Genomic DNA, 113,654 nt, shown 5'->3' with positions numbered 1-113,654 from the left:
CGACGAGTGGTACGCGCGGCACGGCGACGACGGCCCGACGCTCGTGAACATGTACGGCATCACCGAGACCACCGTGCACGTCTCCTACTTCGCGCTCGACCGCGCGACCGCCGCCGCCTCCACGTCGAGCACCATCGGCGTGAACATTCCCGACCTGCGCGTCTACGTCCTCGACGACCGGCTCCAGCCCGTGCCGCCCGGCGTCACCGGCGAGATGTACGTCGCGGGCGAGGGTCTCGCCGACGGCTACCTGGGCCGTCCCGACCTGACCGCCACGCGCTTCGTCGCCGACCCGTACGCCGCGCTGTTCGGGCAGAGCGGCAGCCGCATGTACCGTTCGGGCGACCTCGCGCGGCGCCGCGCCGACGGCGCCCTCGAGTACTTCGGGCGGGCCGACCACCAGGTGAAGATCCGCGGCTTCCGCATCGAACTCGGCGAGGTCGAGGCCGCGTTGGCGAGCCACCCGGCCGTCGCGGACGCCGCCGTCGTCGTGCGCGAGGACGTCCCCGGCGACAAGCGGCTCGTCGGCTACGCGGTGGCCGACGGCGCCGGCCCCGCCGCCCTGCGCGAGCACACCGCGGCCGGACTCCCCGTCCACATGGTCCCCTCGGCCGTCGTCCTGCTCGACCGGCTGCCCCTGACCAGCAACGGCAAGCTGGACCGCAAGGCGCTGCCCGCCCCCGAGCGCCCCGCGTCGGCCGCCGCGGGCCGCGCCCCGCGCACCCCCCGCGAGGAACAGCTCTGCGCGATCTTCGCCGAGGTGCTGGGCGCGGACCGGATCGGCGTCGAGGACAACTTCTTCGACCTGGGCGGCCATTCGCTGCTCGCCGTGCGCCTCGCGGGCCGCGTCAAGGCGGCCTTCGGCGCCGAGGTCTCCATCGGCACGGTATTCCAGTCGCCGACACCCGCCGCGCTCGACGCGGCGCTGGATGCCGGATCCGGCCACCGCGACGACCCGCTGGACGTCCTCCTCCCGCTGCGCCCCGCCGGCCCCGGCGACCGCGCCCCCGTCCACTGCGTCCACCCGGCGGGCGGCCTGAGCTGGTGCTACGCGGGCCTGATCCGCCACCTCCCGGCCGACGTACCGATCTACGGCCTCCAGGCGCAGGGCGTGGGTGCGGCCACCGCTACCTCCGAACTCCCTCACACTCTCGAAGAGTTGGCGGCCCACTACGTCACCCGCCTCCGCGAGGTCCAGCCGACCGGCCCGTACCGCCTGCTCGGCTGGTCGACCGGCGGCATCATCGCCCACGCGATGGCCGCGCACCTCCAGGAGACGGGCCACGAGGTGGAGCTGCTCGCGATCCTCGACGCCTACCCGGCCGAGGGCTTCCGCGAGCTGCCCGTCCCCGACGAGGCCGAGGCGCTCGAATCGCTGCTCACCATGGGCGGTTACGGCCCCGACAGCCTCGCGGGCAAGGAGCTGACCACCGGGAACGTCATCGAGGTGCTGCGCCGCGAGGGCAGCCCGCTCGCCGCGCTGCCGCCCGCCACGTTCGAGGCGCTGCGCGACATCTACCTCAACACCAACCATCTCGTACGGGCCTACGACCACCGGCGCTTCGACGGCGACGTGCTGTTCTTCCGCGCCACGGTCGACACCATCGACGACACCCTGACGCCCGAGACCTGGACGCCGTACGTGAACGGGGGCATCGCCAACACGAACGTGGCCTGCTCCCACAAGGACATGACCCTGCCCGAACCGATCGCGCACATCGCGCGCGTGGTCGCCGACCGACTGACCGAGCTGGAGAAGCAGCAGTGACGACGAGCGAAGCCCCCGCCAACCCCTTCGACGCGGACGGCGAGTTCCTGGTCCTCGCCAACGACCGGGGCGAGCTCTCCCTGTGGCCGCTCTTCGCCGCGGTGCCCGAAGGCTGGGCCGCCCAGCACGGCCCGTGCCCGCGCCAGGACGCCCTCGACTGGGTCAAGAGCCGGTGAACGGGGACCTCATGGTCAAGCCGCGGATCCGGCCGAAGGTCGCCGTCGTCCTCGTCTACACGGCCGCGATGTGCATGAACGGCCTGGACTCGACGATCGTCAACCCGGCCCTGTTCACCATCGCGGAGGACTTCGGCCGCCCGGTGGCGGCGGCGAACACGGTCGAGACGGCGTTCCTCGTCGCGCTCGCCCTCGCGCTGCCGGTCGCGGGCTGGCTCGGCGACCGGTTCGGCACGAAGCGGGTGTTCCTGCTCGCGCTCGCCGCGTTCACCGCCGCGTCGGCGGTCTGCGGCCTCGCCCCCGACCTCACCACCCTCGTGGTGGCGCGGGCCGCCCAGGGCCTGGCGGGCGGGCTGCTCACGCCGGTCGGCATGACGCTGCTGTTCCGGGCGTTCCCGCCCGAGGAGCGGGTGAAGCTCTCCAAGGTCCTCATCGTGCCGACCGCGCTGATGCCCGCGCTGGGCCCCCCGCTCGGCGGGTTCCTCACCGAACACCTCTCCTGGCACTGGCTGTTCTTCGTCAACGTGCCGGTGGGCGCGGCGGCCGTACTGATCGGCGCGCTCGCGCTGCGCGAGCACGTGGAGGGTACGGAGGGGCGCTTCGACCGCACCGGCTTCTGGCTGGCGACGCCCGCGCTCGGACTCCTCACGTACGCGCTGGGCTTCGGGCCCTCGCACGGCTGGAGCCGCCCTTCGGTCGCGATCAGCGCGATCGCCGGAGCGGTGCTGCTCGTCGCCGCCGTCGTGCACCAACTCCGCTCCCCCGAACCCCTCCTGAAGCTGCGGCTGCTCGGTGACCGGGTCTACGGTGCCGCGTCCGCGCTCGCGCTGTTCAGCGCGGCGGGCCTGATGGGCGTCCTGTTCGTCTTCCCCCTGCTCTACCAGGCCGCGCTCGGCGCGTCCGCGCTCGACGCGGGCCTGTCCGTCTTCCCCGAGGCGCTCGGCCTGATGCTGGCGTCACAGGTCGTGGACCGGCTCCTGCCGCGACTCGGTCCGCGCCGGCTCGCCGTACCCACGCTCCTCCTCGCGGCGGGCGTCTTCGCGGCGCTCGCCGCGCCCGGTGTCGCGTCGCACGCCTGGGCCGTGCGGGGGCTGATGTTCGCGGTGGGCCTGGTCCTCGGCACGGCGGTCCTGACCATCCAGATCGCCGGCTTCGAGGACGTGTCCCCCGGGGACATGGGCCAGGCGATGGGGCTCTTCCAGATCGTCCGTACGCTGGGCGGGGCGCTCGGGATCGCCGCGTGTGCGGCGGTGATCGGGGGGCATGGGGCGGGGGTCTCCGACCCCGGGCCGTATCGGGTGGCGGTGCTGGTCACTGCGGGGCTTGTGGCGGCCGGATCGGCGCTGGCCACACGGCTCCCTCGGTCGGTCGCCGGTCCCCCCGGCCCGGCCTAGTCGACTCCACGCGCTCGGCACCACGCCGACGTTCCTCACCGGGTCCCCATCCCGCGGGCCCGCGCGGGCTGGCCGCGCAGTTCCCCGCGCCCCTTAAGAACCGTCCCCGACCTCCGCACCACGACGATGCGGAAGGCCCCGCCCGGTTCGCAACCCGCGGGCCCGCCGTGGCTGGCCGCGCAGTTCCCCGCGCCCCTTAAGAACCGTCCCCGACCTCCGCACCACGACGATGCGGAAGGCCCCGCCCGGATCACATCCCGCGGGTCCGCCGTGGCTGGCCGCGCAGTTCCCCGCGCCCCTTAAGAACCGTTCCCGACCTCCGCACCACGACGATGCGGAAGGCCCCGCCCGGTTCGCAACCCGCGGGCCCGCCGTGGCTGAGCGCGCAGTTCCCCGCGCCCCTAAAAGGCCGCCCCTGACGGGGCCCGGCGCCGCTTGGGGGCGCGGGCAAGCGCAGTCGTTCTTCAGGGGCGCGGGGAACTGCGCAATCTTTTGGGCGCGCCACCACGTACCCGCACCCCACAAACCCGGCGGAGCCCCGTCACGGGGCCAGGAGACGGGCGAGGCCCGTCGACAGGCCGCCACGCCAACACGCGTAGTCATGGCCCCCGTTGAACTCCTCGTACGTCACCTCATAGCCCCGCGCCCGCAAGACATTCCGCAGCCGGCGATTCTCCGCGAGCAGCATCCACTCCTGCGTACCCACCTCCAGGTGGATCCGGACAGGACGGCGCGGAGCCTGGGCGTACTGGCGGGTGAGCCATTCCGGGCCCGCGCCGTCGGGGGCGTTCTCGTCGGGCCACCAGAACGAGCCCGACTGGGAGAGCGCACGGCCGAAGCGGTCGGGACGGCGATGGACCGCGTACGCCGCCGTGAGGCCACCCGCACTCTGCCCCGCCACCACCGTCCGCCCCACCGGCACCACGACCCCGTGCGCCGAACCCACCCACGGCACCAGCACATCGGCGAGCCAGTCCACGAACTCCCCGCTGCAGCTGAGGTCTTCCCTCCGCCGCCCCATCGTGTCCACGAGGAGCAGCGCGGTCGGCGGCAGCTCCCCCGCCGCGTGCAGCCGGTCGATCATGCGGGGCGCGTCCAGCACGGGCTGCCCCCACATCTCCCCGTCGAGCAGCACCGCGAGGGCGAGCGCGGGTGCGGCCGGCAGGTGGAGCGTGACGCGTCTGCCGTCCACCTCGGCCTCCAGGGTGCGCCCGCCCCGCACCTCGTCCCCCGCGACGTACGGCTGCGCGGGCGCGTCCGGGAGTTCCATCACGGAGGCGGGGTTGCGGCCGTCGCGGGACGCAAGACCGGGGGCCGCCGCGTACGGGTCGGGCAGGGCCTCGTCGAGGACCTTCAGCCAGGCGGCGCGGTCGGTGCGCAGCGTCTCCTCGCGGGGGCCGCGGGCGACGTGGAACTGGTAGGAGGCCCGGTGGTCGGCGCGCAGGCGGTGGCTGATCGCCCAGACCCCGGTGCCGGGCACCCGCTCGGTCAGATGCGGCGCGAGGTCGCCCGCGTGCCGGTCCTTGTCGGTGACGGTGTGCAGCAGCGCGAGGACGTCGGTGGCGGGGTCCTCAGGATCGTCCCGCCACAGGAACGTGACGAGCCGGTACGCGGGATCCCCTTCCGGGTCGGCCTCGACCAGCGGGGTGCCCCTGGCCTCCATCCGGTCCCAGAAGTCCCGCTCGGCGGCGGGGACTTCGGCACGTACGGCCTGACGGAGCGTACGGAGCAGCGGACTGCGCACGACGAAACCTTTCTGAACTCAGACTCAGACGCGAGTGGCCGCGGACCTGCCGAGCAGCACCCACAGCAGGAACGGCCCGCCGAGGACCGTCGTGACGATGCCCACCGGCAGTTCCGAACCGTCGAAGGCGATGCGGCCGAGCGTGTCGGCGACGACCACGAGGACCGCGCCGGTCAGCATCGAGCCGACCAGCGGCACCCGCAGCGGCCCGGCGAGGCGGGACGCGATGGCGGGCGAGGCGAGGGCGACGAAGCCGACCGGCCCGGCGATCCCGACGGCGAGACCGGCGAGGGCGACCGCGAGGAGCAGGCAGATGAGGCGGGTGCGCCCGGCGTTGGAGCCGAGCGAGGCGGCGGTGGCGTCGTCGAAGCGGAGCACGCCGAGGTGGCGGGCGACGGCGAGGGCGAGCGGTACGAGGACGGCGAGGCCGATGAGGACGGGTACGGCCACGGAGTAGCCGCGCCCGTTGAGGCTGCCGGACGTCCACACGTACAGCGAGCTCGCCGAGTTGAGGGAGCGCCGGGAGAGCACGACCTGGGTGGCGGCGGAGGCGAGCGCGGACATCGCGAGGCCGACGACGAGGACGCGGTAGCCGCGCTGCCCGAGCCCGCCGGAGACGACGGTCACCACGATCACCGCGACCAGCGCGCCGATCGGGCCCGCCCACCAGGCGCCGAAGGACCCGGAGGCGCTGAAGGTGACGGAGACGAGGACGGCGGCGGTGGCGCCGTCGTTCACGCCGAGCAGCTCCGGGGTGGCGAGGCGGTTGCGGGCGAGGGTCTGGGTGAGGCAGCCGGCGAGGCCGAGCGCCGCGCCCGCGGTGAGCCCGGCGACGATGCGCCCGAGCCGGAACTTCTGCACGAGCAGGACGTCGAAGTGGTCGCCGTACCCGAAGACGGCTCGGAAGGTGCGGCTGACGCTCATGTCGCTCTGGCCCGCGTACGCGGACAGCACGACGGCGACCACGAGGAACGCGGCGAGCAGCAGCGCGGCGAAGGTGGCGCGCCGCGCGACGAGGAAGGAGAGGGGCCCGCGGCGCAGCACGAACGTGTCGGCGGGCCGCACCCGGGGGACCTTGCGCGGGCTCCGGCGCGGCACCGGCCACCGCCGCTTCCTCGCGGCCGTCCGCTCCTCCGTCGCGGGTTCCGTCATCCCCATCGTGGCCAGTTGCTTGGACCGGACGATGAGGATCAGGACCGGGGCGCCGATCAGCGCGACGATGACGGAGACGGGCGCCTCGTACGGCCGGGAGACGACCCGGGCCGCCACGTCCGAGACGGTGAGTACGCACGCCCCGATGAGTCCGGCGAGCAACAGCCGCGCGGGCAGCCGGGTTCCGGCGATGGCGCGGGCGAGGAATCCGGCGAGCAGGCCGAGGAAGGAGATGGGTCCGGCGAGCGCGACGGCGGCGGCGGTGAGCAGGGTCACGCCGACGGCGACGACGGTGCGGATCACGGGCGGCCGGTGCCCGAGGCTGCGGGCGAGGTCGTCGCCGAGCGCGAGGGCCGAGAGCGGCCGCGCGACGAGCAGCGCGACCAGGAAGCCCGCCACCAGGACCGGGGCGAGCCGCCCCAGCTCCCCGTATCCCTCGACCCCGGCGAGCGAGCCGAGCACCCAGAAGCGGAACTTGTCGTAGGTCTCGGCGGAGTTGACGACGATGACGCTGGTGAGCCCGCCGAAGGTGGCGCCGAGCGCGGACCCGGCGAGCACGAGCCGCATGGGGGAGCCGCCGCCCTTGCGCCCGGCGATCAGCAGGACGAGGCCGCTCGCCACCACCGCGCCCGCGAACGCGCACACCAGATAGGCGTATCCGGAATCGAGCCCGAGCAGCGCGATGCCCGCGACGACGCCCAGCGACGCACCGGCGTTGACGCCGAGCAGCCCGGTCTCGGCGAGCGGGTTGCGGGTGACGGCCTGGAGCAGACAGCCGGCCACGCCGAGCGCGGCGCCGACGAGTACGGCGGTGAGCGTACGGGGAACGCGCAGATCGCCCACGACGAGGTCGAGCCGCGAGTCGCCGCGCGCGCCACCGCGGTTGAGCAGGTAGTCGAGGACGCCTCCGGCCCCGACCTCGCCCGCGCCGACGCAGAGCGAGAGGCCCACGAGCAGCACCAGGGCGACCACGAACCCGGCCACGGCGAGCGCGACGGACCGCCCGGCGGGACGCCCGGGGACCGGCTCAGGGGGGCCGTCCGGCTCCAACTCGTCCCGAACGGCGTCGGGTTGGGCAACGGAGGCTGTGGTGCCCGCACTCGGCATGCGCATAAGGTGAGGCTAGCCTAACTATTTGAACGGGACAGCGACCTCTGGGCAGAAGTTATACGTTAGGTTAGGCTTACCTAAAAAGTTGGGGGAGGTCGCTCACACCATGCCAGAGCACATACCGCAGGAGCCGGGCGAGTTCGCCGGGCGCACCGCGCTGGTGACCGGCGCGGGCCAGGGCATCGGCGCCGCGGTCGCCACCGCGCTCGCCGCGCGCGGCGCCCACGTCGTCGCCACCGACCGCGACGCGCACGGCATCGACGAACTGGCCGCCGCCTCCCGGGGCACGGCCGGGCAGGTCACGCCCCGCGTCATGGACGTCACGGACCCGACCGCCGTGGCCACCGTCATCGGCGACGTCGTCCGCGACCACGACTCCCTCGACCTCCTGGTGAACGTCGCGGGAATCCTCCGCACCGCCCCCGTCGCCGAACTGACCGACGCCGACTGGGCCGACACCTTCGCCGTGAACACCACCGGCGTCTTCCACACCTCCCGCGCCGCCGCCGCGCACATGACCGCGCGCGGCTCCGGCTGCATCGTCACCGTGGCCTCCAACGCCGCGGGCATCCCCCGCACCGGCATGGCCGCGTACGCCGCGTCCAAGGCGGCGGCCACGATGTTCACCAAGTGCCTCGGCCTGGAGATCGCCCGCAGCGGCGTGCGCTGCAACGTGGTGGCCCCCGGCTCCACGGACACGGCGATGCAACGGTCCCTGTGGACGGACGACGAGGCCCCGCAACGCGTCATCGCGGGCGACCCGGAGACGTACCGCACCGGAATCCCCCTGGGCCGCATCGCCGCCCCCGAGGACATCGCGGAGGCGGTCGTGTTCCTGGCCTCCGACAGAGCCCGCCACATCACGCTCCAGGAGCTGTACGTGGACGGCGGCGCGACACTCCGCTGAGAGCCGCACCGGCCCGCGGCCGCGAGTCGGCCCGAGGGGCCGTGGCGGCAGGTACGCCCGGAACACATCGGGCCACCGTGGCGGGCGATCCCGCCTCGGGCACCAGCCCCGCGACGGCGTGCACGGACCCACCGCCACGGCCCCGGCCCCGGTCCCCGCACGCGCACCACCCACAAGCGAACGCGCATCCGCACCCCGCGCAACCACCCAGAATTGGAGCCCCCGTGTCGACGGCACCCGAGGTCGCCACGCACGTCACCGCGACGACGACGGCCGAACAGGCCCATCCCGCCGTAGGAGCGGCCACCGCCCTCCTCGACGCCTACACCCCAGGCGAACGGTTCCTCGCGACGCCGACCCGCACCCTGCTCGCCGAGGGCGTCCACGCCCAAGTCCCGCACGACGAGAGACCCGTGGCGCACCGCGTGGCGGAAACCCTCGCCGAAGCCCGCCGCTCCGGCCAGGCCAAGCCGTACGTCGTGGGCGCGATCCCCTTCGACCACACGGCCCCTGCCGCCCTCGCCGTGCCCCGGGCGCTGCGCACCGCGCCCCCGCTGACCGCCGACCCCCTGATCGCGCTCCCCGCCGACCCGCCGGACGCCACCGAGTGGCGGATCCGTCCGGTCCCGACGCCCGAGGCGTACGGCGCGGGCGTGGCCTCGGCCGTGGAGCGCATGTGGCGCGGCGACTTCAGCAAGGTCGTCCTGGCCCGCACCCTCGAACTCACCGCGCAGGCCCCCCTGGACCTGCCCGTGATGCTCCAGCGCCTGGCCCGCCGCGACCCCTCCGGGTACACCTTCGCGCTGCCGACGGCCCCCGGCCGCACCCTGATCGGCGCCAGCCCCGAACTCCTGGTCTCGCGCCGGGGCCAGCAGGTCGTGGCGAACCCCCTCGCGGGCTCCACGCCCCGCAGCGACGACCTCGCCGAGGACGTGCGCCGCGCCGCCGCGCTCCTGGAGTCCGCCAAGGACCTGCACGAGCACGCGGTCGTGGTGGACGCCGTGCACCAGGCACTCGCCTCGTTCTGCACGGACCTGACGGTCCCGGCCCGCCCGACCCTCATCCGCACGGCGACCATGTGGCATCTGTCCACGACGGTCACCGGCACGGTCGCCTCCCCCGACACCTCCGCCCTCGAACTGGCCTGCGCGCTGCACCCGACCCCCGCGGTCTGCGGCACCCCGACGGCCACGGCACGCGAGGTGATCCGCGAGACCGAGCCGTTCGACCGCGGCTTCTTCACCGGCATGATCGGCTGGGGCGACGCCAACGGCGACGGCGAGTGGGTCGTGACGATCCGCTGCGCCGAGGCCGAGGAGCGCAGCCTGCGCCTGTACGCGGGCGCGGGCGTCGTCGCCGCTTCGGAACCCGAGGCGGAGACGGCGGAGACCGGCGCGAAGTTCCGTACGTTCCTGAACGCGGTGGGAGCCGAGCTGTGAGCACCTCCGAAACCCCCACGTGGCCAGAGGAGTTCGCCGACCGCTACCGTGCGGCGGGCTGGTGGCGCGGCGAGACGTTCGGGCAGATGCTGCGCGACCGGACGGCCGAGCACCCCGACCGGATCGCGATCGTCGACCCGGCGTCGGACCGCCGCTGGACGTACGCGGAGCTGGATCTCCGCGCCGACCGCCTCGCCGCGGGCCTGCTCGCCCGGGGCATCGCCAAGGGCGACAAGGTCGTCGTCCAGCTCCCCAACATCGCCGAGTTCTTCGAGACGGTCTTCGCCCTGTTCCGGATCGGCGCGCTGCCCGTCTTCGCGCTGCCCGCGCACCGCGAGACGGAGATCAGCTACTTCTGCGCGTTCACGGGCGCGGCCGCGTACGTCATCCCCGCCGAGCACGGCGGCTTCGACTACCGCGGCCTGGCGACGAAGGTCCTGGCCGAAGTCCCTTCCCTGCGGCACGTGTTCGTGGCCGACGGCGACCCGGGGGCGTTCGAGGCGCTGTCCGCCCTGCCCACGGAACCCACCGGGATCCCGGACCCGCCCGCCCCCTCCGACCTGGCGTTCCTCCAGCTGTCCGGCGGTTCCACGGGCGTACCGAAGCTGATCCCGCGCACCCACGACGACTACATCTACTCGCTGTGGGGCTCCAACGAACTCTGCGCGGTGGACGAGTCGTCCGTCTACCTGGTCGCCCTCCCCGCGGCCCACAACTTCCCGCTCTCCTCGCCCGGTTCGCTCGGCGCGCTGTACGCGGGCGCCCGCGTGGTGCTCTGCCCGCAGCCCAGCCCCGACGTCGCCTTCCCGCTCATCGAGTCCGAGGGCGTCACCATCACCGGCCTGGTGCCCCCGCTGGCCCTGGTCTGGACGGAGGCGGCGCCCGCCACGGCGTACGACCTGAGCACCCTGGACGTACTCCTGGTGGGCGGCGCCAAGTTCAGCGAGGAGGCGGCCCGCCGGGTCAAGCCCGCGCTCGACTGCACGCTGCAACAGGTGTTCGGCATGGCCGAGGGCCTGGTCAACTACACGCGCCTGGACGACGACACGGAGACGATCGTCACCACGCAGGGCCGGCCGATCTCGCCGGACGACGAGATCCGCGTCGTCGACGACGAGGACAACGACCTGCCCGTCGGCGAGACCGGCCACCTCCTGACCCGCGGCCCCTACACGATCCGCGGCTACTGGAACGCGCCGGAGCACAACGCCCGTTCGTTCACGGCCGACGGCTTCTACCGCACCGGCGACATCGTGCGCCTCACCCCGAGCGGCCATCTGGTCGTCGAGGGCCGCGCCAAGGACCAGATCAACCGCGGCGGCGAGAAGATCGCCGCGGAGGAGGTCGAGAACCACATCCTCGCCCACCCCGCCGTGCACGACGCCAACGTGGTCGCCGAGCCCGACCCGTATCTGGGCGAGCGGACCTGCGCGTACGTGATCCTGCGCGCGGGCGCCGAGCCGTTGAAGCCGATCGCCGTCAAGAAATTCGTACGGGAACGGGGCCTCGCGTCGTACAAGGTGCCGGACCGCGTCGAGTTCGTGACGGCGTTCCCGCAGACGGGGGTGGGCAAGATCTCCAAGAAGGACCTCAGAGCCGCCTCCGCCGCCCCCTCCTCCTCCCCGCAAGCCTGAACGGAACGCCCCTCACCATGGCCCTCCCCGCCATCACGCCCTATCCGATGCCGTCCGCCGACGCGCTGCCCGCCAACCGGGTCGACTGGACCGTCGACCCGTCCCGCGCGGTGCTCCTCGTCCACGACCTCCAGAACTACTTCCTGACGGCGTACGACCGCGAGAAGTCCCCGATCCCCGAACTGCTCTCCGCCGTACGGGAGTTGAAGGAGCAGGCGGCGCGCCTCGGCATCCCGGTCGTGCACACCGCGCAGCCCGGCGGCCAGACCCCCGCCGAGCGCGGCCTCCAGCAGGACTTCTGGGGTCCAGGCCTGCCCGACGACGCCGAGGCCGCGGCGATCGCGCCCGAGATCGGCCCGTCGCCCGCCGAGACGGTGCTCACCAAGTGGAAGTACAGCGGCTTCGTCCGCACCGACCTCCTGGAGCGGCTGCGCGAACAGGGCCGCGACCAGCTGGTCATCACCGGCGTCTACGCCCACATCGGCGTCCTGATGACGGCGTGCGACGCGTGGATGCAGGACATCCAGGCGTTCGTGGTCGCCGACGCGGTGGCCGACTTCTCCGCCGACGACCACGCGATGGCGCTGCGCTGGGCGGCGGGCAAGTGCGCGGTGGTCACCACGGCCGACGCCGTCTTCGCCGCCAAGGGAGACTGACCGGCATGACTCTGACCCTCGATCAGCTCCGTGCCGACGTCGCCGACGTGCTCGGCGAGGACCCGGCCGACATACCCGCCGACGAGAACCTCGTCGACTACGGCCTCGACTCCGTACGCCTGATGACCCTCCTGGGCCGCTGGCGCCGCGACCACGGGGTCACGGCGTCCTTCGCGGACCTGGCGGAGCAGCCGGCCCTGGAGAAGTGGGTGCCGCTGCTGGCGCCGGAGGCGTAAGCCGCACATACGCGAGAGCCGTCACCCGACGGCCTTTACTTGATGGTCGTGTCGCCGAGGGCCTCCAGCACCTGCCGGAGGCCCTCCGCCGCGTTTCCGACCAGTGCGGGGTCCACGTCGGCGAGGATCCGCCGGTGGCTCGCCAGGTGGTCGGCGAAGAGCGCCCGGGTCACCTCGTGCCCCCGCTCGGTGAGGCGGATCTTGACGGTGCGCCGGTCCTCCCCGTCGCGCACCCGCTCCACCAGCCCCTTGGCCTCCATCTTGTCGACGCGGTTGGTGATCGTGCCGGAGGACACCATGGACGCCTTCAGGAAGGTCCCCGCGGTCAGCGCGTAGGGCGGCCCGGAGCGCTGGAGCGTCGTGAGGACGTCGAACTCGCCGACGTCCAGGCCGTGTTTGGCGGCGGTCGCCTTGACGGACTTGTCGACCACCAGGCCGAGCCGCTGGACGCGCCCGAAGAGCTCCACGGTCCAGAGCTCGTCGGCCACGTCGGGGCGCTCCTTGGCCCACTGCCCGATGACCGCGTCCACGGCGTCGCTCATGGCCGTCACTCCTCTTCTCGTCTGCCGGGTCCGACCGCGCTTCACCGCGATCCCTCGAAGAGGAGTTTACCAGGACTAGTTCTCTTAGTTTCGAGATACTTGACTCTGGGAGAGTCGGATGTTTGTATCTCGCTATCGAGATTGCCGGATCCGAACAACAGGAGCTTCCGATGTCCGCACTGACCCTGCACACCACCGCCCAGGACCTCCTCTTCCGCGAGGCCCGCACCGCCAACAAGTTCACGTCGGAGCCGGTGACCGACGAGCAGCTCCAGGCGGTCTACGACCTGGTCAAGTACGCCCCCACCGCGTACAACCAGTCCCCGCTGAGGGTCGTCCTCGTCCGCTCCGACGAGGCCCGCGAGCGGCTCGTCGGCCTCATGGACGAGGGCAACAGGCCCAAGACGGCCTCCGCCCCGCTGGTCGCGATCCTCGCCGCCGACAACGAGTTCCACGAGGAACTCCCCGCGCTGCTCCCGCACTTCCCCCAGGCCAAGGACGTCCTCTTCGCCGACCGCACGGTCCGCGAGGAGTCGGCCCACCTCAACGCCACGCTCCAGTCGGCCTACTTCATCCTCGGCATACGCGCGGCGGGCCTGGCCGCGGGCCCGATGACCGGCTTCGACTTCCCGGGCGTCCAGAAGGAGTTCCTCGACGACGACCACACCCCGCTGATGGTCGTGAACATCGGCCGCCCCGGCCCGGACGCGTGGTTCCCGCGCTCGCCGCGACTGGCTTACGAAGAGGTAGTGACGGTGGCCTGACCCGCGGCCCACCCGCCTCCTCCCCTCTCCTCCCTTCCCTGCCTACGGAGCCCGCCATGTCGCTGTCCGTCTCACCGCGCCCGCGCACCACCGCCCCGACCACCCTTGCCGGGCCCGTCTCCCGCCAAGTCCCCGCCGCCTGGCTGGCGTTGCTGGCCACGCCGGTCGCGGCGAGCGCGAACAGCCCCGTCCTGATCCTCCCCGACATGGCAGGCGCGCTCGGCGTACGCACGGCGACCGCGACGTGGCTCGTCACGGCCTTCGCCTGGGCGATGGCCGTCGGCACCCCGCTGATGGCGGCCCTGCTGCGCCGCCGCGGCCTCGGCACCACGCTCAAGCTGAGCGCCGCGCTGATCGTCACCGGCACCGCGGTCGTGGCCGCGGCACCCTGGCTGCCCCTGGTCATGGCGGGCCGGGTGGCCCAGGCGGCGGGCGGCGCGGGCCTGATCACCGCGGCGATGAGCCTGGCGGGCTCGGTCCGCAGGATGGGCGTGATCACGGCGGGCTTCGGCACGCTGGGCGCGGTCGGCCCGCTGCTCGGCTCGACGATCGCGGACGCGGCGTCCTGGCGGGTGTCGCTGGCGGTCGGCGCGCTCGCACTCATCGCCGTACCGGCGGTGCTGCGCCGTGCGGACCTTTCCGTGCCGGCTCCCAGCACCACGCCCTTCGACGGCAGGGGCGCGGCGCTCCTGGTCCTCACGGCGACGGCGCTGGTGCTCATCCCGCGCTACCCGCTGCCCGCGGTGGCGGCGTCCCTGGCCGTGGCGGCCCTGCTCGCCCTGCACATCCGCTCGAACCCCACGGGCTTCGTACCGGCGTCGCTCCTGCGCACCCGCACGTTCATCGTCTCCTCGGCGCTGGCCTGCACCCTGGCGACCTCGTACTTCACGCTCCTGTTCACCATCCCGCAGCTGCTCACGGACCGTACGAACTGGTCGTCCGCCACGATCGGCACGGGCCAGCTGATCGCCCTGCTGGCCGGCTCGGCGCTCTCCATGACGCTGGCGGCCGCGGCGGCCCGCATGAGCCGCCGCCGGGTCCTGACGATCCTGCTCACGGCGGGCGCCCTGGCCCCGCTGACCGCGCTCCTGACCCCCTGGGCGCCGCTGCTCCTCCTGGTCGCCACGGTCGCGGTCTTCGCCACGAGCGCGGGCCAGGCGACGCTCGCGGTCCACGCCACCACGTCCGCGCCGGCCGCCCAGCGCCCCACCGCGATCGGCCTGTTCAGCCTCTGCTACCAGCTGGGCGGCGCGTTCGGCCCGGCGATAGCGGCCCTCCTCACCCTCGGCGCCTGAGCCCCGCTTTAGGAGAGCGGTGCTCTCATCCCCACTCCAGGCCAGCCCCCCCTTCCGACGCACCACCACGACCCGATCCGCTACCCTGTCCTGGGCTGCACCAGCGGCAGCCCCGACCCAGCCTTCGTAGCTCAGGGGATAGAGCACCGCTCTCCTAAAGCGGGTGTCGCAGGTTCGAATCCTGCCGGGGGCACAACGCATTACAGCTCTGACACGGGATTCATCCCCCGGGAGAGCTTCAATTCGGCCTCGGACGCGTCCGGGGCCGTTTGCGTGGGCGGATGAAGGAGCTGGTCTCCGCCGAGAAGGGCGGGCGGCGGCGCAGCACGGTAGCGCGTCTTCGTGTTCGACTCGCGAGACGTCGAGGCAGGCACTGTGGAGCTGGGCTCTGTCCCGGATCCGCCTCGTGCACACCGACGACCAGGTGATCGCCATGGCGCGCGACATGCTGAAGGCGGCCGGTCCGCACGGGCACAAGTACGCCATCGACGCCGTCCTGGCAGCCGTGGCCGTGCGGGAAGCCGCGCAGGGAGCTCAGACGACCGTCTTCACCTCGGACACCGACGACATGAACCAACTCCTCGCGGGACACCCGGTGAGAGTCGAGAAGGTCTGACGGAGAGGCTTCCCACGCCGCACCCCGGCAGCTGCCGGTACGGCAAAGGCCCAGGCCACGGACGCTAGATCCGTGGCCTGGGCCTTCGTCGTGCGCCCTGCGGCGGATGACGGCGCCGCAGGGCCGGACGGACGCCGCCCAGGTGGGGAGGCGCTGGGTGGGCGGCGTCCTCGGCGCGGGAGGCAGCGCGCCGAGGTGGGGCTGTCTTCATCTCACAGCGGAACCCCCGGTACCGGCAGTGTGTGCAGACGGCACGTGACTGCACTCCGGTCACACGGGGTGCGAACCGTGCCGGTGCAGGGGGGGAAGGTGGGTAGGCGGGTGGGCCGGGGCGGCGAGGTCTGTTCGTCGCGGTGGTCAGGGGCCTTCGAGATGTGCTCGGGCGTGAGTCAGTACCCGGCGGGCGTGCGCGCCGTAGACGGCCGAGTCCGACAGGGCGTTCCACACGCGGCGGTAGAGCGCCGTGCTCTCGGCGTCGTCGAGCCAGAGTTCGGCGTGCCAGTTCTCGACGATGGCGAGCCGGTCGTCGTAGAGCCAGAAGCCGTTGGCCGGCGGGACCGCGACCTCCGCTCCCAGGGGGACGATGCCGAGCCGCACGGTGTCCAGGCCGGCCGCGCCCACCAGGCGGTCGAGTTGAGCGGCGCGGACGTGGCGGGGTGCGATGCCCGCGTGCAGGGCCGCCTCCCACATGACGATGTGGAACGTGCGGCCGGGACGGTGGAGGAGTTCCTGGCGCTTCACCCGGGCCCGTACGGCTTCGTCGAGGTCGCGTGGGGAACGGTGGAGCTCGGCGTAGCGGGCGAAGACATGGCGGGCGTAGTCGGGCGTCTGGAGCATGCCCACGACCTTGGCGCCCTCCCAGGCGCGCAGCACCGTGGAACGTTCGTACTCGACGGTGAGCGCGTCCTGCACGGGCCCGTGCCCGGACCGCAGTTGGCGCCGCCACGAGCGGGAGTGCGACTCGATGCCCTGGAGGCGCGCCGCGAGCTCGTCGGCCAGCGCGGGCTGACCCACCGCGTGCGCCCAGGCGGAGAGGTCCACCAGGGTCGGCGTCTGGCGGCCCGCCTCCACCTTGCTGACCTTCGACTGCTGCCAGCCGAGCCGCTCGGCGAGCACCCGCTGGGAGGTGCCGGCGCGCAGCTCACGCAGCCGCGCGCCGAGGGCCGTCCGCCCTTGCTGGAAGTCGGTGCTCACACGGCGAACGTACCCAGTACGGGCCGAAGTGCCTCCACCACTTCGGGCCGTAGAGTTCCCGCATGGTGACCGCGACCGTTCGAGAGTGGCGAGAAGAAGAGGGATGGGGAGTTCTCGACTCCCCCGAGACCCCCGGGGGCTGCTTCGGGCACTTCTCCGACATCCAGACGTCCGGCTTCCGCACCCTGTCCCCCGGGCAGCGCGTGGATCTCACCTGGGAGGCGCCCGGGTTCAAGCAGGACGGGTACGACTATCGCGCGGTGAGCATCGTGCCCCGGTCTGACTGAGAGGTACGCGGGGCCCGAGAGCCCGCCGGAATCCACCGGCAGGCCGCCCCTCCACGCCTGATCCCACCGCCCCGGCCCACCTGACTTGGGGTGTGGGGGCGCCCGTTCCGATGCTGGTGCGGTCCTCCTCCCGCTCCTCGGAAGCGAGCCCCTCATGGCGTCCTCCGCCCGCATTCCCGTGATCGACCTCAGTCCCTGGTACGCGGATCCGCACGGCGGTACGGAAACCGCCGCTGCCCGGCGGCAGCTCGCGGACCGCGTCGATCGCGCCCTCCGAGCGACCGGCTTCCTGCTCGTCACCGGGCCCGGGACCGACCCCGCGCTGGCCGGTCAAGTCCGTTCCGCCGCAAGCGAGTTCTTCCACCTGCCCCCGGCCGTCAAGGAGCGGTACGCCCAGCACGCGGGGCGGCGCGGATGGGTCGGCAGGGAGCGGGTGACCGTCGGGCGGTCCGAAGGGACCGAGACGCCGCCGGACCTGTTGGAGGTCTGGTCCTGCGCCGCGGACTCCGGTGGCGGGCCCGGTCGTACGCGGCGGCTGCCCCTCCGGTGGCCCGGCACGGAGGTCCCCGCCCTGCGGCCCCTCGTCGCCGAGTACACCGCCCGCATGCGCGCCCTCGCCGACACCGCACTGGAGGTCATGGCGACGGCCCTGGACCGGCCCGTCGACTTCTTCACCCGGCACACCGGCCGCCCGAACTGGGACTTCACCGTCAACTGGTACCCGGCGGCGGACGAGACGGGCCCCGCGGCCCCCGGCCAGTTCCGCATCGGGCCGCACACCGACTTCGGGCTCCTCACCCTCCTGGACCGGCAGACCGGCAAGGGCGGCCTCCAGGTGCACGACGAGCGGAGCGGGTGGCGGGACGCACCGTACGAGCCGGGTGCGGTCACCCTCAACATCGGTGATCTGATGGCCCGTTGGAGCGGCGACCGCTGGCGCTCGGGCCGCCACCGCGTCCTGCCCCCACCGGCCGACGCGCCGCAGGAGGAACTCACCTCCCTGGTGTACTTCCACGCCTGCGCCCCCGACACCAGCATCGCCTCGCTGCCCGCCCCCGTGGGACGTACGGCCTATCCGGCCGTACGCGCGGGGGACTATCTCCACGCCAAGATGCGGTCGATCTACGGCACGTCGCCGACCCATTCCGGGAGTTCGGATGCTTCCGGGAGTTGCGGGATTTCCGGGATTCCCGCGGATTCCGACCCCCGCACCTCATGAGCCCTCCTGAATCCTCATGAATTTCCGCTGACGTACGCCTTAAAAGCGGTCGTCGAGCTGACGAGTTCTACGCCAACAGCCCTGCTCACCAGCTACGTTGAGGGACCGGAACGATCGATTTCGGATAGTTCCCGACGCGTTTCTCCGCAACCAACCACAAACCCCTGATGTCCCACCTAATTGCAAGGACCACTTACGCATCATGGAGGTTTTGCCATGTCCTCATACTTCTCCGGGCGTCGTACGTTGCGAACCGTGTCAGCCGTGGCGCTGGCCGTCAGTGCCGGGATTTCCGCGCCGTTGCTGTTCGCCGGGAGCGCGGGGGCCGCGGGCTCCGCGGGCTCCGCCGCCTCCGCCACCGCCGGTGTCGGCGAGGGTGACCGCGAGGTCGTCTACACGGCCGCCCCCGGGCAGGCCAACAAGGTGAGCGTCACCGCCACCAAGAGCACGGGCAAGGTCACTTACCTGATCGACGACGCCGTCACGATCGACGCCGGTGCCGGCTGTTCCTACCCGGACGCCGCCGACCACACCAAGGTGTCGTGCAGCGTCGACACCCTGGAGAGCCAGGACCCTTACCCCGCGCTCCAGTTGATGCTCGGCGACGGCAACGACTCGGTCAGCTACGACAACGCCGGTGGCGAGTCCTACTACTTCGCCCGCGCCGACCTGGGTCCTGGCAACGACACCTGGAAGCACACCAACGGCATCGACGGCAACGCCGTGCTCGGCGGCACCGGGGACGACGACATCACCGTGGGCGAGAACGGTACGGCCGCCGGCGGCGACGGCAAGGACACCATCCACGCCGGTGCCGGCGGCATCGCGCAGGGCGGCAACCAGAACGACGTCATCTACTCGGAGGGCGAGGAGAGCGCCGTCGAGGGCGGCGCGGGCGACGACGAGATCCACGGCGGTGCCGGGCGCCAGCACCTGAACGGCGACGACGGCAACGACACCATCTACGGCGGTGCCGGAGACGACTTCATGTACGGCGGCAAGGGCAACGACATCCTGTACGGCAACAGCGGCAACGACACCATCTACGGGAACAGCGGCGACGACCAGCTGTACGGCGGTCCCGGCCAGGACGTCCTCTCCGGCGGCCCCGGCCGCAACGTCGTCCACCAGGACTGACCTCGACACGGGCCCGGGGGCACGGCGCGCCGAAGAGCGCGCCGCGCCCCCGGCGCATGGGCCGGTGCCGGGTCCCGCCGACTCCGCCCGACGGCAGCGTCCGGGCAGTGTGGTCCACTGTGACGAGCCGGCGAACAAGTTCGGAGAAATCCTCATGGGCTTTCTGTACGTGGCCTTCTTCGCCGCGATCCTCTATCTGGTGCCCGTGGCCCTGCTGTGCGGGAAGGTCGCGAACAGGACAACGGCGAAGATGGGCTGGACCATGGCTTTGCTGCTGATCGTCTTCCCCGTCATCCTGCTGGTCATCGGCGGGGTGATCGACGCCGAAGGGGCCGCGTCGTGAACGACCGCCACGACCGGTACGAGCCAGCGCACAGAGGGAGCACGGCATGCGCATTCCTGGACCCGAGCCGATGGCGGACGGTGGCGTGGGGGCCATCGCCGCCGCCGGGGGCCTGCACACCTACCAGTTGTGGCTGCACCGGGAGTTCGGACCCGTCGTACGGTTCCAGCTGCCCGGTGTGGAGACGGCCGTCTCCGTCGCCGATCCCGTGCTCCTGGAGGCGACGGCGCACATCGACAAGCGGCCCGAGAAGCTCTTCGAGTTCCTCTCGCCGCTGCACGAGGCGGAGAACCTCCAGGTGCTCGGCGCCCAGGAACACGGGCCCTGGCGGCGCATCCTGCTCTCGGTGCTCGCCGGACGCCCCTCCCACGAGCGGCACTTCGCGCAGTTCACCGCCCTGGCGACGGAGCTCGCCGACCGGCTCGCGGGCCGGGCGGACGGGACGCCCGTCGCGCTCCAGAAGGAGCTCACCGAGCTGTCGCTGCGGATGATCTGCGCCTACGCGCTGGGCGGCGCCGACGGCCTCACCGACCCCGAACGGGCCGTCGCCGCCTTCGAGGTGGTGCTCACCGAGCACCTGGGACGGCTCTACCAGGTGCCGGACGACTCGGAGGACGCGGCGCGGGCGGCGGCGCGGGCCGCCCGCGTCGAGGACGCGCTCGGGCAGCTGCGCGCCATGGTCGACCGGGTGATCGCGGCCCACCGCTCCGCGGGGCGCACCGACCGCAGCGATCTGATCGGCGCGCTCGTCGAGGCGGGCCAGCGGCCCGCGCGGATCCGCGACACCGTCATGGTGACGCTGCTCGCCGCGCACCACACCACGGGCGTGGCCGTCTCCTGGACCCTGCATCTGCTGGGCCGCCACCCCGAGGTCGCCGAGCGGGTCGCCGCCGAGCTCGACCGCGTGCTCGGGGACCGCGCCGCGCCCGAGTACGCCGACCTGCGCCGCCTCACCTATCTGGACATGGTCCTCAAGGAGTCGATGCGGCTCTTCCCGCCGGGTCCTTACGGTGCCCGCGAGACGACCGAGGCGCTCACGCTCGGGGCGTACGGGATACCGGCGGGCACCACGATCTTCTACCCGTTCTGGGCCGTCCACATGAACCCCCGGTACTGGCCGGAGCCCGAGCGGTTCAGGCCCGAGCGGTTCACGCCGCAGGAGGCGGCCGGGCGGCCCCGGCTCGCCTACATCCCCTTCGGGGTCGGGCCGCGCAGCTGCGAGGGCGCGCAACTCGCCACGGTCGAGGCCCAGTTGGTACTCGCCGTGCTGCTCAAGCGCTTCCGGTTCCGGTCCGAGCCGGGCCACGAGGTGGCGCCGGTCGAGCGGTTCGTGCTGTGGGCGGCGGACGACATCCGCATGACGGTGGACCCGCGCACGCCGTAGCCCCGCACGGCGGCTCAGCCGCGGATGCGCACCCCGTACCGCGTGCGCATCCGGTGCAGTTCCCAGAGCGCCACCAGGGTCACGGACACCGGACCGCCGAGCACCGCGCACCACTGCGCGGCCGGCGGTCCGTGCGGCAGCCCGCCGTCCAGCGCGATGCTGCACAGCGTCAGTTCCCAGACGAGTACGACGGTGAGCGCGGCCGGGAGCGAGGCGTGCACGTTGGCGGTGTTGAAGGCGTAACGGGCCGCGTAGGCGGAGGAGAAGAGCATGAACGGCAGCAGCCAGAGGAGCCCGATGAGCAGCGCGAGCGCCACGAGCCCGTTCAGGAGCGTGCCGTAGTTCTGCTTCAGGAGCAGCGCGGCGCCGATGAGGACGCCCACGGTGCCCGCGAAGATGCCGACGTACCAGCCGACGGCCTTGAGCGGGGCGCGCAGCCGGGAGCGGAGCACGGGGCGCTGGTCGGCGGGTGCGAGGCCGATGAAGGCGAGCACCGCGAGCGGCCCGGTGATCATGAGGAGGAGCGGCGCGAGGAGCAGCTTCACCACGCCGTCGTTGGCGACGCCGCTCCAGCCGTCGTCCGCCCCGTAGGCGTAGATGAGGCCGAGGCTCGCGGCGAGTCCGACGAGCGCGCGCCACAGCTGCACGCGGGAGACCAGCCGGTCCTCCACGCGCCCGCCGCCGGGCTGGTTGAAGATCGCCTCGGCGCGGCCGCGTGCGGAGCGGAGCACCGGGATGAGCGGCGAGACGAAGAACGCGCCGCAGCCGAGCCGGGAGCGTCGCGGGGCCGGTCGGGGCCGCTGGGGTTGCGGGTAGGGGCCCGGAGGCGGCGGACCGTACGGGTTCTGGCCATTCGGTGGTGGTGGACCGTACGGATTCGGCTGCTGCGGCACCCCGTACGGATTCGTGTTTCCCTGTCCCGGGGCGTTTCTCGGGCCCCAGCCCCCCTGTGCCATCGAGTCCCCTCGTCTCATTCCGGCCGTGTCGAGCGCCGGAATTCTACTGGGCGGGGGACAACTCCGACGGGACCCAAATGGTTGCTTCGCGTGGCAACTTCGTGAAAGTCAGACAGCCGCCGGCAGCCCGAAGCGCACCTTGGTGGCGCTTTCCGACACCTCCCACAGGCGCCGTGCCGTCTCCGGGTCCCGTGCGGGGGCGCCGAGTTCCACGCGCGTGGGGGCGCCGCGCAGTTCGCCCCTGCCGTCCGGGCCGATGAGCCGGCCGCCCTCGGCCTCGGGCGCGGTCGCCGCGTAGAGCTGGGGCAGGGCGCCGTCGGCGGGCGACTGGGCGAGGGGCTTCAGGAGGCGGCCGAAGAGGAGCGAGACCAGCTTGGTCGGGCCGTCCGTCTGGAGGTTGGTGGCGGTGTAGCCGGGGTGTGCGAGGACGCTGCGCACCGGGCTGCCCGCGGCGGTCAGGCGCTGGTGGAGCTCCCTGCCGAAGACGGCGTTGGCCAGCTTCGACTGGTCGTAGTGGCCCATGGGCGAGTAGTGGCGCGCGCCGGTGAGGTCGTCGAAGCGGATCGTCGCCTTGCGGTGGTTGACCGAGGTCACCGTGACCACGCGCGGGTCACGGCCGCGGGTCAGCAGGTCGAGCAGGAGTCCGGTGAGCGCGAAGTGGCCGAGGTGGTTGCCGGCGAACTGGAGCTCGTGACCCTGCGGGCTCAGCGTGCGGGGCGGCGCCATCACGCCCGCGTTGTTGACGAGTACGTCGATGCTCCGCCGGTCGGCGTGCAGCCGGTCGGCGAAGGCCCTGACCGATTCGAGGTCGGTCAGGTCGATCCGGCGCACTTCGAGGCGTTCCCCGGCCCCGGGATGCGTCGCGGTGATGTCCCTGACGGCCCGGTGGCCCTTGTCCTCGTCGCGCACGGCGAGGATCACCTGCCCGCCACGTCCGACGAGGGCGCGGGCGGTGGCGAGGCCGAGTCCGCTGTTGGCCCCCGTCACCACGGACAGGCGCCCGGTCTGGTCCGGAATCCGTTCGGTGGTCCAGCGCTGCTTCTGCGTCATGCGGCACACGTTGCCCTTTGTGGCACTCGGTGTCAATGCGCTACCGCGTGCCATGTGAGGCAGTGCGCGACGTCCCGGCGTTACGATGGGCCGGTGAGCTCCCGTCCCCAGAACAGCCTGGCCCAGCGCAAGCGACAGCTCGTCGCCGACGAACTGACCGAGGCGGCCCTTCAGTTGCTGGCCTCCAAGGGGTTCGAAGCGGTCACCGTCGACGAGATCGTGACCAGCGCCGGGGTCTCCAAGCGGACCTTCTTCCGGTACTTCGCGTCCAAGGAGGACGTCGTCGTCCAGTTCCTCGCCGGGATGGGCACCGGCATCCACGCCGAGCTGACGTCCCGGCCCCTGGACGAGCGCCCTTCCGTGGCGCTCCAGCACGCGATCTGGACCTCCATGGCCGCCTGCGACGCGCACTCGGACCGGGCGCTGCCTGTGGTCCAGCTCATCCTGCGCACGCCCCCGCTGCTCGCCCGGCTCCTGGAGCGTCAGGCGCAGTGGCGCGAGGACCTGGCGGCCGAGCTCGCCGGGCGCCTCGGGCTGGACGCCGACACCGACCTGTATCCGCGGATGGCCGCGGGCATGGCGCTCACCGCCTTCGACTCCGTGCTGCGGCACTGGAGCGCGAGCGACGGCACCCAGGACCCGGCCGACCTGATGGACCGGGCCTTCGCGGTCATCGCTCCCGCACTCGACCCGGTGCGGCCCGCACGCTGAACGACAGCGACGTCAGCGTCCCCTCGACCTGCCGCCGCAGCTCCCCGGCCGGCGGGCGCAGCCGGTCCGCGCGCTCGGCGGGCAGCGAGATCGCGAGGGCCGAGGGGACCGCGCCCGCCGTGATGGGCACGGCCGCGCAGACCGTGCCGGGCGTGTACTGCCGCCACTCGTGCACGGGGCCGCCGCGGTCCGTGCGGGCGAGCTTGCGCAGCAGGGCCCGTTCGTCGGGGACGGTGTACGGGGTGAGGCGCTCCACCGGATGGCGCGCGAGATGGCGGTCCGTGCCCCGCCGTGCCTTCGGTCATCTGTCGCTCCCCGTAGGCGCGCCGGTGTGCGCTCTGCTCACCGACGCGGAATGGCTGATTCCAATTGCCCCGTGTCCGGGGGCACCCCCACGGGTGCTCGCGCCCCTACCCCCTAGGCTTCGGGCCGACCGCGATCCGAGCGGTCACGGAGCAGCGGGGGATCATGGACCAGCGGGGGAACACGACGTCCGACGAGGCCGCACCGGCCGCCGGGAGACCCGCGCCCTCCTCCCCGCTCCGCGTGCCCGCCTTCCGCAGGTTCGTCCTCGCCAACCTCGTCTCCGCCACCGGCTCCGCGATGGCCCCGCTGGCCCTCGCCTACGCCGTGCTCGGCGCGGGCGGCGGGGCCGGTGCGCTCGGCGTGGTGCTCGCCGCCAACACCGTGCCCACCGTGGTGTTCCTGCTGGTCGGCGGGGTGCTCGCGGACCGGGTCTCGCGCAGCAGGCTGCTGTTCGGCGGCAATCTGCTGGCCGCCGCGGCGCAGGGCGCCCTGACCCTCGTGGTGGCCACCGGACGGGCCACCCCCGCCTCGATCGCCGCCTGCGGATTCGTCTCCGGCGTCGCGGTGGCCTTCACCACGCCCGCCGCGCAGGGCGTCGTCACCCAGCTCGTCGCGCCGCACCAGCTCCAGCAGGCCAACGCGCTGCTGCGGCTGCCGACCAACGCGGTCAAGGTGGTCGGCCCGGTGACCGGCGGGCTGATCGTCGCGTTCGGCGGGCCCGCGTGGGCGCTCGGCTTCGACGCGCTGACCTTCGCCGTCGCCGCGCTGCTGCTGCTCGGACTGCGGCTCGGCGCACCGGTCGTCGCGAGCGGCGTCCTCGCCGATCTGCGCGCGGGCTGGCGGGGCTTCCGCTCGCGCACCTGGCTGTGGACGTACACGGCGGCCGGGACCGTGCTGGTCGCCGCCTTCCTCGCGGGCTATCAGCTGCTCGGACCCGTGACGGCGGACGAGCACTACGACGGGGCCCGCACCTGGGGATTCGTGCAGGGCGCCTTCTCGTTCGGGCTGCTCGCCGGGACCGTGGTCTGTCTGCGCTGGAAGCCCCGCCGGCTGCTCGTCGTCGCGGTCTCGGCCTCCGCCGGACTCGCCCTGCCGCTCGCCGCGCTGGCGCTCGGCCTCCCGCTGCCCTGGCTGCTGCTCGCCACCGCGCTGGCGGGCGTCTGCCTCGACATCGCGGGCGTCACCTGGGTCACCGCGCTCCAACAGCACGTACCCAGCGCCGAGTTGGGGCGGATGAGCTCCTTCAACCAGGTCGGCGAGCGGCTCGCGATCCCGCTCAGCTATCTCGTCGTCGCGCTCGCCGCGGGCGCCTGGGACGAGCGGACCATGCTGCTCGTCTGCGCGGGCGTCGTGACCGGTGCCAGCGTCCTCAACCTCTGCGTACGGGACATCCACCGCGTCAACAGAGAGCCCGCGCACGGTAGTTGATGCCGTGACGTTATCGCCGAATGGCATCGGTGCAACTCGGCCCGCGCTCCCGATACTCGTCCCGACCGGAGGCCTACCCCGCAGGCCTCCAGCCCGGAAGGGACACCCCCATGATCAAGACCAGAACCGGCGTCGTCGCGGCCCTCGGCACCGCCGCCCTCGTGGCCACCCTGACCGCCCCCGCGGCGTTCGCGGCCCCCTCCCCCACCGCCGAGACCGCGCCGACGCTCCGCACGTCGACGTACTCCCCCTCCGCGTCCTCGGCCGAGGACCAGGCGGCCAACCGCCAGTTCTTCGAGGCCGTCATGAAGTCGGCCCTGAAGAAGCAGGCCGCCAAGCCCGGCATCCAGGTCGTCACCGTCCGCTACAGCACCAGCAGGGCGCCCAGCTTCCGCAGCCAGATAGCGTCGAGCACCCAGATCTGGAACTCCTCGGTCAGCAACGTGAAGCTCCAGGAGTCCAGCTCGGGCGCCGACTTCGAGTACCGCGAGGGCAATGACTCCCGGGGCTCGTACGCCTCCACCGACGGGCGCGGCCACGGCTACATCTTCCTGGACTACCGGCAGAACCAGCAGTACAACTCCACCCGGGTGACGGCCCACGAGACGGGCCACGTGCTCGGTCTGCCCGACCACTACTCGGGCCCGTGCAGCGAGCTGATGTCCGGCGGCGGCCCCGGCACGTCCTGCACCAACGCCTACCCCAACGCCCAGGAGCGGTCGCGGGTCAACAGCATCTGGGCGCGCGGCATCGCCACGCTCAAGGACGAAGGCGCGCTGACCAAGGTCCGTTAGTGCCTGTCCGGCGGATCAGGCCCTAACCGCCCCCGCGGCAGCGGCTGTTACGAACGGCAAACACGCATGTGGCCAACCCGGCCGCGCGCGGAGCCCTCTCCTCCGGCATGGGGACACACTCTCGTGCTCAGGGGACGAAGGCGCCGCGCCGCGGCCGGCGCCGCCTCGTCGACTACCCGCGCTCCGGCCGCTCGGGGCCGCGCCGCTGGCTGCCCTCCTGGCGCCAGTGGCTCGGCTCCTTCGCCCTCCTGTGCACCGCCCTCGGCACGCTCTTCGGCTGTGTGTACGCCAGCGTGGACATCCCCGACGAGAACGCGGCGGCCCGCCGCGAGGCCAACGTCTACTACTGGGCCGACGGCACCCAGATGGTGAGCACCGGCGAGGTCGACCGGCAGAACGTGGGGCTCGACCAGATCGCGCCGTCCGCCGTGCACGCGGTGATCGCCGCCGAGAACGCGTCGTTCTACCGCGACTCCGGCGTCTCCCCCAAGGGCCTGCTGCGCGCGGGCGTGAACATGGTCCGCGGCCAGGAGACGCAGGGCGGTTCCACCATCACCCAGCAGTACGTGAAGAACACCTACCTCTCGCAGGACCAGACGGTCACGCGGAAGGTCAAGGAGTTCGTCATCGCGCTGAAGGTGGACCGCAAGAAGAGCAAGGACGAGATCCTTGAGGGCTACCTCAACACCAGCTGGTTCGGGCGCGGCGCCAACGGCATCGAGGCCGCCGCGCACGCCTATTACGGCATCCCCGCGCGGAAGCTGGACCCCAGCCAGGGCGCCTTCCTCGCCGCGATGCTCAAGGGCGCCGAGCTGTACGACCCCTCGGGCGGGCGCGGCAACCGCGAGCGGGCCCGCGGGCGCTGGGCGTGGATCCTGGACCGGCAGGTCCAGGTGGGCCTGATGACGGAGAAGGAACGCGCGAAGTACCGCACGTTCCCCGAGCCGCGCAAGCAGTCGCGCTCCACCAGCCTCGGCGGCCAGACCGGCTATCTCGTCGACGTCGCCAACCGGTACCTGCGCCAGCACCTCGGCCTCACCGACAAGGACCTGTCGGCCGGCGGCTACCGCATCCACACCACCTTCGAGCGGACCAAGGTGCGCCGCCTGGAGCGCGCCGTGCGCCAGGTCGTGGGCCGCGACATCGACCCCCGCAAGCGGGCGGCCGACAAGGACGTGCAGGTCGGCGCCGCGTCCGTGCGCCCGTCCGACGGCGCGGTGCTCGCGCTGTACGGCGGGCCCGACGCCACCCTGCACTTCACCAACAACGCCGACACCTCGGGCGTCCCCGCCGGTTCCGCGTTCAAGCCGTTCGTGCTCGCGGCGGCGCTCCAGCACGGGGTGTCCTCCCGCACGCCCGCCGCCGACGCGGGCGTGCGGGTCTCGCGCGACCTGCGCGGGACGATCACCGCCGACAGCGCCTACGCCCCCGACGGCACCCTGGGCACCCTGTCCGGCGCCCGCGACCCCGACCACCCCACCCTCGGCCAGGCCCTGACGTCGGGCGGCAACGCCACCTACGTACGCCTCGGCAAGGAGGTCGGCAGGGAGAAGGTGCGCGACACCGCCGTCGGAACGGGGCTGCTGCGCGGGAGCATGGCCCGCCTGGAGCCGACCTTCTCCATCGGCACGTCCACGCCCAGCGCCATCCGCATGGCCACCGCGTACGGCACGTTCGCGGGCGACGGAGTGCGCCACGACCCCTACTCGGTGACCAAGGTCGTCAAGAACGGCGCCGAGTTGGAGGGGCTCGACGAGCCGGTGTCGCGCCGCGCCCTGGACCCGCAGGTGGCCCGCGAGGTGACCCGGGCGCTGCGGGCCGGCGGCAAGCGCGTGGCGCCGGGCGTCGCGGCGGGCCGCACCGGCGACCAGGACCGGCTCAGGTCGGCCTGGTTCGTGGGCTTCGACGGGGACATGTCGACGGCGGTGACGATGTTCCGGGTCCGCTCGGGCGAGCCCCAGCTGCTGCCCATGTCGGGCGTGGGCGGCCCCAAGTCCGGGCGCGGCAGCGTGTTCCCGCCGCGGATCTGGAAGGCGTACGCCAGGCCCGAGCCGGCCCGCACCGCCGCGCGTTGACCTTGCCCCTGGGGCAGACCCCATCGTCCATGGCACCGGGCCGACCGGCCCGGTGACGGAGGATGACCCCGTGAACGACGACGACCTGCTGTCCATCGGCACGTTCGCCGCCCGCGCGCGGCTCTCGCCGAAGGCGCTGCGGCTGTACGACCGGCTCGGTCTGCTGCCGCCCGCGCACGTCGACGAGGCCAACGGCTACCGCTACTACCGGGCGGGCCAGATCGAGGCGGCCCGCACGGTCGCCCTGCTGCGCCGCCTCGACATGCCCCTCGCGGACATCGCCGAGGTGGTCGGGTCCGGCGGGGCGCGGGCGGCGCGGGCACTGGACGCGTACTGGGCCGGGGTCGAGGAGCGCTTCGCCGAACAGCGGACGCTCGCGCGCTACCTCCGTGGACGGCTCTCGGGAAGGAACACCGAGTTGTACGCGACATTCGAGGTCGAGACCGTGGACGTGCCGGAGCGGCACGTCATCACCGAGACCAGGCACCTGGTCGCCGACGAACTGCCCACCTGGATCGCCGCGTCCACGGCGCGACTGGAGGAGGCGGCGCGGGAGTGCGGCGGCGCGGTGGCGCCCTGCTTCGTCGTCTACCACTCCGAGGTCACGGAGGAGAGCGACGGGCCCGCCGAGGCCTGTGTGCCGGTGGCCGACGCCGCAGCCGCCCGCGCCTGGGCCGAGCGACGGGGGCGGGCCTTCGACACGAAGGTCCGGGTGGAGCCCGCGCACCGGCTGGCCTACACCAGGATCACCAAGGCACAGGTCTCCTTCCCGCAGATCATCGCCGCCTTCGACGCCGTGGAGGCATGGGCCGCCGAGCGGGGGCTGACCCTGACCGGGCCGTGCCGCGAGGTGTACTTCGCCGAGTGGGCGGAGACCGGGCCCGACGACGAGGTGTGCGACGTGGCGTTCCCGGTCTCGCGCACGGAGTGACACGCGTTCCCGGTCTCGCGCACGGAGTGACACGCGTTCCCGGTCTCGCGCACGGAGTGACACGCGTTCCCGGTCTCGCGCGCGGAGTGACGCGCGGGGCCGGGGAGGCGCGAGGGGGTGCGGGAGGAGGTGTGACGGCGGGACCGTGAAGGAGGGGGTGGTCCCGTACGCCCCCTCCTTCCCCCCACTACCTCCCCATGCAGCGCAGGCGACTTCGCCCGTCCCCGCACCTATTCTGAGGAAGCATGGAGGGGGATGCGCGAGCGGTGGACGGGGGCGTCGACTCTCCGATGGATCATGCGAGTTGGCGTGTGCGGCTGCGCCGGTGGGCGGCGTCGGGGAGCGGTGACGTCCTCGGCGCCGGAGTGCTGTTCGGCACCGACCGCGTCCTCACCTGCGCGCATGTGATCATCGACCCCGACACCGGCCTTCGCCCCGAGCGCGTCCAGGTCGAGTTCCCCATGCTCCAGGGCCTGCCCCGCACCCCGCGCCGCACCGCGACCGTGGCCGCCGGGCACTGGGTGCCGCCGTTCGGCAAGGCGCAGGGCGACCTCGCGGTGCTCGTCCTCGACGAGGCGGCCCCCGTGCCCTCGCCGGTCACCCTGCACCGCACCCTCGACTACCGGGGCGCGCCGGTCCTCATCGACGGCTTCCCCGAGTACCGCTCGGGCGGCCAGTGGCTGACCGGCGCCTGCATGGGGCCCGGCGGCCAGGGCGACGAGCGGGTGCAGATCGACATCACGGGACCCGGCGGGCTGCGCGGCGGGTTCAGCGGCGCCGGGGTCCGCGAGGAGGGCACCGACCGGCTGCTCGGCATCGTCGCGCAGGCCGACGAGAGCGGCGCGCACGGGTACATGATCCCGGCGGCGACCGTCGCCAAGTACTTCCGCGGGTTCGCCGAGCGGTACGTCACCGGGCCGCACGCCGTGCCGGGCCGCCGCGTCGTCTCCGCCGAGGCCGCCCGCGCCGCCCGCCCGCACGGGCTCCAGCGCGCCGTCACCCGCTGGCTGAACGCCGACGCGGACGCCTGGGACACCGAGATCCTCTTCCTCTCCGACGGCGACGAGCGGGCCCGGCAGGCGCTGTACGTCGTCCTGAACATGGCCGACCGTGAGCTCTCTCCCCAACTCGCCGTCACACCGGTCGAGTTGGCGCCTGCCGACGGTCCCGACCCGCCGGGCGACCCGGCCGGGGAACCCCGCCCGCCGACCGGCACCCCGCTGCTCTCCCGGGCCGGGATCTCCCCGCGCGTCGGCAGCATCGGCCTCGTCCTCGACCTGGAGGGCGTCGCGCTCGACGACCCCGACGTGCCCGAACTGCGCGAGGCGCTCGCCGTGCTCCGGCACGAACTGCGGCACGCCCCGCGCAGGCACCCCGCCGTCGCCGTACTGTTCGCCGACGGCTCCGCCACCGAGCCCACCACGGCCGTGCGGATCCTGCGCGAACTGTCCGCGTCCGGCGCCCGGTTGCTGCTCGTGGTCAGGGACAGCGCGCACGGCTTCTCGTACGCGGCCGCCGAACACCTGCTGCCCGTCGACCACGCGCCGCGCTGGCTCCAGCGCATCGGCACCCGCGTCGACGCGCTCGCCGACACCGAGCGGCGCGCCAGGCGCCTCTACCAGCGCGTGGAACCGCACGTCGTGGACCCGCCCGCGGCCACCAGCCTGGCCGCGCGGGCCGCGCTGTGGACCGTACAGCTCAGCACCGAACTCCAGCCGCCCGCCGGGCGGGGCGGACCGCGCCTCCTGGAGAAGCTCAGCCACGCCGAACAGGCCGTGGACACCTACCTGTTGCGGGCCACCGGCATCGAATACGAGCTGCGCGGGATGCTCGACGACCATCTGCGCCTGCGCGCGCTGCTCCGCGACCACCAGGCCGGGCTCGCCCGGCACGGCATGGCCGAACACCCCGACGCGGTCGGCCCCTACCGCGAGGCGCAGCGGCTCCTGATGTCCGGGCCCTGCCCGCTCGCCGACGCCGAACGCGCGGTGACGGCCTTCGCCCGGGTGGTACGGCGGCTCACGGAGCCGGACGGTGCCGCGTGACGCCCGGCGCGGGCTGCCCGCACCCGGGCTGTGCGGGCACCCTCACGCCCACCGGCTACTGCCTGGCCAGCGGCGAGCGCGTCGACCCCGACACCGGACTGCACTCGGCGGCGGCCGCGCCCCACGCGCCCGCCGCCGGAACCGGCGGCACCGACGAGTCCTCCCAGCACTGGATCGTCGACCCGGGCGTCGGCACCCCCGCCCCTCCGCGCCCCGCCCGCGTCGAACTCCCCCCGGAGAACGCCGACCCCACCGTGCTGCCCACCATCACGCTCCTGGACCGCGCGGACAGCACGGACGGCGACGCCGACGCCGGGGCGGCGCTCCCCGGCGAACTGCCGCTGCCGCCCGGCACCCTGCTCGCCGGCCAGTACCGCCTGGTGCGGCCGCTGGGCTACGGCGGCCTCGGCGAGGTGTGCCTGGCCCGCGACACCAAGGTCGACGACCGCGCCGTCGCCATCAAGATGCTGCACGCCGACCTCGCCGCCGACTCGTACAGCCTGCTCAAGGGCGAACGCAAGGAGCTGGTCGAGCTCAACCACGACGGCTTCATCCGGGTGTTCAACTACGGGCACCACACCGGGATCGGGGACTTCCTCGTCCTCCAGTACGTCGACGGGCTCACCCTCGAAGAGGTCGGGGACCGCGCCCACGAGCGCCCCGAGGAGTTCGGCCGCGGCCGCCTCCTGGAGTTCGTCCTCGCCTACGGGGTGCGCATCCTGGCCCCGCTCGCCCATCTGCACGCGCCGGACCGCGGCAAGGTCTACGGCGACCTGAAGCCGTCGAACGTCATGCACGACGGCTCCACCACCAAACTCATCGACGTCGGCAGCGTGCGCCGCGCGGGCGCGCCGGGACTCACCACCTCCCTCTACCGCGCCCCGAGCGTCGGCGACCGGGGCGAATCCCTGCCGCAGGACGACCTGTTCAGCCTCGGCGAGACCCTGCGCACCCTGTGCGGACTCGGCGACAGCAGACACGACCTGGCGGCCCTCGCCGCGCTCGGCCCGCTGGAGGGGCCGGGCGCGGACGCGCGCGGCCTCGGCCCGGTCTCCCTGGCCAGGGCGCTGCGCCGCGCCACCCGCACCGAACGCGCCGACCGGTACGCGACGGCGGGCGAGATGGCCGACCAACTGCGCGGCGTCTTCCGCGAGTTGCGCTCGCTGCGCACCGGCGCCGAGACCTTCGAGCCGTCGCCGCTCTTCCACCAGTCCGCGTACGCCCTGGACGGCGGCCTCGGCGCCGCCCCCGACGTCACGCGCTGGGCGGCCGCCCCGCCCTCCGCACCGCACCGCACCACCCCGGGACCGCCCGAGGTCGCGCAGCGGCTGCCCGTGCCGCGCCCCGACCCGGACGACGACCACCACGGCGAGCTCAGCAGGCTCGGCGACGACGACCCCGAGGCGCTGTTGCAGCACACCGGGGACTGGCGGGACTCCCCCGAGGTGCATCTGCTGCGCTGCCGGCTGCGGTTGCGGGCCGCGCTGCGCTCGGACGGCGACCTGACGCCCGCGGGGACCGCGCTCGCCCTGGCCGAGGGCGCCATCGGGCCCGCCGACGCCCCGCACGACTGGCGCCTCGACTGGCACCGCGGGCTGCTCGCGCTCGCCCGCTCCCGGGTGGCCGAGGCGCGGGACCACTTCGACCGGGTCTACGCCGCGATCCCCGGCGAGTACGCGCCCAAGCTGGCCCTCGGGCACTGCGCCGAGCACCTGGGGCGCTGGCACGAGGCGCTGACGTTCCACGAGGCCGTACGGCTGCGCAACCCCTCGCTCGGCAGCGCCGCGTTCGGCGCCGCACGCGCCCGGCTCGCGCTCGGCGGGCCCGACGCCCTCACCGCCGCGATCGCCGCCCTTGACGCGGTGCCCCAGCACTCCCGGCACCGCACGGCGGCCCGCACCGCCGCCGTGCGCATCCACATCGGCCACGCCCACGACGCGGCGGGGCTCGGCACGGCGCTGCGCCGCCTGGCCGGCCTCTTCTCCGCGCACGGGCTGACCGACGAACAAGCGCGCGTGCGGATGAAGGCGGAGGCGTGGGACGCCGCGCACCGCCTTGCGGGCGCGGACGAAGGCGACCCGCCGCAGGGCGGCGCGCAGGACGCCGTCCGCCCGCTCGTCACCGCCGCCGAACTGCGCGCCCTCGCCGCCGCGGCCGACCCGCGGCTCGAATTCCCCGGCGACGCCGACGGCTTGCGCAAGGACCTGTCCCGCTTCTATCTGGGCCTGGCCCAGCAGGCGGCCAGGGACGCCCCGGCCACCGACACCGAGGCACCGCTCGCCGAACTCCTCCTGGACCGCGCCTACGCGGTACGCCCCTTCGCACTCCGGCACTCCCGTCACGGCAGGGACACTCCATGGCTCGGTACGAAGATCAGGAACTGGATCAGGGCGGGCACGCCCGCGCCGCGATCGGCCTGGAGGTGAGCCAGGTCGTCGAACTGCCGCGCCCGCGCGCACCGCACGCCGACGAGACGGCACGGATGTACGCGGTGGTGACGGTGACGGTACGCAGACCGGACACGGCCCGCGCCGCACCCGCCGCACCCCCGTGCGCCGACCCCGGACCCCGCCTCGCCGAGGTCCTGCTCATCGACCACTCGTCCTCGATGGTGATCCCGCCGAGCCGCCTCGCGGCCGCCCGCGCCGCCGCCGTCAGCGCGCTCGCCCGCATCCCCGACGGGGCGTTCTTCGCGCTGGTCGCCGGGGCCGACCGGGCCACCATGATCTATCCCAGGCGCCCCGGCCTCGCCGTCGCGAGCCCCGACACACGGGCCGCCGCGGAGACCGCGCTGCGCGAGTGCACCCCCGGCGGCGGCACCGCGATGGGCACCTGGCTGGAGCGCGCCGCACGCCTCTTCCGCGAACTCCCGGCGGGCGCCGCCCCCGCCTACGTACGCCACGCGCTGCTGCTCACCGACGGCAGGAACGAGCCCGGCTACGAGAGCGAGGCGGAGCTGCGCGGCCGCGTCGAGCGGTGCGCGGGCGCCTTCGACTGCGACGTGGTCGGCATCGGGGACGCCTGGGAGACCGACGAACTCCTGCTGATCGCGGGCGCGTTGAGCGGCCGGACCCGGGCCGTCGCGGACCTGACCCGGCTCCCCGACGAGCTGGCCGCGCTCACCGGACGGGCCGCCGAGCGCGACGTCACCGGGCTGCGGCTGCGCCTGACCCACCGGGCGGGCGCCCACCCGCACCTGTTCGAGCAGGTGCACCCCACCCGGACCGCGCTCACGCCCGCACGCGTCGACCTCACCGGCGTCGGGACGGGCGCGGGCGGCCCCGTCCACGAGTACGAGCTGGCGCCGTGCGGCACCGAGACCCGCGCCTACCTCCTCGGCATCGGCGCGCCCTACGACCCCGCGCAGCTCGGCAAGGAGCTGCTGCTCACCGAGGTGGAGATCGGGGCGTACGACCCGGAGGGACTCGAACTCCCGCCTCCCGTACCGGTGTTGATGCGCTGGACGGACGACGCCGACCTGTACAGCCGCCTTGACCCGCAGGTCTCCCACTACCAGCACATGGAGGAGCTGCACGGCACCTTCGAGGAGGCGTGCAGAGCGCTCAAGCGCGCCGACAGGCCGACCGCGGAGGCGCTGCTCGGGACGGCCTGGCGGCTCGCCGAAGCGGTCGGCGACACGGCGATGCGCGACCATCTGCGCCGCCTCGTCCGGGTCCGCGACGGCGCCCGCGGCGAGGTCGAACTCCTGGACCGCATCGCGAAGTTCGACGTGGAGGCCGCCCGCATCCAGTCGAGCACCACGGTCCTGCCGGGGCAGCGCGCCGCCCGCACCCGGCGGCCCGGCGGCCCGCGGTGACGGGCTCCCCGCACACCGCCCGGCTGATCGCCGCCGACGTACTGCGCAGACTGCGCAGGTACGTCTGGCCGCCACCGCTGACCGGACGGCCCCGCAACCGCGCCTACCTGCGCGACCGGATGATCGCCCTGCCACTGCTCACCGTCGTCGCGACCGCCTGCTTCGGCTGGGCCTACGGACAGCTCCGCGCGGACTCGGCGGCCCTGCGCGACAGCTTCACCCCCGCCCTCGTCGCGCTCGCCGACGCCGAGATGTCCCTGCGCATCGCCGACCGCGAGGCCGGTCTCAGCCTGGCCGCCGGGGAAGCGGTGCGGCTCGGCGGGCTCAGCGACCGCTACCGGACCCGCACCACCCACGCCACCCAGAGCCTCAACCAGGTGGCCCGCAGCGGCGCCCTGACCACCGAGGAACGCCAGGACCTCGACGTCATCTCCGGGCTCGTCGTCGACTACGGCAACTGGATCGCCTTCGCGCAGAGCAACGTCGGCGACGCGGCCCTGCGGGACGCCGGGCTCTCCTACGCCCGCAGCATGCTCTGCTCCGCGCCCGCGACCACGCCCACCTCTGCGGCCGCCGCGAAACCGGCCGCCGACGGCTACCCGCCGTGCCCGCACACCACCGGATCCGACGCGACCGCCGTGGTGGACCGCATCTCGACGCTCGAAGGGAACCTGCGCGGCAGGCTCGCGGAGCGGGCGGGCCTCGGCGCCGGGGTGCTCGTCGCCGCCGCCTTCGCCGCGCTCGCGGGCGGACTGCTCGTCGTCGGCCTGTGGCGCACCCAGGTCTTCCTCCACCACCGCTTCCGGCTGCGCGTCAGCGTCCCGCTCCTGGTGGCCGCGGCGCCGCTGCTCGCCGTGCCGTTCCTGACGGCCGACGCGGTGCTCGCCGACCGCGCGCAGCAGCGCGTCACCGACGTGGCGGGCGAGCTGTCGGAACGGACCTCGCCACGGATCGAGAGCACCCACGACGAGCGGCCCTTCGGCCGGCCGCACCCCCTGCTCATCGACTCCCTGGCGCACGACGCCCGGCACGACCTCGCCGCGGGGCGCCTGCCCGCCCTGGACGGCGCGGCGCCGTGGGTGGTGCCCGCCGGGCTGCTCTGCGCGGTCCTGACCGGCGCCGCGCTGTACGGCTACCGGCGCGAGTACGTGCTCATCGCCCGCGCGGGGGCCGCCGCGTGAGGCGGGCCCGCGCGGCCGTGCGCGCCCTGCTCGCGGCCTGTCTGCTCGCCCTCACCGCCCTCACCGCGGGCGCCTGCGGCGGCGAGCGGCCCACCACCCTCGTCGTCCTCGGACCGTGGACGGGCGCCGAGGGCGAGGCCTTCGAGACGATGCTGCACCGGCTCGACGACGGCACCGGACAGCGGTACTCCTACGAAGGGACCCGCTCCCTGCGCGAGACGCTCGTCGCCCAGCTGGAGGCCGACGCGCCGCCGGACGTGGCGATCCTCAACAGCATCGGCGAACTCACCGAGTACGCCCGCGCCGACCGCCTCCAGCCGCTCGACGACCGCGCCTATCCGCCCTGGGCACCCGCCCTCGACCTCGGCGGCGGGCGCCACACCTACTGGGTGCCCCTGAAGGTCGACCTCAAGAGCCTGGTCTGGAGCGACCGGGGGCGCTCCGCCGCCGCCCCCGACTGGTGCGTGGGCCTCGCCTCGCAGGCCACCTCGGGCTGGCCGGGCACCGACTGGATCGAGGACATCCTGCTGCACCGCTCGGGCCCCGACGTCTACGCGCGCTGGGCCACCGGGCGGATCAGCTGGCGCGACCCACGGGTCCGCGCGGCCTGGACGACCTGGGCCGCGCTGCTCGGCAAGCGCTCGGAGAAATCCGTCGACCAGTCCCTGACCACGTCGTACGAGGGGACGCCCGACCCGGCGAAGCCCGGCTCGGAGCCGCGCGGGCTGCTCGGCTCGCTCTCGCCGCGCTGCACCCACGAGCACCAGAGCGCCTTCATCCGGTACGTCTACGCCGACCGGAAGGTCCGCGTAGGCCCGTCGGCGGGCTTCCTGCCGGGGCCCGCCGCGTACGACGGCGCCTACGAGGTGGCGGGCGACATGGCCGCCGTGTTCAGCGAGGACCCGCGGGCCCGCGAGCTCGTCGAGCGCCTGTCGGGCCGCACCGCGCGCTCGCTGTGGCGGGCCGGGGCCGCGCCCGAACTGCGGCCGCTGTTCCCCGCAGCCACCGACCCGCAGCCCACCGACCCGACGGGACGGCGCATCGCGAAGATCCTCACCGGGCAGGCCCAAACGCTCTGCTTCGACGCGTCGGACGTGCTGCCGCCCGGTCTGCGCGACGCCTTCCACCGCGCCGTCCTTCAGTACTTCAAGGACCCGGACGACGCCCGCCTGGACACGCTCCTGAAGCAGCTCGACACCGTGCGCGCGCGGGCCGCGCCCGGCGCAGGGCCGCCCGACTCGGGCGTCTGCGCGCCGCCGGGCGGCTGAGCCCCCGGGACGTCAGCGCAGCCCCTCCGGGCAGGCCGTGCCGCGCGGCAGCTGATAGGGCGCGCCGAGCCGGTAGGTGCCCGCCTTCGGCGCGATCAGCTCGGTCCACCTGTCGCCCTCGCCGTCCTCCGCCGCCTCCAGGAGACAGCCCTTGACGTTCTCGTACTCCTTGGGCCGCGAGTCGTCGTCCGCCCTGCGGCTCTTGGACTCCTCGGTCTCCTTGGGCCGCTCGACGCCCTTGCCGCGGGAGTCGACGATGCTCAGCCACGGCGAGTACGGGATGCGGATCAGGACGCGCCCCGGCTTGGTCACGCGGAGCGTCATCTCGCCCTGCTCGGCCCGCTCGACGACGGCGTTCGGCTCGGCGAGCGGCGCCGGGTCGGTGACCTCGTACAGCTGCCAGTTCTCGTCGACCCAGACCTGCTTCAGATACGGCAGGCCCTTCTCGACTAGCGCGGCCTCGCGCTTGCCGCCGTCGCCGTCGGGCTCGCCCTTGGGCAGCACGACGTAGTGGACGGCCCAGCGCTGGAGCCACTCGTGGTAGTTCGCCGAGTTCAGGGTGTCGTCGTAGAAGAGCGGGTTGCGCTCCATGTCCGCCTGCCGGTTCCAGCCGCGGGCGAGGTTCACGTACGGGGCGAGCGCGGACGCCTCGCGGTGGCTGCGGGCGGGCACGACCTCGACCCGGCCCTTCACCGCGTCGACCTCCTGCAACTCGTTGACCAGCGGCGCCAGCTCACGGGTCCAGGAGGCGGCGGGCGAGGTGTGCACGATGTCGTCGACGGTCTTGTACCCGATCCAGCCGACGAAGCCGGTGAGCGTCACGACGATCACGTACCACTTGCGGGACTTCGGCACGACGTACGGCAGCGCGGCGACCAGCGCGACACCCGCGAAGGACATCGCGAGGCGGGTGATGTTGGAGCCGATCTGCGAGCTGATCAGCCAGACGCCGAGCACGAACGCCGCGTACACGAGCGTGGTGATCCGCACCGTCTTCCACTGCTTGGGCGCGACGTAGTAGACGGCCAGGGAGAAGACCAGCGGCAGCGAGGCGGAGCCGAACGACATCGGCTGGGTGCCGGAGAACGGGAAGAGCCACGCGGAGATGCCCACGACCACGGCGGGCGCGATGCCGAGCGCCCAGGCGCCCGGGTAGCGCTTGCTGAGGAACAGCGCGACGGCGACGAGCCCCACGAAGAGCCCCGCCACCGGGCTGCCCATCGTGGCCAGCGCCGCGAACGGCGCCGCGACCAGGGCCTTCGCCCACCGCTTGTAGCGCCAGCGGTGCGGCCAGCAGAACACGGCGGCGACCGCGGCCAGCGCGAACATCTGCCCGAGGCCGTAGGTCACCCGGCCCGATATGGCGTTGCACACCAGCGCGAAGACACCGGCGGAGACGGGCCAGAGCAGCCGCTTCACCGCGCGGGTGCGCATCAGGATCAGCGTGAGCAGCGCGGCGGAGACGGTCCCGGCGACCATCATCGTCGAGCGCACGCCGAGCACCGACATCAGATACGGCGAGACGAAGCTGTACGACACCGGGTGCATGCCGCCGTACCAGGCGAGGTTGTACGCCGAGTCGGGATGCCGTCCGACGAACTCCGCCCAGGCGTCCTGCGCGGCGAGGTCACCGCCGCTGTTGGCGAAGGTGAAGAACCAGACGACGTGCAGCACACCGGCCACCACCGTCGTGATGGTCACCGGATGGCGCAGGAACCGCATCGGCCAGGCCTCCGCGGGCGGCGGGGAGGCGGGGGTGCGGCGCTGCGCGGGCAGCTGTATTCGCGCACCCGTGTCGTCCGGCCCGGTCTCGCGTGTCGCGCTGTCCGGCCCGGCGTCGTCGTCCGCGCGCGTCGGCTCCGCTGTTGGCACTGGAGGCTCTCCCCGTGTCGTTCCCGTCCATGGGGTCGAGCCGACGAGGGGTCCGTCCCGGAACACCCCGTCCTCAGCCCCGGCGTACTGCTCCCCGAACTTGTGACGCTAGCACGCACCCGCGGGGGTGAGCCCTGACACCGGGCTCACCCCCGCGGGGGCGCGGCCGCCGTGGCCGCGCCGTTCGCTCGCGTCGTCCCCGGCCGGTCAGCCGACGCGGGTCAGCTTCGAACCGAAGGACGGCTCGCTCAGATCCTTCTGAAGTGCGACGGGCACCTCGACGGCGCCGCCCTTGCCGTCGCCGACGCTCAGCACGCCGACCTTCGTGCCCGCCTTCGCCGAGTTCGGCAGGGTCTTGCCCTTCTCCGCCTTCAGCTCCAGCTTCACCGTCAGGCCCGACCAGCCCACCGCGGCGACGTCCTTGGTGGCCACGACCGGGGTCGTGCCGCCCAGACCGTCGTCGACCCGGCCGACCACGTCGCCCTTCTTCACGATGGTCTTGGACTTCAGCGCGCCCTGGCCCGCCTCGATGAGCTCCTTGGTGACCCGGGTGACCTCGTCGATGTTGGCCACGCCGTTGTCGCCGTACTGGCCGAGGGTGGCGCCGATGATCGTCTGGCGCTTGCCGTCGATCACCTTCTCCGCGGCGAAGAGGATGTTGCCGCCCGCCGCGGTGGTGGTGCCGGTCTTGATGCCGATGGCGACGGTCGGGATGAGACCGAAGAAGTTCTTCTGCTTGTCGCCGTTGAGGTCCTTGTAGCTGGGCTGGCGGGAGATCTCGTTGAAGACCGGGTTCTCCATCGCGGCACGGCCCAGCTTCACCAGGTCCTCTGCGGTCGACACGGTCGTCTTGTCCAGGCCGCTGGGGTCGGTGTAGTGGGTGTTCTTCATGCCCAGCTCCTTGGCGGTCTTGTTCATCTTCGCGACGAACTCGTCCTCGGAGCTGCTCTTGGTGTCCCAGCGGGCAAGGAGCTTGGCGACGTTGTTGGCCGACGGCAGCATGACCGCCTGGAGGGCCTCGTACTGGGAGATCTTCTGGCCCTCGGTGACCTTGACGACCGACTCGTTGGCCGGCTTGCCCGTCTCGTAGTGCTTCTGCGCGGCCGCGTCGACCGGGATCTTCGGGCCGTCCTCACCCTTCTTCAGCGGGTGGTCGCGCAGGATCAGATAGACCGTCATGACCTTGGCGATGCTCGCGATCGGCACGGGCTTCTGCTTGCCCGACGTGCCGAACGTGCCGATGCCGTTGACGTCCATCGCCGCCTGGCCCTCGCCGGGCCACGGCACGGACGGCTTGCCGCCCTCGAAGGAGACGGACTCCTCAGCGGTCAGCTGGAGGCTCGGCGTCGGAAGCGGCCGCACGGCCTGTACGACCGCAAACACGACCACCATGAGCAGCACCAGCGGCGTCCAGATCTTGACGCGGCGCACGGCGGTGCGGACCGGGGTCTCCGGCGGCGGCGGGGTGTTCGTCAGCTCGGCGAGCAGATCGATCGGCGGCTTCGGCGGCAACGGCTGTTGCGTCGTGCGCTCGACCGGCGGAGGGACGGCGGGTCCTGTGGGGCCCGTGGGGCTGGTGGGAGCGGCCGTGGCGGCGGCGCCTGCCGCGGCCGCCTTCGCTCCGCCCTTGGGCGCCGCCGCCTCGTCGGGCTTCGGCGCGGGCTTCGGTACGGGCTTGGCCGCGGGCTCGTCGAGCGGCTTGAGCGCGACGAACTTGCTGGTCCGCTCGGCCTCCCGCTCGCCGTTTGCACTCCCCTTTGCAGGAGCCTTGGCCTCACCGCTCTCGGCGGCGTCGGCACTCTTCGCGGAGTCCTTCTCGGGGCTCTTCGCCGAGTCCTTCTCCGGGCTCTTCGCCGGGCTCTTCTCCAGGCCCTGGAGGTCGCTCAGCTTGAGCATGGTGGTGGCCTGGTCGACGCCCTGCCCCGCGGGCTTGTCCCCGGCCTTGGCACCGGCCTTCGGGGAGAGCGCCTTGAACACGGCGGTGGCCTGGTCGACACCACCGGCGGGGGCGTCCTTGCCCTCGCCGTCCTTGGCGTCGTCGACGTCGGCGTCGGCGTCGGCGTCGGACTTGGGCTCAGCCTCGGCCGGGGCGTCGTCGTCGGAGGATTCCCCGTCGGCCCTGCCGGAGCCGGACTCCTCGGACTCCGCCTCGCCGGCGGCCGGAGCGTCGGCGTCGGCCTCCGCGTCCGGGGCGTCGGCGTCGTCGTCCGCGGCACCCGCGCCGGGGCCCTCGTCCGCGCCAGCGGAATCGTTGCCCCTGGCGGAATCCGCGTCCGCGTCCGCCTCGGGCTCGTCGCTCGCGACCCATGCCGCGACCGCGTCACGCAGCCGCGCGTCACCGGACGGCGCGTCCTCCGAGGACGTCTCGTCCGCCGTGGACTCACCCGGGGCCTTCTCGTCGGACGAGGACTCGTCGGACGTCTTCCCGTCGGACGGCGACGCGTCGGACGCGTTCTTGTCCGACGAGGACGCCTCGGACGTCTTCTCGTCCGTCGGGGAGTCGCCGGACGGGGACTCCCCGTCCGACCCCGCCTCGTCGGAAGCCACCTCATCGGACGCCGCCTCGTCGGACGCCGAAACGACCGCCTTCGTGGAGAAGACCGCCGTCGCCCGGTCCTCCCGTGCCGCCGGCACCTCGCGCGCCACCGCGAGGCGCGGGTCGCGTTCCTCCGGCGCCGAGGGATCCGCCGCAGTCGGGTTCCCCGACGACTTCCGCTGCTCCGACCTGTCGGGGGTCTCGCCCGCCACCGATGCCTCCTCGTACGCCATGCCGTATGCCGTTGCTGAATGCTTGCCGTGCGCCAAAACCGGCCGGACCCCACTGTCCGAACCGTGTACCAGTGTCCTGTGTGAGGGCTTAACCCCCGTGGTAGACGAGAACGACATACCTACTGGTTCCCGTACTTACCGGTCAGGCACTCTCGACAGATGAATGTGAGAGGGGTCACCCTGTCATTCATCCACGCGGGGAGGCATGGATGGGCAGGAGCCGCAGAACAATTCCGGAGGAGCTTCTGCTGCTCGCTTTGGACCCGGCCACGGGTACCACAGCGCAGCCGCAGTCGCTCGACCTCGGTCTGGCCGGAGCACAGCTAGTGGAGCTGGCGCTGGCCGGACGGATAGCCCCTGACGGGGATCGTATCGCCGTGGTGATGCCACGGCCGACCGGAGATCCGACTCTGGACTCCGCACTGGAACTGCTGCGCAGGCGCGGCAGCCCGGTTCGGGCGGTCCACTGGATCGGCGGGCCCCGACTGGGGCTGCGCCAGACGTACCTCTCGCACCTGGAGCGATGCGGCATGGTGCATGCCGTGGCGGGCCAGATGTGCGGGGTACTGCCGACGACTCGCTACCAAGCGACGGACACGGCGATCAGCCGGGAAATCAGGTCCCGGCTCGACTCGGCGATCCGCACCGGCGTACCGCCGGATCCGCGGACCGCGGCGCTCGCCGCACTGGCCCACGCGGTCGGTCTCGGCAAGCATCTCTACCCGGGGAACGAAGGGCGTTCATCGCGCTCACGCCTCCGGGATCTCATCAGGCACGACCCCATGGGCGGCCTCGTGGCGCACGCCGTGATGGACGTTCAGAACGGCGTGGCCGCTCAGCCGCGCCGCAGCGCCGCACCGGCAGGTCCCGCGGGACCCAGCGGTCGGCAGCCGGCCAGGTCGGCACCGGACCCCGCGGGGGTTCCGATGCAGCCGCGCCGTGGATCCATGGCACGCGCCGTGGCCCACTGAGCTCCACCGGTACGTACGCCCGGCACCGTCAGGTCACACCGGGCACCGCTCAGCACCAGCACGCGTCATCAGCAGCACTTCGTACCGCTCAGCACCACGCTCCACCACGCATCAACAGCGCCGCACCGCAGTCCCCCAGACCCGGTTCGGGAGCCGCTGGGCCGCGCGGGGCAGGGACCGGACGTCCGGACGACGACCCCGGTACCACCGCCCCGCGCGGCCGCACATCCTTCGGCGCCGCAGGGACGGCACGCACCCCTTCGCAACTCCGCCCTCTCGTCCGCACATCCGCTGTTTCCCAGCGGTGCCGCACTCGTTGGTGGCACTCTGCTGAGCAGCAGATACGCAAAGTAGAGGCATGTAAGCCGGAGGTGCACGTCCCGTGGCGTCCAATGTCAATCCCACCGTCAGGCGACGCCGGTTGGGCCAGGAGCTCCGTCGGCTCCGCGAGCTCAAGGGCATGACGGCCGAGGAGGTCGCCGAGCGCCTGCTCGTCTCCCAGTCGAAGATCAGCCGCCTGGAGAACGGGCGCAGGTCGATCAGCCAGCGCGACGTCCGCGACCTCTGCGGCGTCTACGAGGTCGAGGACGTCCGCATCGTCGACTCCCTCATGCAGATGGCCAAGGATTCGCGCCAGCAAGGCTGGTGGCACTCCTTCGGCGACATCCCGTACAGCGTGTACATCGGTCTGGAGACCGACGCCGCCTCGCTGCGCGTGTACGACCCGCAGGTCGTCCCCGGCCTGCTGCAGACCCGCGCGTACGCGGAGGCGCTGATCACCGGCGCGCTCCCGGAGACCACGCCCACCGACATCGAGAAGCGGGTCCAGGTGCGCATGCGCCGGCAGGACCGCATCGCGGCGCCGGACAATCCGCTGCGCCTGTGGACCGTGCTCGACGAGTCCGCGCTGCGCCGCGTCGTGGGTTCCCGGCATCTGATGCGCGACCAGCTGGAGCATCTCGTGGAGCAGTCCCAACTGCCGCACGTGACCGTCCAGGTGATCCCCTTCGACATGGGTGCGCATCCCGGGCTCAACGGGCAGTACGCGATTCTCGAGTTCCCTGATGCGGCCGATTCCAGTGTGGTCTACATCGAGGGCGTCACGAGCGATCTGTACTTGGAGAAAGCGAACGATGTCCAGCAATACAGCGTCATGTACGAGCATTTGCGAGCACAGGCGCTGAATGTGGATCAATCCCGTCAGCTGATCGCGGACATCGCCAAGGAGTACGCCCGCTGATCTCCACGGCGCGGCAACGGGCCCCTGACGTGCGGAATCATTTATTCCAGCTATCGGTATCCGGCGCACGCGGAAGCGTGCGCGCCGCCTCCGGCCGGAAAAGCGCCGCACGGTACACCCTGGCCGCTCCGGGGCGGAAGACCCCCCTGGAATATGCCATCCGGTTGAGTGAACGATCCCTTCACGCACCGATGTTGGCGAGTAGCGTCATTCACGCCATCGAGCAAGAGCGTTGGCGCACACCGCATTTCGCGGCGACAGCAACTCGACAACTGGGCAAACCGGAGCAGACATGGCAATTCAGCAAGGCGCGTCGAATACGTGGGTCAAGTCTTCGTATTCCACCGGAAACGGCGCGTGCGTAGAGGTCAAGTCCCCGCTGCGGCAGGGGATCTCGGTCCGTGACTCCAAGGTCGTCGAGGGCCCCGTCCTCGCCTTCCCCACCGCCTCCTGGAACGCGTTCGTCACCGAGGTGAGCCGGGGAGCCGCCGACCTCGGTTGATTCACCTGGACTCCGCCCATGACCACCGCACGCCGCGGCACCACCGCACCTCGCGGACGCCCCTACCCCTGCCGCGGAACAACCGGATAGCAGAACCGAATGAGCCCTCTCGACTGGCCCGCCGTCCCGGCCGAGGGGGCTCGGCCCTGCCTCAGCGCAGTTCGTCCACGTAACGGTCGGTCCCCGGCACGGTCGGGATGAACGGCGCCACCAGCTCCACCCGGCCCAGGCCCGATTCGGCCACCGCGGCGTCCCGCGCGGCGAAGTGCTCCTCCCAGCACTCGCGCGGGTCCTCCTGGAGGAACCAGAGCAGCGTCAGCCTGGTGTCCACGCCCTCGACCTGTTTCACGTACGTCATCCGGTCCCCCGGCAGCGGCGTCGGCCTGAAGAGCGTCACCATCGCGGCGGGCGAGCCGGCCAGGGCACGCGGCAGATGGCGCGAGCGCAGCCACTCGAGGAGCGCGGCCCGCTCCCCCGGGCCTTCGGCGTCGACGACTTCGAGGACGAGCCCCCGGTAGGGGTGGTCCATCGCGTGGAAGTCGCGCGGGCCCGCCGCGCCGTCCCGGTAGACGGTCGCCTCGTGGTCCTGGAAGGAGGTGAAGACGTGGGTGCGGTCCTGGTAGACCCGGCCGTCGCGGTTGAGCCGCTTGTTGATCCCGACGGTCCACTTCATGTGGTCGTCGTAGCGGCCCTCGGTCACCCAGTACGTGGAGAGGTAGCACCCCGCGGTGACCGGCTCGGCGATCGCGGACTTGTCGGGGTAGCGCAGCCGCTGGAGCGCGCGCGTGGCCACCCAGCGGCGCCCCGCGTACATCCAGGGCATGGCCATCGCGCCCGCGTAGTAGTGGTCGTCCTCGTACCAGCGGTTGTACGCGAACTCATGGCCGGGGTGCGGCTCGACCATGGTGATCAGGGCATGGCCCGGGTGCACGCCGTAGGGCCCGACGGCGGCCAGCTCGGCGTAGGTGTCGCTGCGGGTGTCCTCGTGGGCGCCCGTGCGGGTGTCATCACTCACGTCTGTGCCCTTCCTTCCTCCGGTGGACGCCCATACTCTGACGCCCCGTCAGCAAAACTGCCAGAGCTGGGAGTCGCCCATGCCGTCGTCGCTCCTCGAAGGAAAGACCGTCGTCGTATCGGGGGTCGGCGCCGGGCTCGGCCACCAGGTCGCGGCCGCCGTCGTGCGCGACGGCGGGAACGCCGTGCTCGGGGCGCGCACGGAGGCGAACCTCGCCAAGTCCGCGGCCGAGATCGACCCGGCGGGCACCCGCACCGCCCACCGCGCCACCGACATCACGGACGAGGCCCAGTGCCGGGCGCTCGCCGCACTGGCCCAGGAGCGCTTCGGCGGGATCGACGCGGTGGTCCATGTCGCCGCCTGGGACAGCTACTTCGGCGGGGTCGAGGACGCGGACTTCGACACCTGGCGGCAGGTCGTGGACGTCAATCTGCTCGGCACGCTGCGGATGACGCGCGCGTGCCTGCCGTCACTGCGGGCGCGGCCGCGGGGCGGTTCGGTGGTCTTCATCGGCACGCAGTCGGCCGTCGCTTCGCCCTCGCAGGTGCGGCAGGCCGCGTACGCGGCGTCGAAGGGGGCGCTGACGTCGGCGATGTACTCGCTGGCGCACGAGGTCGGGCCTGACCGGATCCGGGTCAACACGGTGCTGCCCGGCTGGATGTGGGGCCCGCCCGTCGAGGCGTACGTCCAGTTCACCGCGCACACCGAGGGCGTGCCGGAGGACGAGGTGCGGGACCGTCTCGCCTCGCGCATGGCGCTTCCCGAGCTGGCCACGGACGGCGACGTGGCCGACGCGGTGGCCTTCCTCGCCTCCGACCGGGCGCGGGCCATCACGGGGCAGTCCCTGTTGGTCAACGCCGGGGAGATCATGCGGTAGCGCCCGCGCACCCTCGCCGAAGCCGTACGGGAATCAACTCCCGTGCGGCTTTTGTGTGTTCGGGACATGCCCACCGCTGATCACATCCATGAACGAAGGTCAGCAAACCGAACGATTTTACTTGCTCTTGACTCTTCGGGCGGTTGTCCGGGGTGTCCGGCCGAACCCACGATGAGCGGGCACTTCCGGGCCGTTCCCGGCCTCCGTGGCCGGTCCTGGCGAAGTGCGAGCCAGTTATGCGCAGTTCACCAGGCGGACCCCTGGAGGGCCATATGAACAGTCTCGACTGGGCCGTGCTCATCGGCTACTTCGGCGTGATGGTCGCGATCGGCGTGTGGTCCCACAAGCGGGTCGACAACGTCAGCGACTTCTTCACCGCCGGCGGCAAGATGCCCTGGTGGCTGTCGGGCATCTCGCACCACATGTCCGGCTACAGCGCGGTGATGTTCACCGGCTACGCGGGCATCGCGTACACGTACGGCGTGACGTCCTTCGTCACCTGGTCCTTCCCCATCGCGCTCGGCATCGCCATCGGCGCCCGGCTCTTCGCCCCCCGCATCAACCGGCTGCGCTCACGGCTGCACGTGGCATCGCCGCTGGAGTACCTGAAGAACCGCTACAACCTCAAGACCCAGCAGGCGCTCGCCTGGTCGGGGATGCTGCTCAAGATCGTGGACGTGGGCGCCAAGTGGGCGGCGATCGCGACCCTGTTGGCCGTGTTCACCGGGGTCTCCCTCAACCAGGGCATCCTCATCACCGGTGTGATCACGGCGATCTACTGCACCATCGGCGGGCTGTGGGCCGACGCGCTGACCGAGCTCGGCCAGTTCGTCATCCAACTCCTCGCCGGTATCGCGATGTTCGTCGCCGTCGTCGGCAAGCTCGGACCGCACGGCGGCTTCTTCGGCGTCTGGGACGAGCCCGAACTCGCCGGTCACGGCAAGCCGCTGGTCGGCCCGTACGGCACGGTGTTCCTGCTCGCGTTCCTCTTCATCAAGCTCTTCGAGTACAACGGCGGCATGCTCAACCAGGCGCAGCGCTACATGGCGACCGCGAACGCCAAGGAGGCCGCGCGCTCCGCGAAGCTCTCCGCGGCCCTGTGGCTGGTCTGGCCCGTCGTGCTCTTCTTCCCCATGTGGATGTCCCCGCTGCTCGTCGACGCCAAGAAGCCCGACGGCTCGGACGCCTACGCCCTGATGACCGAACAGCTCCTGCCGCACGGCCTGTTGGGCCTGGTCATCGTCGGCTTCTTCTCGCACACCATGGCCATGTGCTCCTCCGACGCCAACGCGATCGCCGCGGTCTTCACCCGGGACGTGGCGCCCGCGTTCTCCGCGAGGGCCAGGGCCTGGAGCGAACAGAAGGGCCTGATCGCCGCACGGCTGACCACAGTGGTCTTCCTCGGTCTGTCCATGGCGGTCGCCACCCAGGTGAACTCGCCGACCTTCAAGGACATCATCACGGTCGTCATCAAGTGGGTCGCGGGTCTGATGGGCCCGATCGCGATCCCGATGATGCTGGGCCTGCTGCGCACCTTCCGCAAGTCCGGCCCCACCGCGGCGCTGACCAGCTGGGCGGCCGGGCTCTTCGCCTTCTACCTGGTCAACTACCCCATCGACGAAGCGGTGTCGGGCGGCGTCGCCCTCCAGTACCAGGTGTCGATCCCGCTGGCCGTCTCGCTCGTCCTCTACGTCGTCGTCGGCTGGCTGAAGCCGGAGGACACCCCGGAGCGCGACGCGCTCATCGAGAAGATCAACACGGACGACGACGGCGACAGCCCGGCGGGGGCGGCCGCCGTGCCGCCCTCAAGCCCGCGGATAGCGGGCCAGCCACCCCGGTGAGGAGAGGGCGGGCCCGTGCAGCGCGGGCCCCTGGGTCATCTCCATCGCGAAGTCGTCCGCGAGTTCCAGGATGGTGGCGCGGCCCTCCAGCTCGGTGAGCCAGCCGGGCGGCAGGGCCGTCTCGCCGTGCAGCGCGCCGAGCAGCGCCCCGCAGAGCGCGCCCGCCGCGGCCGAGGCTCCGCCGTGGTTGACCGCGAGCCGCAGCCCGTGCCGGATGTCCTCGCCGACCAACGCGCAGTAGACGGCGGCGGCGAGCGCGCCCTCCGCCGTGCCGTCGGCCACGAGTTCCTCGACGCGCGCCGGGGTGGGCATGCCCTGGCGTACGGCACCGAGCGCGTGCCGGAGCGCGTCCGACACGGGCTGCTGCCCGGGGCGGGAGGCGAGCAGGGCGAGGGTGCGCTGGATCGCGCCGTCGAGGGACTCGCCGCGCGCGAGGCCGTGCACGATGACGGTGTGCGCGCCCGCCGCGAGATAGGCGGTGGGGTGGCCGTGGGTCTGGACGGCGCACTCGACGGCGAGCTGGAGGACGAGCTGCGGCTCCCAGCCGACGAGCAGCCCGAAGGGCGCGGACCTGGTGACGGCCTCGGCGCCGAGTTCGTCGGGGTTCTTGGGTGCTTCGAGGGTGCCCATCACCTCGTCGGCGAGGCCCAGCAGACAGGCGCGGGAAGGGTCGCGCCGCGAGTACAGCCACTCCTCGCGGGCCAGCCAGCCGTCCTCCTTGCGCCGCTCGTCGGGGCCCCAGTCGCTCTGGGTCGCGGCCCAGCGCCGGTAGGCGCGGTGCAGGTCGGTCGGCGGGTGCCAGGCCCCGGTGTCGCGGCGCACCTGGGCGCGGATGAGTCCGTCGACGGTGAACAGGGCCAGCTGGGTCGCGGCGGTCACCGCGCCGCGTCTGCCGTGCGCGGGGGCGGGTTCGGTGAGCCCCTCGGCGCCGTGCGCCTCGCGTATCTCTTCGAGGGAGAGGCCGTCGACGGGCGCCCCGAAGGCGTCGCCCACGGCGGACCCGAGCAGCGTGCCGCGCACCCGGCTGCGGAAGTCCTGCTGCTCGGCGCGGCCCCACACACCGGTGGCTGCTGCGGTGCCCATGCGGACCTCCCCTCCGTGCGATGACGTGCCCCCGTCGCGCCTCGAAAGATTGCGACTGCGCAGCACTGTAATCGACCGGGAACGATCGGTTCAGGCGCCAAGTGGTATGCGAAGAGTCGCCCCTGAGGTCGCTTTTGAACGACGTTCACGAGGCCCGCGAACCATGTCCATCAGACGTCCAGAGAGCCGTCCGCACCGGCCGCGCCGGACCGCCCCGCGGCAGGCCCCGTGGCCGGCCCCGCGGCCTGCCCCGCGGCCTGCCCCGCGATCCGCTCCCGCTGCTCGCGCGCCCACCCGTACTCCGGGTCGATCCGCAGTGCCTCGGCCAGGGACGCCAGCGCATCGCGCGTACGGCCGAGGGCTTCGAGGGCCAGGGCCCTGCTGCCCCACGCCCACGCGTAGCCGGGGTCGAGGGCGAGGGCCGCGTCGTAGGCGGCGAGCGCCTCGTCGAGGCGGCCCGCGAAGCGCAGCACGTCACCGCGTTCGCCGTGCACGCGCGCCGTGTCCGGCTCCAGTTCCTCGGCGCGGTCGAGGTCGGCGAGGGCGCCGGACAGGTCGCCGACGGAGTGCCTGATGTGGGCCCTGCGGGCCAGCGCCCAGGGGTAGTCGGGCCAGAGCGCGAGTGCGTGGTCCAGATCGGCGAGGGCCTCGTGGGGGCGGCCGAGGACGAACTTGGCCTGGCCCCGGCTGCCCAGGGTCAGCGGTTCGCTCGGGTCGATGGCGTGCGCGCGGTCCAGCCACGGCAGGGCGTCGGCGGGACGGCCCATGCGGCGGTAGGTCTCGCCCCGGTCGCGCGCCACCCACTCCGCGCCGGGCACCACCTCGTCGGCGTCGTCCAGGTGCCGCAGCGCGGTGTCGAACTCGCCGAGGGCCCGGTAGGTGACGGCGAGCCCGTGGTGCCCCCAGGGATCGGCGGGGTCCAGGGCGATGGCGCGCTCGTGGTCGCGCAGGGCCTCGCGCAGCCTGCCGAGGCGGAACAGCTGGAGGCCGTGCACGTTGTACGCGGCCACCCGGCCCGCGTCGTCCAGTCCCGGCCTGGCGAGGAAGAGGTCCAGTACGCCGAGGGCGCCGGTGCGTTCGTCGCCGAGCACGGCACGGCAGTCGTCGGCCCACACCCGCAGGTGCTCCGCGTCCGCGTCCTCGGCGGCGTCGGCGACCGCCCGCGCCCACGCGCGGGCCACCGCGGTGCTCACGCGGCAGGCCTCGATGCCCTCGCGCAGGACGCCGGGGAGCGCGGTACGCGGCCCCGCGCACAGCAGGTGGTACAGCTCCTCGACGCGCAGCGCACGCCACTCGGGGCGCATCCACGGGCGGCCCGCCCGGCCGCGCAGCTCCTCCTCCAGGGCGGCGCGGCGCCGCGCGTAGAGCCCGGCGATCCGGGTGTGGCCCGCGCTCCACAGCGCGGGCGCGGTGGTGCGGCGCAGGCGGAGCATCGGGGCGCGTACGACGTCGTGGTAGCGGGCCGCGCCGGTGCGGTCGGCGCGGACGAACGGCAGGGCGCGCAGCCAGCCGTCCAGCCCCGCGGGGACCTCGCCGCCCCCGCCCGCGGCGGCCCGCACGATCTCCTCGTCGAGCCGCCGGGGCAGCGCGCAGTCCAGCGCGGCGGTCCTGCGCACCGGGTCCTGCTCCCACTTCAGGAAGCGCTCCACGGCCGTCGCGCTCGGGTCGCCGACGTCGTCGGGGGCCGCGGGCCCTGACTCGGCGAGCGTGGAGACGAGCACGGGCAGCCGGCCCGACAGGCGCAGCACCTCCGTGACGACCGGTTCGTCGGTGACGCCCTTGGCGGTGAGCAGATCGCGCGCCTCGGTCTCGGTGAAGGGCCGCAGCGGCAGATCGGCGGTGAAGTCCGCGGCGCCGTCCCAGCGGGCCGGGTCCAGGGGGCGCTGCCCGGCGGTCACCACCACGACGTTGGCGGGGAGTTCGCCGTGCCGGTCGGTCGTCATCACCTCGTGCAGCCAGCGGTCCAGGAAGGGCGCGGTGCGTTCGTAGGTGTCGAAGAAGAGCACGAGCCAGGGCGCGGTGTCGGCGGCCCGGTCGAGGTCGTCGAGGAGGACGGGGGTCAGCGCGCGTTCGGGTGCGAGCACCAGGTGTTCCAGGGTGAGGTCGGGGTCCTCGGGGCCGCGCAGCCGGGCCCGCAGCCGGTCGGCGCCGTGCGCGAGCCGCTCCGCGTCGACGACCCCGGCGAGTGCGCCCACCACGGGGACCATGCCGAGTCCGACGACCCCGGCGCGGGCCATCGCGGTGCTGGCCGCCGACGGCGCGTCGGGTCCCGGCTCGCGGGCGGCGGCCGCGGTGAGCTCGTGGACGCGCCGCCGGTGCGCGGCGACGGCACGCTCCAGCGCCTTCAACGTCCGCCCCTGCTGGGCGAATTGGGCGGCGATCTCGGCCGACACGGCGGGCACGTCGACCGTCGCCTCATCGACGTATGCCACGAAAGCACCGCACCCGGTGGCAAGTTGGGACATCTCGCGCACGAGTGAGGTCTTGCCGACGCCCGCGGGGCCGTGCACATGGAAGAGGAAGCGGTGCCTGTCGTCCTCGGGCGGCACCTCGAAGTTGGCCCGGAACGCGCGCAGTTCCTCGCGCCGCCCCACGAAACCCGCCCGCCGCCGCTGCCGGATGAGCTCCTGCATCGACACCCTCGACCGCGCCATCTGCCCCTCCACCGCCGCCCGTTGGGGTCCAGTCTCGCGCACGCGCGGCGCCCCGCGCGGCCGGGCGCCGGGTGAACGGTGACGGAAAGACACGGAACATCCACCCCACGTACAAGGGGCTCCGGGGTGTACAACCATCGCCGCGGATGACTCGTCTCCCCCTACGCCACAGCAGTTCCCCACAGGAGGATCAGTGCGCCGCAAGATCATCGTCGCCGTGGCGGCCGCCGCCCTGGCCACGCCGCTCGCCCTGTCCGTCACCGCGGGCAGCGCGGCGGCCGCGCCCGTGCCGCCGCGCACCCCCGTCGTCGACTTCAACCGCGACGGGCACGCGGACCTCGCGGTCGCCGCGCCGAGCGGCGCCGTCGACGGGAGCGCCGACGCCGGGTACGTCTCGGTCGTCTACGGCTCGGCGACGGGCCCCGACGCCACGCACCACCAGCTGATCAGCCGCGCGACGCCCGGCGTGCCCGGCGACGTCACGGACACCTACGCCTTCGGCGCCCAGGTGGTCCCCGCCGACCTCGACGCCGACGGCTACACCGACCTGGTCGTCACCAGCGGCGGCGACGGCGCGGACGACACCGTGCTCTGGGGCTCCAAGGACGGTCTGACCGGCAAGGACACGGTCCTGCCCTACCACTACGCCGACTACGCGGCGGGCGACTTCAACGGCGACGGCAAGCGCGACCTCGTCGTCGGCGACTACCCGACCGACGACCCCGACATCTCCGGCCTGACCGTGCTGCGCGGCCCGTTCACGCGCGACGGCAAGCCCGCGGCCAAGCAGTCCATCTCCACCGGCGACGGCCCCTCGGGCCTGCGCTCCTTCATCACGGGCGACCTCACCGGCGACGGCATCGACGACATCGTCTCCACGCACGGCTTCGAGGAGATGCAGCACGAGGCGCGCTTCTGGAAGGGCGGCAAGACCGCCGTCAGCACCAGCTACAAGAAGCTGACCACCGCGATCAGCGGCACCGTCGGCGACTTCGACGGCGACGGCTACGGCGACCTGGCCATGCGCGACATCGGCAGCGTCTCCGAGGTGCCCGACAGCTCGCCCGGCAGCATCCAGATCCAGTACGGCAGCGCCACAGGCCCCTCCACCCGCAAGAAGGTCATCACCCAGGCCACCGAGGGCGTGCCCGGCGCGAGCGAGGCCGACGACGCGTTCGGCGCCTCGCTCGCCGCGGGCGACGTGAACGGCGACGGCAAGGCCGACCTCGCCGTCGGCGTGCCCGGCGAGGCCCTCGGCACCAGCACGGGCACCGGCGCCGTCGTCCTGCTCAAGGGCGCCTCCAAGGCCGCGGGCGGCCTGACCGGCAAGGGCGCGGTCGCCTACAACCAGTCGACGCCCGGGGTGCCCGGCGCCTCCGAGACCGGCGACGACTTCGGCCGCTCGGTGCTCCTCGCCGACCTCGTCAAGGACGGCAAGGCCGACTTGGCCGTCGCCGCTCCCAAGGAGGACGGGACGTACGAGGACTCGGGCGCCGTCTGGACGCTGCGGGGCTCCGCGGGCGGCCTGACGACCACCGGCGCGGCGACGCTCAGCCCCGACAAGCTCGGACAGCCCGAGAAGGGCGCCCTGTTCGGGTACAGGATCGGCCACTGACGCCGCCCCGCACCCCGAACCTCTCACTTCCATTTCTCACCCGCCACCCCTCACCCTCCATGGAGGAACAGTGCGCCGTTCACTCATAGCCGCCGTCGCCGCCACCGCGCTCGCCACGCCGCTCGCGGTCGTCGCCACCGCCGGCTCCGCCGCCGCCGCCCCGACCCCGCCCCGCATCCCGGTCACCGACTTCAACCACGACGGATACGCCGACCTCGCGATCTCCGCGCCCGGCGGCACCTCCGACACCACCTCCGGCAGCATCTCGATCGTGTACGGCTCGGCCGGCGGCCCCGACACCGCACACGCCACCACCATCGACCGCGCCACGCCCGGCGTCCCCGGCGACCCGCAGGACGACGGACGCTTCGGCTACGAGTCGGCCGCCGCCGACCTCGACGGCGACTCCTACACCGACCTCGTCGTCGGCGGAGCGGGCGACAAGGCCGTCGTCCTGTGGGGCTCGGCCAACGGCCTGAGCGGCCAGGGCAGTTCCGAGCTGGCCGGCGACGCCGCGCCGCACGTCACCGCGGGCGACTTCAACGGCGACGGCAAGCGTGACCTGGTCACGGCCGCCTACCCGGAGCCCGAGGACCCGATGGACAACGACGACCGGGGCATGACCATCTCGTACGGTCCCTTCACGCGCGACGGCAAGCCCGCGAGCACCCAGGAAGTCGTCACCAGCCAGACCTTCGGGCCCGGCGACTTCGTCGTGGGCGACCTCACGGGCGACGGCGCCGACGACATCGTCTCCAGCCACGGCTTCGAGGAGATGGCCTACAAGAGCCAGTTCTGGAAGGGCGGCAGGGACGGGGTGAACACCACCCCGCAGAAGCTCGCGCCCTCCCTCGGCGGCGCGATCGCCGACATCGACAAGGACGGCTACGGCGACCTCGTCGTCCGTGACATCGGCGGCAACTTCGAGGACATGCCCTACCAGAAGGGCACGATCCTGGTGAAGTACGGGACGGCGAACGGGCCTTCGACCACCCGCACCGCGAAGATCACCCAGGACACGGCGGGCGTCCCCGGCGTCGGTGAGGAGGGCGACGAGTTCGGCTCCTCGATCAGCGCGGGCGACGTGAACGGCGACGGCTACGCGGACGTCGCCGTCGGCATCCCCGGCGAGGACATCGAGGCGATCGCGGACGCCGGAAGCACCGTGCTCCTCAAGGGCTCCCGCTCCGGCCTGACCGGCACCGGCTCGCAGGCCTTCCAGCAGTCCACGCCCGGCGTGCCCGGCGCCTCCGAGAAGAACGACAGGTTCGGCAGCGACGTCCTGCTCTCCGACACCAACAAGGACGGCAAGGCCGACCTGACGGCGACCGCCCCGCTGGAGGACGGCACCTACGCCGACTCGGGCGCCGCCTGGCACCTGCGCGGCTCTTCGAGCGGTCTGACCACCACGGGCATCACGTCCTTCGGTCCCGCCGCGGTAGGCGCCCCGGAGAAGGGGGTCCAGTTCGGCGCGCACGTGGCACGCTGAATCACGTCGGCACAGGCTGACACCCGCTGACCCAGGGGGCCGGAATCGATGCGTGCGTCCCGTCGCCGCCGCTTCCGGCCCTGCTCACTCTGGACGGCGGCCGTCGTGTCCGTGGCGCTGATCGCGGCCGCCGTCGTGTTCGGCCGCGGCACGGGCGACGACGAGGACCCCGCCCCGGTGCGCGGCAAGCGGATCGTCACCCGGCACGCGCCCGGTCACGTCGTTCGGGCCCGCCGCGCTCGGCGCGCCCTCGCGGGGCTCGGACGGTACGGAGAGCGACGTGACCGGGACGTACTTCGGTGCGGGGTTCACCGGTTGAGGGTTCGCTCGGGGATCAGCCCTCCACCACCGGCAGCAGTTCCGGCAGGTGGCCGTCCGAGGCGAGGGCCGCCCGCTGCCGCTCCTCGGGGACCTCGCCGTACAGCGTCGTACGCGGCTTCGCCGGCCTGCCCGCCGCCTCCGCGATCGCGATCAGGTCCTCGATGGAGCGGTACGAGCCGTAACTGGAGCCCGCCATGCGGGAGATGGTCTCCTCCATCAGCGTGCCGCCCAGGTCGTTCGCGCCCGACCTGAGCATCTCGGCGGCGCCCTCCTGGCCGAGCTTGACCCAACTGGTCTGGATGTTGGGAATGTGCGGGTGCAGGAGCACGCGGGCCATCGCGGTGACCGCGCGGTTGTCGCGGGTCGTCGGGCCCGGCCGGGCGATGCCCGCGAGGTAGACCGGCGCGTTGGTGTGGATGAAGGGCAGCGTCACGAACTCCGTGAAGCCGCCGGTCTCCTGCTGGATCCCGGCCAGCGTGCGGAAGTGGCCGAGCCAGTGCCGGGGCTGGTCGACATGGCCGTACATCATCGTGGACGAGGAGCGGATGCCCAGCTCGTGCGCGGTCTTGACCACCTCGATCCAGGTGGCCGTCGGCAGCTTGCCCTTGGTGAGGACCCAGCGCACCTCGTCGTCGAGGATCTCGGCGGCCGTGCCGGGGATCGAGCCGAGCCCGGCCTCCTTGGCGGCGGTCAGCCACTCGCGGATCGAGAGCCCGGTCCTGGTCGCGCCGTTGACGACCTCCATCGGCGAGAAGGCGTGCACGTGCATGCCCGGCACGCGCTCCTTCACCGCCCGCGCGATGTCGAAGTAGGCGGTGCCCGGCAGGTCGGGGTGGATGCCGCCCTGCATGCAGACCTCGACCGCGCCGACGTCCCAGGCCTGCGCGGCCCGGTCGGCGACCTGGTCCAGGGAGAGGGTGTAGGCGTCGGCGTCCGTCCTGCGCTGGGCGAACGCGCAGAAGCGGCAGCCGGTGTAACAGACGTTGGTGAAGTTGATGTTGCGCGTGACGATGTACGTGACGTCGTCGCCGTTGACCGTCTTGCGGATGTCGTCCGCGATCCCGCACAGCGCGTCGAGCGCGGGCCCGTCGGCGTGAAGGAGCGCGAGCGCCTCGTCGTCGGTGAGCTTCGTCGGGTCGTCGGCGGCCTGCTTCAGCGCGGCGCGCACGTCGCCGTCGATGCGCGATGGCACCATGCCGGGCGCGGCCTGCTCGCGCAGCGCGTCCCAGTCGCCGTAGACCTCGTCGAAGTCGTCGCGGCGGTCGGAGGTGCGTCCCGTGGTGTCGATGGTGCGGTGCAGGTCGGTGCGGCCCCCGGCCGCCACATAGCCCTCGTCGGGCTCCTGCCAGGGATGGCCCTCGACGGTGGCGTCGGGGCGGGCGAGGCCGGTCTCGGGGTCGGCGAGCGCGCGCACGTGCGGAAGCAGCCGGGGGTCGAGCCAGGGCTCGCCCCGCCGCACGAACTCCGGGTAGACACAGAGGCGTTCCTTGAGCGTGAAGCCCTCGACGGCCGACTTCTCGGCGAGCTCCTCGATCCCCGGCCACGGCTTCTCGGGGTTCACGTGGTCGATGGTGACGGGCGAGACGCCGCCCCAGTCGTCGATGCCCGCGCCGATGAGGCGCCGGTACTCGCCGTCGACGAGGTTCGGCGGCGCCTGGATGTTGCCTGCCGGGCCCATGATGTGCCGGGCCACGGCGACCGTCGCGACCAGGTCGTCGAGTTCGGCGTCGGGCATGCCGCGCATCGCCGTGTCGGGCTTGGCGCGGAAGTTCTGGATGATCAGCTCCTGGACGCCGTGGTACGACCGCGCGACGCGGCGCAGCGCGAACAGCGAGTCGGCGCGCTCCTCGTACGTCTCGCCGATGCCGATGAGCAGCCCGCTGGTGAACGGCACGGAGGAACGGCCCGCGTCCTCAAGGACCCTGAGGCGTACGGCGGGTTCCTTGTCGGGCGAGCCGTGGTGCGGCTGACCGGGCTCGGACCACAGCCGCTCGGACGTCGTCTCCAGCATCATCCCCATGCTGGGCGCGACCGGCTTGAGCCGCTGGAAGTCCGTCCACGTCAGGACGCCCGGATTGAGGTGCGGGAGCAGGCCCGTCTCCTCCAGGATGCGGATCGAGATGGCCCTGACGTACGCGATGGTGTCGTCGTAGCCCTCCGCCTCCAGCCACTCGCGCGCCTCGGGCCAGCGGTCCTCCGGCTTGTCGCCGAGGGTGATCAGCGCTTCCTTGCAGCCCAGTTCGGCGCCCTTGCGCGCGATGTCCAGGACCTCGTCGGGGGACATGAACATCCCGTGGCCCGCGCGGCGCAGCTTGCCGGGCACGGTCACGAAGGTGCAGTAGTGGCACTTGTCGCGGCAGAGCCGGGTGAGCGGGATGAACACGCTCTTCGAGTACGTGATGACGCCGGGGCGGCCCGCGGCCTCAAGGCCCGCGTCGCGCACCCGCGCGGCCGACGCGGTCAGGTCGTCGAGGTCGTCACCGCGCGCCTGGAGCAGCACGGCCGCCTCCGTGACGTCCAGCGCGACACCGTCCCTGGCCCGCCTGAGCGCGCGCCGCATGGCGTTGGCGGTGGGTCGTCCGGCCTCGGGTGGCTGCGCGCTGTTGGTCATGTCTCCGAGCATACGAGCGACAACACGTGACTCCTACAGATACTTCCGCTCACCGGTCTCCATCCCTTCCCCTCACCGGTTCCCGCCCGTCGCCTACCCCGCTCCCGGCCCGTCACAGCAGGTCACCGCAGGTGGCGCTGGTGGGCGTCGAGCGCGGCGCACACCTCGGCCGTGTCACCGGGCGGCAGCTGCACGACGGCCTCGTCGATGCCGAGTTCCGCGTAGTGCGCCAGCTTGCCCGCCGCCGGCTCGACGGCCGTCACCGCCACGTACAGGTCGTCCGGCGCGCGCCCCGCGTCCGCCCACACCTGCCGCAGCACCGGCAGCGCCTCGCGCAGACCGCTGCCGCCGATCGGCATCCAGCCGTCGGCGTACTCCGCGATGTGCGCGAACAGGCCGGGCCCGGCCGCGCCCCCGATCAGCGTGCGCGGCCCGAACAACGGCCCCTTGCCGAGGCGACCGCGGGGCGCGAGCAGCGGCTTGGGATGGACCTCACTGGCCCGTACCGAGGCGAACTCCCCCTCGTACGCGGTGGGCCGGTCCGCCCACAGCGCCCGCATGACCGCCATCCGGTCCCGTACGACGCTGCGTCTGCGCGGCCACTCCACGCCGTGGTCGGCGGCCTCCTCGCGGTTCCAGCCGTAGCCGATGCCGAGGGTGACACGGCCGCCGGAGAGGTGGTCGAGCGTCGCGATCTGCTTGGCGAGGTCGACCGGGTCGTGCTGGGCGACCAGGGCGATGTTGGTGCCGAGCGTGATCCGCTCGGTGACGGCGGCGGCCTGGGCGAGCGCGACGAAGGGGCTGAGCATGCGGGCGCACTCGGGCGGGAGTTCACCGCCCGGGTAGGGGGTTTCGCGCGGGACCGGGATGTGGGTGTGCTCGGGCAGATAGAGCCCGTCGAAGCCCCGCCCCTCCAGCTCGCCGGCCAGGCGCACCGGGCTTATCGTCCCGTCGGTCAGGTAGAGCGTCGCGGAGATGCGCACGGTTTCCTCCGGGGAGGCGGGAGTAACGCTTGGGAGCACTTCCTATCCCCAGGAACCCGGTTGGTCCATGGCCGGGGCCTGTTTACCCTGACACACGTGACCGGACGCAAACGGAAGAAGCTCACCAATCGCCTGGTGTGTGCTGCCATGCTCGGCGACACGGCCACGGTCAGGTCCCTGCTGCGGTCGGGCCGGCTCGATCCCGAACTGCCCGACGCGGACGGCACGACCGCGCTCTACGCCGCCTCCGTGCACGGGGCGGCGAGCACCGTGCGGGTCCTGCTGCGCGCGGGCGCGCGCCCCGACACCGAGAGCCGCGGCCTCACGGACGGCACCCCGCTGTGCGGCGCCGCCGCCTGGGGCCACACCGCCACGGTCCGCGAACTCCTCGCCCACGGCGCCGATCCGGACCTCCGCGAGGACGACGGCACCGGGATGTCCCCGCTGCGCTGGGCGCGACAGGGGGCGTCGGGACCGCATCCGGAGACGGTGGCGGCGCTGGTGGCGGCGGGGGCGGTCGAGGAGGGCTCCTAGCGGGTGGGGCGCACGGTGAACTCGTCCGGGCCGATCCCCTCAACCAGAGCCGCACGAAGGCCAATTGAGTCCGCCGTCTAGGGTTCCGGACATGGACACGGACCACAGGCAGAACGGCACGACACCGGACGGACCCGTCACGTTCATCAACGTCTTCGAGATCGACGGCGTCGACCTCGACGAGTTCATCGCCGGGTGGGAGAAGCGGGTCGGGCTCATGCGGGCCAAGCCGGGGTTCATCGACTCCCGGCTGCACAGGTCCCGCTCGACGGACGCCCGCTTCCAGCTCGTCAACGTCTCGCACTGGGCGAGCGAGGAGCTGTACCGGGCCGCGACGGCCGATCCCGCCTTCTCGGCACGCACCCAGGCGGCGCGCGACCAGGCGGTCAGCACGGTGACGCCGAACCCGGCGCTGTACGACGTCGCCGTCGAGGTGACGGCGCCCTAGCGAGCCCTCCGTACGACGGCCGCCCCGCATCTGCGCGGGGGCGGCCGGACCTCACCGCCCGTCACTCCCCTTCGGGCACGTGGGCGGCCAGTGCCCGCAGCCCCGCGAGGACCTCGTCCGCGGTGGGTGCGGACCCGGGGTCGGTGAGGTGCTGCATCATCAGGCCGCTGACCAGGGCGAGTTGCACCGATCCGAGGGTGCGGACCGTCTCCTCGGAGAGCTCGTCCTCCGGGGTCCCCGTGACCTCGCGCGCCATGCCCGCGCGCCCCTGCCCCAGCCCGGCGGCCAGCTGCGCACGCAGCTCCGGATCGCGCTGCGCGCGCAGGACCGTCTCCAGATTCGCGATCCAGAAGGTCTTGTTGGTCGCGAACGCCTCGATCAGCCGCCGCCACAGCGCCCCGAGATCGGCGGGACCCGACGAGGGTCCGAAGGCCCGCTCCCCCGAGTCGAGCGCCTCGAAGAGCGCCTGGTTGAGCAGCGCCTCCTTCGAGCCGAAGTGATAGCCGATCGCCGCCATGCTCACGCCCGCAGCGGAGGCGAGATCGCGGACCGTCGTGCGCTCGTAGCCCTTCGCGAAGAGGCACTCCCTGGCCGCCTCCAGCAGCTTCTCCCGGTTTCCCATGCCGCGGACCCTAGCAATGAGCTGCACGTTTGCGCCGCACGAACGCCTGAGGCGATCGCCTTGGACGTACGAATCAGACGTACGCCTCAGACGATCGACTTATACAAACGTATTGCGCACTTGCCCAACTCCTGGATACCTTGCGGGACATCGAAGACCACGTCGGCCACGGGAGCCCCCATGAACAGCACGAGCAGCCCGCACAGCCCGAGCAACACACACAGCACGAGCAGCACGCGCACCATGAAGAAGTCCCGCGTCACCGCCCTCGCCGCGGCCGCCCTCTCCGCGACGCTCGCCGCCGCCGCGCTCACGGCGGGAACCGCCACCGCGAGCCCCGGCACCCCCGGCGCCTCCGCCCCCTCCGCCCGCGTGATGACCGCCGAAGGCCCGGTCCAGGGCACGGTCGCCGGAGCGGTGCGCACGTTCCAGGGCATCCCCTACGCCGCCCCGCCGACCGGCGAACGCAGATGGCGGGAGCCCCGGCCCGTGCGCCCCTGGTCGGCGCCGCTGGACGCCCGCGCCCCCAGGAGCGCCTGCGCGCAGCCGACCGACCAGCCCATCTCCATCGAGGGCGGCGGGAGTGAGGACTGCCTCAACCTGAACGTCACGACCCCGTCCCGGCGGACGACCGGACGGCTGCCGGTCGTCGTCTGGATCCACGGCGGCAGCTTCACCTACGGGGACGGCGCCTCCTACCGCGCCGCCAAGCTGGCCGCCGAGCGGCAGGGCGCCGTGGTCGTCACGGTCAACTACCGCCTCGGGGCGTTCGGTTTCCTCTCCGCCCCCGGCCTGCGCGCACCGGACAACCTCGGCCTCCTCGACCAGCAGGCCGCCCTGCGCTGGGTCCAGCGCAACGCGGGCGCCTTCGGCGGCAACCCCCGCAACGTCACGCTCATGGGACAGTCGGGCGGCGGCTACAGCGTCTGCGCCCAGCTCGTGTCACCCGGCGCCCGCGGGCTCTTCCACAAGGCGATCGTGCAGAGCGCGGGCTGCGTCGGCCCCGACGGCTCGTTCACCCGCACCCAGGCACGGGCCAACGGTCACGCCGTCGCCAAGGCCGCGCACTGCAAGGACGCGGACACCGTCGACTCCTGCCTGCGGGGCAAGTCCACCGCCGAGCTCGTCGCGGCGTCCGCGTCCGGGCACGACGGGTACCGGCCCGTGGTGGACGGCAAGGTGCTGCCCGAGGCCCCGGCACGGGCGATCGCCGCAGGACGGTTCGCCCGGGTGCCGGTGCTGCACGGCTCCACGCACGACGAGATGAGCGCCCTCGCCGGGCTCGACGAGATCAAGACGGGGCAGCCGCTGACCGCGGAGGGGTACGCCGAGAAGGTCACCGAGCGGTTCGAGGAGGACGCCCCCGCGGTCCTTGCGGAGTACCCCGTCACCGACTACCCCGCGCCCGGGGCGGCGCTCTCGGCCGTCCTCACCGACTCGGAGTGGTCGACCGCGGCGCTCGACACCCAGCGCGCGCTCGCCCGCCACACCCCCGTCTACGCCTACGACTTCGCCGAAGCCACGTCCCCGTACTTCAAGAACGTGCCCCGGCCCAAGAGCTTCTCGCTCGGCACCGGCCACATGGTCGACCTTGCCTACCTGTTCGAGAACGACCTGTTCGAGCCGCTCGACGCCGCCCGGTCGGACCTCTCGGACACGGTGATCGCCTACTGGAGCCGGTTCGCGCACACCGGCCAGATGAACGGGCCCGGCACGCCCGCCTGGCAGCGGTTCACGCCCGACGGCGGGTCCGTGCAGCGGCTCGCGTCCGACCGCGTCGGACCCACCGACTTCGCGGCCGACCACCACCACGCCTTCTGGAAGGCGCTCGACCCGCGCACCGGAGACCGGACAGGACACCGGGCGTAAGTCCGTCAATCGCCTTCCCTTGCCGCACAGTTCACGGCTGAATACCAGGGTTGCACGCATCACCCACGTCATCACCGACACCCTGGGAGCCGCAGCATGTGCGAGGACCAACCGCAGCGCGGGGGAATGAACAGACGCGGACTGTTCGTGACGGGAGCCGCCGCCGCGCTTACGTTGAACGGCGTGAGCTTCGCCAGCGGCGCCGAGCGGCGCGCCCCGCAGCCGGGGCAGGACAGCGGCAAGGAGGCGGGCACCCGGGAGACGAGGACCGTTCGCGGGACCCTCCCCCCGGGCGCGCCCGACTTCGTCTACCTGCCCGTGGAGATCCCCGACGGGGTCAGCGAACTCCACGTGGCGTACGCCTACGAGAAGCCGGCGGTCCCCGCGGGGACGCAGGGCAACGCCCTGGACATCGGCGTCTTCGACGAACGCGGCACCGAGCTCGGCGGCAAGGGCTTCCGCGGCTGGTCGGGCGGCGCCCGCACCGAGTTCTTCCTCCGCGCCGACGACGCGACGCCCGGCTATCTGCCCGGCCGGGTCCGCGCGGGCACGTGGAACATCGCGCTCGGCCCGTACACGGTCGCCCCCGAGGGGCTGCCGTACGAGGTGACGATCACCCTCACGTACGGCGCGCCGGGGCGTACCCCGAAGCCCGTGTACCCGCCCGAGCGGGCCAAGGGGCGGGGCCGCGCCTGGTACCGCGGCGACTGCCATCTGCACTCCGTGTACTCGGACGGCAAGCGCACCCTCGCCGAGGTCGCCGCCGCCGCGCGCGCCGCGGGGCTCGACTTCATCAACTCCTCCGAGCACAACACGCACTCCGCGCACGCCCATTGGGCCGATCTCGCGGGCGACGACCTGCTGATCATGCTCGGCGAGGAGATCACCACCCGCAACGGCCACGTGCTCGCGCTCGGCACCGACCCCGGCACGTTCATCGACTGGCGCTACCGGGCCCGCGACAACCGCTTCGGCAGGTACGCGCGCAAGGTCCGCGACTCCGGCGGCCTCGTCGTACCCGCCCATCCGCACGCCACCTGCGTCGGCTGCAACTGGAAGTTCGGCTTCGGCGAGGCCGACGCGGTCGAGGTGTGGAACGGCGCGTACACGCCGGACGACGAGATCTCCCTCGCCGACTGGGACAGCATGCTCGTGGCGTCGGTACGGGGCGGCAAGCCGTGGATCCCCGCCATGGGCAACAGCGACGCGCACCGGGACCCCGACCCCGTCGGCAGCCCCCAGACGGTCGTCCTCGCCGACGACCTGACCCGCGAGGCGATCCAGGACGGCATCCGCAAGGGCCACTCCTACGTCGCCGAGTCGAAGTCCGTCGAGCTGTCCTTCTCGGCGGCGGGCGGCCGCGGCAAGCACGCGGGCATCGGCGAACGCCTCCCCGTCGACCGCGAAGCCCCCGTCACCGTCCGCCTGGACATCAAGGGCGCCCCCGGCTGCACGCCCCGCGTCGTCACGGACCAGGGCGTGCTGCACACGGGCCCCGCGCTGCCCGAGTCGGGGGCGGGCACGCTGGAATGGCGTACGACGGCGTCGTACGCGGCGTACGTACGCGCGGAACTCCGCCACGCACCGGTGACACCGGGCCTTCCGGGGCCCCTGTCGGCGTTCACCAATCCGATCTTTTTGGGGCGGGTTTGAGGGGGGCGGGGCGGGGGTGAGTGCGTGTCGGCCACGGGGCTGAGCGCACGTCGGCACGGCCTGAGCCCACGTCGGCCACGGGCCTGAGCCCACGTCGACACGGGCTGAGCCCACGTCGGCCACGGGGCGGAGGCGCTACGAACGCCTCTGCCCCACCACCGGCTCCCCCGTCGGCCTCCCCGCCACCTGGCTGCCCCACCCCGCCCACCCGCCCCCGCCCAGCGTGAGCTGCCGTCACCGGCCAGGGGATGCCACCCGACGCGGGGCAGAGGCGAGGGCCGCCGAGCGCGCGGGCCGACGGACGCGCGAGCCAACAGACGCGAGGACCGACGGACGTACAGGTCAACGGACGCGCGAGCCGACGGACGCGCGACACCTAGGGCCAGTGGCTCCGCCCCGCGCCTCCCCACACACCTGAGCCACCCACCACCGGCACCACCGTCGGCGCCACACACCCCTTGACCGCCTCACCCCGCCCACCCGCCCCCGCCCAGCACGAGCTGCCCACACCGGCGAGGAGCTGCCGCCCGACGCGGTGCGAAGGCGAGGGCCGACAGAGGCGTGAGGCGTGAGGCGGAAGCCAGGGTGTTCCCGGTGCAGGGGGATCCCGGTGCACGGGGCACGGGGCACGGAACACAGGCACGAGCACGGGCACAGGGCACGGGCACGGAACACAGACACGGGCACGGGCACAGGGCACGGGCACAGGGCACGGGCACGGGCACGGGCACGGAACACGGAGCACGGGCCCCTGAAGGGAGAGCCACTCCCGCCGAGGGCGTCCCGTTCCAGCGTTCCACCCACGCCTCGTTTCCCCTGGCCAGCGGCAACAACGCGTCCCGGCTTCCCGTTCTGCCCACATTCCGTGGCGTCCGGGGCAGACCCGCTCACAGACTCAAGTCGTCCGACACACGCCGCCGTTGGCCAGTGGGACTGGGCGTCAGAGAAATGCACCCGCCCCGCCGCCGACGACGGCTCGAACCCCGACAGCTCAGGGAGAGTCCCCATGCCCCGTTCCAGCATCAGCTCGCGCCGCCGCATGGCCGGCGTGGCCACCGTCGCCCTGCTGTCCCTCGGTCTGCTGACCGCGTGCGGCTCCGGATCGTCCGACACCGACGCGTCGAGCAGCGGCGCCAGTTCGTCCCAGAAGGCCGAGTCGCATGCCAAATCGTCCGACAAAGGCACGAAGGGCCAATCGGACCTGACCTCCAGGTCCGAGGGCGGGGAGATGAACTTCCAGCAGGGCGATGCCTTGGCCTCCGCGAAAGCCCAGTTGAGCGTCGACGGCGGCACCGAGACCCTCCGCGACGTCTCCGGACTCCAGGTGGATCAGCCCACGGAGCAGACCCCCTCCAACAAGCTCATCCCCGGCCGGCAGCAGTCCGGCACGCTGACCGTGGTCCGCGGCACCGAACAGTCCCAGCAGTTCACCGACCTGATCAACGGCGCCACCCAGCCCGGGACGGCGTCCCTCAGCGTGCTGGACAACGCGGGCACCGTGACGAAGCAGTACAACCTGCAAGAGCCGAGGGTCACCAAGGTCGACAACGCCGCGTCCGGCGACGCCCAGAGCGTCACGATCCACTTCACGAACCTGACGATCGGCTAGGCCCACCGGAGCCACCACATACACCTACGCCCACACCCGAACCACCACCGACGCCCCCACACACACCCGAGCCCCCCACCGGCACCCCCGCCGCGGCCCACGTCCGACCAGCTGCACCCCCGCCGACGCCCACGTCCGACCAGCTGCACCCCCGCCGACGCCCACCACCACCCGACTGCACCACCCCGACCACCCACCCCCTCCCGACGCGAGGGCCCCCACATCCCTCCCCCCTGAACCCCGTTGACTCCACCGGTCACGACGACAGGAAGCCTGTCGGGGGGGGGAGCACGTGCGCGGACCGGGCACGAGGGCGGCTCGGGCTCATGGCCATCCGGCCGGGCGAAGCCCATCACGGTTGGCGTCGCACAGCAGGTGGCGGAGGCCCTCAGTAGGAGGGGGCGGGTGGGTGGGAGGAGGCCCTTGCGGGACGACGACGCACGCTGACGGGCCAGGACCGTCCAGGCGCACGCCGCATCACGCAGGAGCACAGCACCAAGCCGCAGCAGCAGCGCGCGGCCGGTGACGGAGGCCCCGGTGGGTGCGGGCGGGTGGGTGGGAGGAGACAGCAACGGGACGGCGACACGCACTGACTGAGTGTTTCGGCCTGTTTGCTGGCGAGATGAGGGCATTCGCTGGCCTCGATGTCCCGAGGCCGAAGGGGCTAGCGCGGCGGGCGGACTGTGCCGGGGCAGGAGTGGGCTGTTTCGTTCCGGCATCTCCTGTCTCCTCCCAACATGCCACCGGCCCAGGGGCTTTGACCGCTGGTCAGCCTGCCCGCCGTGCGGTACATCGGGAACATGACCCCGCGCGACCGGTACCCCAGCGACCTGTCCGACGCACGCTGGGAGCTGATCGAGCCCGTGCTCACGGCCTGGCGGCCCGGCGCCGCCGGAACGCCCTGGACACCGGCCGGCCGCCCCAGCACGACCTGCGGCAGATGATGAACGCGATCCTGTATGTGGACCGCACCGGCATCCCCTGGCGTTACCTGCCCCACGACTTCGCCCCCTGGGCCACGGCCTACGGCTACTTCGCCAAGTGGCAGACCGACGGCGTGTTCGAACAGCTCACCGGGCTGCTGCGGCGCCTGGTCCGCGAGCGCGAGGGCCGCGATGCCGAGCCCTCCGCGTGCGTGCTGGACTCCCAGACCATCAAGACCTCCGCCAACGTCCACCTCGCCGACCAGGGCACCGACGCGGGCAAACGGATCATCGGCCGCAAACGCCACCTCGGCTGCGACACGCTCGGCCTCCTGCTGACCGTGCTGGTCACCGCCGCCAGCATCTCCGACACCGCGGCCGGCCGGACCCTGCTGTCCCGCATCGCGGCCGCCCACCCGCGCGTCACGAAGGCGTGGGGGGGGACGCCGGCTACCGCACCACCGCCATCGACCACGGCGCCCGCCTGGGCATCGACGTCCACCCCGTGCAACGCCCGCCGGGCGCCCGCGGGTTCACGATCCTCCCGAGGCGCTGGACGATCGAGCGCAGCATCGGCTGACTCTCATGCACCACCGCCGCCTCGCCCGCGACCACGAGCGACACCCCCATCGCTCCGAAGCCATGATCCACCTTGCGATGATCGACCTCATGGCCCGCCGGCTCACCGGCGAAGCCACCCCCAACTGGCGCGGAACCTAACCCGAGATCAAACACACCCCACAAGGCGAAACGCTCAGTTACGGCACCCTCTTACGGTCGCGCCTGCGTGGGCAGGGTGAGAATTTCGGCTCCGTTGTCGGTGATGGCGATGGTGTGCTCGCTGTGCGCGGTCCGGCAGCCTGTCGCGCTGCGCAGCGTCCAACCGTCGGCGTCGGTGACGAGTGCGGCAGTGTCGTCCATGACCCAGGGCTCCAGGGCGAGCAGCAGTCCGGGGCGCAGCTTGTATCCGCGGCCGGGCCGTCCGGTGTTCGCGATGTGGGGGTCCTGGTGCATGGTCGAGCCGATGCCGTGGCCTCCGAATTCGGTGTTGATCGGGTAGCCTGCCGCGCTGATAACCGTGCCGATGGCGTGGGAGAGATCACCGATGCGTGCCCCAGGCTTGGCGGCGGCGATGCCGGCGGCGAGTGCACGCTCAGTCGTTTCGATCATCGCAACGCTCTCCGCCGGCCTGGCTTTGCCCACGAGAAAGCTGATCGCGGCGTCCGCGGCCACCCCGCCCCTGGCTACAGCGAGGTCGAGAGTCAGCAGATCCCCGTCTGCCAGCGTGTAGTTGTGAGGCCGCCCGTGGAGCACTCCGTCGTTGACGGCCGTGCAGATGTAGTGCCCGAACGGTCCGCGCCCGAAGGAAGGCGCGTAGTCGACGTAGCAGGACTGCGCTCCCGCCTCGGTGATCATCTCTTTGGCCCACTGGTCGATGTCCAGCAGGTTCGTCCCGACCGTGCTGCGCTGCTTCAGTGTGTGCAGGATGTCTCCGACCAGAGCGCCGGTGCCCCTCGCCCGCTCAAGCCGTGCGGAGTTCAGGATCTCAATCATGGGGACCTCTCATACGCTTCCAATAACTATACCGGTCTAACTATACCGGTATGAGAATGGGGTCGCGGTCAGGTTGCCGCTCACCCCCGCCGAGGTGGAACGCATGCGGCTCCTTGGCGCACTGCTCCGCCGGGCCCGGGGCTGGCGCTCGATGCTGGAAGTGGCGCTCGCTTCGCGTATCTCGCCGAAGCCTTGCGGAAGATCGGATCCGGCCGTGTGGCCTTCCCGGTCGCCGCGGAGATCGCCCGGCATCCTCGGCCTGCCTCTCGACGCCGTCTGGGCCGAGGTCTGGATCAACCGGCGGAGCGAACCGTCGGGAATCGGCCGGTCCTGCCTGGCGAACGACGTCCATCGCTGGTTTCGTAACACCCGCTCCGGACGTTGACCAGGCAGGGGGCCCGGTTGCGCTTGGTGCGGGCCGCAAATCCGGAGCCGGTGGGGGGCGTCGGGGTCGTAGGCCGTTACGGCGTAGCTCTTGGCGCTTTTCGGGGTGCCGCTCCAAGAAGGGTGCGGGGAGGCGTCCTTCCCGCCGGGAATGCCGGAGGGGCCGGAGTGCTGCTCGATTGACCAGGGGGCACCGTCGGTGACGGTGGTGCTGACAACGGCGTAGGGGGCCACCTCGGGGAGGCGGGAAAAAAGGGGTCGTTGGAGCTCATGGCGTCGTGCCTCTCGGGTGTGCTGTGAGGTGGCGGTGATGCGGTCGGCGGAGGTTGCGCCGTGGCGGCGTCAGGAGGCGGTGCGGTCACGCTTCCGCTCGCTGTCGAGATCGGCCATAACGTTGATAATCGATTATTGCTCAGATCGTCTATTGTGTAGGCATGCCTCAGAAGACCCGCACCTCGCCCCCGGCGGGGAACCAGATGCTCTCCGAGCAGGTCTACACACACCTGCGGGACGCGATCATGCGCGGGGACCACGCCCCCGGCGACGCCCTCAAACCCCAGGACCTCGCCAAAGAACAGGGCGTGAGCCTGGCCGTCGTCCGCGAGGCGCTCGTGCGAGTGGTCGGCGAGGGCCTCGCCGACCGGCTGCCCAACCGCGGCTTCGCCGTCCCTGCCTTCTCCGACCGCCGCTGGCAAGAGATCGCGGAGGCCCGCCGGACCATCGAACCGCTCGTGCTGCGCATGTCCGTCGAACGCGGCGACATCGACTGGGAAGCCCGCGTACGAGCCGCCCACCACCGGCTGACCCGCACCCCTGCGTACGTGGCGGAGGAGGGCGAGCACTACAGCGGCGCATGGGCCGAAGCCCACCGGGTCTTCCACCGCACGCTGCTGGAGGGGTGCGGCAACCCCGTCCTGCTGGAGACCTTCGACCGAATGTGGACCGCGAGCGAGCTGGCTCGCCGCTGGTCGGCGCACCGCAACCCCGGGCGGGACGGCGTCCTCGAACATCGGCGGCTCGAGGAGGCCGCACTCGCCCGCGACGCCGACACCGCGGCCGAGGTCCTGACCCAGCACCTCACCCAGACCGCGGCCGGACTGACCGTCCGCCCCCACCACGAAGCCGCGGACGAAGCCTGATGCGCCCTGGCTGCCCGGCCGCACGACCGCACCTGATCACCGACACCGGAGCCGCAGCATGACTTCCCTCGAGGGCGGCACGGGCCGCCACTGCCACAACGCCGTCAGCCCCCTGCACTCATCCGTGTACTTCGCGCCGGAACCGGAGGACGAGCTCGCGGCACTCGGCCTCGAGCGCGGATCCATGGTCTACCTCGCGGGCCGGGCGGCACCGCTCGGCGCCGTCGGCGCGGGCACCGTCACGGCCACGTTCTACAACTTCAACCGCGAGCACGTGCAGCGGTACATCCCCGCCGCATGGACCCTCACCACACCGGAAGCGGTGCTCACGGCACGGCTGCGCGGCACGGACCGAACGCTGCAGCGACTGCTCGGGAAGGAGGCCCTCACGTCCACGGAGATGTCCGAGGCGGCCGAACTGGCGCTGCACGCCACCGAAGCCTGCCGCCGGGAGGCACGGCCGCTGTACGCCGCCAACGCCGAACTCCCCGTACCCGAGGAACCGCACCTGGCCCTGTGGCACGCCGCGACACTGCTGCGTGAGCACCGGGGTGACGGTCACCTCGCCGCGCTGGCGGTCGCCGGACTGTCCGGCATCGAGGCGCTGGTCCTGCACAACGCCACCGGCAGGGCACCGACATCGGCACTGTTCATGCGGACCCGCGGGTGGACCGCGCAGCAGTGGGGCGCCGCCCGGGAGCGGTTGCGCCGACGCGGCCTGCTGGACGAGGCAGGCGACCTCACGCAGGCGGGCACGGCCCTGCGCGGCGAGGTCGAGGAGCTCACCGACCGCCTCGACGCCGCCCCGTACGACCACCTCGGCCCGGCCGCCACCGCACGCCTCACCGAACTGGCCGGCAGCTTCTCCAAAACCCTCAGGGCAGCGGGCGCCTTCCCCGCGGTGCACTTCGGCAAAGGCTGAGCTTGTCCTACCGTTCTAGCGCGGGCCTACACCGGTCATTCGCAGGATCGGTGAGCTCGAGGACTCCGGGTATGGCAGTGAGCTCGGAGGCGGCCAGGTCGGGGACAACTACCGTGGAACTTCACCGAAGACCATACGGAGACCGCGGGCTGTGTCCACGTACTCGCGGACCCGGTGGATCAGTCCGTCCCGGAGTTCGACGACGAAGCAGTAGTCATTGCTGTAGTGGTTGCCGTTGGCGAGCGTCGCCGTTATGGCCGCCTCCACAGCCACCCGCTCGCCGTCGACGTGAACCCCGTAGAAGGTGACCGCGACGTCACGCGCGTACAACCGGGGGAAGTCCTGGGAGAAGAAGCGCACGATCGCCTCCCTGCCCACCATGTGGTGGGTCACCCCGAGCGCGACGGCAGCGTGGTTCCCAGGGGGCGACAGCCACTCGGCGTCCTCGGTGAGGACCGCGGAGATCCGGTCCGGGTCGTTACTGGCGAGCGCCTGGAACGCGTTCTGGATGATGTTTTGGCTCATGAACCCACCGTCGCCTTCAGTGCGTGCCGGTGTATTGGACAAATGTTCCCTTCGGCCGCTGCTTAGGCAGGACAGTGGGGTGGTGAGATCTACGCGATACTCCGCGCGCGAGCGTGAGGCGGTGGCCAGGTGGGACGTAGCGAGGCCGCCATGGCCCAGTCGGACGGCCGGCGTCAGCCTGGCCGGATTCCGCGACCGCAGCGCGGGACCGGTCGACATGCGGGCGGTCCCGCACCCGGCCGTCACGCTGGTTCTGGAGCTCGGTGACGGTTCGCTCGTCGTGGATACCGCCACGGGCCGGCAGCAGCTGACAAGCCTTGTCGCCGGGCTCGGACATGGCGCTCTTCACGTGCGGGGCGAGAACATCGAGTGCGTGGAGGTGCGCCTGTCCCCGGTGGTCGCGTACGCGCTGCTGGGCACCTCCCCGGCGGAGCTGGAGCACGTGGTGGTGAGCCTCGACGACCTGTGGGGCCGGGGCGCGCCACGGTTCCGGGAGCAACTCAGTGAAGCCCGCTCGTGGCAGGACCGTTTCGCCCTGACGGACGCCTTGCTCGCCTGCCGGGGAGAGACGGGGCCGCCCGTGGACCTCCAAGTGGCGTGGTGCTGGGACCGGATCGTCGGCAGCCGCGGCCGGGTCCGGATCGACGAGCTGGCGGCCGAGGTCGGGTGGAGCCGCAAACGCCTGTGGTCCAGGTTCCGGGCGCAGGTCGGCCTCCCGCCCAAGCGCGCCGCGAAGCTGGTCCGCTTCGACCATGCCGTCCACCGCCTGGCTGCGGGCGAGGACGCGGCCCGTATCGCGGTGGACAGCGGCTACGTCGACCAGTCCCACCTGCATCGTGACGTCCTGGAGTTCACCGGGATGACTCCGGCGACCATGGCCCGCGAGCCAGGTCTGGCGGTGCACGACATCACGTAGGCGGACACGGCGTCGGCGAGACAGACCGACACCACGCTCCACGCAGTACACACCACTCGGCACGGACGCAGAGATGGCTTCCACCCCGGGGAGCACAATCTGCGTTCCCCCGCCGGCCATCCTCCGTGAGCTCGGAACTGGCCATACGTGGGGAATTGGAGCTGGCCGCTGTCACGAGCCCCGTTCGAGACAGTGCTGCTGGCACGTCACCATGGCCGCGCACTTTGGTCGACAGGGTGCGAAGCCATGCGGGCGGCCAAGTTCTTTCAGCCATCGTGCGGCGACAAGCTCACTGCCATACCCGGAGTCTTCGAGCTCACCGATCCTGCGAATGACCGGTGTAGGCCCGCGCTAGGACGGTAGGACAAGCTTAGAGGAACCGGCTCTGGCGCCGTCGTTCCCCACCGCCGGACGGGGGCTCTCCCGCGACGAGTGACAGCGTATGTGATGTGGTCAGTTGCTGTTCGAACTCGGCTGGTGTGAGGTAGCCGAGCGCGGGATGCCGACGGCGCCGGTTGTCGTACGACAGCCAGGGGAACAGCTCGAGCCGGGCCTGCGCCTTGGAGGTCCAGTGCCTCCCGTGGAGCAACTCGCGCTTGAGGCCCTGGAGGAACGGCTCGGCCAGGGCACTGTCACAGCTCGAACCGACCCGGTCCGTGCTGCGCCGACTCACCGTGCAAGCGGTCGTGTTCCCGGGCACCCCGCGCCGAACGGCGTCACGTGCCTGCGGACCGGACCCGCTGGTCCGCGGAGAGGGGAGGTGCGAAGGCAGTGGTGGCCGAGCGGAATGCCCTCCGGTAGGCGGACGGGGTGATGTCCAGAGCGGTGCGCATGTGCTGCCGCAGGTTGGTGCCGCTGCCCAGGCCGGCCCTGGCGGCGATGTCGTCAACAGGCAGTTCGGTCGACTCCAGCAGATGGCGTACGTGTGCCAAGCGGGCCGAGGCGAGCCATTCGGCCGGGGAGAGTCCGGTCTCCTGTCGGAAGCGCCTGGTGAAGGTCCGTACGCTCATGTGGCAGTGGGCCGCGAGGTCTTTGAGGGACAGCCGCCGATCCAGGTGTTCCGTCATCAGTGTCCGCGCCCCGGCCGTCGAGGTGCCTACGTCCTCCCGGACCGGGTGCTCGATGTACTGTGCCTGCCCTCCGTCTCTCATGGGCGCGACGACGTTGTACCGCGCCACCCGGTTCGCCACGGAACTGCCGTGGTCCTCCCGGACCAGGTGCAGGCACAGGTCGATGGCGGCCGCGCCACCGGCTGACGTCAGGATCCCGCGATCGGCGATGTAGAGCGGGTCGGTGTCGAGGTCGACTGCGGGGAAGAGCCGCCTGAACTGCTGCGCGTAGCGCCAGTGGGTCGCGGCCCGGCGGCTTTCCAGCAGGCCGGCGGCCGCGAGTACGAACGAGCCGGTGCACAGGGACACCACCCGGGCGCGACGCCGGACCGCATGGCGCAGCGCTTCGGCGATGGAGGCATCCACCGCGCCGGCGTCCAGTACCTCCGGGCAGCGCGTACCGGCGACGATCACCGTGTCGGCGTGCTCCAGCAGGGACAGGTCGCCCTGCGGCGTGACGCCATACCCGTTCACCGTCGGTACTGGGGAACCGTCCCGGGTGAGAGTGCGCACCTCGTAGGCCGCGGTGCCCGCGCGGGTTTCGACCGAGGCCAGCATCTGGGCCGGGATGCTCAGGTCGAAGGCCACCACCGGTGCGAGGGCCAGGACGGCCACATGATGCGGCGTCGCAACAGTCATGGCCCAATAGTTGCACATAGTGGCTCTCGGGCCACTTCTGTGCCGCTCGTGATCGGCAGAGACTGATGTCAGTTCCGCACAACAGGCCGGGCAGCACCCGGTCGAACACCCGGAAGGTGCCCATCCAGCCATGACTGCCCCCGCTGTCGATCCCGAGATCCAGGCCCTGCTCGACACCGCCGACACCGGCGTCTTCCCCGTCCACGGCCTGGACGCCGTCCTCGCCGACCCCCAGCGCTACGCACTGCTGCGCGCACACCCCGACACCCCCGTCGACGACCAGGTCAAGGTGCGCGACCTGTACATCCCCGGCCCCGCAGGGCAACTGCGACTGCGCATCTATCGCCCCGACACCACCGCAGACCTGCCGATGATCCTCTACATACACGGCGGCGCCTTCACCTACGGATCCCCCGAGGCCGAAGAGGGACGCTCCCTGCGCTACGCCCGCGACGCCCACGCCGTCGTCGTCTCCGTCGACTACCGCCTCGCCCCCGAACACCCCTATCCGGCCGCAGCCGACGACGCCTACGCCGCCCTGACCTGGATCGCCGACAACCCGGCCGAACTCGGCGGAGACCCCACACGCATCGCGGTGGCCGGCGGCAGCGCCGGAGGGAACATCGCCGCCTCCACCGTGCTCCGCGCCCGCGACCAGGCCGGCCCCCACCTGCTCTTCCAGTCCCTGACCTACCCCAGCCTCGACGGCAGTCTCACCAGCGCCTCGGCACGAGAGTTCACCGATACCCCGGTCTTCAACCGGGGCGCGCTGGAACTGGCCGTGCAGTACTACACGAAGGACGGCCACGCCGCCCCGTACGCCTTCCCGATCCGCTCCACCGATCTCAGCGGCCTGCCGCCCACCTACATCGCCGTAGCCGAGATCGACCCGCTGCGCGACGAGGGCCGCGACTACGCCGCACGCCTGTCCGCCGCCGGCGTCACCACCGAACTCGTCCAGGTCCCCGGCGCCGTCCACGGCTTCGACCTCCTCTTCCCCCAGGCCCGCATCAGCGAACACAACCTCACCGACCAGGTACGCACCCTGCGCGACGCCCTCCACCCTCAACTGGCGCGGAACCTGACCTGGGATCAAACGCACCCCACTGGGCGAAACGCTCAGTGAGGACGAGGACCATGCGGGCGCACCACATCAGGCAGCGGCAACAGCGCCCGGCCGGTGACGGAGGCCACGGTAAGTGCGGGCGGGGGGGGAGGAGACAGGAACCGGCCCCGGTGACAGCCTGACGACACCGCCCCCGGCCCCCCCCTACCCCCAAACAATCGCCTGCACCTCGCTGTACGCGTGCAACGCGTAAGACCCCACGTCCCTCCCCACCCCGCTCCTCTTGAAGCCGCCGAACGGGGCCTCCATGTTCCTGCCGATCGTGTTGACGCCGACCCCGCCCGCCCGCAGCCGCCGGGCGACCCGGAAGGCGCGGGCGACGTCGCCCGACCAGACGTAGTCGATGAGGCCGTAGTCGCTGTCGTTGGCGAGCGCGATCGCCGTCTCCTCGGCGGCCTCCGGCGTCTTCGCGTCGAAGGGCACCACGGTCACGACCGGGCCGAAGATCTCCTCGCGCACCACCCGCATGTCGTTGGTGCAGTCGGCGAGGAGGGTCGGTGCGACGTAGAACCCCTTGTCGTACGAGGGGCGTTCGCCGCTCGCGACGACCCGCGCACCCTCCTTGCGGCCCAACTCGACGTACGACTCGACGCGATCGCGATGCGCCGCCGAGATCAACGGTCCGACGATCGTGCCCTGTTCACGCGGATCCCCGACCTTGAGATAGCCGATGTACGCGGTCAGTTTCTCCACCAGGGCGTCATACACACCCCGTTGCACGATGACCCGCGTCGGCGCCGTGCAGATCTGCCCGCTGTAGAAGGAGAACGTCGTGCCGATGCCGGCCACCGCCGCGTCCACGTCGGCGTCGTCCAGGACGATCGCCGCCCCCTTGCCGCCCAGCTCCATCAACTGCCGCTTCATGCCCCGGCCGCAGACCTCGCCGATGCGCTGTCCGACGGCCGTCGATCCCGTGAAGCTGACCATGTCGACGTCCGGCGAGTCCACCGCCGCCTCGCCCACGCCCGCCCCCGTGCCGGAGACGACGTTCACCACGCCGGGCGGCGCGCCCGCCTCTTCGAGCGCGGCCGCCATCCGGTAGACGGACAGCGGGTCCTGCGGCGCCGGTTTGACCAGCACCGTGTTGCCCATGGCGAGCGCGGGCGCCACCTTGCCCGCCGCGTTCGCCCAGGGGTTGTTGTACGAGGTGATGCAGGTGACGACGCCGACCGGCTGCCGCACGGCGAGCGCGCCCATGACGCCCGCCCTGCCCATCGGCCCCGCCTCGTTGATCTGCGGCGGGAGCGCCTCCTCCACCGGTTCCAGGGCACCCTTGGCGTACCGCTGGAAGCGCGCCACCGCGACCTGCACCTGCATGCCGTACGCGGTGCCGGTGGTCGCGCCCGTCTCGGCCTGCGCGAGCGCGGCGTGCGCCGCCGCGTCGCGCCGCAGCACCGAGGCCGCCCGGGAGAGCACCCCGGCCCGCTCCTCGGGACTCGTACGGGACCAGGTCGCGAACGCCTCGCGGGCCGCCGTCGCCGCCGCGTGCACCTGCGCGCGGCTCGCCTCGGGCGCGAGCCCCACGACCTCCTCGCTCGCCGGGTCGGTCACCTCGTAGTGCCCGCCGTCGGGCTCGGTCCACTCGCCGCCGATGAACAGCCGTTCCGTACGCGTCATGTGGTGCTCACCGTCCTGGTGTCGCGGCCGGAACGCAGGATCTTCCCCGGTACGGCCCCGGTCACCACGTCCTCGCGGATCGCCTCGACGCCGTTGACCCAGACCGCGTTGACGCCGATCGCCTTGGAGTCCAGGCGGGGGCTGTCGCCCGGCAGGTCGTGCACGAGGGTCGCCTTGCCCGCGTCGATCCTCTCCGGATCGAAGAGCACCAGGTCGGCGTGGTAGCCCTCGGCGATCCTGCCGCGCTCGCGCAGCCCGAACAGCCGGGCCGGGTCGTCGGTCAGCATCTTCACGGCCTGCTCCAGACCGACCAGCTTGCGGCCGCGCAGACAGTCGCCGATGAAGCGCGTCGTGTACGGGGCGCCGCACATCCGGTCCAGGTGCGCGCCCGCGTCGGAGCCGCCCAGCATGACGTCCTCGTGCTGCCAGGTCTCGGCGCGCAGCGTCCACGAGTCGGGGTCGTTGTCGGTGGGCATCGGCCACAGCACGGTGCGCATGTCGTCGGCCGCGCAGATCTCCACCAGGCACTCGAAGGGCTCCTGGCCGCGCTCGGCCGCGATGTCGCCGACCACGCGCCCGGTGAGGCCCTCGTTCGCCGCGGAGTACGTGTCCCCGATGACGTACCGGTCGAAGCGGGTCAGGCGCCGGAAGACGCCGGCCTCCTTGCTGCCCGCGCGCCGCAGCATCTCGGCGCGTACGTCGGGTTCGCGCAGTTTCGCGATCCGCTCGGGCACCGGCAGGCCCAGGACGTCACCCCAGCCGGGGATGAGGTTGAGGGCGCAGAACGTGCCGAGCGACATGTTCATGGGCGTCAGGATCGGCATGGTCAGCGCGACGATCCGGCCGCCCGCCTTGCGGGCCCGCTCACTGGCGACCAGCTGGCGCGGCACGCGTTCCGGTACGGCGGAGTCGATGGTCAGCACGTTCCAGTTCAGCGGCCGCCCGGCCGCCGCGCTCATCTCCACGAACAGCTCGATCTCGTCGTCGCTGAACTGGTCCAGACAGCCCGCGACGATCGCCTCCAGCTGGGTCCCCTCGTGCTCGGCGACCGCGCGGGAGAGCGCGAGCAGCTCGTCCGGCTTCGCGTGCCGGGACGCCACGGGCTGTCCGTCGCCGTCGGAGTGCGTGGAGGACTGCGTGGTGGAGAGCCCCCAGGCCCCCGCGTCCATCGCCTCGTGGAAGAGGCTCAGCATCCGCGCGAGCTGCTCGGGACTCGGCTGCCCGCCGACCGCGTCGGCCCCCATCACGTACCTGCGCAGCGCGCAATGCCCGACCATGAACCCCGCGTTGACGGCGACGCGTCCCTCCAGGGCGTCCAGATACTCCCCGAACGAACTCCACGACCAGGGCGCGCCCTCCTCGAGCGCCACCAGGGACATGCCCTCGACCTTGGACATCATCCGCCGCGTGTAGTCGGCGTCGTCCGGCCGTTCCGGGTTCAACGGGGCAAGTGTGAAACCGCAGTTGCCACCCGCGACGGTCGTCACGCCGTGATTGAGCGACGGGGTCGCGTACGGGTCCCAGAAGAGCTGCGCGTCGTAATGCGTATGAGGATCGACGAACCCGGGCGCGAGGACTCGCCCCTGGGCGTCTTCACTGGTCCGCGCCTCCTCCGCGACGGTCCCTCGCTCCGCGACGACGGCGATCCGCCCGCCCCGTATGCCGACATCGGCAACACGCGCGGGCGCACCGGTCCCGTCAACGACGGTCGCGCCCTTGATGAGGTGGTCGAGCATGACGGGTGGTTCCCCTTTCGGAGAGGGTGGGAGGGCTCAGGTTGCACATTCCAGCCCGTCCGGCGCTTGAGGACGAGCCGCCCGCAGGGCAACACCCCGGGCAGGCGAGCAGGATTGAGCCCGTCCGGCGTTTGAGGACGAGCCCGCAGGGCGATCCCCTCCCACCGGGCCGGGCGGGCGAACGATGCCAGCCCGTCCGGCGCTTGAGGACGAGCCGCCCGCAGGGCGACGGACGGGGGCCGGGGGGCGAGCCCCCGTGACATCAGCCACGTGAACCCGCCCCGTCCGGCAGGACCCCGGCCTCCGTCCGGGAGAGGAAGCCGGGGAGCTCCACGCCTACGATCCCGACGCCTGCCGGAACCGCGACGTCCGGTGCACGGGATCCGTGTCGATCTTCGGGATCACATGCTCACCGATCAGCTTGATCGTGTTCTTCGTGTCCTCGGGCGAGATCCCGATCGGCAGCCCGAAGCTCAACTGGTCCGCCCCGGCCTGCTCCCACCGCTTGCACTGCGTGAGCACCTCGTCCGGGTCGCCGCAGATCATCAGCTCCTCGGCGATGAGCAGCTCGATGATCTCCTCGCTGTACTCGGGGAGCAGCTCGGGCCACTCGGGAATGCCCTCGGGCCGCGGGAACGTGTCGTGGTAGCGGAAGAGCAGCGACTGGAGGTAGTTGAGCCCGCCCCCCACCGCGATCTCGACCGCCTTCTTGTGCGTCTCGGCGCAGATCGCCGTGGACGTCACCATGACGTTGTCGTTGACGAAGTCACCGACCGGCTCGGCCTCCTTGACCGCCGACTTGTAGGACTCGACCACCCACTCCATGTCGGAGACCTTCTGCACGCTGAAGCCGAGGACGCCGAGGCCCTTCTTGCCGGCCATGGCGTACGAGGAGGGGGACCCTGCCGCGTACCACATCGCGGGGTGCGACTTCCCGTACGGCTTGGGCAGGATCTTGCGCGGCGGCAGCGACCAGTGCTTGCCCTGGAAGCCGACGTACTCGTCCTGGAGCCACATCTTGGGGAACTCGGAGATCGTCTCTTCCCATATCTCCTTGGTGTGGTTCATGTCCGTGATGCCCGGCATGAAGCCGAGGATCTCGTGCGAACCGGCACCGCGCCCCGAGCCGAACTCGAAGCGTCCCTCGGAGAGGTGGTCGAGCATGGCGACCTTCTCGGCGACCTTCACCGGGTGGTTCACCGGCGCCAGCGGGTTGAAGATGCCGGATCCCAGGTGGATGCGGTCGGTCGCGTGGGCGAGGTAACCGAGATAGACGTCGTTGGCGGAGAGGTGCGAGTACTCCTCCAGGAAGTGGTGCTCGGACGCCCAGGCGTACTTGAAGCCGGACTTGTCCGCCTGAATGACGTACTCGGTCTCCTCGATCAGCGCCTTGTGCTCCGCTTCGGGGTCGACCTGGGCCCGCTTGGCGGGTACGTATCCCTGTACAAAGAGACCGAATTCCAAGGAGGTTCACCGTCCTCGTGAGTTTCTGACGCATCGTCAGATTGTGATGGGGTCGACTGTTCCACCGGCCGCGAGGACCGTCAATACCCAAGGCCCCGCATACTGACGTACCGTCAGATATGCGTGCCTCAGATGATGCTGACCCCCGCCAGCCATCCCCCGTCGATGACGAACGGCTGGCCCGTGATGTACGCCGAGTCGTCGCCGGTCAGGAACAGCGCGAGCGCCGCCACCTCCTCCGGCTTCCCGATCCGCCCCAGCGGCACGAGCTTCTTGTAGAGCTCGGCCACGGCCGCGCCGGCCTCCTCGGGGTCCGCGGTGGGGTCGAGCTGCGCCGGGTTCGTCATCGGAGTGTCGACCGCGCCCGGACAGACGGCGTTGACGCGGATGTTCCTGCCCGCCAGCTCCATCGCGGCGACCCGGGTGAGGCCGAGGATCGCGTGCTTGGTCGCGGCGTACGCGCCGACGTAGGCCATGCCCGTCATCGCCGTGTACGACGCGGTGTTCACGATCGTGCCGCCGCCGGCCTCGGCGATCTCGGGCGCCACGTTGCGGATCCCGAGGAAGCAGCCGATCTGGTTCACCTGGATGACCTGCTGGAACTCTTCCAGCGGGGTGCTCACCAGCTCGTTGAAGCGGAGGATCCCGGCGTTGTTCACCAGGCCGTCGATCTTCCCGAAGGCGTCCTTGGTGGTGGCCACGGCGGCCTGCCAGTCCGCCTCGCTGCTCACGTCCAGGTGGACGAACTTCGCGGCCCCCTCCCCCAACTCCTTGGCCAGCGCCTCGCCCTGGTCGTCGAGCACGTCGGCGACGACGACCTTCGCGCCCTCCGCGGCGAACAGCCGCGCCTCCTGCTCGCCCTGTCCGCGTGCCGCGCCGGTCACGATGACGACGCGGCCGTCCAGCTTGCCCATGGGTGCTCCCTGTCGGTCCTGTTGAGGTGGGATGGGGTGCGGAGTGCGATGTCAGTCGTTGAGATGTGGCGCCACGTCGGCCGCGAACTGGCGCATCTGGTCCGTCAACTCGTCCCTGCCACGGCTGCGGAAGCGCACCTGGATCTGGTCCACGCCCATCGCCCCGTACTCCCTCAGGGACTCGGCGAGCGCGTCCGGCTTGCCGGTGAGCGTGCGGCGGCCCACGTGCCAGGAGGGTTCGCCGATGTGCAGCGCCTCGGTGATCGCGCCGACCGTGACCGGCCTCTCGATCCCGGCCTCCGCGCGCAGCCGCTTGAGCTTCGCGATCTGCGCGGGCAGCTTGTCGCGCGGGTCGCCCTGGGGAAGCCACCCGTCGGCGCGGGTCGCCGCGCGGCGGACGGCGGCGGGCGAGGAGCCGCCGACCCAGATGGGGACGTGGCGCTGGGCGGGACGCGGCAGCTGCCCGAGCCCGCTGAACTCGAACCGCTCGCCGTGGTGTTCGGGATACTCCTCGGGCCCGAGGGCCGCCTTGAGGGCGTCGACCGTCTCGTCGAGGATCGGCCCGCGCCGGTCGAAGTCGACCCCGAGCGCCTCGAACTCCTCCCGGACGTGCCCCGCGCCGACACCGAGGATCAGCCGCCCGCCGCTGAGGTGGTCCAGGGTCGCGTACTGCTTGGCGGAGAGGAGGGGGTGACGCAGCCCGACGATGGCCACGTGGCTCATCAGACGGACGTTCTCGGTGATCCCGGCGAGGAAGGAGAGGGTGGCGACGGGGTCGTACCAGATGGTGCTCATGGCCTCGGCGAGGTGGCGCGGGATGCCCACGTGGTCGCATCCCGCGAGGTAGGCGAATCCGGTGCGGTCCGCGGTGCGGGCGATGTCGGCGAGGTCGTCGGGGGTGGCGGTGGCCTCCCAGGACTCGGCGTAGAGCGAACTCTGCGACTGGATCGGGAGCTGCATCCCGTAGACGAGCCGCCCCTGTGAAATGTCCTGCACCTCGGCACCCATGGGGAATCCCACTCCTCACCGTGATCTGACGGAACGTCATATACGCCGACGCAAGACATCGTGGTAGCTGACGATGCGTCAGGCAAGGGGTCGGAGCGGAGCACTGCGTGGGGCTGGGACGGTTGCCGGGGCTGGCCCGCGTCTGGGCTTCGTCTGTCGGTGCGGATAGGCGGGCGGGGTCGCTCTGTTCGTCTGTGGGGCGGGGCCGCGGGGGTATGTACGTACTCGCTATCCCGGGGCGGGGGCCAATGGACTTGCTTCCTTGCCTCGGTGGCCACCTGTGCTCCGTGCGCACATACCCCCACGTCCCCTCAGGCCGGCTGCGCGACCGCGCCCCGGCGGGGGGCCGCCCCACAGGCACCCGGACCGCGCTGCTGCCCCACCGTCCCGCAGCCGCGAGCGCGCCTGAGGGGACGTGGCGGTATGTCTGCCCGGAGCACAGAGAGCCACGAGCCGAGGTGCATGACCACGACGGCTCACCGGGATAGCGAGGACGGACATACCGCCGCGGCCCCGCCCCGAGACGCACACCAGGCGGGACAGGCCCCACCGCCCCGCACCCGCGAGCGAGACCCGAGGGGACGCGGCGGTATGTCCGCCCGGAGCACAAGTGGCCACGAGCCGAGGTGCATGACCACGACGGCTCACCGGGATAGCGAGGACGGACATACCGCCGCGGCCCCGCCCCGAGACCGCACCCCAGGCGGAGCCCAAGCGCCGAGACGCGGGGCGGCGCTACGTCGTCGGGGCCTGCCAGAGGCCCTCGCTCGTCAGCCCCAGGAGGTCAATCGCGTTGCCGCGGACGATCCGGTCCACCACGTCCCCCGCCAGATGCCCCATCTGGGACTCACCGACCTCCCGCGACTTCGGCCAGGTCGAGTCGGAGTGCGGATAGTCCGTCTCGTAGAGGACGTTCCCGACCCCGATGGAGTCGAGGTTCTTCAGGCCGAACGCGTCGTCGAAGAAGCATCCGTAGACGTGCCCGGTGAACAGCTCCGACGGCGGCCGGTGGACCTTGTCCGCGACCCCGCCCCAGCCCCGGTTCTCCTCCCAGACCACATCCGCCCGCTCCAGGATGTACGGGATCCACCCGATCTGCCCCTCCGCGTACATGATCTTCAGGTTCGGGAAGCGCTCGAACTTGCCGCTCATCAGCCAGTCCACCATCGAGAAGCAGCAGTTGGCGAAGGTGATGGTGGAGCCCACTGCGGGCGGCGCGTCCGCGGACGTCGACGGCATCTTGCTGGAGGAGCCGATGTGCATGGCGACGACCGTGCCCGTCTCGTCGCAGGCCCGCAGGAAGGGGTCCCAGTAGTCCGTGTGGATGGACGGCAGTCCGAGGTGCGGCGGAATCTCGGAGAAGGCCACCGCCCGTACGCCGCGCGCCGCGTTCCGCCGTACCTCCGCCGCCGCCAGCTCCGCGTCCCAGAGCGGGATGAGGGTGAGGGGTATGAGACGGCCCCGCGCCTGCGGCCCGCACCACTCCTCGACCATCCAGTCGTTGTAGGCCCGCACCGCGAGCAGCCCGAGTTCGCGGTCCTTGGCCTCGGTGAAGGTCTGTCCGCAAAAGCGCGGGAAGGTCGGGAAACAGAGGGCGGACTGGACGTGGTTGACGTCCATGTCGGCGAGGCGGTCGGGCACGCTGAAGGAGCCGGGCCGCATCTGCTCGTAGGTGATGACCTCCAGTTTGATCTCGTCCCTGTCGTACCCGACGGCCGTGTCGAGGCGGGTGAGCGGGCGGTGCAGGTCCTCGTACACCCACCAGTCCCCGATGGGCCCTTCGTCCCCCTTCGCCCCCATCACCGGCGCGAACTTTCCGCCGAGGAAGGTCATTTCCTTGAGGGGCGCGCGGACGATCCGGGGGCCGCTGTCCTGGTACTTCGACGGGAGCCGGTCCCGCCAGACGTGAGGGGGTTCGACCGTGTGGTCGTCCACCGAGATGATCTTCGGGAAGGTCTCCATGGTCTCCATGCCGTCCACGGTAGCGCCGATCTGACGGTCCGTCAGTAAGTTGCGCGGTGGCCGATCGTCCGCCCCGGGGACACGGCGCGATGCGGAACCTGGTGCGTGGACCCTGTGAGAGCCGTCTCCCACGGCTGACGCATCCGCCATGAACAAGGCAAACTGGCGGGGAGCAGGAACCGATGCACAACCGAGGCACGACCGACCGCGGCTTCAGTGCGGTCGGGGCAGCACCGCGACCGGCAGGATTGGGAACCGCAGGGCGGCAGGGGGAGCGATGGTCGATGTACCGCGAGTACCGGAGCAGTGGCGTCCGGCCTCGGGGAACACCCCCGAGGAGCGGACCGAGGGGGAGTTCCCCGAGGTCCAGGCGTCGCGCTTCAGCGTGCTCGGACCGGTGCGCGCGTGGCACGGCACGGAACAGCTCAACACGGGCTCCCCGCAGCAGAGGGCGCTTCTCGCCGCCCTCCTGCTCAGGGAGGGACGCACGGCGACGGCCGCGGAGCTGATCGACGCCCTCTGGGGCGACGAGCCGCCATCGCAGGCGCTGGCGGCGGTACGGACGTACGCGTCCCGGCTGCGCAAGGTGCTGCCGCCTGGCGTCCTGCTCAGCGAGTCCGGCGGGTACGCGGTCCGGGTGGCCGAAGGCGCCCTGGACCTGACCGCGGCGGAAGACCTGTGGGCCGCGGCGGAGAAGGCGCGCGGCGTCGGCGACCTGTGCGAGGCGCGGTCGCTGGTGAACGAGGCGCTCGGGCTGTGGGACGGCGGGCCGCTGGCGAACGTGCCGGGCCCGTACGCGGACACCCAGCGCACCCGCCTGGAGGAGTGGCGCCTCCAGCTCGTGGAGTCCCGCCTCGACATGGACCTGGAACAGGGCTGCCACGCGGAGGCCGTGTCGGAGCTGACCGCCCTGACCGCGGCGCATCCGCTGCGGGAGCGGCTGCGGGAGCTGCTGATGCTGGCGCTGTACCGCAGCGGGCGGCAGGCGGAGGCCCTCGCGGTCTACGCGGACACCCGCCGCCTGCTCGCCGACGAGCTCGGCGTCGACCCGCGCCCCGGCCTCAAGGACCTCCAGCAGCGCATCCTCCAGGCCGACCCGGCCCTCACGGAGCCGTCCTCGACGGACCCCGAGCCGACGGCGACGGTGGTCCGCCCGGCCCAACTCCCGGCCACTGTCCCCGACTTCACCGGCAGGGCGTCCTTCGTCGACGAACTGAAGGACATCCTCTCCACCGCCGAGGGCCGCGTGATGGCGGTCTCGGCGCTGGCGGGGATCGGGGGCGTGGGGAAGACGACGTTGGCGGTGCATGTGGCGCACGCCGCCCGCACGCACTTCCCCGACGGCCAGCTCTACGTCGACCTCCAGGGCGCCGGGGCGCGTGCGGCCGAGCCGGAGACCGTGCTGGGCGCCTTCCTGCGCGCGCTGGGAACCGTCGACTCCGCGATTCCGGACTCGCTGGCGGAGCGGGCGGCGCTGTACCGGTCGGCGCTGGACGGCCGACGGGTGCTCGTACTGCTGGACAACGCGCGCGACGCCGCCCAGGTCCGCCCCCTGCTGCCCGGCATGGAGGGCTGCGCGGCCCTGGTCACGAGCCGGGTCCGGATGGTGGACCTGGCGGGCGCGCACCTGATCGACCTGGACGTGATGTCACCGGAGGAGGCCCTGCTCCTCTTCACCCGCATCGTCGGCGAGGAGCGGGTCACCTCGGAACGCAAGGCGGCCTTGGACGTGGTGGCGGCGTGCGGCTTCCTGCCGCTCGCGATCAGGATCGCGGCGTCACGGCTGGCATCCCGGCGCACCTGGACGGTCTCCACCCTGGCGGCGAAGCTGGCGGACGAGCGGCGCCGCCTGGACGAGCTCCAGGCGGGCGACCTGGCGGTCAAGGCGACGTTCGAGCTGGGCTACGGCCAGCTCGAACCGGCGCAGGCGCGCGCCTTCCGGCTGCTCGGCCTCGCGGACGGCCCCGACCTGTCCCTCGCCGCCGCGTCGGCGATCCTGGACCTCCCCCTGGAGGACGCCGAGGACATCCTCGAATCCCTGGTGGACACGTCCCTGGTGGAGTCGGCCGCACCGGGCAGGTACCGCTATCACGACCTCGTACGCCTCTACGCGCGCGCATGCGCCGAGCGCGACGAACAGCCGCCGAGCGAACGGGACGCGGCGATGTCGCGGCTGCTGGACTTCTATCTGGCGTCGGCCGCGCGGGTCTACGCGATCGAGCGGCCCGGCGACCGGACGGTGGAGCACCTGGAGGCCACGGAGCACGCGGGCCAGGACTTCACCGACGACACCAAGGCACTGGACTGGCTGCACTCCGAGGCGGCCTGCATCCTGGCCTGCGTCCAGCAGTCGCTGGGGCCGCGGACGCTGCGGCGGGCGGTCGACCTGCTGCTCGCCTCGAAGGACCTCGCGGAGTCCGGAGCGAGTTCGCTCCGGTACGAACTAGTCACGTCGGCCGCGCGGGACGCGGCCGCGGCGGCCGGCGACGCACACGCCGAGGGCCGGGCGAGGGTCAGCCTCGCGCAGGTGGTCACGAGGGTCGGCGGGCACTTCGACGTGGCATCGGCGGAGCTGGAGCGTGCCGCGCGGCTCGCCCTGGAGTCCGACGACCCGTGGACCCGGTGCAACGCCCCGAACGAGCAGGGGATCACCGCGGCGCTCACGAACCATTACGCGGCGAGTGAGAACTACTTCCTCAGCGCCATCGAGGCCTTCCGCGTCGACGGCAACCGCCCCGGCGAGGCGAGCGCCCTCTGCAACTTCTCCCGGGTGCTCGTCTCGATCGGCCGCACCAGCAAGGCCATCGAACTCGCCGAGCAGGGCGTGAAGATCTACGACGACCTGGGGCTCACGCTGCGCCTCGCCAACGCGAAGTACGCTCTCGGGATCAGCCTCAGCCACGCGGGGCGCTACGCGGAGGCTCTCGACGAACTCGGCGACGCCCTGCGGATGTTCGTGGAGAATCGTCAGCGCCTCTGGGAGGGCACCACGCACTACCGCATCGCTCAGGTGCACCTGGAGGCGCATCGCGCCGCGCAGGCGGCCAAGCACGCGGAGCAGGCCCTGGCCATCGGCTGCATCGGTGGCGACTGGATGCGCGCCAACGTTTTGACGGTGCTGGGCAGGGCACTCAACAGCCTTGCGCAACTCGACCGCGCACGCGCCTGCTGGCAGGAGGCCCTGGCCATCCACGAAGGCGCCGGAGCGTCGGAGGCCGACGAGGTTCGGGCACTTCTGGAGCCCACCATCGCGGCCTGACACGGGCCTTCGCGGCGTTCATCGAACGTTTATGGGCGGCTGCCACTCTCTACTCATCGATCCGTCGCGTCGGGGGGCAGACGGGTCGCGTGGGGCCCCACAGATAGGGTGAGCGGCCCAAGAACGCCCGTTCGGCGACCCTCGGGGGAGTTGCCGAGCGGGCGTTCTGCCCCAGCAGACCCGACAATTCCATGGGAGTTGCCACCATGAGCGAAGCCAAGAAGGACGTCACCATCAAGAAAGACGGCCACATGCCCGCCCCGCCGAAGGACGGCACGGTGACTCCGCAGGGCGACGGCCACATGCCCAACCCGCCGAAGGACGGCATAGCCATCAAGCGCGATGGTCACATGCCCGCCCCGCCGGCCGAGGACGCCTGACTTTCATCCCGACGGGGGTCGGCCGCGGCGGCGCGGAGGGGGAGCCGTCGCGGCCGACGTATGTCCGGGCGCGGGCACGCGGGAGCGGTGCCACGCCCGGACGATCAGCGGAATCGAACATTCAGCCGCTTCCGTCGTTACTGTCCATTGACGATGGATGTCCGCCTCTCCCTAGGAGCTGGAATGACACGCACCAAGAAGTTCTTCGCCACCTTCGCCGTCGCGGCCGCGACCGCGGGCGCCGCAGCGTCTCCAGCGCTCGCGGACAGTCACATGCCGTCGCCTCCGAGGGGTGACGCGGCAGTCGTCACTCAGGACAGCCACACGCCCATGACGCCACAGGGCGACAGCCACATGCCGGCTCCGCCGCTGGGCTGAGGCCCCCGGGGCACCGCAGGACCACACGGGGTCGAGCTCACCGTTCGGCCCCGTCGCGCTGTCCGGATCCGCGTGCGCGCCCCACCCCGTGCCGGAAGGACCGGGCCCACAGGTTCAAGCGCCCGACTGGGCCAGCAGGGACCTCTTCACGTCCGCCACGAAAGAATCCCGCGTCACCTCGTCCAAAAGCCCCAGAGACAAATACGGATTCAAATCCTCCAGCTCCACCAGCAACAACTCCCCACCCGGCACCCTGCACCCGTCCACCCGCTGGATCCCGTGGTCGATCGTGTTCCAGTCCACGAAGCTCTGGGCGAAGGCCAGGTCGTCGGGGGTCGGGGCATAGCGCTCCAGGTGCCAGCGGCGGGCCGGGTCCGGGGCGTACAGCGCGTACTGGAAAGCGCGGTCGACGAAGTAGAACGACACCTCGTACGCGAAGTCGACGCACGGCTGGATCAGGATTTCCGAAGGGGCACCGGGCGCGGGAGGGGCCAGCCTCGCCAGTTCCTCCCTCGGCAGGAACTCCAGGCCTATCGAGTCCGCGCCCAGCTTCGGCTTCACCGCGTACGTCGCCGCCCGCGGCAGCCGGTCGGCGTCCCGGGGGTCGTCGACCGTCGGGATGACCGGGTAGCCCGCGGCCGTCAGATCCAGCAGGTACTGCTTGCCCGCCATGTCCGCACGGCCCGTGAGCTGGTTGCACACGCGCGTGCCGGACCGCGCCGCGCGCTCCCTGAAGTCGTCCCACGCGGCCTGGTAGTTGATCACCGGGCCGCTGTTGCGGACGAGGACGACGTCGAAGGCGCCCGCCTCCATGAGGGCCGCCGCGTCCAGCGGGTGGCACAGGGCCACGTCGAAGTCCTCGCGCAGGCGGGTGGAGAGGTAGATGTCCTCGTCGCAGTAGCGGCGGCCCTTGGCCTGGTAGGCGAGGTCCGTGACGAAGAGGACACGAGGGCGGGGTGTGGTGCGCATCGGGCAATCCTGACAGTCGCCCGCGCCGCGCTCCCGGCCGGCCTGTCCCTCGGCCGCCCCGCGGGTCAGATCTCGATCAGGCCGCGCAGGTCGATGTCCAGAGGGAAGGGCACCTCTGTGGTGAGCTTGCTCATGTGGGTCGGCTGCTCCGGGCTGGGGGCGTAGACCCCGGTCTCGTAGTGGCGCCAGAACTCGTGGACGACGGGAACGTTCTCTTCACCGCGTTCGACGCGCCAGTAGTAGTCGATGGCCGCTTCCGCGTACATACCCGGCTTGAGGAACCTGTCCTCCTTGCGGGACCCCGGTGACACGACCTCGATCGCGAGGACGACGTTCGCGGCAGGGATGCAGTCCAGGGTGGCGACGTCCAGCCCCGTCTTGTCGAAGACGACGATGTCCGGCTTGGGAACGTTGCGCTCGTCGAACATGACCCCCTGCTCACTGATGACGGCGAACGGAGGCCGTTTCGCAGACCTCAGCCGGAAGTACAGCTCGTCCCTGACCAGCTGATGCCAGACCTTCGCCATCCCACGAACCACGATGTTCCCATCCACGAGTTCCCAGTCGAACGGGACGTCGAGCTCCTGAACCTGGTCCCACGTCCAGCCGTCATCCGGCGGGTACATCCAGTTCTCGGAGGTGGCCGACGCCTGTTGCCTGTGGTGTGCCTCTGCGGCCATGACAGCTCCCATGCGGACATCGTGGAGAGGTGCGGCGTGATGACTTACCCGTACGACGGTAGCGTCACTCCCACGGGTGAGAGGGCAGCGTTCCTGCGGCCACGCCGAGGTCAGGCGGCTGAAGGCGAAATCCCGTCGACAGGCCCCACCCGAACACTCATAGTGCTGCCCATGTCTTCCCTCGTGCGCCACCTCACGTTCGACTCCCACGACGCCTACAAGCAGGGCACCTTCTGGGCCGCGGTGCTGGACGGCAAGCTCTCCGACGACGATCTTCCCGGCGACCCGGAGGCCCTGGTCGAGGCGGAGGGGATCACGCTGCTCTTCGTCACCGTGCCGAACGCCAAGACCCTCAAGAACCGCGTGCACGTCGACCTCCAGCCGCAGGACCGCAGCCGCGACGAGGAGGTCGAGCGGATCGTCGCGCTCGGCGCGACCCTGTTCGAGGACCACCGCAGGCCCAACGGCCGCGGCTGGGTCACGCTCGCCGACCCGGAGGGCAACGAGTTCTGCGTGGAGTGCGGCGAGGCCGAACGCGACGCGATCATCGCGGCCGAGCAGCGCGCCGCCGACGTCGCGAACGCCGCCGACGCCAACGGCTGAGCCGCCGACTAGCGCGCCGCGCCCCGCAGTTCGCCCTTCACCACCTTGCCGCTCGCGTTCCGCGGCAGCTCCGCCACGAACTCGACCGTCCTCGGCACCTTGTAGTTCGCCATCTCCCGCCGCGACCAGGCGATCAGGTCGTCCGCCGTGACGACCGCGCCGGGCCGCCGCACCACGTACGCCTTGCCCACCTCGCCGAGCCGGGGATCGGGCACGCCGATCACCGCGACGTCCGCCACCTGCGGGTGGACGCCGAGGAGTTGCTCTATCTCGGCCGGATAGGCGTTGAAGCCGCCGACGATGAACATGTCCTTGATCCGGTCGGTGATGCGCAGATTTCCCTCCACGTCGAGCACGCCGACGTCCCCGGTCCGCAGCCAGCCGTCCGGGGAGACCGCGAGGGCGGTCTGCGCCGCGTCCTCGAAGTACTCCCGCATCACGTTGTGGCCGCGCACCATGACCTCGCCGGGGTGGCCGGGCGCGAGCGTCTCGCCGGAGGGGGACACCACCCGGACCTCGGTGCCGGGGATCGCGCGCCCCGAGGTCGCCGCGATGACCTCCGGCGGGTCGCCCCTGCGGCACATGGTGACGATGCCGCTCGCCTCGGAGAGCCCGTACGCCGTCAGGACCGTGCCCACCCGCAGCTCGGTGCGCAGCCGCTCCACGAGTCGCAGCGGGACCACCGCGGCGCCGGTCACCACGAGGCGCAGCGCCGACAGGTCGTGCTGGTCGCGCGCGGGGTGGTCCAGGAGCGACTGGTGCAGGGTCGGCGGTCCCGGCAGTACGGAGATGCGCTCGGCGGCGACGTTCGCGAGGACGGTGTCCACGTTGAAGACCGGCTGGGGCACCATCGTGGCGCCGCGCATCAGGCAGGCGATGATCCCGGCCTTGTAGCCGAAGGTGTGGAAGAACGGGTTCACGATCAGATAGCGGTCGCCCTCGCGCAGGCCCGCGAGTTCGCTCCACACGTCGTAGCAGCGCAGGGTCTGCGCGTGGGTGATGACGGCGCCCTTGGGGCGGCCCGTCGTGCCCGAGGTGAAGATGATGTCCGAGGGCGTCGCGCCGTCGACCGACGCCGCCCGCGCGCGGACCTCCTCGCCGCTCACGCGGTCGCCGCCGGCCAGGAAGTCCTTCCAGGTGCGGAAGTCCTCGGGGGCGTCGTCGGAGAGCACGACCACCTGTTCCAGGTGCGGAAGTCCCGGCAGCGGCCCCGCCCCCGGCCCTTCGGCGGCCGCGCGGCGCAGCGACGCCACGTACGACGCGCCGAGGAAGGTGCCCGTGATGAACAGGAGCCTGGCGCGGCTGTGTTCCAGGACGTAGGCCGCCTCGGCGCCCTTGAAGCGGGTGTTGAGCGGGACGAGGACCGCGCCGGCCGAGACCGCGCCGAGGGCGGAGACGATCCAGTCGAGGGTGTTGGGGGCCCAGACGGCGACGCGGTCGCCCGCTTCGACGCCACTGGCCACGCATGCGGCGGCGGCCCGCTCCACGCGCGCGCCGAGTTCCCGGTACGAGAGGCGGGTGCGGCCTTCGACGACGGCCTCCCGGTCGCCGTACCGCGCGGCGGCCGTCCGCACCAGTGCCGGGATGCTGCCCCATTCCAGGTCGCCGCGCATCGCAAGCCCTCCCCATCCAGTAGCTGACTATCCGTCAGATTAGCTGTAGCCTGACGCGCTGTCAGCAGTGGTGACACGCGCGACAAGGCGGAGGTGCCGTTGCCCATGGCTTCACTCAAGGACGCTACAGCGATAGTCGGGATCGGCCAGACCCCCTTCGCGAAGCAACTCCCGGACAGCGAGAAGACGTTGGCGTGCCGGGCGATACTCGCCGCGCTCGACGACGCGGGCATCGCCCCGTCCGAGGTCGACGCGTTCGCCTCGTACACGATGGAGGAGACCGACGAGGTCGAGGTCGCCAAGGCCATCGGGGCCGGGGACGTGACCTTCTTCAGCAAGGTCGGCTACGGCGGCGGCGGTTCGTGCGCGACGATCGCGCACCTGGCCGCCGCGATCGCCACCGGACAGGCGAGCGTCGGCATCGCCTGGCGCTCCCGCAAGCGCGGCAGCGGGCCGCGCCCCTGGAAGAACACCACGGTCCAACTCCCCACCCCCGCCCAGTGGACCCGGCCCTTCGGACTGCTCCGCCCGGCCGACGAGATCGCCATGCTGGCCCGCCGCCACATGCACGAGTACGGCACGACCCGCGACCACCTCTTCAACGTCGCCCTCGCCTGCCGCAACCGCGCCAACCAGAACCCGGCCGCGATGATGTACGAGCGCCCGCTGACCCGCGACATGTATATGACCTCGCGCTGGATCAGCGAGCCGCTCTGCCTCTTCGACAACTGCTTGGAGACGGACGGGGCGTTGGCCTGCGTCATCGTCTCCGCCGAGCGGGCCCGCGACTGCCGCCAGAAGCCGGTCTACGTCCACTCCACCGCGCAGGGGCTGCCCGCCCAGCACCACGGCATGGTCAACTACTGGAACGACGACCCGCTCTCCGGCCCCGCCTGGACCGCTGCCCGACACCTGTGGAAGCAGGCCGACTTCGGCCCGCAGGACGTCGACGTCGCGCAGATCTACGACGCGTTCACCCCGCTCATCCCGCTCTCCCTGGAGGGCTACGGCTTCTGCGGCCGCGGCGAGGGCGGCGCGTTCACCGAGGGCGGCGCCCTGGAGAGCGGCGGCCGGCTGCCCATCAACACGGGCGGCGGCGGCCTCAGCGAGGCGTACGTGCACGGCTTCAACCTGATCAACGAGGGCGTGAAACAGCTACGGGGCACCAGCACGGCGCAGGTCCCCGACGCGTCAACGTGTCTGGTGACGGCAGGCGAGGGCGTCCCGACTTCGGCGGTGTTGTTGAGGGCCCCGTAAGGGGCGCGGGGAACTGCGCGAGCAACCATCCAGAGCCCGCACCCGGGGAGGACGAGAACATGGCAGACGCGAAGACAGACCAAGAACCCCTCCTGACACCGGCCGTCGACGACGACGGCGCCCCCTTCTGGGCCCACGCCGCCCGAGGCGAACTCCGCATCCAGGCCTGCACCGCCTGCGGCGAACTCCGCTTCCCGCCCAGGCCCTGCTGCCCCCACTGCCAGTCCTTCGACAGCGAGTGGCGCAGGATGTCCGGCCGCGGCCGCATCTGGTCGTACGTCTTCCCGCACCCGCCCCTGCTGCCCGCCTACGCGGCCCAGCCCGGCTACAACGCGATCGTCGTCGAACTGGCCGACGCGCCCCGCATCCGCCTGGTCGGCAACCTCGTCACGGAACCCGCCGCGCCCCTGAACTCGGTGGCCCCCGACCGGCTGCGCATCGGCGCGAAGGTCCAGGTCGTCTTCGCCGAGCTGGACGGCGTCACGGTCCCGCGCTGGGTCCTGGAGCGGCCGTGAGCGCGCTGCGCAAGGCCACGGACAAGGACACGGGTGTGGCGACCCTGACCCTGGACCGCCCGGCGCGGCACAACGCGATCGACCTGGAGACGGCGGCCGAACTGGCGGACGCCTGGCGGGAGTTCAGGTTCGACGACACCGTACGCACGGTCGTGGTGACCGGCGCGGGCGACCGGGCCTTCTGCACCGGCATCGACCGCGGCGTCGACGTGCCGCAGCCCGGCTCGCCGTACACGATCGACGATCCGCTGATCGCGATCGGGCCGAAGACGAACGACCTCTGGAAGCCCGTGATCGTGGCCGTCAACGGCATGGCGTGCGGCGGCGCGTTCTACCTCATCGGCGAGTCGGAGTTCGTCGTCGCGGACGAGCACGCCACGTTCTTCGACCCGCACACCACGTACGGCATGGTCAGCGCCTTCGAGACCATCCACATGGCGCAGCGCATGCCGTTCGGCGAGGTGGCCAGGATGGCGCTGATGGGCACGGCCGAGCGGATCTCCGCGCACCGGGCCCACGAGACGGGCCTGGTCTCCGAACTCACCGCACCAGGCGGCGCGTTGGCGGCAGCCACCCGTGCGGCCGAGGTCATCGCCTCGTACCCGACGGAGGCGGTGCAGGGCACGGTCCGCGCGCTCTGGTCGGCGAAGGAGGCGGCCCGCGCGCAGGCCCTCGCGCACGCCCCGCATCTGATCGCGCTCGGGAACCTGCCTCCCGACCGGCAGGCTGAACTCTTCGGAACGCGACGGAACGGCGACTTCCGCACCCGGTGAACGACCCGCGCGGCGCCGCTGCCCCGCCCGCCTCACCCCCGCAGCTCGGCCACCCGCGGCTCCCTGCTCTTCGGGGAGTCGAGGCTGAAGGACCGGGCGTCGCCGAGTTCGTCGCGAACAAAGGCCCCGGTGGCGGCGACGGCGTCACGCAGCGCGGCGTCCGCCGTTCCGTGACCGCCGTCGAACACCCGCCAGACGATCTCCCGCGCCGCCACGTCGTACTCCCAGAGCCCGACGAGCCGCCCACGGTCGACGATCATGTGCGCGGGCGCGTCCGCGAGACCCCCGAGCCTCCTGCCGCCGAACTCCCGCTCGGCATCGGCCGGTTCGAGCATCCTGGCCAGGTCGCGGTGGAGCAGGTGGATGCCGTCGATCCCGGCGAGCAGCGCGTACGAAGGGGTGCTGGGCGGCACGTACGCCGTGAAGTCGTCCACGAGCTCCGGCGGCATCAGGAGCCCCTCCCCCACGTCGACGAGCCCGAGCCCGGCGACCGCCGCCTTCGCCGCGGCGGCGGAGAAGCCGGAGAACCAGCGGAAGTGCGCGAGCGTGGCCGGTGCCGCCCAGCCGAAGTAGCGCAGGGCCAGCTCGGCGCGGGCCTCCTCCGGGGTGCGCGCGCCGAGGTCGAGGTCCCAGCGGACGTACCCGTACCGCTGCCGGTCGAGGCGGCCGTCCACCGGGACGCGGCGGATCAGGCCGCGGGCCTGGAGCAGCCCGAGGGCGAGCGGCAGCGTGGTGCTCAGGCCCCGCTTCTTGCCGTCGGCGCCGAGGCTCCGCACCGCGTCACCCGTGGCGTCCTTGATCTTCGCGGGGTCCAGGGGGACGTCGCCGAGCGCGCCGTGCACCGCCTCGCACAGGTCCGCCACCTCGGCCTCCGTCACCCCCAGGTGCTTCGCGGCCTGCCGGGCCTCGGCCTCCGGCGCGTGGGCGCCGACCGTGAGGCCGAGGGCGTAGTCGGCGGCGGGCAGGACGTAGGCGCAGCCGCGGGCGGCGGGGAGCTCGTGGATCTCCAGGCGTGCGACGGCCGCGTCGACCTCCTCGCGGGAGGCGCCGCAGCGGGCGCGCAGCCCCAGGTACGGGCCCGAGCCGCCGACGGAGCGGGCCCATCCGGTGCGGCCCAGCACCTCGGCGGGCGGGGTCCCGAGCAGGCTGCCGTCGAGGCCCTGGCGGTGCGCCCACCAGGCGCGCAGTCGGGCGGGTTCCAGGGTCGTCATGGGGGCCAGTCTCGTCGTCTGGCGGGGGTCACGCACCCGGCGTAGCGTCGATCTTGAGAGTCGCGGCCGTCTCCGCGCGGAACAGCAGGACGCAGTCGCCCACGACCGGAGGAGACCCGCCATGGTCCGCAACATCACCGGGTCGATCCTCGCTCTCATCGGAGCGGCGGCCGCCGTATACAGCCCCTTCCAAGCTTGGTACGACGGCCGTCACGGCCGGAACTTCCGCCTCGACGAGCTCTTCTCCGGCGCCGGGGTCACCGACGCGAAGGCCGAGCTCTTCGGCTCCGTCTTCCTGCCGTTCGTCGTCGCCGCGCTGATCGCGCTGATCGGCGTGGTCCTGCGCTCGCGCCTCCTGGTGGCGCTCGCGGGCGTGCTCGTCCTCGGCTTCACGGTGCTCTGGATGGTCCGGCAGGGCCAGGCCGAGGGCAGCCTCACGATCGCGGGCGACGGCTCGGGGCTCGGCCAGGGCCTCCTGAACAGCCTCGGCGGCGGGATCTTCCTGCTGCTCGGCGCCGCGCTGATGAGTGGCCGCGGGCGGCGCAAGGTGGCGGCGCCCCGTCACGAGCCCGCCCCCGAGTGGGACCCCGGCCCTTCGGTACCGACCCTGGACGGCGACGGCTGGCCCCCGCGCACCCCGCAGGAGCCGATGGCACAGGAGCCGCCCGTACAAGAGCCGCCCGTACAGGAACCGCCCACGCAGGAACCGCCTCCGCAGGAACCACCCGCCTGGCAGACACCGCCCCGGAGCTAGCCTCCTGCCGGCCCCCGCCCCTCAGGTCCGCGGCGACGTCCCCGTCCCGCGCTCCGCGTCCAGCGCGTACACGCAGCGGTCCTTGCTGCACGCGTACACGACGCCGTCCCGCACCACCGGGGCCCCGGTGATCTCCCCGCCCGTGGCGAGCTTCCAGCGCAGCCGGCCGTCGTCGGCCTTCAGCGTGTAGAGGAGGTGGTCCGTGGAGCCGAAGTGGATGCGCCGGTCGGCGACCACGGGGGCGCCGACGATCTCGCCGCCCGCCTGGAACCGCCACTTCGGCGTGCCGGTGACCGCGTCCAGGGTGTAGAGCCCCTTGCCGCTGCCCACGTGGACATGGCCGTCGGCTACGAGGACGGGCTCGATGGAGGAGCGGGACTCGGTGGCGATGCGCCAGCGGTCGCGGCCGTCCGTCGCGTCGAGCGCGTACACCGTGCCCAGGTAGTCGGCGAGGTACACGCCGCCGCCCGTCACGGCGGGCCCCGGCGCGAACGCGGGCGGGCACAGGAAGGCGGCGGGCGCCTCGAAGTGCCAGCGGACGTGGCCGCCCGCCACGTCGATCGCGAGGACGCGGCTGCCCGCGGCCACGTACACGTACCCGTCCTGCGCCTGGGTGAGCCGCACCGGGACGCCGCCGCAGGAGGCCGCGTCGCCGACGGGGTAGGACCAGCGCTCCTCGCCGGTGCGGGCCTCCAGGGCGCGCAGCCTGGCGTCCTTCCACACGTACACCGTGCCGTCGAACACGGCGGGCCCGGCCTCCGGCGTCTCGAAGTCGGTCTGCGCCCCGGTGATCTCCCAGAGCTTCTCGCCGTTGGCCGCCTCCCACGCCTGGACGCCGCCGCCCCGCGTGCCGGTGACGACGGTGCCCCGGTCGGCCTGGAGGGAGTAGACCCAGGCGTCGGTCGGCAGCCGCCACAGGTCGGATCCCTCGGTGCCGTCCAGGGCGTAGAGCGTGGGACCGTCGGAGGCGTGGATGCGGCCGTCGGCGACGGCCATGGACCAGGCGACGTCCCGCGTCTTGAAGCTGCGCCGGCCGGTGGCGACGTCCAGGGCGTGCACCTCGAAGGAGGTGACGTAGACGAGGTTGCCCGCGACGGCGGGGGTGCCCCACACGTCGTTGGACATGCGGAAGCGCCACGGCCGCCAGCTGGCGGTGTCGGGCGCGGGTGCGGGCGCGGGGACCGGGGCGGGTGCCACGGGCGCGACGCCGTTGGCGCCGGGCCTGGCGCGCGACCAGGAGGCGGCGAGCCCGGTGTCGCCGGGCCCCGGGGCCGAGCGTCCCGCGGCGACCCGCGGCCCCGGCCCGATCGGCACCTTCGCCCCGGCGAGCCGCACGGGCCCCGCGTCGGGCGCGGGGGCGAACGGCGCCTGGGACGGCGCGGGCACCGGGGGCCGCTGCGGGGGCGGCGGCGCGGTCACGGGGGCGGCGGCGCCGCGGCCGCCGCTGCGCGCGGCGGAGACCGCGGCCCTGGCGGGCGGGCGGCCGCCCCTGCGGGCCTCGATGAGCGCGACGGCCCGCTCGGGCAGCCACGCGGACGCGGTGCCGCTGTCGTCGCCGTCGCCGCTCTCGGAGGCGAAGAGGTGGGGTGCGAGCTGCGCCTGGAGGTCGGCGGGGGTGGGCCGCAGCGCGGCCTCCATCTGCATGCACGTCTCGATGAGCGGCCGCAGCTCGTCCGGCAGGCCCGCCAGGTCGGGGCCCTCGCGCAGCAGCATGAAGACGGTCTCGACGGGGTTCGCGCCGTGGAAGGGCGCGTGCCCGGTGGCGGCGAAGACGAGCATCGAGCCGAGCGAGAAGACGTCACTCGCGCCGGTCACGCTGCGCGAGTCCTTGGCCTGCTCGGGCGACATGTACGCGGGGGTGCCCACGGCGACGTTGGTCATGGTCAGCCGGGTGTTGGAGACACCGGACGCGATGCCGAAGTCGATGACGCGCGGCCCGTCCTCCACCACGAGGACGTTCGACGGCTTGAGGTCACGGTGGACCAGGCCCGCGCCGTGGATGGACTCCAGGGCCTCGGCCACGCCCGCCGCCAGCCAGCGCACCGCCTGGGTGGGCAGCGGCCCGTGTTCATTCACTATTTCCTCGAGCGAGGGCGCGGGGACGTACGCCGTGGCGAGCCACGGCACCGCGGCGCGCGGGTCGGCGTCCACGACGGCCGCCGTGTAGAAGCCGGACACGGCCCGTGCCGCCTCCACCTCCCGCGTGAAGCGGACACGGAACAGCTGGTCCTCGGCGAGCTCGGTCCGCACCGTCTTGATCGCCACGCGCCGTCCCGACGCGGAGCGCGCGAGATAGACCAGGCCCATGCCTCCGGCGCCCAGCCTGCCGAGGACCTCGAACGGGCCGATCCGCCTGGGATCGTGCTGCGTCAGCTGATCCACCACTTGCCCTGCCACCTCCCCGTACGCGGCCGCCGTACAAGGCGGCCCCGTGCAGCGTCTCACCACCGAGCCGCTACGGCGGCACGCACCCTGATTCTTCCTGTCCGAGCCGGTCGTGGCGAACCCGGGGCGGGATCGGGGTGTCTACGGACAAATCCCCGCCCGATCCCCACCTCCCGGCCGGGAATTCCGGGGCCCTCAGCCTTGCAGGACCGCGAAGACCGCCCCTTGGTTGTCCATGAGCACCGCCGTCCGGCCGTAGGGCGTGTCGTCGGGCGGCTCCTGTACGCGTCCGCCGAGCCTGGTCACCGTCGCGGCCGCCGCGTCGGTGTCGGAGACCTGGAAGTAGACGAGAAAGTGCGCGGGCATCTCGGCGGGCGTGCGCACCTGGCCCCGCGCTCCCCCGGCGCCCGGGACCAGGCTGCGGCCGCCGATCGCCGTGCCGGGGCTCGGTTCGGCGCCCGCGGGCGACCAGGTGCGGAAGTCGACGCCGTCGATGTCGAGGTCGAAGCCGCCGTAGCCGAGCACGCCCTCGTAGAAGGGGTCGACGAGCCGCTTGTCGCGCGCGTAGACCTCGGTCCAGCAGTACGCCCCCGGCTGCCCCCGCCGCCCGAAGCCCCGGTGCGTGCCGGCCTGCCAGAGCCCGAAGACCGCGCCCTCGGGGTCGGCCGCGAGACCCGTCGTACCGAACGGGCCGACCGGCCTGGCCTCCCTGATCATCGAGCCGCCCGCGGCCTTGACCCGCTCGCCGAGCGCGGCCGCGTCGGGGGTGGCCAGGTACACCGTCCACACGGTGGGCATGCGGCCGTCGGACTTGGGTGCGAGGGCGGCGACGGGCGCCCCGTCCAGGTACGCCTGGACGTAGCGTCCGCGCTCCGGGCCGCTGCCCTCGCCCGTACTCATGCGCTCGCCCGCGCCCTCGCCCTCGTCGAAGGTCCAGCCGAAGAGCTCGCCGTAGAACCGCTTGCCGCCCGCGACGTCGGGGAGCATCGCGTCCACCCAGCAGGGCACGCCCTCCGCATATTCCTCGCCACTGTCCATGCCGCTCAAGCTAATGGCCGGGCAGGTGGCCCGCAGCGCGAGGATTCGAACATTTGGTCCATTATTTCCGGACGCGCGGAGGGCCACTCCTACGCGCCCCAACCCCATTTGCACTCGGCCGAATCGCGCTCCGATCACCCCTCGGTAAGCTGACGGCATGACAGGACAGGTACGTACCGTCGACGGCCGTGTGGCCGGTCGACGCGGTCAGGCGACACGTCAGAAACTGCTCGACTGCCTCAGCGAGATGCTCAGCTCCTCGCCCTACCGGGACGTCAAAGTCATCGACGTCGCCCGGAAGGCGGGCACTTCACCCGCGACGTTCTACCAGTACTTCCCGGACGTGGAAGGCGCGGTCCTGGAGATCGCGGAGCAAATGGCCACGGAGGGCGCCGAGTTGACCCAGCTGCTCGACGGGCGCTCCTGGGTCGGCAAGGCCGGCTGGCAGACCTCCCAGGACCTGGTCGAGGGCTTCCTCGACTTCTGGCGCAAGAACGACGCGATCCTGCGCGTCGTCGACCTGGGCGCCGCGGAGGGCGACAAGCGCTTCTACAAGATCAGGATGAAGATCCTCAACTCGGTCAACAACTCCCTTACCGACACGGTGAAGGAGCTTCAGGCCAAGGGGAAGGTCGACAAGGACGTCAGCCCCGCGGCGATGGCCGGTTCCCTGGTCGCGATGCTCGCCGCGGTCGCCTCGCACCAGCGCGGGTTCCAGACGTGGGGCGTGAAGCAGGCCGAACTGAAGCCGAACCTGGCCATGTTGGTGCATCTGGGTGTGACCGGTAAGAAGCCGACGAAGTAGCTCTTTCACGGGCAGGACGCTTTTCCAACCCCTCTGCCCCACTACCTCTCGGCCCCTCTTCCCCCTCCTGTCAGCCGTGCGGCGGATCACTCGTGTGGTCCGCCGCTGCGGTCTCCGGGGGCGCGCCCCTTCCCGGCCCCTCAGGGCCCGGTCACCCGCCCCTCAGGGCCCGGCCACCCGCCCCTCAGCGCCTGGTCACGCGGAACAGGCGGATCTCTCTGTCGATCCGGGCCTGGTAGGTCGCGTACGGGGGCCAGAACTTCAGGGCCTTCGCCCACACCTCCGCCCGCTCCTCACCGCTCAGGAGCCGGGCCCGTACGGGAATGTCCGCGCCGCGCCAGCTGACCTCCGCCTCCGGATGGGCGAGCAGGTTCCCGGTCCACGCGGGGTGGCCTGGGCGGCCGAAGTTGGAGCCGACGAGCACCCAACCGCCGTTCTCCTCCTCGGGCATGCACGCGAGTGGCGTACGCCGGGCGAGCCCGCTCTTGGCGCCGCGCACCGTCAGGATCACCCCGGGCAGCATCTTCGCGCTCAGCAGCACCTTGCCGCGGGTCAGCCGGTGCACCGCGCGGTCCATCGCGGGGATGAAGTGCGGCGCGACCTTCGCGAACGTCCGGGTGGACGACACCTTCTGCATCAGACGCACACCGGGCGGCATCAGACGGCCTCCCCGAGGGCGGTCTTCGCGACATCGGCCTGCCCCATGTCGGCCTGTCCGAGGTCCGCCCCCTCGTCCGGGCGCGCACCCGTCCCGAACAGCTCGGCCCGCTCGGCCGCCCGTGCCCGCAGCCGGTGCACGGGGCCGAAGAGCAGTTCGTCGCTCGACGCCCGCTTGAAGTACAGATGCGCCTCGTGCTCCCAGGTGAAGCCGATGCCGCCGTGCAGCTGGACCGCCTCGGACGCGGCGGTGCGCAGCGCGTCGAGGCCCTGGGCGAGCGCGAGCCCGCCGGCCCGTTCGGCGCCCTGCCCGCCGAAGCCCGCGGCCTCGGCGCCCGCGGCCCACGCCGCGTAGTAGGCGGCGGACCTGGCCGCCTGCACCTGGACGTACACATCGGCGAGGCGGTGCTTGACCGCCTGGAAGGAGCCGATCGCGCGCCCGAACTGCTCGCGCTGCTTGACGTACTCGACGGTCCGCTCCATCACCCGGTCCGCGGCGCCGACGGCCTCGGCGGCGACGACGGTGGCGGCGACGTCACCGACGGCGGCGAGCGCGGCCGGCACGTCGGCCCGGTCGTCGCCGAGCAACTCCGCCTCGACGTCGCGCAGTTCGACGCGGGCCTGGGTACGGGTCTCGTCGAGCGCGGTCTGCCGGGCGCGGACCATGCCGGGCGCGTCCGCGCGCACGAGGAAGAGGAGCGTACGGGAGCGGGCGAAGCCGCCCGCGTGCGCGGCCACCACGAGCAGGCCCGCGCTGTGCCCGTCGAGGACCTGCTCGGCCTGCCCGTAGAGCCGCCACGCGCCCTCGACGAGCCTGGCCTGCACGCCGCCCGCGCGCCCGCCGCCCGACCAGTCGCCGGTGTTGTCGCCGACCAGGCCGAGCGCGGTGGCGAGCCCACTGCCCGGCACGGCGAGCGCGGCGGTGAGCTCGCCGGAGGCGATGCGGGGCAGCAGTGCGGCGCGCTGTTCCTCGGTGCCGAGCGCGAGGATCAGCGGGGCGGCGAGCACGGCGGTGGCGAACAGCGGGGAGGGCGCGAGCGCGCGACCCAACTCCTCGCAGCCGAGAGCGAGTTCGGCGGTGGTGCAGCCCACTCCGCCGTACGCGTCAGGGAGCGCGAGCCCCGGCAGGCCGAGCTGTTCGGCGAGGGCGGTCCACAGGGTGGCGTCGTACCCGGCGGGGGTGCGTACGGCGGCCTTGACCTCGTCGGGGCCGCAGCGTTTGGTGATCACTTCGCGAAGGGTGCGGCGGATCTCGCCCTGCTCCGCGCTGAAGGCGGCGTCCATCGGCAGGCTCCTCCCCCGGGCCGGTCGGCCCGGCCCCAGATCTGACGGGCCGTCATATTAGGCCGGTGGCGGCGATATGCACAGAGTGGCGACGCGCACGCCCCCACCCCAGCGCCCCCGAAAGAGGGGCTTCCCACCCCCTATATCTGATGTACCGTCAGATTCATGGCTGCTACTGCTTCCCGCTCCACCTCCCGCAAGGTCGCCGTCGTCGGCGTGGCCCTCTCGGACTGCGGCCGGGTCGACGAGGCCACGCCCTACGCCCTGCACGCCCAGGCCGCCCGTAACGCGCTCGCCGACTCCGGGCTCGGCCGCGAGGTGATCGACGGCATCGCGTCGGCGGGCCTCGGCACGCTCGCGCCGGTCGAGGTCGCCGAGTACCTGGGGCTCAAACCCCGCTGGGTGGACTCGACCTCGGTCGGCGGAGCGACCTGGGAGGTGATGGCGGCGCACGCGGCGGAGGCGATCGCGGCGGGCCGGGCCAACGCCGTACTCCTCGTGTACGGCTCGACGGCCCGCGCGGACATCAAGGCGAAGCGGCGTACGTCGAACCTGTCGTTCGGCGCGCGGGGCCCGCTCCAGTTCGAAGTCCCCTACGGGCACTCGCTGATCGCGAAGTACGCGATGGCCGCGCGCCGCCACATGCACGAATACGGCACGACGCTCGAACAGCTCGCCTCGGTGGCCGTCCAGGCGCGGGCGAACGCGGCGGCCAACCCGGACGCGATGTTCCGCGACCCGATCACCGTCGACGACGTCCTGAGCGGCCCGATGATCGCGGACCCGTTCACCAAACTGCACTGCTGCATACGCTCCGACGGCGGCTGCGCGGTGCTCCTCGCGGCCGAGGAGTACGTCCCCGACTGCGCGTCCGACCCGATCTGGGTCCTCGGCGCGGGCGAGCACGTCTCGCACACCACGATGTCGGAGTGGGACGACTTCACGGTCTCCCCCGCCGCCGTCAGCGGCCGCCTGGCCTTCGAACGCGCGGGCGTCCGCCCCGCGGACATCGACATCGCCCAGATCTACGACGCCTTCACCTACATGACGATGGTGACCCTGGAAGACCTCGGCTTCTGCGCCAAGGGAGAGGGCGGCGCCTTCGTGGAAAAGGGCCGCCTCCTCCGCGACGGCGACCTCCCGACGAACACCGACGGCGGCGGCCTCTCCGCCCAACACCCCGGCATGCGCGGCCTGTTCCTCCTGGTGGAAGCGGTACGCCAACTACGCGGCGAGTCAGGCGAAGCCCAGGTAAGACGCCCCGACGGCACCCTCCCCGAACTGGCGGTGGCATCGGGGACGGGCGGGTGGTTCTGTTCCTCGGGGACGGTGGTGCTGGGGCGGTAGGGGGCCATCGGCCCGGCGCGGTCCCTACAGGCCGCAGAAGACCCCGCGTCACAATCGACGCATGAATGCACCCGTTTCCCAGGAGTCCTTCCGTGCACTCCTTCGGTCCCAGAAGGTCTGGGACGTCGCGCTTCCCGTGTTCGATGCCGCGCGGGCCCCGGCCGCTCCCCTGCCCCTCTTCCACGCCTGGTTCGCCGAGGCCGTGGCTGCGGGGCAGGCCGAGGCGCACACCATGGGGCTCGCCACGGTGGACGACGCGGGGCTGCCCGACGTACGCACGGTGATGCTGCACGACGCCGACGCGCACGGCTGGCACTTCGCCTCGCACGCGGGCAGCGCGAAAGGACGTCAGCTCGCCGCCCGCCCGGAAGCGGCCCTGCACTTCTACTGGCCCGCGCAGGCCCGCCAGATCCGCGTCCGGGGCCGCGTCACCGAGGCCCCGCACCACGAGGCCCTCGCCGACCTGCACGCCCGCTCGACCGGCGCCCTCGCCGCGGCGCTCGTCGGGCGTCAGAGTGAAGTCCTCAGCGGAGAGGGCGAGTTGGCGAGCGCATCGACGGACGCCTGGGAGCGGGCGGCCGCCGAGCCTGACGCGGACGCGGCGTCGTGGACGCTGTACGTGCTCGATCCGGTCGAGGTCGAGTACTTCCAGGGGGACGCGCGGCGACGGCACGTGCGGCTGCGCTATCGGCGGGATGCCGAACGTGAGGGCTGGGTACGGGAGTTGCTCTGGCCCTAGAGTCCGCTCTCGCCGCACGCCCGAAAGGCCCTAGTCGGAGGCCGGCCCGTCCGCGAGCTGGTTGCTGCGGTCGATCTCCGACATGTGCGTCTCGGCCCAGAGGCGCAGGGCGGCGAGCGGGCCTTCGAGGGACAGGCCGAGTTCGGTGAGCCGGTAGTGGACGGCGGGCGGCACGGTGGGTTCGACGCGGCGCGCGACCAGGCCGTCGCGGGCCAGGCTCTGGAGCGTGACGGACAGCATCTTCTGTGAGATGCCGGGGATCCGGCGCCGCAGTTCCGCGAAGCGGAGCTCGTCCGGCGCCGCCCCGGCCAGCACCTTGACCGTCATCGACGTCCACTTCGTACCGATGCGGTCGAGCAATTGGCGGGTCGGGCAGAGCGGATCCAGCAGATCACCGCGCTCACCGGGCCGCCCGCCGGATTCGCCGGACCTCGACGTGGTCACCTGGAGCTCACCACCTGAAGGGAAAGTGCCGTCTTGGAGGATCCAGGGTAGTTCCCTAGCGTGACGTGGTCACCATCCCTCACCACCCCCTGGAGCCCTCCCATGCCCGAGCTGCGGCGCGTCCCCCTCAACGGCGTCGAACTGAACGTCGCCCTCGCCGGATCGGGCCCGGCCGTCCTGCTGCTGCACGGCTTCCCGCACACCTGGGAACTGTGGACGGACGTCATGGCCGATCTGTCCGCCCGCTACCGCGTCATCGCGCCGGACCTGCGCGGATTCGGCGCGAGCAGCCCGGCCGCGTCCGGGTACGACGCGGGCACCCTGGCCGACGACGCCGCGGCGCTCCTCGCCGCGCTCGGCGAGCCCTCCGCCGCGGTGGTGGGCATCGACGCGGGCACCGCGCCCGCCTTCCTCCTCGCCCTGCGCCGCCCCGGCCTCGTACGGCGCCTGGTCGTCATGGAGTCCCTGCTGGGCGGGCTGCCCGGCGCCGAGGACTTCCTCGCCGCCGGGCCGCCGTGGTGGTTCGGCTTCCACTCCGCCGCGCCCGGCCTCGCCGAGACCGTCGTCGAGGGCCAAGAGGCCGCCTACGTCGACTGGTTCCTGAGCACCGGCACGCTCGGCGAGGGGGTGCGCCCCGCCCTCCGGGACGCCTTCGTCCGCGCCTACACCGGCCGCCCGGCGCTGAGCCGCGCGTTCTCGTACTACCGGGCCCTTCCCGAGAGCGCGGCACAGATCGAGCGGGCGGTCGCCACCGCCCGCCTGACCGTGCCGACCATGGCGCTGGGCGCCCGGCCCGTCGGCGCCACGCTGGAACGCCAACTCCGCCCGTTCGCAGACGATTTGACCGGCCACGTCATCGAGGACTGCGGCCACATCATCCCGCTGCACCGACCGCGCGCCCTGCTCACGCTGCTGCGCCCTTTCCTGGCCGGCGAGGAGGCGAGAGCGGCGAGCACGTCGGCACGGATGCGGGAACGCCGCGTGCTCGCATCGCACGTTCGTTGAACAGATACCGGAGCTGACGTGCCGCTACGCGCGGCGGACGGAGGCCGGGCATCGCACCGCGTCACGGCCGCTTGGCGCTCGCCTTTTCGAGTTCCCGACGGATGGCCGTCTCGTCCCGTCCCCGTACGGTCTCTTCCAGGCTGTGGCCGGCGCGCTGTGAGAACCGCTCGCCCTTGGCGAAGTCGTCCTCGCTCAGCACCTGGCCGCACCACTCCCCTCGCCCCGCCACATGGTCGTCGAACGGCACGGCGGCGCCCTCTCCGAGAACCACCCAGTGGCCTGCGTCCCAGCGCAGGGCGAGGACATATGTGTGACCGGTCTCGAGCCGGGGTGCCTCCGGAGCCGTGTCCTTGATTCGTTTGCCGGTCCGGTACACCGACCAGCCCGGCGCGGTCATGTCGAACTCGCTTCCCAGCTCATGCCGGGGGGTGGCGGCGGACCAGAGCACTTTCTCCTTCCGGAGCGTCAGTGCGCGGTCGAGCGTGTACCGCACCGGTCCCTTGGCGAGGTCGTGCCGGTTGCTGTCGCGCTCGGCAGTCGGCAGCGCCACGACCACGTGGTCCGCGCCGGCCTTCCAGTCCGCTGCGCTCTGCGAGGGGTAGGGGTCGTCGGCGCCGCCGCAGCCCACCACGGTGCGAAGCCCTGTCCGGCCGATCAGTACGCCTGCGGTGATACCGGCGAGCGCCAGCATGGCTATGGCGGGTCTACCGGACAGCGGGTGGCGAACCGTGAACTGCAACTCAGATCTCCCGTTCGAGAACAGCCTGGGCCATTCAGGCCGTATTGGTATTGATCACTTTCATCGCCGGTTGGTTCCGAGAAGGCGACAGCAAGTAGCTGCCTGCGGGAGCGTGCGGGGTTCGGCCATCGTCGGGGCAGGTGCCTGGCGGTAACGGCCGGGCTTGGCAAGGGGTGTGGGCCGGAAGGGCGTTGTCCAGGGGGTCGAGGAGCCGGTGGGGACCGGAGCGCGGGCGCTGGACGCCGGGCGTACGTGCCGGAGAGCGGGTGGCGGTGATGCCGACGAGGTTCTTGAGATGAGCCGGCCCTGCCTCGTCTAGTACGTGAAGTCGTACTGCGTGAAGTCCCGCACCGGCCGGTACCCGAGCCGCTGGTAGAGACCGTTGCTGGTCGGGTTGTCCAGGTCGGTGAAGAGCAGCACGTCGGACGCGCCCGCGTCGAGGGCCGCGCGGCTGACGGCGGCCGTCGCGGCGCCCGCGTAGCCCCGGCCGCGCAGGTCCGCCGGGGTGTAGACGGGGGCGACGCGGACCTGGCCCGCGGTACGACGGGTGACACCGGCCATCGCGACGGGCGTGCCGTCGGGGTCCTCCCACAACGTGACGCCCCCGTAGGCGAGTCGGGCGTCCGCCCACACCCCGGGGTCCATCGCCGACCTCTCGCCGAGCGCCTCACCGAACTCCACGTGCCAGCGTTCCAGGAGCTCCCGGTCGGCCGCCGTGGCGACGCGGGCGCGGCCGGGCGGTGCGGGCTCGGGCGGGGTGAGCGTGCCGAGCCGGTACAGCCGCTGGTGGACACCGGCCGCCGCGGTCGCCCCCGTGCACTTCTCCCAGGCCCGCGCGAACGCCTCCGCCGTCACGGCCTCCGCGGCGACTCCCGGCAGGCCGGGGCTCACGTCGGCGAGGTGCCGGGCGAGGGCTTCGGCGGCGCCGGGGCCGAGCGGGCTGAGGGAGACGCGGTGCGGAGGCGTCCACACGAAGGCGCCACGGACGGCACGGGCGGCAGCGGCGTCAGCGCCGACGTCGGTACCGGTACTGGCACCGGTGCCAGCCTCAGCCTCCGCCCCGGTACCGGTATACGTACCGAAGACCGGCGCCCCCTCCCCGTACACCTGGAGCCCCCGCGCACGCAGGGTGTCGGTGACGCTGAGCAGGGCGGTGTGCAGTGCGGGCGAGGAGTGCAGGAACTCCTCGGCGCGCGTGAGGAAGCCGTCGAGGTCGGTGGTCAACTGCCAGGAGGAATGCGGTGTGGAGGCCATGACCCATCGTGCACAGGGCCGCGCCAGCCGCACAAAAACATTACGGCGACGTATCCGCGACCCCACGCGCCCTGGCCGCACCACCTACCCGCGCCCGACGGACCCCACTGACCTCACGGGCCCGAATACCGGCACCACGAACTCCCCGCCCTCCCCTGCCTCCCCGGCCTCCCGGAACGTCACCTCCACCGCCATCCCGATCCGCAGCTCCCCCTCCTCGCAGCCGACGATCTCCGTCATCATGCGGGGCCCCTCGGCGAGGTCGACGACGGCGGCGACGTAGGGGACGCGGCCGCCGAAGGGGGGCAGGTCGTTCCGGTGCACGACCGACCAGGTGTAGAGCGTGGCCCGGCCGCTCGCCCGTTCCCAGGTGACGTCCTCGCTCCAGCAGCGCGGGCAGAACTCGCGCGGATAGTGGTGCGCCGCACCGCACGCCCCGCAGCGGCGGATCAGGAGCCGGCCCTCCGCCGCCGCGTCCCAGTAGGGGCGCGTGAAGGCGTCGGCCTCCGGCAGGTCGAACCGCACGCCGCCCGTCCCGACGCCACCCGTCCCGCCGCCACCCGTCCCGCCGCTCACCGGAAGAGTCCGAACGCGTCGTCGAGGGACCAGGTCTGCCAGGACATGGCGAGGAGGGCGACGAGCGAGATGAGCGCCATCATCGCGTTCTGCCCCTGCTCGGCCCAGTCGTGGATCATCAGGACGAGGTAGAGGAGGTTGAGGAGCAGGCCGCCGACCAGCGCGACGGGGGTGAGGAAGCCGACGATCAGGCCGAGTCCCAGGGCGAGTTCGGCATAGACGACGACGTACGCCATCGTCCTCGGCCGGGGCGCGACCACCGTGTCGAAGCCGCTGCGGACCGCGTTCCACTTGTGCTTGGCGGCCACGTCGGACGCCCACGCGATGCCCGTACCCCGCTCGAACCAGCCTTTCTTGTCCTTGTGGCGCCAGCTCTCCAGCCACCACAGGCCGAGGCCTATGCGGAGCACGGCGAGCCATTCGGCGCCGGTGAGCCAGATCGAGTCCATGCCGTGGCCTCTCCCACTTCGGCTTACGGGTACGCGCACGTCGGCCGCCGGGTACGCGTTTCTGACGGTACGTCAGTTCAGCGCACACGGCGGCCGATGCGCAAGGGGCCGGTGCCGCACACGCCCCGTGATCAATTCGCAACCGGTTCCGGACTTGACCGTCACCCATCAAGTAATCGCGCGGTTACTCTCCAGTCATGGCCGACTCCACACCTCCGCTCGCGACCCAGCAGGACCGCCCCGTGTACGTCATCGGGGGCGGCCCCGGCGGGCTCTCCGTGGCGGCGGCGCTGCGCGCACGCGGCGTACGCGCGGTCGTCCTGGAGAAGTCCGAGCACGTCGGCGCGTCCTGGCGCGGCCACTACGACCGCCTCCGGCTGCATACGACCCGTCGCCTCTCGGGCCTCCCCGGCCTGCCCATCCCCCGGTCGTTCGGCCGCTGGGTGGCGCGCGACAACGTGGTCCGCTACCTGGAGAAGTACGCCGAGTTCCACGGCCTGGACGTCGTCACCGGCGTGGAGGTGACCGGCCTGGAACGCGCCGCCGACGGCGGCGGCTGGGTCCTGCACGCCACGGGCGGACGGCAGTTGACCGGCAGCGCGGTCGTCGTCGCCACCGGCTACAACCACACGCCGCGCCTCCCCGACTGGCCCGGCCTCGACACCTACTCCGGCGAACTCCTGCACGCCAGCGCCTACCGCAACGCCGCGCCCTACGCGGGCAAGGACGTCCTGGTCGTCGGCGTCGGCAACACCGGCGCCGAGATCGCCGTCGACCTCGTCGAGGGCGGCGCGGCGCGGGTGCGGCTCGCGGTGCGCACGGCGCCGCACATCGTGCGGCGGTCCACGGCCGGGTGGCCCGCGCAGCGCACGGGCATCCTGTGCCGCAGGCTGCCGGTCGCCCTGGTCGACCGCCTCTCGGGCCCGCTCGCCAGGATCAGCGTCCCCGACCTCACCGCGAAGGGCCTGCCCCGCCCCGACACCGGCCTGTACTCACGGGCGAAGGCGGGCGCGATCCCGGTCCAGGACGTGGGCCTGATCGACGCGGTACGTTCCGGCCGCGTCGAGCCGGTCGCCGCGGTCGACTCCTTCGAGGACGGCAAGGTCGCCCTCGCCGACGGCACCCGCATCGGCCCGGAGACGGTCATCGCCGCGACGGGCTACCGCCGCGCCCTGGAACCCCTGGTAGGCAACCACACCCCCCTAGACCCCCAGGGCCGCCCCACCACCCAAGGCCCCGACCTCTACTTCACGGGTTTCACCAACCCCATCAGCGGCATGCTCCGCGAACTCTCCCGAGACGCGGAGAAGATCGCCAAGGCGATAGCCAAGTCCCTGCGGTAGGCGCGGCACGGTTCCCTGTACCCCTGACGGGCCGGGTCCGTACGGTTCGCCCCATGCCCGCCGGGGCTCGTCGCGCAGTTCCCCGCGCCCCTTACAGACCCCCTCCGCTCGGCTCCCCGTGCACCCTGACGGACTTCCACCGCGCGGTCCCGGACGGGTCCCGCAGGGGGCCGCAGGGAACCGCACGGACGGGCTTGTCAGGGGCGCGGGGAACTGCGCGACCAGCCCCGCCAAGGTCGCGCGAAACCACGCAGACCAGCCCCGCCACGGACACAGCGAACCGCACGGACGGGCTTGTCAGGGGCGCGGGGAACTGCGCGACCAGCCCCGCCAGGGTCGCGCGAAACCACGCAGACCAGCCCCGCCACGGACACAGCGAACCGCACGGAGGAGCTTGTCAGGGGCGCGGGGAACTGCGCGACCAGCCCCGCCAAGGTCGCGCGAAACCACGCAGACCAGCCCCGCCGCCGACGCATAAACCCACACCGACAGGCCCAGCCCCCCTCCCCCCAAGGCCCCCGGCCAGACACGGCCGATTACCCCCTTGGCCCCACCCCTTTTCCCCGCTTCCGTAGACGAAGGGACCACCCCACCCCACCCGCCCCACCCGCAAAGCCCACACCCATTCTTCCCCGCCCTGTTCCTGACACAGCGTCAGTTCAGTAATCTGACTGTGCGTCAGTTAAATGCTGTCACACAGGAGCGGGCGGACCGATGCTTGGATCGACTCACGGCACCTTCACCACCGACCCCCGCCGCGCGCATGTTGTGGCCTGCGGCGAACTCCCACCCACCGCCGTCCACGGGAGGGCCGTCACGGCGGACGACCTGGACGTCAGCGGCCGGCCGCTGCACGCCGACGTACCCGATCTCGACCGCTTCTTCCGGCCCGAGTCCGTCGCCGTCATCGGCGCATCGGACGCCGAGGGGCGCCCCAACACCGGCATCACCCGGCAACTGCTCGCCTGGGCCGAACGCGTCGGCGCGCGCCTGCACCCCGTGCACCCCACCCGTCACTCGGTCTTCGGCATCCCCTGCTTCCCTTCCGTCGCCGACCTGCCCGAACAGGTCGATCTGGCCGTGCTGTTGGTCGGCGACCCGCTGCCGGTGATCGAGCAGCTCGCCGAGGAGAAGGTGCGCTTCGCCGTCGCCTTCGCCTCCGGGTTCGCCGAGACCGGCGAGGAGGGCGCCGCCGCCCAGGCCCGGCTCGCCGCCGCCGTCCGGCGCTCGGGCCTGCGCCTGCTCGGCCCGAACACCAACCTCAACGCCTTCGAGGAGTTCCGCGACGACCTCGAAGGCCCCGCCATCGCGCTGATCACCCAGTCCGGTCACCAGGGCCGCCCCGTCTTCACCATGCAGGAACTGGGCGTGCGCCTCTCGCACTGGGCACCCACCGGCAACGAGGCCGACCTGGAGACCGCCGACTTCATCTCCTACTTCGCCGAGCGCCCCGAGGTCGGCGCCATCGCCTGCTACGTCGAGGGGCTCAAGGACGGCCGCTCGTTCCTCCTCGCCGCCGACCGGGCGGCCCGGCGCGGGGTGCCCGTCGTCGCGGTCAAGGTCGGCCGCACCGAGACCGGCGCCCGCATGGCCGCCTCACACACCGGCAAACTGACCGGCGCCGACGCGGTGGTGGACGCGGCGATGCGGCAGTTCGGCGTGATCCGCGTGGACGGGCTCGACGAACTCCAGGACACCTCGGCCCTGTTGGCCAGGGCGCGCAGGCCGAGCGCCGACGGCGTCGTCGTCTATTCGATCTCGGGCGGCACGGGCGCGCACTTCTCCGACCTGGCGAGCGAGCACGGCCTGCGGCTTCCCACGCTCTCCGCCGCCAAGCAGGCGGAGCTGCACCAGTGGATACCGGAGTACCTGAACGTCGCGAACCCCGTCGACAACGGCGGGCACCCGGTCGGCGACTGGCGCGGCCGCAAGATCATCGACGCCCTCCTCGACGACCCTGAGGTGGGGGTGCTGATCTGTCCGATCACCGGCCCCTTCCCGCCGATGAGCGACAAGCTCGCGCAGGACCTGGTGGACGCGGCGGAGCAGACGGACAAACTGGTGTGCGTGGTGTGGGGCTCGCCCGTCGGCACCGAGGACGCCTACCGGCACACGCTGCTCGGCTCCTCGCGCGTCGCCACCTTCCGCACGTTCGCCAACTGCATCACGGCGGTGCGCGCCTATCTCGACCACCACCGCTTCACGGCCGCCTACCGCTCGCCCTTCGACGAGGCGCCGCGCTCCCCCTCGCCCTCCTTCCGCAAGGCGCAGGCCCTGATGCGGCCCGGCCAGCAGCTCAGCGAGCACGCGGCGAAACAGCTGCTGCGCGCGTACGGGATTCGCGTACCGCGCGAGCAGTTGGTGACCAGCGCGGCGGCCGCCGTCCGCGCGGCCGGGCTCGTCGGCTACCCCGTCGTCATGAAGGCGTCCGGACCGCAGCTCGCGCACAAGACCGAACTGGGCCTGGTGAAAGTGGGGTTGACCTCGGCCAGCCAGATCCGCGACGCCTACCGCGAGCTCACGGACATCGCCCGCTACGAAGGCATCGCGCTGGACGGCGTACTGGTCTGCCAGATGGTGGAGCCGGGGGTCGAGATGGTCGTCGGCGTCACCCACGACTCCCTGTTCGGACCCACCGTGACCGTGGGGCTCGGCGGGGTGCTCGTCGAGGTCCTCAACGACGCGGCCGTGCGGGTGCCGCCCTTCGGGGAGGACCAGGCGAAGACGATGCTCTCCGAACTGCGCGGGCGCGCGCTGCTCGACGGGGTCAGGGGGGCGCCGCCCGCCGACGTCGACGCGCTCGTCGAAGTCGTCCTGCGGGTGCAGCGGATGGCCCTCGAACTCGGCGACGACCTCGCCGAACTCGACATCAACCCCTTGATGGTGCTGCCCCGTGGCCAGGGCGCCGTGGCCCTCGACGCGCTCGCCGTCTGCCGCTGAGCAGGCCCTCAGGACCCGCCGCACCCCCGCCCGTACGGAACGGAGCCCATCCCCCATGACACCCACGCCGACCTCCCCCGAGACCCCCCGCGATCCCCTCGACTCATTGATACTCCACGCCACTGACAACGGCGTCTCGTGGATCACGCTCAACCGTCCTGAGGCCATGAACGCCGTCACCT

The 113,654-nt window shown here is 72.3% G+C and carries 94 protein-coding genes, 1 tRNA gene and 5 pseudogenes (2 of these 100 only partly in view); 59 read left to right on the top strand and 41 right to left on the bottom strand.

Annotation, left to right across the window (positions count from 1 at the left end; translation table 11 throughout):
* The 3 genes in view from ACIO9J_RS29605 to ACIO9J_RS29595 are tightly spaced (at most 11 nt apart) and all read left to right on the top strand, a layout consistent with a single transcriptional unit that may run on beyond the window.
* Positions 1-1,768 carry the 3' end of an amino acid adenylation domain-containing protein gene (locus ACIO9J_RS29605; RefSeq protein ID WP_402006139.1) on the top strand. The gene continues 5,492 nt to the left of window position 1, outside the view, so only the last 1,768 of its 7,260 coding nucleotides appear in the window; its start codon lies beyond the left edge, outside the window; its stop codon occupies positions 1,766-1,768.
* Positions 1,765-1,944 (top strand): MbtH family protein, encoded by a 180-nt coding sequence (locus ACIO9J_RS29600; RefSeq protein WP_402006136.1) that lies wholly within the window; start codon positions 1,765-1,767, stop codon positions 1,942-1,944. Before ACIO9J_RS29605 ends, ACIO9J_RS29600 begins: the two co-directional genes overlap by 4 nt.
* Before the next feature lie 11 nt (positions 1,945-1,955).
* Entirely contained in the window at positions 1,956-3,338 is a 1,383-nt protein-coding gene (locus tag ACIO9J_RS29595; RefSeq protein WP_402006133.1) for a DHA2 family efflux MFS transporter permease subunit, read from the top strand.
* 541 nt (positions 3,339-3,879) lie between these two features.
* On the opposite strand, the gene fes is transcribed toward ACIO9J_RS29595, so the two are convergent.
* A complete protein-coding gene (gene fes / locus ACIO9J_RS29590; RefSeq protein ID WP_402006130.1) occupies positions 3,880-5,082 on the bottom strand; it encodes an enterochelin esterase in 1,203 nt (400 codons plus the stop codon).
* Between the two features lie 24 nt (positions 5,083-5,106).
* Positions 5,107-7,347 carry a Fe(3+)-hydroxamate ABC transporter permease FhuB gene (fhuB, locus tag ACIO9J_RS29585; protein WP_402006127.1) on the bottom strand — a complete coding sequence of 747 codons (2,241 nt, stop codon included), beginning with the start codon at positions 7,345-7,347 and terminating at the stop codon, positions 5,107-5,109.
* A gap of 103 nt (positions 7,348-7,450) precedes the next feature.
* Here fhuB and ACIO9J_RS29580 point away from each other — a divergent pair, with 103 nt between their 5' ends.
* The 5 genes from ACIO9J_RS29580 (at position 7,451) to ACIO9J_RS29560 (ending at position 12,216) form a co-directional block, all read left to right on the top strand.
* Positions 7,451-8,251, top strand: coding sequence for a 2,3-dihydro-2,3-dihydroxybenzoate dehydrogenase (locus ACIO9J_RS29580; RefSeq protein ID WP_402006124.1), 801 nt, complete (start codon positions 7,451-7,453; stop codon positions 8,249-8,251).
* 224 nt (positions 8,252-8,475) lie between these two features.
* On the top strand, positions 8,476-9,690 hold the full coding sequence (dhbC, locus tag ACIO9J_RS29575) for an isochorismate synthase DhbC (RefSeq protein WP_402006121.1): 1,215 nt from the start codon (positions 8,476-8,478) through the stop codon (positions 9,688-9,690).
* Positions 9,687-11,324, top strand: a complete 1,638-nt coding sequence (locus tag ACIO9J_RS29570) for a (2,3-dihydroxybenzoyl)adenylate synthase (protein WP_402006118.1) — start codon at positions 9,687-9,689, stop codon at positions 11,322-11,324. The genes dhbC and ACIO9J_RS29570 overlap by 4 nt, the downstream gene beginning before the upstream one ends.
* Positions 11,325-11,341: 17 nt before the next feature.
* Complete coding sequence (locus ACIO9J_RS29565; protein ID WP_402006115.1) at positions 11,342-11,980, top strand: isochorismatase family protein; 639 nt, start codon at positions 11,342-11,344, stop codon at positions 11,978-11,980.
* 5 nt (positions 11,981-11,985) lie between these two features.
* Positions 11,986-12,216 (top strand): phosphopantetheine-binding protein, encoded by a 231-nt coding sequence (locus tag ACIO9J_RS29560; RefSeq protein ID WP_402006112.1) that lies wholly within the window; start codon positions 11,986-11,988, stop codon positions 12,214-12,216.
* A 35-nt stretch (positions 12,217-12,251) separates the two neighbouring features.
* Here ACIO9J_RS29560 and ACIO9J_RS29555 read toward each other — a convergent pair whose 3' ends face one another.
* Positions 12,252-12,758: a MarR family winged helix-turn-helix transcriptional regulator gene (locus ACIO9J_RS29555; RefSeq protein ID WP_402006109.1), complete on the bottom strand. Its 507-nt coding sequence runs from the start codon at positions 12,756-12,758 to the stop codon at positions 12,252-12,254.
* A gap of 170 nt (positions 12,759-12,928) precedes the next feature.
* Here ACIO9J_RS29555 and ACIO9J_RS29550 point away from each other — a divergent pair, with 170 nt between their 5' ends.
* The 4 genes from ACIO9J_RS29550 to ACIO9J_RS29535 all read left to right on the top strand — a co-directional run bounded on the left by ACIO9J_RS29550 (position 12,929) and on the right by ACIO9J_RS29535 (position 15,433).
* Complete coding sequence (locus ACIO9J_RS29550) at positions 12,929-13,522, top strand: malonic semialdehyde reductase (protein ID WP_402006106.1); 594 nt, start codon at positions 12,929-12,931, stop codon at positions 13,520-13,522.
* Between the two features lie 56 nt (positions 13,523-13,578).
* Positions 13,579-14,817, top strand: a complete 1,239-nt coding sequence (locus tag ACIO9J_RS29545) for an MFS transporter (RefSeq protein ID WP_402006103.1) — start codon at positions 13,579-13,581, stop codon at positions 14,815-14,817.
* Positions 14,818-14,937: 120 nt separating this feature from the next.
* Positions 14,938-15,010: transfer RNA gene (locus ACIO9J_RS29540), tRNA-Arg, on the top strand.
* 213 nt (positions 15,011-15,223) lie between these two features.
* Positions 15,224-15,433 carry a hypothetical protein gene (locus tag ACIO9J_RS29535; protein ID WP_402006100.1) on the top strand — a complete coding sequence of 70 codons (210 nt, stop codon included), beginning with the start codon at positions 15,224-15,226 and terminating at the stop codon, positions 15,431-15,433.
* Between the two features lie 357 nt (positions 15,434-15,790).
* Here ACIO9J_RS29535 and ACIO9J_RS29530 read toward each other — a convergent pair whose 3' ends face one another.
* Entirely contained in the window at positions 15,791-16,627 is an 837-nt protein-coding gene (locus tag ACIO9J_RS29530) for a helix-turn-helix domain-containing protein (protein ID WP_402006097.1), read from the bottom strand.
* Positions 16,628-16,689: 62 nt separating this feature from the next.
* Between ACIO9J_RS29530 and ACIO9J_RS29525 the strand changes: the two genes are divergently transcribed.
* The 5 genes from ACIO9J_RS29525 (at position 16,690) to ACIO9J_RS29505 (ending at position 20,997) form a co-directional block, all read left to right on the top strand.
* Positions 16,690-16,914, top strand: coding sequence for a cold-shock protein (locus ACIO9J_RS29525; protein ID WP_402006094.1), 225 nt, complete (start codon positions 16,690-16,692; stop codon positions 16,912-16,914).
* Between the two features lie 154 nt (positions 16,915-17,068).
* Positions 17,069-18,133 carry an isopenicillin N synthase family dioxygenase gene (locus tag ACIO9J_RS29520; RefSeq protein ID WP_402006092.1) on the top strand — a complete coding sequence of 355 codons (1,065 nt, stop codon included), beginning with the start codon at positions 17,069-17,071 and terminating at the stop codon, positions 18,131-18,133.
* Positions 18,134-18,388: 255 nt separating this feature from the next.
* Positions 18,389-19,270 (top strand): calcium-binding protein, encoded by an 882-nt coding sequence (locus tag ACIO9J_RS29515; protein ID WP_402006089.1) that lies wholly within the window; start codon positions 18,389-18,391, stop codon positions 19,268-19,270.
* A gap of 154 nt (positions 19,271-19,424) precedes the next feature.
* Positions 19,425-19,613: a hypothetical protein gene (locus tag ACIO9J_RS29510; protein ID WP_402006086.1), complete on the top strand. Its 189-nt coding sequence runs from the start codon at positions 19,425-19,427 to the stop codon at positions 19,611-19,613.
* A gap of 46 nt (positions 19,614-19,659) precedes the next feature.
* On the top strand, positions 19,660-20,997 hold the full coding sequence (locus ACIO9J_RS29505) for a cytochrome P450 (protein WP_402006083.1): 1,338 nt from the start codon (positions 19,660-19,662) through the stop codon (positions 20,995-20,997).
* A gap of 14 nt (positions 20,998-21,011) precedes the next feature.
* Here ACIO9J_RS29505 and ACIO9J_RS29500 read toward each other — a convergent pair whose 3' ends face one another.
* Entirely contained in the window at positions 21,012-21,728 is a 717-nt protein-coding gene (locus ACIO9J_RS29500) for a hypothetical protein (protein WP_402006080.1), read from the bottom strand.
* A gap of 333 nt (positions 21,729-22,061) precedes the next feature.
* The gene (locus ACIO9J_RS29495; RefSeq protein WP_402006077.1) at positions 22,062-23,003 is read right to left on the bottom strand and encodes an oxidoreductase; all 942 of its coding nucleotides are present in this window, start codon (positions 23,001-23,003) and stop codon (positions 22,062-22,064) included.
* A 93-nt stretch (positions 23,004-23,096) separates the two neighbouring features.
* On the opposite strand from ACIO9J_RS29495, the gene ACIO9J_RS29490 reads away from it, so the two are divergent.
* Positions 23,097-23,714: a TetR family transcriptional regulator gene (locus ACIO9J_RS29490; protein ID WP_402006074.1), complete on the top strand. Its 618-nt coding sequence runs from the start codon at positions 23,097-23,099 to the stop codon at positions 23,712-23,714.
* On the opposite strand, the pseudogene ACIO9J_RS29485 reads toward ACIO9J_RS29490, so the two are convergent.
* A pseudogene (locus ACIO9J_RS29485) lies at positions 23,674-23,982 on the bottom strand (IclR family transcriptional regulator C-terminal domain-containing protein); the annotation flags it as partial. The gene ACIO9J_RS29490 and the pseudogene ACIO9J_RS29485 overlap by 41 nt on opposite strands.
* 200 nt (positions 23,983-24,182) lie before the next feature.
* Here ACIO9J_RS29485 and ACIO9J_RS29480 point away from each other — a divergent pair.
* The 9 genes from ACIO9J_RS29480 (at position 24,183) to ACIO9J_RS29440 (ending at position 37,559) form a co-directional block, all read left to right on the top strand.
* A complete protein-coding gene (locus tag ACIO9J_RS29480) occupies positions 24,183-25,448 on the top strand; it encodes an MFS transporter (protein WP_402006071.1) in 1,266 nt (421 codons plus the stop codon).
* Between the two features lie 110 nt (positions 25,449-25,558).
* A complete protein-coding gene (gene snpA, locus ACIO9J_RS29475) occupies positions 25,559-26,242 on the top strand; it encodes a snapalysin (RefSeq protein WP_402006068.1) in 684 nt (227 codons plus the stop codon).
* 107 nt (positions 26,243-26,349) lie between these two features.
* Entirely contained in the window at positions 26,350-28,317 is a 1,968-nt protein-coding gene (locus ACIO9J_RS29470; RefSeq protein ID WP_402006065.1) for a transglycosylase domain-containing protein, read from the top strand.
* A 52-nt stretch (positions 28,318-28,369) separates the two neighbouring features.
* Positions 28,370-29,248 (top strand): MerR family transcriptional regulator, encoded by an 879-nt coding sequence (locus ACIO9J_RS29465; RefSeq protein ID WP_402006062.1) that lies wholly within the window; start codon positions 28,370-28,372, stop codon positions 29,246-29,248.
* A 290-nt stretch (positions 29,249-29,538) separates the two neighbouring features.
* Positions 29,539-31,293, top strand: a complete 1,755-nt coding sequence (locus ACIO9J_RS29460; RefSeq protein ID WP_402006059.1) for a trypsin-like peptidase domain-containing protein — start codon at positions 29,539-29,541, stop codon at positions 31,291-31,293.
* Complete coding sequence (locus tag ACIO9J_RS29455; protein WP_402006056.1) at positions 31,290-33,719, top strand: tetratricopeptide repeat protein; 2,430 nt, start codon at positions 31,290-31,292, stop codon at positions 33,717-33,719. Before ACIO9J_RS29460 ends, ACIO9J_RS29455 begins: the two co-directional genes overlap by 4 nt.
* A complete protein-coding gene (locus tag ACIO9J_RS29450) occupies positions 33,650-35,110 on the top strand; it encodes a VWA domain-containing protein (protein WP_402006053.1) in 1,461 nt (486 codons plus the stop codon). Before ACIO9J_RS29455 ends, ACIO9J_RS29450 begins: the two co-directional genes overlap by 70 nt.
* Positions 35,107-36,291 (top strand): hypothetical protein, encoded by a 1,185-nt coding sequence (locus tag ACIO9J_RS29445; protein ID WP_402006050.1) that lies wholly within the window; start codon positions 35,107-35,109, stop codon positions 36,289-36,291. Before ACIO9J_RS29450 ends, ACIO9J_RS29445 begins: the two co-directional genes overlap by 4 nt.
* Positions 36,288-37,559 carry an alpha-glucoside ABC transporter substrate-binding protein gene (locus tag ACIO9J_RS29440; protein ID WP_402006047.1) on the top strand — a complete coding sequence of 424 codons (1,272 nt, stop codon included), beginning with the start codon at positions 36,288-36,290 and terminating at the stop codon, positions 37,557-37,559. The genes ACIO9J_RS29445 and ACIO9J_RS29440 overlap by 4 nt, the downstream gene beginning before the upstream one ends.
* Before the next feature lie 12 nt (positions 37,560-37,571).
* Here the strand turns inward: ACIO9J_RS29440 and ACIO9J_RS29435 are convergent, their stop codons facing one another.
* Entirely contained in the window at positions 37,572-39,431 is a 1,860-nt protein-coding gene (locus tag ACIO9J_RS29435) for an MFS transporter (protein ID WP_402006044.1), read from the bottom strand.
* Positions 39,432-39,638: 207 nt separating this feature from the next.
* A complete protein-coding gene (locus tag ACIO9J_RS29430; RefSeq protein ID WP_402006041.1) occupies positions 39,639-42,200 on the bottom strand; it encodes a D-alanyl-D-alanine carboxypeptidase in 2,562 nt (853 codons plus the stop codon).
* A 209-nt stretch (positions 42,201-42,409) separates the two neighbouring features.
* On the opposite strand from ACIO9J_RS29430, the gene ACIO9J_RS29425 reads away from it, so the two are divergent.
* The 3 genes from ACIO9J_RS29425 (at position 42,410) to ACIO9J_RS29415 (ending at position 44,913) form a co-directional block, all read left to right on the top strand.
* Positions 42,410-43,171, top strand: coding sequence for a GPP34 family phosphoprotein (locus ACIO9J_RS29425; protein WP_055543734.1), 762 nt, complete (start codon positions 42,410-42,412; stop codon positions 43,169-43,171).
* Positions 43,172-43,553: 382 nt separating this feature from the next.
* Positions 43,554-44,411 carry a helix-turn-helix transcriptional regulator gene (locus tag ACIO9J_RS29420; protein ID WP_098243154.1) on the top strand — a complete coding sequence of 286 codons (858 nt, stop codon included), beginning with the start codon at positions 43,554-43,556 and terminating at the stop codon, positions 44,409-44,411.
* 292 nt (positions 44,412-44,703) lie between these two features.
* The gene (locus ACIO9J_RS29415) at positions 44,704-44,913 is read left to right on the top strand and encodes a DUF397 domain-containing protein (RefSeq protein WP_402006037.1); all 210 of its coding nucleotides are present in this window, start codon (positions 44,704-44,706) and stop codon (positions 44,911-44,913) included.
* Positions 44,914-45,064: 151 nt separating this feature from the next.
* On the opposite strand, the gene ACIO9J_RS29410 is transcribed toward ACIO9J_RS29415, so the two are convergent.
* Entirely contained in the window at positions 45,065-45,928 is an 864-nt protein-coding gene (locus ACIO9J_RS29410) for a hypothetical protein (protein WP_402006035.1), read from the bottom strand.
* Between the two features lie 79 nt (positions 45,929-46,007).
* Here ACIO9J_RS29410 and ACIO9J_RS29405 point away from each other — a divergent pair, with 79 nt between their 5' ends.
* Together ACIO9J_RS29405 and ACIO9J_RS29400 are read left to right on the top strand one after the other, a co-directional pair.
* Entirely contained in the window at positions 46,008-46,805 is a 798-nt protein-coding gene (locus tag ACIO9J_RS29405) for an SDR family oxidoreductase (RefSeq protein ID WP_402006032.1), read from the top strand.
* A 272-nt stretch (positions 46,806-47,077) separates the two neighbouring features.
* Positions 47,078-48,646, top strand: coding sequence for a sodium:solute symporter family protein (locus ACIO9J_RS29400; protein ID WP_402006029.1), 1,569 nt, complete (start codon positions 47,078-47,080; stop codon positions 48,644-48,646).
* Here the strand turns inward: ACIO9J_RS29400 and ACIO9J_RS29395 are convergent.
* Both ACIO9J_RS29395 and ACIO9J_RS29390 read right to left on the bottom strand, forming a co-directional pair.
* The gene (locus tag ACIO9J_RS29395; RefSeq protein ID WP_402006026.1) at positions 48,611-49,729 is read right to left on the bottom strand and encodes an ADP-ribosylglycohydrolase family protein; all 1,119 of its coding nucleotides are present in this window, start codon (positions 49,727-49,729) and stop codon (positions 48,611-48,613) included. The two genes, ACIO9J_RS29400 and ACIO9J_RS29395, sit on opposite strands and share 36 nt — an antisense overlap.
* A 170-nt stretch (positions 49,730-49,899) precedes the next feature.
* Entirely contained in the window at positions 49,900-52,383 is a 2,484-nt protein-coding gene (locus ACIO9J_RS29390) for a tetratricopeptide repeat protein (protein WP_402006023.1), read from the bottom strand.
* Positions 52,384-52,576: 193 nt separating this feature from the next.
* Here ACIO9J_RS29390 and ACIO9J_RS29385 point away from each other — a divergent pair, with 193 nt between their 5' ends.
* Both ACIO9J_RS29385 and ACIO9J_RS29380 read left to right on the top strand, forming a co-directional pair.
* Positions 52,577-53,998 (top strand): FG-GAP-like repeat-containing protein, encoded by a 1,422-nt coding sequence (locus ACIO9J_RS29385; protein ID WP_402006020.1) that lies wholly within the window; start codon positions 52,577-52,579, stop codon positions 53,996-53,998.
* Between the two features lie 70 nt (positions 53,999-54,068).
* Entirely contained in the window at positions 54,069-55,487 is a 1,419-nt protein-coding gene (locus ACIO9J_RS29380) for an FG-GAP-like repeat-containing protein (RefSeq protein WP_402006017.1), read from the top strand.
* A gap of 84 nt (positions 55,488-55,571) precedes the next feature.
* Here the strand turns inward: ACIO9J_RS29380 and ACIO9J_RS29375 are convergent, their stop codons facing one another.
* From ACIO9J_RS29375 to ACIO9J_RS29365, 3 genes are all read right to left on the bottom strand, one after another.
* Positions 55,572-55,799, bottom strand: coding sequence for a hypothetical protein (locus ACIO9J_RS29375; protein WP_402006014.1), 228 nt, complete (start codon positions 55,797-55,799; stop codon positions 55,572-55,574).
* A gap of 22 nt (positions 55,800-55,821) precedes the next feature.
* Entirely contained in the window at positions 55,822-58,419 is a 2,598-nt protein-coding gene (locus tag ACIO9J_RS29370; RefSeq protein ID WP_402006011.1) for a bifunctional FO biosynthesis protein CofGH, read from the bottom strand.
* A 122-nt stretch (positions 58,420-58,541) separates the two neighbouring features.
* Positions 58,542-59,402 (bottom strand): TIGR03619 family F420-dependent LLM class oxidoreductase, encoded by an 861-nt coding sequence (locus ACIO9J_RS29365; RefSeq protein WP_402006008.1) that lies wholly within the window; start codon positions 59,400-59,402, stop codon positions 58,542-58,544.
* Positions 59,403-59,498: 96 nt separating this feature from the next.
* On the opposite strand from ACIO9J_RS29365, the gene ACIO9J_RS29360 reads away from it, so the two are divergent.
* Entirely contained in the window at positions 59,499-59,936 is a 438-nt protein-coding gene (locus tag ACIO9J_RS29360; RefSeq protein ID WP_402006005.1) for an ankyrin repeat domain-containing protein, read from the top strand.
* 91 nt (positions 59,937-60,027) lie between these two features.
* A complete protein-coding gene (locus ACIO9J_RS29355) occupies positions 60,028-60,384 on the top strand; it encodes an antibiotic biosynthesis monooxygenase family protein (RefSeq protein ID WP_402006002.1) in 357 nt (118 codons plus the stop codon).
* Positions 60,385-60,445: 61 nt separating this feature from the next.
* On the opposite strand, the gene ACIO9J_RS29350 is transcribed toward ACIO9J_RS29355, so the two are convergent.
* Positions 60,446-61,006 (bottom strand): TetR/AcrR family transcriptional regulator, encoded by a 561-nt coding sequence (locus ACIO9J_RS29350; protein ID WP_402005999.1) that lies wholly within the window; start codon positions 61,004-61,006, stop codon positions 60,446-60,448.
* Positions 61,007-61,092: 86 nt separating this feature from the next.
* The gene (locus ACIO9J_RS29345) at positions 61,093-61,251 is read right to left on the bottom strand and encodes a hypothetical protein (protein ID WP_402005996.1); all 159 of its coding nucleotides are present in this window, start codon (positions 61,249-61,251) and stop codon (positions 61,093-61,095) included.
* Here ACIO9J_RS29345 and ACIO9J_RS29340 point away from each other — a divergent pair.
* The 4 genes and pseudogenes from ACIO9J_RS29340 to ACIO9J_RS29325 all read left to right on the top strand — a co-directional run bounded on the left by ACIO9J_RS29340 (position 61,250) and on the right by ACIO9J_RS29325 (position 67,780).
* A complete protein-coding gene (locus ACIO9J_RS29340; RefSeq protein ID WP_402005993.1) occupies positions 61,250-62,875 on the top strand; it encodes a carboxylesterase/lipase family protein in 1,626 nt (541 codons plus the stop codon). The two genes, ACIO9J_RS29345 and ACIO9J_RS29340, sit on opposite strands and share 2 nt — an antisense overlap.
* A gap of 96 nt (positions 62,876-62,971) precedes the next feature.
* The gene (locus ACIO9J_RS29335) at positions 62,972-64,528 is read left to right on the top strand and encodes a CehA/McbA family metallohydrolase (protein WP_402005990.1); all 1,557 of its coding nucleotides are present in this window, start codon (positions 62,972-62,974) and stop codon (positions 64,526-64,528) included.
* 1,006 nt (positions 64,529-65,534) lie between these two features.
* Positions 65,535-66,137 carry a hypothetical protein gene (locus ACIO9J_RS29330; protein WP_402005987.1) on the top strand — a complete coding sequence of 201 codons (603 nt, stop codon included), beginning with the start codon at positions 65,535-65,537 and terminating at the stop codon, positions 66,135-66,137.
* A gap of 800 nt (positions 66,138-66,937) precedes the next feature.
* Positions 66,938-67,780, top strand: a pseudogene (locus ACIO9J_RS29325) (IS5 family transposase).
* Between the two features lie 51 nt (positions 67,781-67,831).
* Here the strand turns inward: ACIO9J_RS29325 and map are convergent.
* Together map and ACIO9J_RS29315 are read right to left on the bottom strand one after the other, a co-directional pair.
* Entirely contained in the window at positions 67,832-68,614 is a 783-nt protein-coding gene (gene map / locus ACIO9J_RS29320) for a type I methionyl aminopeptidase (protein WP_402005984.1), read from the bottom strand.
* Between the two features lie 422 nt (positions 68,615-69,036).
* Positions 69,037-69,270: pseudogene (locus ACIO9J_RS29315) on the bottom strand (YbhB/YbcL family Raf kinase inhibitor-like protein); the annotation flags it as partial.
* 162 nt (positions 69,271-69,432) lie between these two features.
* Between ACIO9J_RS29315 and ACIO9J_RS29310 the strand changes: the two are divergent.
* Complete coding sequence (locus tag ACIO9J_RS29310) at positions 69,433-70,137, top strand: GntR family transcriptional regulator (protein WP_402005981.1); 705 nt, start codon at positions 69,433-69,435, stop codon at positions 70,135-70,137.
* A gap of 58 nt (positions 70,138-70,195) precedes the next feature.
* A complete protein-coding gene (locus ACIO9J_RS29305) occupies positions 70,196-71,059 on the top strand; it encodes a hypothetical protein (protein ID WP_402005978.1) in 864 nt (287 codons plus the stop codon).
* Between the two features lie 108 nt (positions 71,060-71,167).
* On the opposite strand, the gene ACIO9J_RS29300 is transcribed toward ACIO9J_RS29305, so the two are convergent.
* Positions 71,168-71,584, bottom strand: a complete 417-nt coding sequence (locus tag ACIO9J_RS29300; protein WP_402005975.1) for a nuclear transport factor 2 family protein — start codon at positions 71,582-71,584, stop codon at positions 71,168-71,170.
* Positions 71,585-71,666: 82 nt separating this feature from the next.
* Here ACIO9J_RS29300 and ACIO9J_RS29295 point away from each other — a divergent pair, with 82 nt between their 5' ends.
* Positions 71,667-72,500, top strand: a complete 834-nt coding sequence (locus tag ACIO9J_RS29295) for a helix-turn-helix domain-containing protein (protein WP_402005972.1) — start codon at positions 71,667-71,669, stop codon at positions 72,498-72,500.
* Between the two features lie 370 nt (positions 72,501-72,870).
* Here ACIO9J_RS29295 and ACIO9J_RS29290 read toward each other — a convergent pair.
* Positions 72,871-73,167, bottom strand: a pseudogene (locus ACIO9J_RS29290) (integrase core domain-containing protein); the annotation flags it as partial.
* Between the two features lie 49 nt (positions 73,168-73,216).
* Positions 73,217-74,248, bottom strand: a complete 1,032-nt coding sequence (locus ACIO9J_RS29285; RefSeq protein WP_402005969.1) for a GlxA family transcriptional regulator — start codon at positions 74,246-74,248, stop codon at positions 73,217-73,219.
* A 130-nt stretch (positions 74,249-74,378) separates the two neighbouring features.
* Between ACIO9J_RS29285 and ACIO9J_RS29280 the strand changes: the two genes are divergently transcribed.
* Positions 74,379-75,374, top strand: a complete 996-nt coding sequence (locus ACIO9J_RS29280; protein WP_402005966.1) for an alpha/beta hydrolase — start codon at positions 74,379-74,381, stop codon at positions 75,372-75,374.
* A gap of 144 nt (positions 75,375-75,518) precedes the next feature.
* Here ACIO9J_RS29280 and ACIO9J_RS29275 read toward each other — a convergent pair whose 3' ends face one another.
* The 6 genes from ACIO9J_RS29275 to ACIO9J_RS29250 form a co-directional block, all read right to left on the bottom strand.
* Positions 75,519-76,991 carry an aldehyde dehydrogenase family protein gene (locus ACIO9J_RS29275; RefSeq protein ID WP_402005963.1) on the bottom strand — a complete coding sequence of 491 codons (1,473 nt, stop codon included), beginning with the start codon at positions 76,989-76,991 and terminating at the stop codon, positions 75,519-75,521.
* Positions 76,988-78,727: an amidohydrolase family protein gene (locus tag ACIO9J_RS29270; protein WP_402005960.1), complete on the bottom strand. Its 1,740-nt coding sequence runs from the start codon at positions 78,725-78,727 to the stop codon at positions 76,988-76,990. The genes ACIO9J_RS29275 and ACIO9J_RS29270 overlap by 4 nt, the downstream gene beginning before the upstream one ends.
* Positions 78,728-79,063: 336 nt before the next feature.
* Positions 79,064-80,191 carry an LLM class flavin-dependent oxidoreductase gene (locus ACIO9J_RS29265; RefSeq protein WP_402005957.1) on the bottom strand — a complete coding sequence of 376 codons (1,128 nt, stop codon included), beginning with the start codon at positions 80,189-80,191 and terminating at the stop codon, positions 79,064-79,066.
* Between the two features lie 128 nt (positions 80,192-80,319).
* Entirely contained in the window at positions 80,320-81,105 is a 786-nt protein-coding gene (locus ACIO9J_RS29260; RefSeq protein ID WP_402005955.1) for an SDR family NAD(P)-dependent oxidoreductase, read from the bottom strand.
* A gap of 51 nt (positions 81,106-81,156) precedes the next feature.
* Positions 81,157-82,113 carry an LLM class F420-dependent oxidoreductase gene (locus tag ACIO9J_RS29255; RefSeq protein WP_402005953.1) on the bottom strand — a complete coding sequence of 319 codons (957 nt, stop codon included), beginning with the start codon at positions 82,111-82,113 and terminating at the stop codon, positions 81,157-81,159.
* A 735-nt stretch (positions 82,114-82,848) separates the two neighbouring features.
* On the bottom strand, positions 82,849-84,075 hold the full coding sequence (locus ACIO9J_RS29250; protein ID WP_402006807.1) for an amidohydrolase family protein: 1,227 nt from the start codon (positions 84,073-84,075) through the stop codon (positions 82,849-82,851).
* A 277-nt stretch (positions 84,076-84,352) separates the two neighbouring features.
* On the opposite strand from ACIO9J_RS29250, the gene ACIO9J_RS29245 reads away from it, so the two are divergent.
* The 3 genes from ACIO9J_RS29245 to ACIO9J_RS29235 all read left to right on the top strand — a co-directional run bounded on the left by ACIO9J_RS29245 (position 84,353) and on the right by ACIO9J_RS29235 (position 88,092).
* Complete coding sequence (locus ACIO9J_RS29245; protein ID WP_402005950.1) at positions 84,353-87,334, top strand: BTAD domain-containing putative transcriptional regulator; 2,982 nt, start codon at positions 84,353-84,355, stop codon at positions 87,332-87,334.
* Between the two features lie 206 nt (positions 87,335-87,540).
* Positions 87,541-87,714, top strand: coding sequence for a hypothetical protein (locus ACIO9J_RS29240; RefSeq protein WP_402005947.1), 174 nt, complete (start codon positions 87,541-87,543; stop codon positions 87,712-87,714).
* Positions 87,715-87,897: 183 nt separating this feature from the next.
* Positions 87,898-88,092 carry a hypothetical protein gene (locus ACIO9J_RS29235; RefSeq protein WP_402005944.1) on the top strand — a complete coding sequence of 65 codons (195 nt, stop codon included), beginning with the start codon at positions 87,898-87,900 and terminating at the stop codon, positions 88,090-88,092.
* Between the two features lie 114 nt (positions 88,093-88,206).
* Here the strand turns inward: ACIO9J_RS29235 and ACIO9J_RS29230 are convergent, their stop codons facing one another.
* Together ACIO9J_RS29230 and ACIO9J_RS29225 are read right to left on the bottom strand one after the other, a co-directional pair.
* Entirely contained in the window at positions 88,207-89,061 is an 855-nt protein-coding gene (locus ACIO9J_RS29230; protein ID WP_402005941.1) for a hypothetical protein, read from the bottom strand.
* Between the two features lie 65 nt (positions 89,062-89,126).
* Complete coding sequence (locus tag ACIO9J_RS29225; RefSeq protein ID WP_402005938.1) at positions 89,127-89,741, bottom strand: Uma2 family endonuclease; 615 nt, start codon at positions 89,739-89,741, stop codon at positions 89,127-89,129.
* Positions 89,742-89,912: 171 nt separating this feature from the next.
* Here ACIO9J_RS29225 and ACIO9J_RS29220 point away from each other — a divergent pair.
* Positions 89,913-90,287 (top strand): annotated as a pseudogene (locus ACIO9J_RS29220) (VOC family protein); the annotation flags it as partial.
* A 65-nt stretch (positions 90,288-90,352) separates the two neighbouring features.
* Here the strand turns inward: ACIO9J_RS29220 and ACIO9J_RS29215 are convergent.
* The gene (locus ACIO9J_RS29215; RefSeq protein ID WP_402005936.1) at positions 90,353-91,957 is read right to left on the bottom strand and encodes a FadD3 family acyl-CoA ligase; all 1,605 of its coding nucleotides are present in this window, start codon (positions 91,955-91,957) and stop codon (positions 90,353-90,355) included.
* Positions 91,958-92,062: 105 nt separating this feature from the next.
* Between ACIO9J_RS29215 and ACIO9J_RS29210 the strand changes: the two genes are divergently transcribed.
* Genes ACIO9J_RS29210 through ACIO9J_RS29200 form a run of 3 tightly spaced genes read left to right on the top strand, consistent with a single transcriptional unit; the run spans position 92,063 to position 94,502 of the window.
* Positions 92,063-93,214 carry a lipid-transfer protein gene (locus ACIO9J_RS29210; RefSeq protein ID WP_402005933.1) on the top strand — a complete coding sequence of 384 codons (1,152 nt, stop codon included), beginning with the start codon at positions 92,063-92,065 and terminating at the stop codon, positions 93,212-93,214.
* Between the two features lie 59 nt (positions 93,215-93,273).
* A complete protein-coding gene (locus ACIO9J_RS29205) occupies positions 93,274-93,729 on the top strand; it encodes a Zn-ribbon domain-containing OB-fold protein (RefSeq protein WP_402005930.1) in 456 nt (151 codons plus the stop codon).
* Entirely contained in the window at positions 93,726-94,502 is a 777-nt protein-coding gene (locus ACIO9J_RS29200) for an enoyl-CoA hydratase/isomerase family protein (protein ID WP_402005927.1), read from the top strand. Before ACIO9J_RS29205 ends, ACIO9J_RS29200 begins: the two co-directional genes overlap by 4 nt.
* A gap of 32 nt (positions 94,503-94,534) precedes the next feature.
* On the opposite strand, the gene ACIO9J_RS29195 is transcribed toward ACIO9J_RS29200, so the two are convergent.
* Entirely contained in the window at positions 94,535-95,713 is a 1,179-nt protein-coding gene (locus ACIO9J_RS29195; RefSeq protein ID WP_402005924.1) for a DNA glycosylase AlkZ-like family protein, read from the bottom strand.
* Between the two features lie 121 nt (positions 95,714-95,834).
* Between ACIO9J_RS29195 and ACIO9J_RS29190 the strand changes: the two genes are divergently transcribed.
* Complete coding sequence (locus tag ACIO9J_RS29190) at positions 95,835-96,467, top strand: hypothetical protein (protein ID WP_402005922.1); 633 nt, start codon at positions 95,835-95,837, stop codon at positions 96,465-96,467.
* 21 nt (positions 96,468-96,488) lie between these two features.
* On the opposite strand, the gene ACIO9J_RS29185 is transcribed toward ACIO9J_RS29190, so the two are convergent.
* Positions 96,489-98,852, bottom strand: a complete 2,364-nt coding sequence (locus ACIO9J_RS29185) for a PQQ-binding-like beta-propeller repeat protein (RefSeq protein ID WP_402005919.1) — start codon at positions 98,850-98,852, stop codon at positions 96,489-96,491.
* A 195-nt stretch (positions 98,853-99,047) separates the two neighbouring features.
* Entirely contained in the window at positions 99,048-99,890 is an 843-nt protein-coding gene (locus ACIO9J_RS29180; protein WP_402005917.1) for a VOC family protein, read from the bottom strand.
* 157 nt (positions 99,891-100,047) lie between these two features.
* On the opposite strand from ACIO9J_RS29180, the gene ACIO9J_RS29175 reads away from it, so the two are divergent.
* On the top strand, positions 100,048-100,695 hold the full coding sequence (locus tag ACIO9J_RS29175) for a TetR family transcriptional regulator (protein WP_402005913.1): 648 nt from the start codon (positions 100,048-100,050) through the stop codon (positions 100,693-100,695).
* A gap of 184 nt (positions 100,696-100,879) precedes the next feature.
* Here ACIO9J_RS29175 and ACIO9J_RS29170 read toward each other — a convergent pair whose 3' ends face one another.
* Positions 100,880-101,353, bottom strand: coding sequence for a nitroreductase family deazaflavin-dependent oxidoreductase (locus tag ACIO9J_RS29170; protein ID WP_402005910.1), 474 nt, complete (start codon positions 101,351-101,353; stop codon positions 100,880-100,882).
* Positions 101,353-102,636: an acyl-CoA dehydrogenase family protein gene (locus ACIO9J_RS29165; protein WP_402005907.1), complete on the bottom strand. Its 1,284-nt coding sequence runs from the start codon at positions 102,634-102,636 to the stop codon at positions 101,353-101,355. The genes ACIO9J_RS29170 and ACIO9J_RS29165 overlap by 1 nt, the downstream gene beginning before the upstream one ends.
* 165 nt (positions 102,637-102,801) lie before the next feature.
* Between ACIO9J_RS29165 and ACIO9J_RS29160 the strand changes: the two genes are divergently transcribed.
* Together ACIO9J_RS29160 and ACIO9J_RS29155 are read left to right on the top strand one after the other, a co-directional pair.
* The gene (locus tag ACIO9J_RS29160) at positions 102,802-103,983 is read left to right on the top strand and encodes a thiolase C-terminal domain-containing protein (protein WP_402005904.1); all 1,182 of its coding nucleotides are present in this window, start codon (positions 102,802-102,804) and stop codon (positions 103,981-103,983) included.
* 61 nt (positions 103,984-104,044) lie between these two features.
* Positions 104,045-104,722: a pyridoxal 5'-phosphate synthase gene (locus ACIO9J_RS29155; RefSeq protein ID WP_402005901.1), complete on the top strand. Its 678-nt coding sequence runs from the start codon at positions 104,045-104,047 to the stop codon at positions 104,720-104,722.
* 30 nt (positions 104,723-104,752) lie between these two features.
* On the opposite strand, the gene ACIO9J_RS29150 is transcribed toward ACIO9J_RS29155, so the two are convergent.
* Complete coding sequence (locus ACIO9J_RS29150; RefSeq protein ID WP_402005898.1) at positions 104,753-105,166, bottom strand: winged helix-turn-helix transcriptional regulator; 414 nt, start codon at positions 105,164-105,166, stop codon at positions 104,753-104,755.
* Positions 105,167-105,268: 102 nt separating this feature from the next.
* Here ACIO9J_RS29150 and ACIO9J_RS29145 point away from each other — a divergent pair, with 102 nt between their 5' ends.
* Positions 105,269-106,171 (top strand): alpha/beta fold hydrolase, encoded by a 903-nt coding sequence (locus tag ACIO9J_RS29145; RefSeq protein ID WP_402005895.1) that lies wholly within the window; start codon positions 105,269-105,271, stop codon positions 106,169-106,171.
* 61 nt (positions 106,172-106,232) lie between these two features.
* Here ACIO9J_RS29145 and ACIO9J_RS29140 read toward each other — a convergent pair whose 3' ends face one another.
* The 4 genes from ACIO9J_RS29140 to ACIO9J_RS29125 all read right to left on the bottom strand — a co-directional run bounded on the left by ACIO9J_RS29140 (position 106,233) and on the right by ACIO9J_RS29125 (position 109,189).
* On the bottom strand, positions 106,233-106,862 hold the full coding sequence (locus ACIO9J_RS29140; protein WP_402005892.1) for a hypothetical protein: 630 nt from the start codon (positions 106,860-106,862) through the stop codon (positions 106,233-106,235).
* Between the two features lie 363 nt (positions 106,863-107,225).
* Entirely contained in the window at positions 107,226-108,164 is a 939-nt protein-coding gene (locus ACIO9J_RS29135; RefSeq protein ID WP_402005889.1) for a GNAT family N-acetyltransferase, read from the bottom strand.
* An 84-nt stretch (positions 108,165-108,248) separates the two neighbouring features.
* Complete coding sequence (locus ACIO9J_RS29130; protein WP_402005886.1) at positions 108,249-108,740, bottom strand: Zn-ribbon domain-containing OB-fold protein; 492 nt, start codon at positions 108,738-108,740, stop codon at positions 108,249-108,251.
* Positions 108,737-109,189, bottom strand: coding sequence for a DoxX family protein (locus tag ACIO9J_RS29125; RefSeq protein ID WP_402005883.1), 453 nt, complete (start codon positions 109,187-109,189; stop codon positions 108,737-108,739). The genes ACIO9J_RS29130 and ACIO9J_RS29125 overlap by 4 nt, the downstream gene beginning before the upstream one ends.
* 197 nt (positions 109,190-109,386) lie before the next feature.
* Between ACIO9J_RS29125 and ACIO9J_RS29120 the strand changes: the two genes are divergently transcribed.
* The 3 genes from ACIO9J_RS29120 to ACIO9J_RS29110 form a co-directional block, all read left to right on the top strand.
* A complete protein-coding gene (locus tag ACIO9J_RS29120) occupies positions 109,387-110,532 on the top strand; it encodes a flavin-containing monooxygenase (protein WP_402005880.1) in 1,146 nt (381 codons plus the stop codon).
* A 714-nt stretch (positions 110,533-111,246) separates the two neighbouring features.
* Complete coding sequence (locus ACIO9J_RS29115; protein WP_402005877.1) at positions 111,247-113,472, top strand: acetate--CoA ligase family protein; 2,226 nt, start codon at positions 111,247-111,249, stop codon at positions 113,470-113,472.
* Positions 113,473-113,527: 55 nt separating this feature from the next.
* Positions 113,528-113,654 carry the start of an enoyl-CoA hydratase/isomerase family protein gene (locus tag ACIO9J_RS29110; RefSeq protein WP_402005875.1) on the top strand. It continues 707 nt past the right edge of the window, so 127 of the gene's 834 nt are visible here — the first part of the coding sequence; it begins with the start codon at positions 113,528-113,530; its stop codon lies off the right edge, out of view.

The organism is Streptomyces sp. NPDC087300, assembly GCF_044744425.1.
Classification (GTDB): Bacteria; Actinomycetota; Actinomycetes; order Streptomycetales; family Streptomycetaceae; genus Streptomyces.
Note: the sequence above shows the minus strand (reverse complement) of the source record. Positions and strands in the feature narration are given on the sequence as shown.

What these genes read in the sequence shown, in the direction of transcription:
- ACIO9J_RS29140 (WP_402005892.1), bottom strand. Translation starts at nt 106,862, where the DNA reads ATGCTGGCGCTCGCCGGTATCACCGCAGGCGTACTGATCGGCCGGACA.
- ACIO9J_RS29505 (WP_402006083.1), top strand. Translation starts at nt 19,660, where the DNA reads ATGCGCATTCCTGGACCCGAGCCGATGGCGGACGGTGGCGTGGGGGCC.
- ACIO9J_RS29145 (WP_402005895.1), top strand. Translation starts at nt 105,269, where the DNA reads ATGCCCGAGCTGCGGCGCGTCCCCCTCAACGGCGTCGAACTGAACGTC.
- ACIO9J_RS29165 (WP_402005907.1), bottom strand. Translation starts at nt 102,636, where the DNA reads ATGGACGCCGCCTTCAGCGCGGAGCAGGGCGAGATCCGCCGCACCCTT.
- ACIO9J_RS29470 (WP_402006065.1), top strand. Translation starts at nt 26,350, where the DNA reads ATGGGGACACACTCTCGTGCTCAGGGGACGAAGGCGCCGCGCCGCGGC.
- ACIO9J_RS29580 (WP_402006124.1), top strand. Translation starts at nt 7,451, where the DNA reads ATGCCAGAGCACATACCGCAGGAGCCGGGCGAGTTCGCCGGGCGCACC.
- ACIO9J_RS29215 (WP_402005936.1), bottom strand. Translation starts at nt 91,957, where the DNA reads ATGCGCGGCGACCTGGAATGGGGCAGCATCCCGGCACTGGTGCGGACG.
- ACIO9J_RS29350 (WP_402005999.1), bottom strand. Translation starts at nt 61,006, where the DNA reads ATGGGAAACCGGGAGAAGCTGCTGGAGGCGGCCAGGGAGTGCCTCTTC.
- ACIO9J_RS29225 (WP_402005938.1), bottom strand. Translation starts at nt 89,741, where the DNA reads ATGGCCGCAGAGGCACACCACAGGCAACAGGCGTCGGCCACCTCCGAG.
- ACIO9J_RS29595 (WP_402006133.1), top strand. Translation starts at nt 1,956, where the DNA reads ATGGTCAAGCCGCGGATCCGGCCGAAGGTCGCCGTCGTCCTCGTCTAC.
- ACIO9J_RS29170 (WP_402005910.1), bottom strand. Translation starts at nt 101,353, where the DNA reads ATGCCGCCCGGTGTGCGTCTGATGCAGAAGGTGTCGTCCACCCGGACG.
- ACIO9J_RS29355 (WP_402006002.1), top strand. Translation starts at nt 60,028, where the DNA reads ATGGACACGGACCACAGGCAGAACGGCACGACACCGGACGGACCCGTC.
- ACIO9J_RS29430 (WP_402006041.1), bottom strand. Translation starts at nt 42,200, where the DNA reads ATGGCGTACGAGGAGGCATCGGTGGCGGGCGAGACCCCCGACAGGTCG.
- ACIO9J_RS29555 (WP_402006109.1), bottom strand. Translation starts at nt 12,758, where the DNA reads ATGAGCGACGCCGTGGACGCGGTCATCGGGCAGTGGGCCAAGGAGCGC.
- ACIO9J_RS29260 (WP_402005955.1), bottom strand. Translation starts at nt 81,105, where the DNA reads ATGGGCAAGCTGGACGGCCGCGTCGTCATCGTGACCGGCGCGGCACGC.
- ACIO9J_RS29175 (WP_402005913.1), top strand. Translation starts at nt 100,048, where the DNA reads ATGACAGGACAGGTACGTACCGTCGACGGCCGTGTGGCCGGTCGACGC.
- ACIO9J_RS29495 (WP_402006077.1), bottom strand. Translation starts at nt 23,003, where the DNA reads ATGACGCAGAAGCAGCGCTGGACCACCGAACGGATTCCGGACCAGACC.
- map (WP_402005984.1), bottom strand. Translation starts at nt 68,614, where the DNA reads ATGATTGAGATCCTGAACTCCGCACGGCTTGAGCGGGCGAGGGGCACC.
- snpA (WP_402006068.1), top strand. Translation starts at nt 25,559, where the DNA reads ATGATCAAGACCAGAACCGGCGTCGTCGCGGCCCTCGGCACCGCCGCC.
- ACIO9J_RS29205 (WP_402005930.1), top strand. Translation starts at nt 93,274, where the DNA reads ATGGCAGACGCGAAGACAGACCAAGAACCCCTCCTGACACCGGCCGTC.
- ACIO9J_RS29395 (WP_402006026.1), bottom strand. Translation starts at nt 49,729, where the DNA reads ATGGGCACCGCAGCAGCCACCGGTGTGTGGGGCCGCGCCGAGCAGCAG.
- ACIO9J_RS29565 (WP_402006115.1), top strand. Translation starts at nt 11,342, where the DNA reads ATGGCCCTCCCCGCCATCACGCCCTATCCGATGCCGTCCGCCGACGCG.
- ACIO9J_RS29135 (WP_402005889.1), bottom strand. Translation starts at nt 108,164, where the DNA reads ATGGCCTCCACACCGCATTCCTCCTGGCAGTTGACCACCGACCTCGAC.
- ACIO9J_RS29545 (WP_402006103.1), top strand. Translation starts at nt 13,579, where the DNA reads ATGTCGCTGTCCGTCTCACCGCGCCCGCGCACCACCGCCCCGACCACC.
- ACIO9J_RS29525 (WP_402006094.1), top strand. Translation starts at nt 16,690, where the DNA reads ATGGTGACCGCGACCGTTCGAGAGTGGCGAGAAGAAGAGGGATGGGGA.
- ACIO9J_RS29305 (WP_402005978.1), top strand. Translation starts at nt 70,196, where the DNA reads ATGACTTCCCTCGAGGGCGGCACGGGCCGCCACTGCCACAACGCCGTC.
- ACIO9J_RS29390 (WP_402006023.1), bottom strand. Translation starts at nt 52,383, where the DNA reads ATGGCGCGGTCGAGGGTGTCGATGCAGGAGCTCATCCGGCAGCGGCGG.
- ACIO9J_RS29300 (WP_402005975.1), bottom strand. Translation starts at nt 71,584, where the DNA reads ATGAGCCAAAACATCATCCAGAACGCGTTCCAGGCGCTCGCCAGTAAC.
- ACIO9J_RS29285 (WP_402005969.1), bottom strand. Translation starts at nt 74,248, where the DNA reads ATGACTGTTGCGACGCCGCATCATGTGGCCGTCCTGGCCCTCGCACCG.
- ACIO9J_RS29480 (WP_402006071.1), top strand. Translation starts at nt 24,183, where the DNA reads ATGGACCAGCGGGGGAACACGACGTCCGACGAGGCCGCACCGGCCGCC.
- ACIO9J_RS29280 (WP_402005966.1), top strand. Translation starts at nt 74,379, where the DNA reads ATGACTGCCCCCGCTGTCGATCCCGAGATCCAGGCCCTGCTCGACACC.
- ACIO9J_RS29230 (WP_402005941.1), bottom strand. Translation starts at nt 89,061, where the DNA reads ATGCGCACCACACCCCGCCCTCGTGTCCTCTTCGTCACGGACCTCGCC.
- ACIO9J_RS29370 (WP_402006011.1), bottom strand. Translation starts at nt 58,419, where the DNA reads ATGACCAACAGCGCGCAGCCACCCGAGGCCGGACGACCCACCGCCAAC.
- ACIO9J_RS29460 (WP_402006059.1), top strand. Translation starts at nt 29,539, where the DNA reads ATGGATCATGCGAGTTGGCGTGTGCGGCTGCGCCGGTGGGCGGCGTCG.
- ACIO9J_RS29240 (WP_402005947.1), top strand. Translation starts at nt 87,541, where the DNA reads ATGAGCGAAGCCAAGAAGGACGTCACCATCAAGAAAGACGGCCACATG.
- ACIO9J_RS29425 (WP_055543734.1), top strand. Translation starts at nt 42,410, where the DNA reads ATGGGCAGGAGCCGCAGAACAATTCCGGAGGAGCTTCTGCTGCTCGCT.
- ACIO9J_RS29180 (WP_402005917.1), bottom strand. Translation starts at nt 99,890, where the DNA reads ATGGACAGTGGCGAGGAATATGCGGAGGGCGTGCCCTGCTGGGTGGAC.
- ACIO9J_RS29550 (WP_402006106.1), top strand. Translation starts at nt 12,929, where the DNA reads ATGTCCGCACTGACCCTGCACACCACCGCCCAGGACCTCCTCTTCCGC.
- ACIO9J_RS29160 (WP_402005904.1), top strand. Translation starts at nt 102,802, where the DNA reads ATGGCTGCTACTGCTTCCCGCTCCACCTCCCGCAAGGTCGCCGTCGTC.
- ACIO9J_RS29335 (WP_402005990.1), top strand. Translation starts at nt 62,972, where the DNA reads ATGTGCGAGGACCAACCGCAGCGCGGGGGAATGAACAGACGCGGACTG.
- ACIO9J_RS29255 (WP_402005953.1), bottom strand. Translation starts at nt 82,113, where the DNA reads ATGGGTGCCGAGGTGCAGGACATTTCACAGGGGCGGCTCGTCTACGGG.
- ACIO9J_RS29520 (WP_402006092.1), top strand. Translation starts at nt 17,069, where the DNA reads ATGGCGTCCTCCGCCCGCATTCCCGTGATCGACCTCAGTCCCTGGTAC.
- ACIO9J_RS29330 (WP_402005987.1), top strand. Translation starts at nt 65,535, where the DNA reads ATGCCCCGTTCCAGCATCAGCTCGCGCCGCCGCATGGCCGGCGTGGCC.
- ACIO9J_RS29245 (WP_402005950.1), top strand. Translation starts at nt 84,353, where the DNA reads ATGGTCGATGTACCGCGAGTACCGGAGCAGTGGCGTCCGGCCTCGGGG.
- ACIO9J_RS29560 (WP_402006112.1), top strand. Translation starts at nt 11,986, where the DNA reads ATGACTCTGACCCTCGATCAGCTCCGTGCCGACGTCGCCGACGTGCTC.
- ACIO9J_RS29125 (WP_402005883.1), bottom strand. Translation starts at nt 109,189, where the DNA reads ATGGACTCGATCTGGCTCACCGGCGCCGAATGGCTCGCCGTGCTCCGC.
- ACIO9J_RS29340 (WP_402005993.1), top strand. Translation starts at nt 61,250, where the DNA reads ATGAAGAAGTCCCGCGTCACCGCCCTCGCCGCGGCCGCCCTCTCCGCG.
- ACIO9J_RS29250 (WP_402006807.1), bottom strand. Translation starts at nt 84,075, where the DNA reads ATGGAGACCTTCCCGAAGATCATCTCGGTGGACGACCACACGGTCGAA.
- ACIO9J_RS29450 (WP_402006053.1), top strand. Translation starts at nt 33,650, where the DNA reads ATGGCTCGGTACGAAGATCAGGAACTGGATCAGGGCGGGCACGCCCGC.
- ACIO9J_RS29415 (WP_402006037.1), top strand. Translation starts at nt 44,704, where the DNA reads ATGGCAATTCAGCAAGGCGCGTCGAATACGTGGGTCAAGTCTTCGTAT.
- ACIO9J_RS29115 (WP_402005877.1), top strand. Translation starts at nt 111,247, where the DNA reads ATGCTTGGATCGACTCACGGCACCTTCACCACCGACCCCCGCCGCGCG.
- ACIO9J_RS29400 (WP_402006029.1), top strand. Translation starts at nt 47,078, where the DNA reads ATGAACAGTCTCGACTGGGCCGTGCTCATCGGCTACTTCGGCGTGATG.
- ACIO9J_RS29195 (WP_402005924.1), bottom strand. Translation starts at nt 95,713, where the DNA reads ATGACGACCCTGGAACCCGCCCGACTGCGCGCCTGGTGGGCGCACCGC.
- ACIO9J_RS29345 (WP_402005996.1), bottom strand. Translation starts at nt 61,251, where the DNA reads ATGGTGCGCGTGCTGCTCGTGCTGTGTGTGTTGCTCGGGCTGTGCGGG.
- ACIO9J_RS29310 (WP_402005981.1), top strand. Translation starts at nt 69,433, where the DNA reads ATGCCTCAGAAGACCCGCACCTCGCCCCCGGCGGGGAACCAGATGCTC.
- ACIO9J_RS29405 (WP_402006032.1), top strand. Translation starts at nt 46,008, where the DNA reads ATGCCGTCGTCGCTCCTCGAAGGAAAGACCGTCGTCGTATCGGGGGTC.
- ACIO9J_RS29275 (WP_402005963.1), bottom strand. Translation starts at nt 76,991, where the DNA reads ATGACGCGTACGGAACGGCTGTTCATCGGCGGCGAGTGGACCGAGCCC.
- ACIO9J_RS29155 (WP_402005901.1), top strand. Translation starts at nt 104,045, where the DNA reads ATGAATGCACCCGTTTCCCAGGAGTCCTTCCGTGCACTCCTTCGGTCC.
- ACIO9J_RS29210 (WP_402005933.1), top strand. Translation starts at nt 92,063, where the DNA reads ATGGCTTCACTCAAGGACGCTACAGCGATAGTCGGGATCGGCCAGACC.
- fhuB (WP_402006127.1), bottom strand. Translation starts at nt 7,347, where the DNA reads ATGCGCATGCCGAGTGCGGGCACCACAGCCTCCGTTGCCCAACCCGAC.
- ACIO9J_RS29235 (WP_402005944.1), top strand. Translation starts at nt 87,898, where the DNA reads ATGACACGCACCAAGAAGTTCTTCGCCACCTTCGCCGTCGCGGCCGCG.
- ACIO9J_RS29190 (WP_402005922.1), top strand. Translation starts at nt 95,835, where the DNA reads ATGGTCCGCAACATCACCGGGTCGATCCTCGCTCTCATCGGAGCGGCG.
- ACIO9J_RS29120 (WP_402005880.1), top strand. Translation starts at nt 109,387, where the DNA reads ATGGCCGACTCCACACCTCCGCTCGCGACCCAGCAGGACCGCCCCGTG.
- ACIO9J_RS29510 (WP_402006086.1), top strand. Translation starts at nt 19,425, where the DNA reads ATGGGCTTTCTGTACGTGGCCTTCTTCGCCGCGATCCTCTATCTGGTG.
- ACIO9J_RS29270 (WP_402005960.1), bottom strand. Translation starts at nt 78,727, where the DNA reads ATGCTCGACCACCTCATCAAGGGCGCGACCGTCGTTGACGGGACCGGT.